The following is an 83172-nucleotide window of genomic DNA, read 5'->3' as shown; positions in this document are numbered from 1 at the left end:
CTGTCAAGGAAATCTCCATAGGCGGGAAGGGGTGCTTCCTCGTTAACTTCCCTTCCGCTCACTTTTTTAAGAGCAACACCCCGGAATATTTCCAAATCATCTCTCTCAGGCTCAGAAAAAGCTGCTTCATCCATATAGGTTTGTAAAATGGCGAACAGATCACTTTTCAGCCGCCCCTCCAAGGCTTGCAGCTGGGTCAACGTTTCAAGCGGAAGTACCTCAAGCCTCGTAAACAAAAATGTCAGCAATTTAGCCGTAACCGCAGCATCTGACAATGCCCTGTGCGGATCATCATGTCGCAAGGATAAATACTCAGAAAGCTGTCCTAACTTAAATCCCGGGGCTTGGGGCAGTAATATCCTGGCAAGTTCGACAGTGTCCAGAACAGGCTGCTGTAAAGCGGTATGACCAGCCGTTTGTATTTCATAATTAAGAAAACCTAGATCGAAAGGGACATTATGGGCCACAACATAAGCCCCTTCAAAACAGCTAATCACTTCATCGACAATTTCAGAAAACGGAGGTGCGTCTTGAACATCTTCGTCCTTAATGCCAGTCAAATTGGTGATGAATGATGGAATTGGTACGCCAGGGTTCACCAGGCTGGAAAATTCCTTCACAACCGATCCGTTTTGAAGTACCACAATACCAATTTCAATTATTTTATCGCCTTTTGAAGGCGTATGTCCGGTTGTTTCCAAATCTACAACAGCAAAGGTTTGCATTGTTTCACCTCCATAACTTTCGGGTAGGTATGTGTCGGGATAAAGAAAACCCTTATCAAACACCACGTTGATAAGAGTTTAAAAACAAGGGATGACCCTTATGGTATTCATTTCATCGTTTTGTTTATAGTACTGTCAACGGCGGTTCTTCTTCTATAAGCTCAACTATTTGATTATTTTCATTCATTAGGGCGATTTTTGGTGAGTAATCCGCCAGTTCTGCTTCAGAAACAATCGCATATGCTACGATGATTACGACGTCATCTTTTTGCACTAGACGAGCTGCTGCACCATTGAGACATATTACTCCACTTCCAGGCTCTCCAGGGATAACGTATGTTTCCAGACGCTCACCATTATTGTTATTGACGATTTGCACTTTCTCATTCGGCAAAATGCCGACGCTTTGCATAACGTCTGAATCAATCGTTACACTGCCAACATAATTGAGGTTGGCTTCTGTCACCCGGGCACGATGAATTTTTGCTTTCATCATGGTATGGAACATATTTTTTCCTCCTATAAACGTTCAGAAATATGACCATTTTGGTCAAATATCACATTGTCGATCAACCTTGCTTTTTCAAACTGGACTGCTACTGCCAGAATTACCTGTCCAGTAACTAAATCAAAGGTGGTTAATTCCGGAAAAGTTAACATTTCCACGTAGTCTATTTTACCATGAGTATGTTTATTTATAAAATCTTCGACCTCTTTAACAACAGTATCAGGATTTTTCTCTCCGTCAATGACTAGCTGACGACCAAGTTGCAATGCTTGGTATATTTCCTTTGCTTCCAACCTTTCTTCCTTGGACAGGTAGACATTTCGGCTGCTTTTTGCCAGCCCGTCCTCTTCCCTGACAGTGGACACTGGTACAACTTCCAGGGGAAAATTCAAGTCTTTTACCAAGGCATCGACTACAGCAGCTTGTTGGGCATCCTTCAAACCAAAATAAACACGATGTGGCTGCACTAAATGAAACAACTTTGTCAGCACGGTAACGACGCCGTCAAAATGTCCATTCCGGGATCTTCCACACAAAACATCAACACGACAGGCGACCTTCATTTCGATTACCGGCTTATTCGGATACATTTCTTCCACATCAGGCAAAAATAAGATATCGACTTTGTGATCTTCGGCTAATTGTTTGTCCCGTTGCTCATCACGCGGATAGGTATCAAAGTCCTCCCCTTGTCCGAATTGCAAAGGATTTACGAAAATACTTACGACTAAGACGTCATTCGCTTTTCTGGCGTTCTCCATCAATGCCTGATGACCTTCATGCAGGTAACCCATCGTTGGGACAAAACCAATTTGTCTGCCGGATTGCCTTATTTGCTCCGTTCTTTCCTTCAGCAGGTTTACTGATTTAATGACTTCCATACTGGTCTTCCTCTCGTCTTTTATCCGGTAAAAACTTTTTGTCCATCGAGAAAGAATTTTCTTGCGCGGGAAATGTGCTCGCTTTGACCTCGTCTATGTATTGTTTGATCGAGGCTGTTATATCCTCGTTGCTATTCATGTACGTCTTGACGAACTTGGGCAGACGATCCACTCCATATTTAAGTACATCATGATAAACAAGTACTTGACCATCACAGAATGGACCAGCCCCTATCCCGATGGTCGGAATTTCCAACGATGCAGTTATCACTTGCGAAAGTTCTTTCGGGACACATTCCAGTACAACGGCTACAGCTCCGCTTTTTTCTACCGCTTTAGCGTCTTCCCATATTTTTTGTGCTGTTTGCTGATCTTTACCCTGAACCTTGTATCCGCCTAAAACGTGAACCGATTGCGGAGTCAATCCCAAGTGGGCGATAACTGGAACACCGGCCGCGGTCAGTTTTTCTATTAGGTACAGCGTCTCTGGATCAGCACCTTCCATTTTTAAAGCGTGCGCATTCGTTTCCTGAAAGATATTTTTTGCGTTTTTAAGCGAATCCTCCAGAGAGACATGGTACGACATAAAAGGCATGTCGACTACCAGGAAGGTAGCTTCAGCCCCTCGTGAAACGGCTTTTCCATGGTGAATCATGTCTTCGATGGTGACTTGAACTGTCGAAGAATAACCAAGCATTACCATTCCCAACGAATCACCGACAAGGAGCATATCGATGCCCGCCTGTTCGGCAAGCTTGGCAGATGGATAATCATAAGCCGTAAGCATGGTTATTTTTTCGTTATTCTCCTTCATGGTTCGCAAACGAGAAACAGTCAACATTATTATTTCCCCCTATTACCAATGGATTTCTGCGGAATATAGATTCTCTTCCAAACCATCTGGTCTGCGAACTCTCAAAGCACCATCGTCCGCAAGCCCTAGTATTTCTGCTTCGTACTTTTGCTTATTGGCAGCTACTTTGACCTTCTCCCCTATTTTATAACCAAAACTTTCCCATTTCTGTTTGATTGCTTCAAATCCATTATTCAAGTAGTGCTCATAATACTTTTCGAAAGTGGCTAGTATCTCTTGTACAATTGGCGCAATAACCCACGACTTGTTTGTCTCCTGCCTTAAGGAGGTCGCTGTCTGCTGGATTTCTTCCGGAAGTTGTTCTAGATACTGATTAACATTTATCCCGATTCCGAGAACAATGTATTGAATTTCATCTTGTTCTGCCTGCATTTCCGTTAATATTCCAGCTGTCTTCCGATGATTTAAAAAGATATCATTGGGCCATTTGATAGCAGGGGATAAATTAGTATGTGACTTAATGGTTTCTGCGAGTGCGACTGCTGTAAGTAACGTAATTTGCGGTGCGTGCTGCGGGACTACAGGCGGGCGAAGGATCATGCTCATCCATATGCCGTCTGTTTTTGCTGAATGCCATTTCCGTCCCATCCTGCCTTTTCCCGCGGTTTGTTCGTCGGCAATAACAACGGTTCCTTGACTAGCTCCTTCTTGGGCAAGCTGATGGCCAATGATTTGAGTGGAGTGGACAACCGGATAATGATACAAGTTTTTACCGGCCCACTTTGTCCGTAATCCCCACCTTATTGCACTCTCACTCAGTTTTTCCGGCCTTCCGCTGATCCGATATCCTTTTCTTGGTACGGCCTCAAGTTGATACCCTTCTTTCTCCAGTTCCTTCATATGCTTCCAAACCGCTGTCCGGGAAATACCGAGTTGTTCCGAAAGCTTCTGCCCGGAAAAAAACTCCTGATTTTTTCCTTCCAACAGTTCAATCAGTTGATTGCGGGTGGTATTCATGTTTCACCCACTCCTTCAAAACGTTATTTTGATTGGCAAGTTTACCGGTCACCACACGTTTTTCTAACTCTGACAACATTTGATTGATCCAGGGACCTTTTTGTCTATCAGGGAACAATGCAATGATATCCTCTCCTGTTACATCCAATTCTTTCCTACTTCGGATGGGGAGAGACTCAACTACCGAATTAACGTCCTTCCTGCTAATCGGCTCGACGTAGGTAGAATATAACGGTATGAAATTATCCAGCAGATGTTCTGGGAGCCGGTAAACGAGCCAAACATCCAGCTGATTCTTTTTACTATAAGCAATCGCTTCGTATAGATGTTCTGCATCTTTTTTAGTCCGATTGGACAGTTTCCAAGCCTTTGCCCAATCGGACAGCGTTACGCCCTCCCCCCAACAAACTAGCATACATAGCAGCTCAGACAACTGACCGAATGGCATGGTTATATTTCTTAAGGACTGCTGCAGCTGCTTGTTATCCTTGAACACAGGTAGATAATCAACCAGGTTTGTTTTCAGTAACAGTTCAATCCCCTTCGTTACGTAAGGTCCGGCAAATAATTTTTCCAGCTCAACGGTAATCCGCTCGGTTGAAATCTGCTTCATCATTTCCCCGCCTTTAGCCAAAGCAGTGTATGTATCATAATCAAGATCAAAATCCAGCTGACTGGCAAAGCGAAGCGCGCGCAGCATGCGAAGAGGGTCTTCATTAAACCGCTCCGATGGTAATCCGACAGTATGAATCATTTTTTGGTTGATGGCCTTTTTTCCTTGGTAAGGATCAATGATCTTCCCCTGTTTATCCATGGCAATCGCATTCATCGTAAAATCGCGTCGTGCAAGATCAGCTTCTAAATCGTCAACAAATTCCACTTGGTCTGGATGACGAAAATCAGAATATCCTTCTTCCACACGGAAGGTGGTAACTTCAAAAGATTCTCCCTCCCTGCGGACAATCACTGTGCCATGTTCGATTCCTACCGGGATTACCTTCTGAAAAATTTGTTGAACTTGGTCGGGCTTTGCTGATGTAGTGATATCGATGTCTCCAATTTTTCGTCCGATTAAAAAGTCACGCACGGCGCCGCCGACAAAATAAGCCTGGAACCCGCGGCGCTCTAATTCTTCCAATATTTTCATCCCGTTGAAAAATGGTTGAAACTGCATTATTGATCACCTGTCAGGACAGCTTCGTAAACTTGATCATAAGCTGTCAATATTTTTTCGGCACGGAACCGCTTGTGAACGGACTCCACAGCACTGCGTGAAAAAACTTCCCATCGTGCATTGTCTGTCAATAGCCGGACAGCACTTTCCACTACTTCCTCTATATCTCCCAACCTTGTAATATAACCGGTTTTCCCATGTTCGATCACTTCGGGAATGCCTCCGATATTTGTTCCGATACATGGCACGCCACAGGCCATCGCCTCCAAGAGCACCAGACCGAAACTTTCTTTTTCTGATAACAGCAACTTTAAATCGGCAATCGAAAATAAATCACTGACGTTGATCTGACGCCCCAGAAAAAGCACGCGCTTTTCAATCCCTAGCTTTTTTACCAATTGGCACATCGCGGAATATTCAGGTCCGTCGCCTACGAGCAAAAGTTTGGCAGGTACTTTTTTCTGGATAGAATGAAAGGCTGCTATCACATCCTCCACTCGTTTTACTTTCCGGAAATTAGAAACGTGAATGATGACTTTCTCTTCATCCTTAATTCCATACTCGCGTTTAAGATGTCGGTTGTCCCGGACATGATATTCCTGTTCATTAATGAAATTGTAGATGACTTCTATTTCTTTATCCACACCCAGCATTTCTTTTGTCTGGTCGACAAGACTATTGGATACAGCCGTTACCGCATCTGATTGATCAATACCGTGTTTGATCATCTTCGTCAAGCTGTTGTCGATCCCCAATACGGTAATGTCCGTCCCATGGAGGGTGGTGACGATTTTCACATCATGCTCTGCTATGTCTCTTGCCAATATGGCACAGATTGCATGTGGCATAGCATAGTGAACATGAAGAATATCAAGCTTTTCCTGATCAATTACTTCTGCCATCTTGTTTGCCAGTGCCAAATCGTATGGCGGGTATTGAAAAACAGGATAATGATTCAGTTCCACTTCGTGAAAATAAATGTTGGAATTGACCCCTTGCAAACGGAACGGCAAACTGGAAGTAATAAAGTGGATTTCATTTCCCTGCTTTGCAAGAAGTTTTCCCAATTCTGTCGCAATGACGCCTGACCCACCAACAGATGGGTAACAGGTAATACCGATTTTTTTCATGATTGACTTCCTTACTTTTTATTTTCCTTTTACGATTTCTCTCCACTGAAAGTCCCCGTGCTCCAAAGCCCGTACGACAATTTCAGCAGCACCCAGGTTGGTAGCCAAAGGAATTTGGTAAACATCACATAGCCTCATCAGGGCGCTGACATCTGGTTCATGCGGCTGGGCAGTAAGTGGATCACGGAAAAAGATGACAACATCCATATCATTTTGGGCAATCATTGCCCCGATTTGCTGGTCTCCGCCAAGCGGACCAGATTGAAAGCGATGAATATTCATATTGGTCGCTTCAGAAATTTTTGAACCGGTTGTACCTGTCGCATAAAGCTGATGTTTTTCCAAAATATGCGAGTAAGCGATCGTAAATTCAATCATATCTGATTTCTTTTTATCATGTGCTATAAGAGCTATGTTCACCTAAATCCCCTCATTCCAATAAATTTTCCAAACCGTAAACCAACACATCCAGCTTCCTGACATGATCAATTGCCAGCTTCACCCCTGACATGAACGATTCGCGATGGAACGAGTCATGTTTGATTGTCAGGTTTTGTCCTGATCCTCCGAAAACAACTTCCTGATGGGCAACAAGTCCCGGCAGCCTGACACTATGAATCTTCATTCCATCGATATCTGCGCCTCTAGCTCCTTGAATGGTTTCTTTTTCATCTTGATGGCCCTGATTTTTGCTTTCCCTAACTTCCTGGATCAATTGGGCTGTTTTAACCGCTGTTCCCGAAGGTGCATCCAACTTATTATCATGGTGCCGTTCGATGATTTCCACGTCAGGAAAGTACTTCGCTGCCCATTTGGAAAACTGCATCATCAATACAGCGCCGAGAGCGAAGTTAGGTGCGATAACAGCCCCTAATTGTTTTTCTTCTGCTAAGTTCGACAACTCTTCCAGCTGTAAATCCGAGAAGCCGGTAGTCCCGACTACAGGGCGAATTCCATACTCCAATGCCGTTTTTGTATGCTTATATCCGAACTCAGGTGTGGTCAAGTCCACCAGCACATCTGCTTCAACATTCTGAAAGCATTCTTCCATATCCTCGTAAATACGAGCATCAAATGCAGGCAGGCCGTCGATGTCTTTTACAAGCAAGCCGTCATTTTTTCGATCGAGACAAGCGGCAAGCTCCAAATCTTCTTGCTTGGCGATCATTCGCAGTGCCTCACTCCCCATTTTCCCGCGCGGTCCTGCCACNGATAATGATTCAGTTCCACTTCGTGAAAATAAATGTTGGAATTGACCCCTTGCAAACGGAACGGCAAACTGGAAGTAATAAAGTGGATTTCATTTCCCTGCTTTGCAAGAAGTTTTCCCAATTCTGTCGCAATGACGCCTGACCCACCAACAGATGGGTAACAGGTAATACCGATTTTTTTCATGATTGACTTCCTTACTTTTTATTTTCCTTTTACGATTTCTCTCCACTGAAAGTCCCCGTGCTCCAAAGCCCGTACGACAATTTCAGCAGCACCCAGGTTGGTAGCCAAAGGAATTTGGTAAACATCACATAGCCTCATCAGGGCGCTGACATCTGGTTCATGCGGCTGGGCAGTAAGTGGATCACGGAAAAAGATGACAACATCCATATCATTTTGGGCAATCATTGCCCCGATTTGCTGGTCTCCGCCAAGCGGACCAGATTGAAAGCGATGAATATTCATATTGGTCGCTTCAGAAATTTTTGAACCGGTTGTACCTGTCGCATAAAGCTGATGTTTTTCCAAAATATGCGAGTAAGCGATCGTAAATTCAATCATATCTGATTTCTTTTTATCATGTGCTATAAGAGCTATGTTCACCTAAATCCCCTCATTCCAATAAATTTTCCAAACCGTAAACCAACACATCCAGCTTCCTGACATGATCAATTGCCAGCTTCACCCCTGACATGAACGATTCGCGATGGAACGAGTCATGTTTGATTGTCAGGTTTTGTCCTGATCCTCCGAAAACAACTTCCTGATGGGCAACAAGTCCCGGCAGCCTGACACTATGAATCTTCATTCCATCGATATCTGCGCCTCTAGCTCCTTGAATGGTTTCTTTTTCATCTTGATGGCCCTGATTTTTGCTTTCCCTAACTTCCTGGATCAATTGGGCTGTTTTAACCGCTGTTCCCGAAGGTGCATCCAACTTATTATCATGGTGCCGTTCGATGATTTCCACGTCAGGAAAGTACTTCGCTGCCCATTTGGAAAACTGCATCATCAATACAGCGCCGAGAGCGAAGTTAGGTGCGATAACAGCCCCTAATTGTTTTTCTTCTGCTAAGTTCGACAACTCTTCCAGCTGTAAATCCGAGAAGCCGGTAGTCCCGACTACAGGGCGAATTCCATACTCCAATGCCGTTTTTGTATGCTTATATCCGAACTCAGGTGTGGTCAAGTCCACCAGCACATCTGCTTCAACATTCTGAAAGCATTCTTCCATATCCTCGTAAATACGAGCATCAAATGCAGGCAGGCCGTCGATGTCTTTTACAAGCAAGCCGTCATTTTTTCGATCGAGACAAGCGGCAAGCTCCAAATCTTCTTGCTTGGCGATCATTCGCAGTGCCTCACTCCCCATTTTCCCGCGCGGTCCTGCCACAATTACTCTCGTTTTAGTCATGATTGTTCCCCTCTCTGTCTTTTCTTGTCCAACGATTTTTATCTCTTGTCTCTATTTTGCTCATCGATCGTTCAAATGCTTCGGAAAGATCAATATCTAATGAATTGGCAAAACAAATAGCTACAAATAACAAGTCACCTAATTCATCTTCTACCGTTTTTTCCTGTTCGGAAGCTTTTTTCGGCTTCTCTCCATAATAATGATTTACTTCCCGGGCCAATTCGCCAGCTTCTTCCGTCAATCGAGCCATAAGGCTAAGCGGTGAAAAGTAACCTTCTTTGAATTGTTCTATGTATGCATCCACTCTTTTTTGCATCTCAGCGGTCGTATATCCTTTTTCGCTATCCATCTCATATACTCCTTTTTCCTGCAAGCTTATGCGGAGGAAAGCTTGGCTATTGTAAATTCAATCAATTATCATGTTAGCTAAAAGAAGGGCTTTTGACAAATTTTAAAATTGGAACGATATCAATTGTTAGGCAAACGGGGATTGTCTATAATGGTTAAGGTAACTCTAATAAAAGAGGTGATGGAATGAGTTTCTTTGGAATCAAATTAAAAAATACCTTATTTATCTTGTTCGGGTCTGCTGTGTTTGCATTCGGCATCGTCCATTTCAATATGCAAAATGAGCTTGGGGAAGGTGGCTTTACCGGGATAACCCTGCTTTTTTATTTCTTGTGGGGATGGGACCCAGCCATTATGAACATCGTCTTGAATATACCGGCATTCATTGTTGGGTGGCGCTTTTTAAGTCGCAATACTTTTATTTATACGATTATCGGAACATTATCTGTATCTTTATTTCTAAGTATTTTTCAAGCCCACCAGTTTTATCTTCATTTAGAATCAGACATGACCCTTGTTGCCCTTTTTGCAGGCGTCTCTATCGGAATCGGTCTTGGCATCATTTTTCGATATGGCGGGACGACAGGCGGTGTCGATATCATCGCAAGAATTGTGTACAAATATGCCGGCTGGAGCATGGGGAAGACGATGTTTTTATTTGACGCCATCGTCATCTCCACTTCCATCATCACCTATTTGGAGCTGGTCGAAGGAATGTACACGCTCGTAGCCGTTTATGTGGCCGCAAGGGTAATAGACTTTATTCAGGAAGGCGCCTATGCCGCTAGAGGAGCAACTATTATCTCCAACCGCAGTCACGAAGTGTCCGAAGAGATCATGAAAAAGATGGACAGAGGTGTGACAGTTCTGCAAGGGAAAGGGAGATATACAGGGGAAAATCGTGAAGTGCTGTATTGCGTGGTCGGCAGAAACGAGATTGTCCGTCTGCAAAATATCATTAACAGTGTAGACCCCCATGCTTTTGTGGCCGTTACTTCTGTACACGATGTGCTTGGAGAAGGATTTACCCTGGACGAAAATAAACAACCCTTGCAGGATTAAGCCAGCAGTCCAGTAAAAAAGCAGGCGCATTGCGCGCCTGCTTTTCGTTTTTGCCATCAGGCAAAATTTTTATTTAATCGTCATTGGAAACGACAAACATCATAATAAACCGAATTAATTCAGCTACAGCTACCATAGCTGCGGCTACATAAGTCAATGCAGCAGCATTCAATACTTTTTTCGTTTGACGTTCTTCATTATTACGGATGATTCCACTAGAAACCAGTTGTCCCATCGCACGATTAGAAGCATTGTATTCAACAGGAAGAGTTACCACTTGAAACAAGACAGCAAATGACATAAACACAATCCCGATTAAAACAAGGTTCATCATTGACATTAAAGCACCGGCAATAATCAGGATGAAAGACAAATTGGAACCTAGGTTTGCTAACGGAAACAATGCATGGCGAAAACGCAGAAAAGCATAGGATTCTGCATCCTGGATAGCGTGACCGACTTCATGTGCGGCTATCGCAGAAGCAGCCATTGAGTGGCCATGGTAATTGTCTGAAGATAGTCGGACAACCTTTTTTCTAGGATCATAGTGATCAGAAAGAGTTCCACGAGTTTCTTCAATTTGGACATCGAAAAGACCGTTATCATCTAAAATTTTCCTGGCAACCTGTGCCCCGGTCATATAAGACGAAGTTGCAACTTGAGAATATTTTTTATAGGTGTTTTTTACTTTTGATTGTGCCCATAGCGGGATAATCATCAATAACGCAATATAAATTAAGTAGCCGCCTAGCGAAGCGAACATGCTCATTCCTCCATTGTTGAAAAATCAGTAGTTTCTTTAAGGTCAATTTTAGTCAAAAATGAGCGGATAGTCAACTATTTTCACTTTTGTTCTCCCGACTTTCTCTTTCTCCTTTATACTTTTTCCATGCGACATACGAAAGCGTGATGATGATAAATCCACCAACAGCGGCCACCATAAAAATCAGCGTTAAATTCTTTTTCAGGGTTTCCTCTTCCCCTATTTCTATTTGCTGTAATTTCCCCGAAGCCGTGATAAGCTGCTCTTTCCAGCTTGGACTGTCTGCTGAAGCAAGCAAATAATGGATGGCGGCGCTCGTTTCAAAATAAGCCTCTTCTTCACCAACCAGCTTGAGTGCTGGTTCCACTATATTCCAACGGATAGCAAGTCGATTTATATCTTCTTTGGCAGGTGGATTCTCGCGGTTTGCCAGGATATCAAGTTCTTTTTGTATTTCCTTCTTCCAAGTAAGCCATAAGGGTTCGTCGCCCTTCCGTAAAGCATCATAGACAAGCAGCAATGACATGGCATGGCTGTATTTTTGAGACTTTTCTTCACTCGGGGTCGCGACAGTTTGCAGATTCCGTTCCAATACATCTTCTACCATGTCCATGTTTTCAGTCCGACCTGCAGCATATTCTACAAATTCCCTGGAGTGTTGGTTCAAAAGGTTTTCAGCCTCTGTATATCTTTCCTCTTGTATGTAACGGACATACTGGTAGATGGAGGAATGTACATCCTGGTGGTGGGCATAGACCGAAAAGAATGGAAAAAAAGCCCCCAAAGCTAGCAAAAAAACGAGAAATAATAGCAAATACCTTGTCCTATTCATCGAGATCCCCTCTCTAACCTTTTCCTTTTTCAATGTATGAGAAGGAGGACAAGTTTAGACCAGCTGGATTGATTTTTAACTTTATTTACATATAAATAAGATCAATACTACTGCAGGCATTACTAGTAATTTCCACGTATCCCCAGTAAAGGCTGGTTGGACCGGGTGGTTCTCCTATAACATTTCCATGAGCGATGTATCCTTATTTGACAAACTTAAGTACATTTGCTGCCTTAAAGGCGATAAAGCACAGGAAAAGGAACGATTTACTAACTCAAATTAAGCCTCCTTCTTTGTTTATAAACGGTAAGATAGTAAGCAATGGCAATGGAAACGATGCTCAACCAGAAAGTAAAGTACCCGATTTCATTCATGTAATCCGTTAACGACGAATAGACTGGCATCATCTCAAATACGTAATCAATAATATCGTTATGTAAAGTCCATACAGCTGCCACTATGATATGGCGAAGTCTGATTTTATAGAAAGGTGCATATAATAATCCTTGAATAGCCATCGCACCATGGGAAGCCATAAGCATATACCCCTGCCAGGCAAGTTCCCCCGTCATATATAAGGTTAGCAAGTTCATCACTACTGCCCACACCCCGTACTTAAATAAGGTTATGATGGCCAATGCTTCTATATACGGCACTTGCTTTCCCACCAGGAAGAAAATTAAAAATAAACAAAAGAACAAACTTGCTGTGGGGCTATCCGGTACAAATGGCAGAAAAATCGATGGTGTTACAGCCAATTGACCGCGATACCAATAATAACCATAAATTGTTCCTAAAACGTTAACAACCAGCAATACCCAGAGAAATTGTTTATTGGTTAACCAATATTTATACATTTCTTCGTTCCCTTCTGTTTATTAAACAAGTTAAAGTAGTTCTGATAGAAAAAACCCCCGCCTGAAAATGTGCGAGGGTTTTGTTCATGCAATTATTCTCCACTTTCATTGACTTCGACAATAAATTCAGCCAACTGTTGTAATTCTTCATCTGTACCTTCGAATTGTCCAGGAGGCATATCTCCGATACCGTTTTGTGCAATATCTTTGATCTCGTCTACTGAATGGTCAATACCAGTCAGTGGAGGAGCTGCTGCTCCGCCTTCCAAGCTTTCGCCATGGCATTGTATACAGCTATTGTTTTGGTATACCTCGTAGCCTGGATGGTCTTCATCGATTTCGACTTCAACTGGCAGTTCAGGCGTGTTTTCCTCAGCTCTTTGTTCCCAATCCACATGTTCCGCGGCTTCATATGTAAGCCAGAAGACACTTGCCATGCCAAGCAACATTAGCGATACAGAAATTGGGCGCTGAGACACTTTTCTGCCGGGCTTTTTGTCCAAAAACGGGGCAAGCAAAAGTCCGCCAAAGGCCAGACCAGGTGCTACAATCGCTCCTATGACAAAATACGGGCCACTGGCAAATTCATACTTTAAGAATTGGTATAAAAATAAGAAATACCAGTCTGGCAATGGTATATATCCTGCAGTAGTCGGATCGGCAATTCCCTCAAGAGGTGCCGGGTGGGCGGCAGTCAAACATAAAAATCCAACTAGAAACACCGCACCAACCAACCATTCTTTTAATAGGAAGTTCGGCCAAAATGCTTCTGTTCTCCCTGGATACTCTGAATAGTCTTTTGGTATGTTAGGTTTGCGTTCGGCAGTGATTCGAGAATCACCAACAAACTTCATCCCTTTTCCTTTATGCACAGCTTTCCCTCCTTTTTACGATGTCATCGTTCTTATAGTGGTCCGGAAATACCTTGCTTTCTAATCAAGATAAAATGGACAGCCATTAGGGCAAATAATGCAGCAGGCAGGAAAAATACATGAATGGCAAAGAAACGGGTCAATGTTTGTGCTCCGACAATATTTGGGTCTCCTGCCAGTAATGTCTTGGTAGCTTCACCGATAAATGGCACTTTTTCGGCAATTTCCAACGTTACCTGTGTTGCGAAATAAGCCTTGTTATCCCATGGGAGCAGATAGCCTGTTAAACCAAGTCCGAGCATGATAAAGAACAACAGTACTCCGACCATCCAGTTTAATTCACGCGGCTTCTTGTATGCTCCCTGGAAAAATACGCGTAATGTATGTAGGAACAACATAACGATAACTACACTGGCACCCCAGTGATGCATTCCTCTGACGATTTGTCCATGGGCGACTTCTGTCTGAAGATAATAAACAGATCTCCACGCGTTTTCAATATCTGGTACATAATACATCGTTAAAAACATACCTGATAAAATTTGGATAACCGTCACAAAAAATGTCAATCCGCCAAAACAATATACAAACGCCGAAAAGTGATGTGCTGGATTGACGTGTTCCGGCACCTCATGGTCGGCAATATCCCGCCATAAAGGCGTAATATCAACGCGCTCGTCTACCCAGTCATAAAGTTTTTGCAGCATAGATTACGCCTCCCCTCTCGGTTTTGTAGGTCCAAGCAATAAGGTCCCATCTTCAATTTTATATTCGTAGTAATCCAAGCCTTCCGAAGGCGGTGTATTTGGAACATTCTCACCGCTCTTGTAATACCGGCCATCGTGGCACGGGCAATAGAACTGATCTGGATAATCATCATTTCCAGCCCATGTAACCATACAGCCAAGGTGCTTACAAATCGGAGACAGTGCCACAATATCACCGTTTTCATCCTTGTAGACCCAAGCAGTTTTTGTCACCGTTGACTCGTACCAAGCATCGACCTGATCAATCTCCCAATCAATCCGGGTAGGTTCTTCGGTAATGTTTTCTACATCTTCAACAGCTTTAAAATCGCCAGTTGTAGTTGCTTTCAATGCAGGATCGATAGCAAAACGAACCATCGGCGCAAGCATTCCGGCAGCCATAAACCCGCCTACACCTGTAAGTGTATAATTCAAAAACTGGCGACGGGACACTTGTTGTCTCTTTTCACTCATGGTTTACCCCCCTCTATGCTAAAATCCAACACATGATAATCATTAGTTTACTAGGACATATCCATGATAGCGCAATCTGTTTGTCCGGTCAATAAATTATAGGCAGGCTGCCCAAGATTATCCACCAAGCGCTGAATGGCTTGATGAGAATCTCTCTACCTTCTCACCAGAACTGAGCCCGAATACTAACTCCCAGTGACTTTTCAACTTCCCTTCCCTCCGTACGATAAGTCAACATCGTTTGCTTTCGCTCACGTGTTTCCTTTATCTCCTACGGGGCGGTCCAGTTGATTCGTCACTTTTCGGTCGTTTCCGCTTTTGATTCGGCCAGCTTCAACTCCCAGTGACTTTTCAACTTCCCTTCCCTCCGTACGATAAGTCAACATCGTTTGCTTTCGCTCACGTGTTTCCTTTATCTCCTGCGGGGCGTCCAGTTGATTCGTCACTTTTCGGTCGTTTCCGCTTTTGACACTACCAATAGGTTTTGATTAGGTCGGTTAGTTGATTGATTTGATTTTTGAGAATTGTTTGTGTTTCTTTGGATTGGATGTCCTCTGACTGGATGGCCGGAAGCCATAACAAATTACCATTTAAGTTTCGCTCTTGTTTCTTCCAATGTGGATCAAAGCTAAAATAGAATATGTGCCTAAACGGGCGTTCACTGGCCTTTTCCGTCCAGTCATTAAGTCTGGATACTTCCTCACTTAAATCTTGCGAAGCCATGTAGTGATAGGATGGCATTAAAAAAATCCTGCCTTTAAATTCCTTTTCCATTTCTTTAACAAAAATAGTAGCTGTTTCTAACTGGGCAGCACTCTTTTTCATTTCCTGCTGATTTGTAAACGTTACAGGCATCAAAGGAACGAGTAACGTATCAATGTACTCTTCTGCTGTAAAATACTGTCCCACATCTTGTTTGTTCCATTGCATCGGCTGTCACCTTTCCTATTCTTTGTCACTTTAATAAAATTATCATAAAAAAGAACGAATTTCATCTTAAAAAAGTGAAATTCGCTCTTTATATCCAATTCTTACTCTAATCGAGAGAATCTTTGTTCCAGTTCCTTCAGTTCCTTAATCAACCTGCTAAACGTCCTTTGATCTCGATTGTCCAATGCTAAGTCTATTTGGGATTGTAATCTCTGTTTCTGATTATCATAAATGGACTTATCCAGCAAATTCCTCGCCGCGAGCCGGTCTTTTTTCGTAATAAAATAGTCATCTGGGAGATAGGGATTGTCTTCCAAAACCGCAACATAGGATGCAGATTGGTTCGCATTTTTAAAATTGAGTTGGATGTAGACAGGGTCTTTTCGGTTCAGCCTGATATCATGAAAAGATTTTTCTGCATCTGTCGTGACAATATGATTTTTATAAAAACGAAAGGGAGCTTCCTCAGAGCAGAAGGTAGAGATGACAATCCCCCGTGGACAATACCTTGCCTCCCTGATAAAATGGACTCTCTCTAATAGGTTTTCATGATTGATTAAATAATTTAATATCCATACGCTTTCTCGTCTTTTCAACTGATAGTTACGTAAAAACCAGCGGATAAACTCTTTTTTATCCTTTATAGAAATAGGCGTGTTCAACGCAAGTGCTCCCTCCTTCTTAAAGAGAGTTAAAATTCCTCCGTATCGTTCAAACGGCTGAGATATTCCTCGATTTCTGTATCACTTGGCTCCAATTGAAGATACTTGGCAAACACTTCTTTGGCTTCCTGCGTCCTCCCTTCTTCCACAAGAAAATATCCGTATTCTTTGAGGAAATCTGAGTCTTCTGTAAAGCTATTATATGCGGTTTGATATTGAATTAATGCATCTTGATAGGATTCTGTCTCCTGATAAGCCCTTGCAAGTTCCCAGTTGTAATTGGCATCCTCTTCCCCATTATCGATCAGCCCAGTCAACAGCTCAACGATCGCTTCGTAATCTCCGCCTTCTTTATATGTTTCGATTAAAAACAAAACTGCTTCTTTGAACCCTGGATCCATAGCTACTGCTTCTTCGACAAGTTTATATCCTTCTACCTGATGTCCCAACTTATGTGCAAGCACTCCTGCCAGATGGTAAAGCTCTTTATTGAATTCATCTGCTTGCAACCCTTTCTTGGCAGTTTCATAAGCCTCTTCAAGCATTCCCTCGTCCTCATAAGTTTGAGCTAAATACAAATAGACAGACTGGTAATAAGGGTCGCTTTTTATCAATTGCTCCCAAACCTTTATCGCAATATCAGGCCGTTCAGCCCTATATGCAGTGAATCCATATTTAAATAAATTGTCGGGATTTTCGCTTTCCATTCCTTGATAATAATCGATTGCTTTTTCAAATTCTCCGGTTGCTGCATAAGCCTCTGCAAGTCTGGCAGCAATTTCGATATCACCAAGGATCGGCTGCACCTCCGCCACTTTCTCATAATAGGGAATCGATTTTTGATATTCTCCGGTAGAAAAAGCCAACTCCCCCAGCGCAAAATCGATTACCGGCTCAGAAGGGTCAAAGTTTTTGGCTTCCAGCAATTTTTGTTCAGACACCTCATACAGACCTTGCGCTTGGTATAAGTCCGCCAGTTGCACAAGTGATTCCATGTATTCCTCGTCCTCCGGAGAAAATCTGTTCAACACGTCTATTGCTTCCTCATCTTCGTCCAGATCGGTGTGGATTTCAGCCAGCAGGATTTTCAGTTCGGCTTCATTGGGATACTGATCGGATAGTGCCTGAAAAATATATTTTGCTTCCTCCAGCATCCCCCATTGCATATAAAGTTCACCAATTGTATATTTTTCCTCTTCATTTGCAAGGGGAAGGTATGTTTCCAGTCTTTCGATCGCTTCTTCTGTTTTATTTTGTTCCATCAGTTTTATTGCTTCATGAATTTCTTGCAACCTAGGACATCCTTTCTCAATACTGCCCACCCATTTATACAAAATGCCCCGGAATGGAAACATGGTTATATACGCCATTCCCTTCCAGACATTTAACTACGTGGTTTACTTTGATTACTTTTCCTTTGGCCACTGTAACCTCAGGAATAGCTTTATGATATCTGAAATTGGACGGTTCATCAATGGATTGGATTTCTTTCAGAAGGAATAGATTATAATCTGCGCTGGCATGGGGTAATATTTCGCCTTTATATGGGGAAATTCCTGTCTTTCTTAACAGTTTTTTAGGTAAAGGAAGCGCTAGATCTTTCTGCTCCACAACCGTAATATCGAGTTTTGGATCTATACCATTCCAATGAACGGAAAGCTGCCGGCTATTACGGTTGGTGGTAGAAAGAAGAAAGAGCGGTATTTTGGTAAGGCTTTGGGCTTGCTGGATCCATTCCCATTTCACTGCATCCCATTCCAAGCCGACATGCGGAACGGCTAATATAAAAGGCACTTTCTGCCTTCCAAAAAAACGCACCATATCTGGGCGTAACTGGGACAAAGGTACCCTTGGGACAATCATGTAATCAATCGGAAAATCAGCCAACTGATCCTGGAATGAAAAAAACCTTCTTTTATAATCACTATGACTGTAAATTTGCAATTGACAAAGCAGCAGTGTACATCCTCGATAAATAAACTTTTTTATTGTCATTTCCGGTGATGCTTGTTGATAAACAGGTTCTTCTATATCCAAGTAGACTTTTCCAGGACCAACCCAAAATTGCTTCGTTTCCATTTCTTTGGCTGCACCCTTGTCGATAAGCCGGCGGGTGAATTTTCCGTTTTCCACTATCAAACTCTTCGACTTCCATCCATCTTCGTCAAAAACACGTTCGTTAAAAAAATAATAAACCCCCATGCATGTATGCCTCCTTGCAGGATTTATACAAACTATGAGGGATGATGGACAACTATGAATGAACGGCAGTGACTTTTTCCAGATGATTAAAAAATGCAGGGTAAGAAATATTGATACAGTCGGGATTCGTCAACGTTACCTCCCCTTCCGTTATCAAAGAGGCAATAGCAGCCATCATGCCGATCCTGTGATCCCCAAATGAATCTGTGTTACCCCCTCGCAAAGGGGTTTTCCCTTGAATGATCATGCCATCCTCTGTAGGTTTCACCGTTGCGCCCAACGCTTTAAGCGTATTGGTGACCGCAGCAATTCTGTCTGTTTCTTTGTACCTTAATTCCTCCGCATCACGAATTCGTGTTTCACCTTCTGCCTGGGTAGCTAGTAAGGCAACGATGGGCAATTCATCTATCAGACGCGGAACTAAATCTCCCGCGATAATCGTGCCTTTAAGCGGGGCATAATCGATTTGGATATCACCTAAGGCCTCTCCACCCTTCACTTCCTCATTAAGGATGGTTAAATTAACCCCCATGTTTTTAAGAACTTCAAGGATCCCCGTTCTAGTCGGATTTAAACCTACCCGCTTCAAAAGAAGCGAGCTACCTGGCACTAACGCAGCCGCAGCTGCAAAGAAAGCGGCAGAAGAGATATCGCCTGGCACTTCCACATTGGTACCTTTTAGTGCTTGTTTCCCGTTTATCGATATCACGTCACCCTGGATGTCGAGCTTTGCACCGAACCCTTCCAGCATGGTTTCCGTATGATTTCGAGTCGGAGTTTTCTCGGTTATGACCGTCTGGCCATCTGCAAGGAGGCCTGCCAAAAGAACACAGGATTTAACCTGCGCACTTTTAACAGGCGGCTCAAAGGAGATCGGCTGCAGCTGCCCTCCTCTGATTGCCAGGGGCAGCAACTTTCCATCGGATCTTCCGTCAATTTCAGCTCCCATCTGTCGCAATGGCACCGTTACTCGATCCATCGGGCGCCTGGATAAGGATTCATCCCCATATAAAACAAAATGATGCGGCAAACCAGCCAGGACTCCCAACAATAACCGGGCTGTCGTTCCGGAATTACCTAAGTTAATGGGCCGGGAAGGTTCTTCGAGCGCACTTGCTCCTTTTCCATGTACAATGATTTTTTCCTCGTTCACTTCTATTTGCACACCCATCGCACGAAAAGCATCAATGGTCCGTAAACAGTCTTCTCCATGTAAAAAGTGTGTGATCTCTGTAGTCCCTTCGGCCAGAGACCCGAAAATCACAGCACGATGGGAAATAGATTTATCGCCTGGAACCGTTAATTCTCCAGTGAGAGGAGAGTTAACCGGATGGAATGTTCGCTTCGCCATTTTCTTTTCTCCTTTTATTCTTGAATGGTTGTTTCATATCCTTTGCCGGATAAAATCTGTTCGCTGTCCTGCTGGGACTTTTTGTCTGGAAAACTTAATCGAAGAACACCGGTAATTCCTTCGCGGATCTCCAAAATTTCAATATTATTAATACTGATTTGGTTGGCAGCCAACAATTCTACCACCTTCAGCAATGCTCCAGGCTGGTCGTGTATGTCGACGTACAGATCGTAAAAGGCGGGAATTGCCCCCTTTTTCTTTGGAGCCAGTCCATCCCTGTATATCTTGGCCTGCTCTAAATAATGATACATCGTCTCCCGATCCCCATTTACCAACAGGTCCTTTAAGGAACTCATTTCCGATATCCAGTCCTCCAATAATCCAGCCATCCCTTTTCTATTATGAAAAAATATGTCCTGCCACATGTCAGGATTGCTGGATGCTATGCGGGTTATATCGCGGAAACCACCAGCGGCAAGTTTCGGTATATACGGGTGGGTTTCCTGCCAATTTTTCGCCTGATGTACCAGCGAAGAAGCGATCAAATGGGGGAAGTGCGATATCACACTCGTCATTTCATCATGCTCCACCGGATCTAAGGTAATGAAATTACTTTTTGTTCCCTGCAACAAACCCTTTAATTCTTCAATTGATTCATCGGTACAATTATACATTGGAGACAGGACATAAATAGCATTTTCAAACAAATGTACTTTTGCTGCCTCTATCCCTTTCTTATGAGACCCAGCCATCGGATGACCACCAATAAACTGGATATTCGGGGATTCAAGAGATTGGGCCGCCTTCATAATCGGTTGTTTTACAGAAGAAACATCCGAAACAATCAATGTTTTATCTAAATCAATCGTATCGAGCTGCTGAATGAGATCAACCGTTTTCGATACCGGAGCTGCCAATATCGCAAAATCCGCCTTGACCACCGCCTTGCGGAAATCACTCATTCCTTCGTCGATGATTTCATTCATTAAACAATATTCCAACACTGCAGGATTGATATCATAGCCTATCATATGGTGTTTTCCAGTTTGTTTGATGGTTAATGCGATAGAACCGCCGATCAATCCAAGACCGGCGATCAAGACCGTTTTTTTCACTGTAACTTCCCTTCTTTTAAGGAAGCAAGATACTCACTTATATATAATTCGAGTTCTTTCATATCTTCAAGCTTTCCAATGGTGACCCGAATTCCATTTGGATGCCCCAAGGCATCGCCGGACCGGACAATGAACCCTTTACTAAGCAAATATTCAAACATTTCATCACCACTGACAGGCAATTGGACGAAAAGGAAATTGGTCTCTGAATCATAATAACTCAATCCCTCTTTGTCGCAGAATTTCATAAACTGATGTTTATTTTCGATATTGGTAGTTACGGAATCTTGTAAAAATGCTTCATCCTCCAATGCAAGCAGCGCTGCTTTTTGTGCGGCGGATGTTGTATTAAAAGGTCCGCGGGTAATATTGAGAAGTGTTGCAATCTCTTTGCTGGCAATACCATATCCGATTCGTAAACCCGCAAGACCATAAGCCTTGGAAAAGGTCCTGAGGACGATCAGGTTGGGGTATTCTTCCAATGCTTTTACTGTGTCAGGTGCATCCTCCGTCTCGATATATTCATAGTAAGCTTCATCTACTACGACCAAAACGTGTTTCGAGCAATTTTCCATCACATATCTGAAATCGTTTTGTCCGATCAGAGCACCGGTCGGATTATTCGGAGAACATAACCATAAAATGTTTGTCTGATCATCAACCTGATTCAACATTCCCTCTAAGTCATGATAACCATCGATTAAGGGAACCTCCCTGATTTCAGCTCCTTCAATCAATGCATTGTGTTTATATTGAGGGAAAGTAGGATGAGCCATTACCGTGTTTGTGCCTTCATCCAAATAGGTTCGGCTAATGATTTCCACGACCTCGTCAGAACCACAACCAAAAATCAATTGTTCCCCATCAACGCCAAGTTTTTGCGCCAGTTTAGTACGCAAAACCGTAGAGTAACCATCTGGATAGACTTCCAAGTTTTTGATCAATTCAGGTAAAGCCTGCTCAACCTTTGGGGAGAAGCCAAACGGGTTTTCATTGGAAGCTAGCTTGGTTATTTTCTCAAGTCCATATTCCGCCTTAACATCTTCAATTTGTTTACCGGGTTTATAAGGTGCCATCCCTTTGAATACTTCTTTTGCTAACATTATTCCGTCTCCTCTCTAACGCAACAAGTCTGGTCTTAGCTGCACCGCCTGGTTATGATAGATATGCCGGACATCCTCCTGCCGTGCATTACTGTTAACTGTCATCATAACACGGATGCATTTCGGCAGACTATTCGGAACTTCTATTTCTTTCATACACATGACAGGTACGTACTTCCAGCCGTCGATTTCCCGAAGGCTTTTGGCTGGAAATCCGGCATTGATGTCGTCTGTGGCAGAGATCAACACAGTCGCAATGTCCTCCGGCGAAATTTCATTGGCTTTCGCCATTTCGATCACGAGCTCCTTCGTATTTGAAATTATTTCTTCGGCGTCATTTTTCGAAACAGTCGTGGCTCCTCTTATTCCTCTAATCAATTTCCCACCAACTCCCCTAAAAAATCATCGGCAATGTCAAGCAGCAATTTATCATCTACTTCTCGTACTTCAAGCTGTCCTACCTTTTTCATCAAAACCATCTGAATGCGTTGGTTTTTAGATTTTTTATCCATTTTCATTCGTTTGATCAGCTTTGTTGTATCTAAATCGGTTAAGTCCATTGGATATCCGTTTTTCTTCATCCAACTATGCAGTTTATTAATAGGAAGGTTATTACCATAGATAACCTCGCTTACTCTCATCGCAAACAGCATTCCTATCGCTACAGCCTCTCCATGTGTAATGGCTCCATACCCGAGCTCAGCTTCGAGAGCATGACCAAAGGTATGGCCAAAATTCAAAAACTGCCTTATTCCACTTTCTTTCTCATCTTGTTCGACAATTTTGGCCTTAACCCTTATGCCTCTGAGCAAGTGATCCATCAAAACCGAACTGGAAAGCTTGTGGATTCCCCCATAGGTAATAACATGGTCGAAGTAATCTATATCACTTATCAACCCGTGTTTAACCACTTCTGCATAACCTGAACGGATTTCCTGTTCGGAAAGCGTGTACAGAGTTTCGACATCATAAATAACTGCCTGAGGAGGATAAAAACTTCCTATCAAGTTTTTTCCTTCCGGATGATTGATAGCAACCTTTCCACCTACACTACTGTCATGGGCCAATATCGTGGTCGGTACTTGAATATAATCAATGCCCCGCATATAAGTCGCTGCAACAAATCCTGCCAAATCGCCAACTACTCCCCCGCCAAGCGCTATCATCAGTGATTGGCGATCAAGCTGACGGTCAATGCAATCCGTCACTAAGTCAAAATAAACATCTTTGCTCTTGGATCCTTCTCCAGAAGGAACAATCGAGGAGAAAACGCGTTGATCCAGTCCAAAAGCAGCTTTTACATCCTCTAAATAAAGATCAGCAACTGTGCTGTCCGTTACAATCATGATGGTTCGGTAATCTTTCGGAAGAAATGATGCTAGTTTATGCCTGATTTTTTCCCCAATATGTACTTGATAGTGATTGGTAGCTGTCTTAATGGTAAGAGAATTCATTTAAAATCCCCTGATTTCTTCCCGGTATGCTTCGATTGCTTCTTTCAGCTTTGGGAATTGGTCATGCGGAAACTGTTCCAATAAGCCTTTTGCGAGCTCGAACGCTACTACATGTTCCATTACCACAGAAGCTGCCGGCACTGCACATGCATCGGAACGCTCAATACTGGCTGAGAAAGGCTCTTTGGTATCGATATCTACACTTTGAAGTGGTTTATAGAGTGTCGGAATAGGCTTCATTACACCTTTTACTACTATAGGCATGCCAGTCGTCATTCCGCCTTCAAATCCTCCTAACCGATTTGTTTTACGGTAATAGCCTCTCTCCTGATCCCAGGCAATTTCATCGTGCACTTCACTTCCATTCCTTCTTGCAGCTTCAAATCCGATACCGAACTCAACTCCTTTGAAGGCGTTGATACTGGCAACGCTCCCAGCGATTCGTCCGTCTAGTTTCCGGTCATAATGGACATAGGAACCAACACCTGCAGGCATTCCTTCCACATAGACTTCACACACGCCGCCAATCGAATCTCCTTCTTTTTTAGCCTCGTCGATGGCATCCATCATTTTTCGTCCTGCTTCATCATCCAGACAATGGACAGGAGATTGCTCGGAAATTCTTTTTCGCTCTTCCATTGTTATGCCTGGTCTATCATTGGCTTCTATTCCAGCTATTTCTTTTACATAGCCGACTACATGGATATCCAACTGGGCAAGCAGGGTTTTTGCTACTGCACCAGCGGCTACTCTTGCTGCTGTTTCCCTGGCTGAAGAACGCTCCAACACATTCCTTATGTCTCTATGGCCATACTTCATTGCACCATTTAAATCAGCATGTCCTGGTCTTGGCCTTGTTACGGTCCTGCGGATTTTTTGTCCTTCTGGAAACGGATCTTCTCCCATGATATCTTCCCAATGTTTGAAATCGTCATTATGTATTACCATCGCAATTGGTGAACCAAGGGTATACCCGTGGCGCACGCCGCCTGCTATTTCAACCAGGTCTTTTTCTATTTGCATCCGCTTACCTCTGCCATGCCCTTTTTGTCTACGCAATAAAGATTCATTGATATTTTTCCGTGTTAAAGGAAGCTGGGCAGGTAATCCTTCGATAATAGTGGTTAATTGTTTGCCATGTGATTCTCCGGCGGTTAAATAGCGCATGAATATACCTCCATATACATTTAATTTTGTACTACTATATCATACCTTGTAATCCTTGTGGGCAGAAAAATTTTCAGAAAACGTTTACAATTCTGTATTTATTCTCCCTTTTCCCTTTAAGAAAGGCGCCCCCTTAAAGAGAGCGCCTTCTGTAATGCATTAAGATTGTTTCTGATAAAAGAAATTGTCGATGACGCTAAGATCATATTGCTGAGGTTGGAAGATTTGCTCCGTACTCCCCACAAAAAACACACCATCTTTGGTCAAGGATTTGCTGAAATTTAGATAAACTTTTTGTTTCGCTTCCTCCGTGAAATAGATAAGTACATTTCTACAAACAATCATATCTACATTTTGTTCAAATCGATCAGAAAGCAGATTGTGTTTTTTAAACTGAACCAACCTTTTGATTGAATCATCCACCCGAAATAAAGCTCCTTCCTGATGGAAGTATTGTTGTTTGACTGCTTGTGGTACTTCCTTTAAAGAACGTTCCGGGTAAAGACCTTTTTTTGCTCTTTCCAATACCGTCTCATCTATATCTGTCGCAAGTATCGTAATATCCGCCGGGTCCATATATTGGCGTAATATCATAGCAATCGTATAAGGTTCCTCTCCAGTTGAACAGGCCGCACTCCAAACCTTCAGTTTTCTTTTCTTCTTTAATAGGGAAGGTAGTATATTTTTCTCTAAAGCTTCCCATCTTGGATAATTCCTATAGAATTCCGAAACATTTATCGTCACTCTATCCAAAAATTCTTTTAACATTGTATCGTCTTCTGACATTGCCTTGTAATAGGAAAGGAAATCCTTATAACCCCGCTTTTCTCTAAGTGTGTTCAAGCGCCTTTTCATCTGCACTTCTTTATAAAGGTGCAAGTTAAGCCCCGTTTTCCTATGGATCAAAGCAGTGAATTCCTGATAGTCTTTCATTTTGACTTTCTCCTCTTCTCCCATCTATGATAATTATTATCCTAAAGAAATTTATAAAATAAGTAAATAAAAATTTACATCTATGAGAAATACAAAAAAACGACAAAGTGAGTCTCTCTTTCCTGAAATAAGTAGGCTCTCTGCCGAAAGTTGTTATTCTTAGACGAACGCCCGACCCTCCTCGGGTAAGCCCACTGTGGGTCTCGGTCGCCCGTTTCACCGCAGGAATCTCACTTATCCTCAGTTATGCTAATTTGCTCTATAAAGCCAACAGTGCAGCTTGTGGAATAGAGCGGCGTTTCAAACTAAAAAACCCCGCTAAGCAGGGGTTTTTTAATTAGTACAACCAGTTTTTATTGTTTGATTCGTATTGCAAAAGTTCTTTTTCATCGAAAAACAGATGAATCTCTCGCTCGGCGCTTTCAAGAGAGTCCGAACCGTGTATGACATTCTTGCCTACTGTAACGCCAAAATCTCCTCTTATCGTTCCAGGTGATGCTTCTTGAGGATTGGTCTTACCCATCATCTGACGAGCAGATGCGATGACGTTCTCCCCTTCCCAAACCATAGCAAAAACCGGAGAGGATGTGATAAAGGAAACCAGTTCACCATAAAACGGCTTTCCTTTGTGCTCTCCGTAATGCTCGCCAGCTAATTCCTCGCTAATTTGCATTAACTTTGCAGCTCTTAACTGATAACCCTTTTTTTCAAACCTTTCGACAATTGTGCCGATTAAATTTCGCTGTACCCCATCAGGCTTAACCATAATAAATGTTTTTTCCATGACTTACACCTCTTCGCGATAATTTGGTATGTATGAAAGCGCTAACCTAGTAAAGTCTATCAAATTATTGCGAGAATTACAATCCTATTATGATTTCCGTTTGCCGATATATTTGGCGATATCCTTTAGTGTCTGCTTGGCTTTAATATCGGGAAGCTGGTCAAGTGATTGATATGCTTTCGCTAAATATCTTTCACTCAGCTCAATGGATTTTTCGATTGCTCCTGAAGATTTAATCCTTTCGATAAATGGCCGGATGTCTTGTGTCGTCAACCGTGAAGGATCATCAAACAGCGTAGTTAACTCAGAACGGAAAACGGGGTCTTCCATGGCATAAAACACTGGCAACGTCAGGTTTCCTTGAAGTAAATCGCTTCCAGCAGGTTTTCCAAGCTCCTTCTCTGAAGCTGTGAAATCAAGAATGTCATCAATAATTTGATAGGACATTCCAATATGATATCCGTATCGCAGCAAGGCCTTTTCATACGTTTCCGGTACCTCTGCCGCTATTGCCCCAAGTCGGCAGCTGGAAGATATCAAAAGAGCAGTCTTCCGCTTGATTCGGCGTAAATAGTTTCGGACATTCTGGTTCACCACATACTTATCCCGTATTTGTTCTACTTCCCCTATACATAGTTCCACGATTGTTTCCGATAATAGCTTGTGGGCCCGAGGGTTTTCCAAAGACGTTAAATATTCAAGTGAACGGGCAAATATATAATCACCTGTGTACATAGCAACACGGTTATCCCACTTTGCTTTAACAGTCGGCTCGCCCCGGCGAAGTTCGGATTCATCAATCACATCATCGTGTACAAGTGAAGCCATATGTATTAATTCCATCGAAACCGCAATCGTCTTCATCCGCTCCATATCATAATCTCCGAATTTTGCAGACAGCAGTACAAATACCGGGCGCAGGCGTTTCCCTCCAGCCTGGAGCAATTGCTGGGAGGCATCCCTCAGAACCGGGTGCTTCGCATGTATCGTCTGATCGAGGGCTTTTTCGATTTGATCCAAGTCTTGCTTTAAATAAGAATAAGTCATTGCTAATTTCATGTTTGTCACCTTTGCATTAAGTTTGAGATGGCTTTTCACCCATATGCATGGCGGCAACTCCGCCAGTATAGCCTTTCATTTGCACATTGGTTAATCCGGCTTCCAAAAACATTGTCCACAACTCTTGTTTGCCCGGAAAATCTTTTGCAGACTCATGAAGCCAAGAGTATTCCTCATAGCTTTTTGCAAACATTCTTCCAAACAATGGCATAATAAAACGGAAGTAAAAGTAATATACTTGTCGGAAGCCGATCGCAGTCGGCTGGGATGTTTCCAAACATACCACTTTGCCGCCGGGTTTCACTACTCTGGTCATCTCTTTCAAAACCTGCATGTAATCTGGCACATTTCGCAACCCAAATCCGATGGTCACGAAATCAAAACTGTCATCGTCGAATGGAAGTTCCATGGCATTTCCATGAACGAACTCCAAGTGATCGATTCCCTGTTCTTGCTGTTTTGCTCTGCCGACCGAAAGCATATTTTTACTGAAATCAAGTCCTACTACTTTTCCGGCTGCTCCTACAGCATCAGCTAAAGACAAAGACCAGTCACCTGTTCCACAGCACACATCCAATGCAGAATCGCCCTGCCGGACATCCATGCGCTTCATGACATCTTTCCGCCATGCCTTGTGCCTCTGAAAAGAAATGATGGAATTCATGACATCATATCGATTATATATCTTTTCGAAAACGTGATGGACACGTTCTTCTTTTGTTTGCTGATTCATTGCGGTCAACCTTCCTCCACTATTTTGGAATTGTTCCCTATATACTCATAGATCACCTTATTCGTATAGGACCTCAGCGATTGAAAGTGGACTGGAAGCTGGGATACGGTCTCTTCCACTCTGGAAAAACTGCGCTGGATGAATTGCTCAACGGTATTGACGATTTGATTATAGTGAATATTATGAGCAGGTCCTTTTGTCAGTAAATCGAAGACAGGTGAATGCTCCTGCTGAAGATAATTGTGCTTTTCTTTAATCAATTTCCTCGTCAATAGCAAGTTGCTCGTAAATTCATTGACAGCTGATCGTTCAAAAAATTCTGCCACACGACGTATTAATAATGACTCAATCTGCATCAACGCATCCATGAACTCTTCGATGGAGTCGAACTCTTTATAATAAACTGTCATTTTCAATTCATTGATTTCCTTAATCGCAGAAGCAAGTGTATGGATCATCGCTATATCATTAAGCTGGGATAAAAAATAATAATACAGACCACTGAAATAATCACCGGCCAGCACCGTCAGTTGCCGTTGTTTTTTGGTACGGTCGGATTCATTTTTTTCCGCATGCTTTGAAACCAAATCATGGGTATCCAGGGCGATTTGTACCAGCATGACGGTTATAATGTAATTTTTCTTTTTTGTTTCCGAATATGTAGTATTTTTAACGATAGAGGATAGGATGTATAGTTTATCTTCATCAATGACGGGCTTTTGAATATACTTCTGCAAATAAGAATGTTGTATCTTCTCTTCAATCGCTTCTTTCATTTCTGCGAGCGGTAAGTTCGATGTTTTCAAAGTAATCACCCTAGCCCTTTCATGCAATATCCCGATATCTTGTCTATTCTATAGTATAACATAACTCTCACTTGTTATCGCATAAAGTATCTTATCATTTGAAAGAGTAAGTACCAAAGGAACAATCCTTTTTAAACAAAAATAAAAAGGGTGCATAAATTGCACCCTTTTGCCCTTATGTAAATTATTTTACATTGTCTTTCAGGGCTTTACCCGGTTTGAAAGCAGGAACCTTGCTTGCAGGGATTTCAATTTCATCACCTGTTTGAGGATTACGTCCCTTACGTGCAGCACGCTCGCGTACCTCGAAGTTTCCGAAACCAATCAATTGTACTTTCTCACCGTCTTTAAGTGAATCCATGATAGATTCAAAAACTGCGTCAACAGCTTTTGTAGCATCTTTTTTAGAAAGATCGCTTTTTTCTGCGACTGTGTTAATTAGTTCAGTTTTGTTCATGACATTCACCTCCTCCCAATCGTTGCTTGCATGTTTCGAACAATGAAGTCATACTTCCATTTGTTCACCAATATTAAGTATTTTATACCTGCGTCATCTATTAAAAAGATGACATGGCTTATAATAAACGAGTTTTTAAGGAAATTCAACAAAAATCAGCAACTTTATTCATTTTTTGTGCGTATTTCCTGTATTTATTAAGCCCGGGCATATTTGGATAGTATCACAGTTGAATACTGTCATCAAGCAGTTTTATGGTGAGTAAAGTAAAATTGCAACAGATTTATGAATTCTGTTGCAATTTGTAACAAATTTTGCCCAAGAGTTGCTTCCATCATTCTGCAGGCTCTAACGCTCTATGATATGTTCACAGCAAGGGAGGAATCCGTGCACATACAAAACAAAAAAGCGGCCTTGTGGAAGCCGCTAAAGAATAATTGCTATTAATCCGCCGGAGCCTTCATTTATAATGCGTTCCAGCGTTTCTTTCAGTTTATACCGGGCATTTTCCGGCATCAAAGATAACTTCGCTTGAATGCCTTCCCGTACAATGGAGCTCAAGGACCTTCCGAATATGTCCGATTCCCAAATGGATAACGGATCTTCTTCGAAGTCCTGCATTAAATATCGTACCAGTTCCTCGCTTTGTTTTTCCGTACCGATGATAGGAGCAAACTCTGATTCCACATCCACTTTGATCATGTGAATGGAAGGTGCCACGGCTTTCAATCGCACACCGAATCGTGATCCCTGGCGGATGATTTCCGGTTCATCAAGCACCATATCCTGCAACGTTGGTGCTGCCACACCATAACCGGTTTGTTTGACCATCTGCAATGCCTCAGCAACCTGGTCATATTCCCGTTTGGCATTGGCAAAATCCTGCATTAACTCAAGAAGATGATCTTTTCCTCTGATTTCCTCCCCGACTATTTCTTTCAGAACCTGGTCGTACAAATGATCGGGTGCTTGCAAATCGATTTCAGCTACTCCTTCACCCATTTCCATACCGGCCAGCTTCGCTCCATCGATGTAATCATAATCACTGAAATTGCCGACAACGCGATCGACATCCCTCAGCCTTTTGATATCCCTGACTGTTTCCTGAATAGCTGATTGATAGTTCTCGCGGAGCCAATGGTCTTCGTTCAAAACCATCACCCAGCTCGGAAGATTTACATTGACTTCAAGAACAGGAAATTCATACAAAGCTTCCCGGAGGACGTTGTACACATCGTGTTCCCCCATGCTTTCCACGCTCATTGCCAATACAGGAATATCATACTTTTCGGATAATTCCTGCCGCAGCAGTTCCGTATCTTGTTTGTACGGCTGCACCGAATTGATTACCATGATAAATGGCTTGCCAACTTCTTTCAGTTCTTCCACAACTCGAGCTTCTGACTCCAAATAATCCTCACGTGGTATTTCACCAATCGATCCATCCGTTGTTACGACCACTCCTATGGTCGAATGCTCTTGAATCACTTTTCTCGTACCGATTTCTGCTGCATCATGGAACGGGATTGGCTCCTCATACCAAGGAGTATTGATCATTCTCGGGCCATTTTCATCTTCAAAGCCTTTGGCACCCTTCACTGTATAACCGACACAATCTACTACCCGAACGTTTACATCGAGACCTTCATCGACTTGAATCGAAACAGCTTGATTCGGAACAAACTTAGGCTCAGTAGTCATAATAGTCTTGCCAGCTGCGCTCTGCGGCAATTCATCCTGTGCCCTTGCTCTTTCTCCTTCATCCTGGATGTTTGGCAATACGACGAGCTCCATAAACTTTTTAATGAAGGTTGATTTACCTGTACGTACAGCCCCTACTACTCCCAGGTAAATATCTCCATTGGTCCGTTTCGAGATATCTTTAAAAATATCTACTCTTTCCAAAAAATCCCCTCCCGGTCTACTTCGCCATAGAACGATTACGAATCTTTGACATTTAAATTCTATGACGTTGTCCTATCAAAATATGACTTGTTTAAATGAAAAAGTTGAATAAAAAAATAATGCAAGGATAAGGGATGCTTGTAGATATGCCTTCAGACTTTTTCAAATTAGATTGTTAGTCGATATAGAGATGGACAAATTAGACCAAGCTTCTCCAGAGCACTCTTTGCCAAGCACCCTGGAGGAAGCCCCATTCCCCTTACGAATAACATAACCGGGAATCGCAACAACCCTCTTTTGGAAGCCTTTATGTAACATACAAAATCCCTTGTCACATTATATGCGGCAAGGGATAAAGTATTCAGAAGTATTTTACTCCTCATTTCTTAATTCCTTTGCAAACACCGGCTCTTCCCCTTCAATCGTGTAAGGCAGCGAGTAAGCCGGTGCAAACGGAGTATTTTCTGACAGAATAAACCGGATATCATCCCCGGTTTTAAAGCTGTGATCATACGACTGAATCGCTTCGTACAAGTCCGGGCGGTAATCGACATAGGCTTGACCCTGGACATCCATTACCAGTGAAAGGTTTTTCTGAGAATAGGGGCTCTGAATTTGCGGCTTTTCATCGAATCCAATTTTATCATAATTAATCTTATATACTCCGTCAGCTATCTGTTCACCAAAGGGTGGATAAAGATGTTCATCACGGTATAAATCGATTGCACGCATCACCGTCCGTATTTCTTGGGCAATCCGCAAATCGATCAATTTGACCTGAGGATTTTCCTCTGGGTCAACCAAAACATATTGGTAAATGCCTCCGTTTTCAAAAGCGGTCCCCGGAATACTTGAAATGTAACCGCCTTGTTTCAGTGTTGTAAAATCAAGCAAATATTTTTGAAATACCGGGGTATCATTCGGTTTCGTCTTTATCGGGACGAGACCTTGGTTATCTTCTCTATATTGGGTGACTGCCTGCTGAATTGTTTGAAGTTGCACTTCATTCGGTACCTGATTTTTAGATAATTGATCATTCGGATACAAGCAGCCGCTTAACAAAACCGCCATCAACATAAATCCTACAGACGTGAGCCATTTCATTGATAAATCCTCCTAAAAAGCAAAACGCTAGCCTTCAGCATCCCTGCGTTCTCTTTGCGAAATATTCCCATTAGCCCGTCGGCCCGCTGAAGACGATATAAAAAATGATTAATCCGCCGACAACTAAAAATATGTAAGCGAAACATGCCACAATGCCAGCTAAAAAACCGCTTAATTTGTATCTGCTAAATAAAATTAATCCAATTGCCAAAAATAAAAAGATAATTCCACCGAAGGAAATATACATATTCAACATGGATTCTGACATTTTTTTCACTCCTTTGGGTTCAATCGGACAAGCTCTTAATTGCATTAGATATTATAACATAATCCATTTTCAACAGTTATGTAAAACAACAAATTTTCGTCAGGAACCATGCACGCTCGCCTGAATGAAAACAAAAAAACCCGAGGTAGAAGGGGCAAAATCTACCTCGGTACGACTAAATAATACCCATTGCGGCTCTAAAATGAATGCTTGTGCGATTTATATTATGCGAGCCTTATCCACTTTGTATCATCACTTTGCCCAAGTATCTGCTATTTTTTAAACAGCTTGCCCAGCGAGTTCATGTCTGCTGGCATCTTATTGCCTGTAATCGACTCAACGATTTTATCTTCTTTTTCTTTCGAAATCGGCTTATCTGCCATCTTGGCTAACTGTTTAACCAGCCTGCGCACCGTTTTCTCATCAGAGAAGTCAGCATTTTTAACGGATTCAGCTACTTTGAAAATTTGGTCAGGCTTAATATTCGAGTTTTTTTGAATCTGGTCAAACATATTTTTCTGAAAGTCGCTCACGTCCATTCCTCCTTGCCATGGTCTTCCCAACATTATATGCAAGGGGTGGAGCGGCGTGTTAACCAGTAAAACGATTATTCAGAATTACCGACAGATCATCCATCTCTTGACGCCTGTTCCGCTTCATTAATTGATCCACCACATCTTTTGGAAAAGCATCTTCAAATAGAATACGGAAAAGTCCATCCGTAATTGGCATATCGATTTGTTGAGTATGGGCAAGCTGATGCGCGGCCTGAGTTGTCCGTACTCCCTCGACTACCATTCCCATATGCTCCAGTACATCATCCAGCTTTTTTCCCTTTCCTAACAAGTTTCCTGCTTTCCAGTTTCTGCTGTGTACACTTGTACAAGTGACGATTAAATCTCCTACACCAGTCAAGCCGAGAAAAGTAAGGGGATTGGCTCCCATAGATGTACCGAGTCTTGCAATTTCGGCAAGCCCCCGTGTGATCAAAGCCGCTTTTGCATTGTCACCATAACCTAGGCCATCCGAAATGCCGGCACCGAGAGCGATAATGTTTTTCAAAGCTCCCCCCAGTTCCACACCGATCATATCAGGGCTCGTATAAACCCTCAAATTACCATTTATAAACAAATCTTGAATCTTTTTTGCTTCTTCAAGGTTTTCAGAAGATGCTGTCAATGTCGTCGGTTGTCTTTGACTTACTTCTTCTGCGTGGCTTGGTCCGGACAAAACGACGACTTTATCGTATAACTGAGGAGACAATTCCTCATCGATCATCTCTGAAACCCGTTTAAAACTGCCCGGTTCAATCCCTTTCGTTCCATGCACCAGGGTAACCTGTTGTTCCAGTACGTTATTCAGTTCTCTGCAAACTTCTCTTATAGCTTTGGTGGGGACTACCAATAAAACAGTCGAGACACCACTTACTGCCTCAGCTAAGTCATGGAATGCAGTAATGCCATTCGGCAAATGGACCCCCGGCAAATAACGTTCATTTTGACGAGTTTCATTGATAGCAGCTGCATGGCTTTTTTTATGAGACCACAAGCGTACATCATGATCATTATCGGCCAGCACCATCGCTAGAGCTGTCCCCCAGCTACCCGCACCTAATACTGCAATTTTTTCCACGGAATCTCCTCCTTTATTTTCTGCGTCTTGCAAAAATCTTGATTGGGGTGCCTTCAAAACCAAAGGCCTCCCTTATTCTATTTTCCAAAAAACGCTCATAAGAGAAATGCATTAATTCCGGATCGTTTACAAACACTACGAAACTCGGCGGTTTCACAGAGACTTGGGTCGCATACAATATTTTCAACCGTTGTCCTTTAACAGTCGGTGTTGGATTCATTGCCAGCGCATCCATGATGACATCATTCAATACGTTTGTTTCCACGCGCTTGGCATGGTTTTCGCTAGCTTCCAATACTTGTGGCAGCAAAGTATGAATCCGTTTTTTCGTTTTTGCCGATAAGAACACGATCGGTGCATAGTCAAGAAATTGGAAGTGGGCCCTGATTTGATCTTCAAATTCCTTCATTGCCTTCTCGCTCTTCTCAACTGTATCCCACTTATTGACGACAATGACGACAGCTTTCCCGGCTTCATGGGCATAACCGGCAATTTTTTTATCCTGTTCAATGATACCCGTTTCCGCATCGATCAAGGTCAATACTACATCGGAACGTTCTATTGCTTTCAATGCACGTAGAATGCTGTACTTTTCAGTCGTTTCATAAATTTTACCGCGTTTTCGCATACCAGCAGTATCGATGATCACATAATCTCTTCCATCCTTTGTAAATGGTGTATCGACGGCATCCCGGGTAGTTCCGGCAATGTCACTTACAATAACCCGTTCTTGGTTTAGCAAGGCATTCACCAAGGAGGACTTGCCCACATTCGGACGTCCGATCAGACTGAAATGAATGGTTAGATCGTCATCCTCCGTCTGTTCAAGTTCAGGGAAGTGTTTCACCACTTCATCCAACATATCACCCAGACCTAGTCCGTGCGTTCCGGAAATCGGAAACGGTTCCCCGAACCCAAGCGAGTAAAATTCATAAATTTGATCGCGCATTTCCGGATTATCTACCTTATTAACTGCCAGGACGACAGGTTTATTTGACTTGAACAACAGCTTGGCCACTTCCTCGTCAGCTGCTGTAATCCCTTCCCGGCCGTTCACCATAAAAATGATGACGTCCGCTTCATTGATGGCCACTTCGGCCTGCTCGCGCATTTGAACGAGGAGTGGCTCATCACCGACCTCGATTCCTCCGGTATCGATCACATTAAATGTCGTCGTCAGCCATTCCGCCTGTGAATAGATGCGGTCTCTGGTTACACCGGGAATATCTTCGACTATGGATATTCTTTCTCCGACCAACCTGTTGAAAATGGTTGATTTTCCGACATTCGGACGGCCGACTATTGCTACAATTGATTTCCTCATGAAAGGTTCATCCTTTCTTTCTACTTTAACTTCTATCATTTGTTTAAAACCGAAGGCTCTAACTTTTCTATTTTAGCAAAAGAGGAATTTTTAAACAACGCTTTTTAGAACACTATAAGCCTTCACGCGTTCCCGTCATGCAAAAAAGTTGCATATCAATGTTTGACAATGATATACAACTGATCACTGAGCGCATGGCTTATTCCATCGAGTATAGCTTCTAGATTGGCTGCTACTTTTTCCATTTCTTCCTGTGTATCGCATAGAAAGATAGGAGCACCACCGTCGATTTTTTGTTTGTTCATCGTGATAACGGCTAAAATTGCTTTTTCCATTTTCATCCGTTGTCTCCCCCTTTTTTATTCGCTTTTGATTCAGAGGGCATTCGAATGGCGTTTTCCAGAACCGGAACAGCACCAATTATCCTTTTGGCCTTGTCAACATCCTTATCCTGCGGCAATAGAAAAACGCCTATACGGCCATCATCCAAATCCCGCTTAATCAATGGTACAAGCGCTGGTGTACCGGAATCCCGAAACACGCCTAAAGAAACCGAGACATCGTGAAGGATGGCCTGACGTTGTCCCAAATTTGCTATAGTCGAGCGGACATTAAAATTCTTTGGAGTCAGAATGAACCCCATTCCATATTTTAATATTTCTTCCTGCCGCTTTGGAAGGCCAATGTTCATAATATAAATGTTATCGACATACAGCCCGGCACCTTCGAAATGGATTTCATGATGGTCTATGTTAACCAATTCCTTCAGCGTAGCCCCGCTCATGAACTTTCTTATCATTAAATAACAAATTAGCGAAATGACAATGGCAATCCAGACATTCCATACTAAATAAGAAAGTGTAGCGATAAATGCCGTGAAAATCACTAAATAATTTCTTCCTTCAAACGCAACTGCTATTCCTTCTATATATGTATTTCCCCGGGGGACCAGTTCGTAAGCGTCCAATTCTGTCAATGTATTTCGTTCCATGTTCCGCACTTCACGGAATTGGGAAGCAGCAATCGTGAGGAAAGTGACTGCAGTGAATTCCTTCTCCATAATGGCAGGAACGGCCACAGTACCAAGTGAAGCAGCGATAAATCCTAAGGAAATGTGGATGACCTTGCCGTGCAAATAAGTCGGGTATTGTCTGTAATCTGTACGGAGCATAACTAGTCTGGCAATGGTCCCGACCACTACGCCAAATAAAATTGGGTAAGTGTACTCATTCATGGTTCCACCTCATCTTTAGCTTTCTTTCAATGGTTTGGGCTAGAGTATCCAATTTATATTTTGTCACTAGAACTAGTTTGAGTAGAATTTGCAAAGCTATACCTCCGAACAACAAATCAAAAAATGCAAGCTCCCCAATCGAAGTATGGAACCCATAGCTGTTCATGATAAATCCATGAAGGATTTCGCCGCTTGTGATACCAAGGCTCCAAACCAAACACTTATCGATCAAGTTGTCAGCGAGAAACAAAAGCAGGATAACCGCTATAAGGGGAATCATTAACAGACGGGGAACAAAGAGCCAAATCGGGCTGATCAACTCCCAAAGCAGAATTCCGACGTAACAAAAGGTCATACACAAGCTGCCAAACAATAACAGAATCCATTCTTTTTTCTTTGCCAAATAAATAATTCCGGACAAAAAGGAAACAATGACTGCCAGATTCACCTGAAGATTGCAAACCAATACCTCAGTATTCGAACAACTTAATAGCAAAAGAATGACAAAAGAAAGATAAAATCTAGTTTTATTCTTTTTAAATAAGAAAGTAGCTGCTGTCCATAACAACCAGCAAATCCAATAAAACAACAAACCATCCACGGGCTTCACCTTCCATTAGCATTATAGCTTTCCAATAGCGGTTCTAAACCCGATAAATTACTCCGAACCATAAAAAACCGGAATTCTTTATGAATTCCGGTTTTGATCCACTCTTTGTTCAAACCAATCTTTTAAATGTCCAGAGACCACATACGGTTTACCCGCCAATTGTGCAGGTTGTCTACATTCAAGCAAGAGCATGACGATCTTTAATTCATGATGGATGGAAGCAATTCGTCCCACCAGGGAATCCACCCCATCTTCAAGAAGTATCTTAAGCAAACTTCCAGCCATTCCAAATGCTTCAGCACCCAAGATCAAAGATTTAGCACCATCCATCCCATTTCTAATACCACCGGAAGCAAGTACATGAGCTTCCGGCAAAGCTGCCTTTATTTCTTTAACGGATGCAGGCGTCGGAATTCCCCAATTATCAAAAACGGATAAGGGGTCCTTCCTTCTGCGGTTTTCAACCTTGGAGAAATTGGTCCCCCCCATTCCCGCTGCATCTAAGTATGTAACCCCTAGCTCATGTAACCGGATTGCTGTCTCTTTCGATAAACCGTGTCCTACTTCCTTAACAACTACTGGAACCGGAATGTTTTGTACGATTGCTTCGACACGTTTTTCCATTTGTCGGAAATCTCTGTCGCCTTCGGGCATGATTAGCTCCTGCAATACATTTAAATGGATTTGCAGTGCATCTGCTTCCAGCATATCCACCGCACGTTGAGCTTGCTTTAATGTCGCCTCGCTTCCTATATTAGCGAAAACAATACCATTAGGATTTTCTTTTCGGACAATTCGATAGGAAGGTTCTTCTTCCGCATCTTTCAAGGCCGACATTTGGGAACCGACTGACATGCCAATACCCGATTCAGCTGCAGCTGCAGCTAACTGGGCGTTGATTTTTTCCGTTTTGCTGCCACCTCCACCAGTCATGGCATTAACAAAAAGGGGCGAACTTAAAGCAAGTCCGCCCACATTAGTATGAAGATCGATATCTTCCCAATGGAGAGAAGTGACACTTTGATGGACTATTTCCATATCATCAAAAGGACTCCAGCCCTCGCGATTGGATTCAATGGCATATTTGATATGCTCTAATTTTCTTTGTTTTCTGTTCATCCGTTTTCACCATCACTTATACTTATCGAGCTTATCCCCGATCATATCACCTAACTGAAAACCGGAATGATCTTCTTCTTTTTCATACTGTTTGAGTTCAGCCTGATCTTGATCGCGCTCCAGTTCTTTAATACTTAAGGACATGCGCTGATCTTGTTCATTCACATCCAACACTTTCACTTGTACTTCTTGCCCAACATCCAACACTTCCTGTGGAGTACCGATATGCTGGTTGGAAATTTGGGAAATATGAACAAGTCCTTCAACTCCTGGGAAAACTTCGACAAACGCACCGAAGTTCACCAGACGTTTAACCGTACCTTCCACAACAGAACCAGGCTGTACTTTCTCTTCAACACCATCCCAAGGCCCTGGCAATGTTTCTTTTAAGGATAAAGAAATGCGTTCATTGTCTCTATCCACCGAAAGTACTTTAACGTTGATTTTTTGTCCTTCTTCTACTACGTCAGATGCTTTCTCTACATGCTGGTAGGATAATTGGGAGATGTGTACCAAACCGTCTATGCCGCCAATATCTACAAAAACCCCGAAATCGGTAAGCCTTTGAACAGTACCTTCCAACACCTGTCCTTCTTCAAGTGATTGGAGTACTTCCTGCTTACGGCTGGCCTGTTCCGCTTCAGAGACAGCACGATGAGAAAGAATGACCCTGTTTTGTTCACGGTCCAGCTCTACCACTTTTAAGCTTAATGTTTTATTTTTGTAATCTGCAAAATCTTCAACATAATAGGTTTCTACAAGAGAAGCCGGGATAAAGCCACGCAGTCCGACATCGACCACTAAGCCACCCTTTACGACATCTTTTACTTCTGCCTCGAAGATTTCACCACTATTAAATTTTTCTTCTAAATCTTCCCAAGCTTTATCTGCATCGACAGCACGTTTGGAAAGAACGACTTCATCGTCTTCCACTTTTTTCACTTGAAGTGTCAGTTCTTCGCCTTCCTTTACTACATCGGAAGCTTTTTCTACGTGCAGGCTGGAAAGCTCACTGATAGGTACAATCCCTTCCACTTTATAACCGATGTCAACGAGCACTTGTTTTTCTTCTACTTTAACTACCTTTCCTGTCACCTGATCACCGGTAGATAGCTGTTGTAAATCTGAAAATTCATTGTTCATTTCATCCATAAAGAGACCTCCTTCAATTTCCGACACAACCAATCTTATGAAATGCCTTTTTTCTAACTTCTAATATTTACCCATTTTTGTCAAGCGATAGGCAGTGAGCACTTACCGATTTTCATCAATCAGTTTTTGGATCTCCTGCATGATCACTTGGGTAACATCCTTTGCTGATATCTTGTTTTCCCGATATTGTTCCATTTCAATCGGCTTTCCGTAAACAACTTTTAATTGTTTAAACGGCTTATAAGGTCCGATAATCGCACACGGGACGATATATGCCTGGGAACGGAGGGCAAAAAAACCCGCTCCGGCCAATCCCTCTCCGACTTCACCGGTCTTATTTCTAGTCCCTTCCGGAAAAAGACCAAGGGTATTGCCTTCCTCCAGTATTTTCAAAGCCTGGCGCAACGCGTTCCGGTCCTTCATTCCGCGTTTGATCGGAAAAGCATGAAGCCTCGTCAACAACCCGTTTAAAAACGTATTATTAAATAATTCCTCTTTCGCNATGTTTCTTTTAAGGATAAAGAAATGCGTTCATTGTCTCTATCCACCGAAAGTACTTTAACGTTGATTTTTTGTCCTTCTTCTACTACGTCAGATGCTTTCTCTACATGCTGGTAGGATAATTGGGAGATGTGTACCAAACCGTCTATGCCGCCAATATCTACAAAAACCCCGAAATCGGTAAGCCTTTGAACAGTACCTTCCAACACCTGTCCTTCTTCAAGTGATTGGAGTACTTCCTGCTTACGGCTGGCCTGTTCCGCTTCAGAGACAGCACGATGAGAAAGAATGACCCTGTTTTGTTCACGGTCCAGCTCTACCACTTTTAAGCTTAATGTTTTATTTTTGTAATCTGCAAAATCTTCAACATAATAGGTTTCTACAAGAGAAGCCGGGATAAAGCCACGCAGTCCGACATCGACCACTAAGCCACCCTTTACGACATCTTTTACTTCTGCCTCGAAGATTTCACCACTATTAAATTTTTCTTCTAAATCTTCCCAAGCTTTATCTGCATCGACAGCACGTTTGGAAAGAACGACTTCATCGTCTTCCACTTTTTTCACTTGAAGTGTCAGTTCTTCGCCTTCCTTTACTACATCGGAAGCTTTTTCTACGTGCAGGCTGGAAAGCTCACTGATAGGTACAATCCCTTCCACTTTATAACCGATGTCAACGAGCACTTGTTTTTCTTCTACTTTAACTACCTTTCCTGTCACCTGATCACCGGTAGATAGCTGTTGTAAATCTGAAAATTCATTGTTCATTTCATCCATAAAGAGACCTCCTTCAATTTCCGACACAACCAATCTTATGAAATGCCTTTTTTCTAACTTCTAATATTTACCCATTTTTGTCAAGCGATAGGCAGTGAGCACTTACCGATTTTCATCAATCAGTTTTTGGATCTCCTGCATGATCACTTGGGTAACATCCTTTGCTGATATCTTGTTTTCCCGATATTGTTCCATTTCAATCGGCTTTCCGTAAACAACTTTTAATTGTTTAAACGGCTTATAAGGTCCGATAATCGCACACGGGACGATATATGCCTGGGAACGGAGGGCAAAAAAACCCGCTCCGGCCAATCCCTCTCCGACTTCACCGGTCTTATTTCTAGTCCCTTCCGGAAAAAGACCAAGGGTATTGCCTTCCTCCAGTATTTTCAAAGCCTGGCGCAACGCGTTCCGGTCCTTCATTCCGCGTTTGATCGGAAAAGCATGAAGCCTCGTCAACAACCCGTTTAAAAACGTATTATTAAATAATTCCTCTTTCGCCATAAAATAAATATTACGCGGAGAAGTAATACCGACCACCGGCGGGTCAAAATTAGAAATATGATTGGAACAGATGATGACCGGTCCTTTTTCCGGGACATTCTCAGCACCGACTACTTTAATCCTGAATACAGGGTAAAGTAAAGCGGCAACGACGTTCTTAGCAAATGTATATAAGCTCATATTCCCAAATCCCCTCTAGCTTTTTCTCACTTTTTCCACAACATCCAAAATGCGATTCGCAACACCCTCGATGGAAAGGGAAGTAGTATCGATTTCCACTGCATCCACTGCTTTAATCAATGGCGATGCTTCACGTTCAGAATCGAGCTGATCTCGTTTTTCAATCTCTTTCTTTAATTCGTCTAAATTGGAAGGGAATCCTTTTTCCTGGTTTTCTTTGTGTCTACGTTCGGCTCTCTCTTCTACAGATGCCACCAAAAATATTTTCACTTCTGCATCCGGAAGTACATGGGTGCCTATGTCTCTGCCATCCATAACGACACCGCGCTTTTCCGCAAGTGCTTGCTGTCTCGAAACCATTTCCTTGCGCACTTCCGGATGCTTGGCTACAATCGAAACCTTACTGGTGACTTGTTGCCCCCTTATCTCATGGGAAACATCTGTATCGTCTAAAAGCACGCTTTGACCGTTGTTCGTTTGTTTTAAATCGATTGTTGTTTGCTTGAGCAGTTCCAACAGGGCTTGTTCATCTTCCAAATCAATCTCTTTCTGAATTGCCTTATAAGTAATGGCGCGGTACATCGCACCTGTATCAATATAAATATAAGATAATTCTTCAGCGATCAATTTAGCGACTGTACTCTTCCCGGCTGCTGCGGGGCCGTCAATTGCTATTGCTAGTTGTTTTTGTTCCATTTGGTTCTACATTCCTCTCTTGCTAAAAATATAAACTATTCATCGGTATGTACTGCATTTAGCGCTTTCCCCATTCATAAAGCCAACCATCTAATTTCGCATTCCTTTTCTGGTTTCGATCCCACGTCTTCTCGCCTCGAGTTGCTTTTCAAAGCAAAACCGAATGATTGACTGACGACTTTGTTCATCGATTTCATCAAATTTGACCGATAAAAGCGGTCGCTGCCCTTCCGGCCGATCATGCGTACGGATTACTTGCGCTACGGTTTTTACGTAAGTGGTCCCGGCAGCTTCCAAAGGTAAAACCATTATCAATTCCAATTGTTTACCGGGAAGTATCTCCCGTCCTGGAGGCAGTACAAGCGACAATCCTCCGCCACTTATATTCTGTGTGATGGTGGTAAAGGGAAGCAATTCCTTTTCGGCGTCGTGTACTGATATATCAACCGCGGTCTCTATGCGTACATATTCCCTTCGCTGAACTTTGGCCAGCTGACCTTCTCCTGGATAGTTTAACACAAGCGTAGGAATTTTTAACGTTTTCTTGTCCTTTAACTCTGTTTCAAAGCTGTACACTGCATCATCTTCTCCGACAAAACTGGTAGTGAAAATAGTTCCTCTTTCGAACAGGCTCGTTCTTCCCGTTATCTGATGAACCGGATAATCCACGAATAAAAAACTCCCTTGTTGCTCTACTACTTTACAACGATAGCGCTCTATTCCCTCATTGTTTTCTATTTCCAAGGTGAGCGGTGTGCCGATTTTTATCAAAGGTTCCGCCTCTCTCTATCTTTTTTTAGCATTTTTATTATCTCAAAAAACAAGGAAAAGGGAAAGGCGTAAAATCCCTTCCCTAAACCGCATCTTCAAATTTTTCTTCTGCACCTTTTAATTTTTCCACTTTTTCTTCTGCTCCATTTTCGGCGTTAATGAAAATCCGGTACGTATCATTTCCTAAAACGCCTAAAAACTCATGGGTGAGCACTTCTTCGCCAGAATCATTTTCGATAACCGCAAGTCTATGTTCTTGAATATCGACATTTTGGTTTACTTTTTCTTTCGCTTCTTCTTCTGAAAGTTCAGGCTTCGGTAAATCCCGCTCCTGGTGATTCATGAAATAATCGCGGGAGGTGAATCCAAGTAAATCTCCGTTATCGAGCGCCACCTTCACTTGAACAGAATCAGGATACATTCGAATATCATCTTGAGAATACAAGAAATTGTACACTCCAACACTGTCATATTGGCTGCTTTGGAAAAGCTCCATATTGTCCAATCCCATATTTTTTAGATATTTTTCAGCTTTGTTCATTCCTTCATTGAGACTGATTCCAGGCTCTTTAACTTCTCGGTTGATAATCAAGGACAACGGATGACCACCTTTTATGGACATATCCATATACCCATCTCTTCCGTCTTTATGAAAAGAAGCACTGTAAGTAGCTATTTCCGCTCCGTCTCCTGATTTCGTTATTCTGATATCCCCTGGATCTTCGACTTCGAACATTCGCTGCGCTCTTTCCGTAGCCTGTTGTTCATTAATATTTTGGCCATTCAGGGACTGATATTCATGTTTCTTTTTTGAAGTTCCGGTCATGCTGACACCCATGTTCCCTTCCGAATAGCCTTCTACTGTCTTTTCCACTGTTTCAAATCCGTCTATTATCGTATTGTCCGCCTGTTGATCATTTGTAGCCAATGCTAGCTGTACATCCATCCAACGCAGATTGTTTTCCAACACCAGGTGCTGAACATTACGCAGTTCATCACGTATTTCTCCGGATGTTTCATAAAGTGATTCAAGGTTTTTTGTTTCTTCATCAGACAGCGGATCCTTTTCCAAGTCCCTGATTGCTGTATTATAACTAAAATCGCCGATATCGGACAAAAACTCTTCCGTTTTATTGAATGGGAGCAAAGCCAACGGAAGCTGACCAACGTCATTATGCGCCTCCGATGTAAGCCTCCATATGTCTGCCAACTGCGGTGATAAACGTTCCCTCGTATTCATTGCCAGGGTAGTACCAATTTGGTCATGCAGCAAGTCCATGTGGTAGGACAAATCATGGAATGACCGTTGGTAAGTGTTTTCAGCCTGAACGAGAATAGCATTTTTCTCCTGGTGTTCCTGATACCCCCAAATCCCTGTAGCTCCTACAGCCAAAGCCAAAACTGCAACTAAAATCCATCTAATCATTTTGTGCGCCACCTTTCTTACAAACAAAATATATGCTTGCCGATTTGTTTGATTTGCGGTCTTGACCAAATCCAGCCGGATGTAGCTGTATTCGGATTAAAGTAATAAGTTGCCTCGCCAGTAGGATCCCAGCCGTTGATAGCATCAAGCACAGCTTTTTCAGCAGATTCATTCGGCGTCAGCCAAATTTGTCCATCTGCCACAGCTGTAAAGGCACGCGGCTCGAAAATCACCCCGGACACCGTATTGGGGAAGGTCGGGCTCTCGACTCGATTGAGAATAACTGCCGCTACTGCAACCTTTCCTTCATATGGTTCCCCGCGTGCTTCCCCATGAACAGCATTCGCCATCAAACGGATGTCGTTTTGGGAAAATCCTCCGGGTACATTGACGGCTGTCGGCTCAGCGGTTGTACCCTGTTGGTTGTTACCGCCTTGGTTTCCTTTATTCCGTGCCTGTTGGTTGCCATCTTGTTTGACTTGTTGCTCTTTCGGAGTTCCCCCATAGTGGGTGAATTTTTTTCCTTTTCTGATTTGTTCTTGAACATATCCTTTATCATATTCACTTGCTTTCTCAAGCTTTTGCTTTGTCTTCGAACCGGCCAAACCGTCAATTTCCAGACCAAATTCATACTGGAAGTTTCGGAGCGCCCAATAAGTGCCCCATCCGAATACACCATCTATTTTTCCGTTATAAAAACCTAGATATTGCAGTCTCGCCTGTAATTCAATTACATCTTCTCCGGATGCTCCATGTTGGATCACTTGAGGGCTGAACGCCTGGACAGAACGTATTCCGTCAGCTGCCGGTATTCCAGCCATCAAAGCAAACACAAAAAACAAGAGAATAACTGTTCTTTTGAACCGCATACCATTTCCTCCTAAGCGTATCAAAGTCTTCGTTGTTGCCTTATTTTTTGAAAGCATGCTATTTTTATACATAGCAAGCTACAGAAATAGACAGCTTACTATTCCAACAAAAAAGCTACCCATGTATTGGACAAGGATAGCTTAAATTCATAGCTTATTGTATTTGTGACTTTTTCTCTGGGAGGACTATCACGTTTTTTAATGCATGTTGGTTGGCCAGCTTCACTTTCCGTAAAGCAAACGCCCATAGAAGAATCATAAAAGGAGTCAAGACATAGATCCAGGAAGGTACCGTTTCTAAAATGAAATCATACAAGCCATGCAGAGATACAGGAATCAACAAAGCAGACAAATGAGCGCTTTTAATCTTTTTCGTCAAACATTTGGCTCTCCCGAGATAATAGCCCATTATAACGCCGAACAAAGCGTGGGAAGACACAGGAAATAACGCTCTGCCGAAAGCATATTCAACGCCATGGGCAAGCAAGTAAAGTAAGTTTTCGACTGTGGCAAAGCCCAGGCTGATGGCAACACCATAAATAATTCCATCATAAAGAGAGTCAAAATCTGTATATTTATAAACTGTATAAAGGAAAATGAACCATTTAAAAAATTCTTCCATTAAACCGGTCAATAAAAAAGATCGAATCAGCGGCGCCTGCCCGATCCCCTCCTCCGCAAAAGCATACTGGATAAACATTAACGGAAACACTAAAAGAGCCCCGTACATAAACGTCCGGAACACGGTAGTCAAGGGTTCAGAATAAAATCTGTCTTTTAAATAAAAAAAGGACATTAGCGCCAGTGTCGGTGCAATCCCTGCAGATAGGACAGCAAACATATCGACACCCTCTTTCAATCTAATATGATTCATCGTATCATGAAGTTGGCGCAAATTAAATAGTCATAAAAAAAGTAGGTGGAAAAACTTGAAAAAAATTCTTATCATCCATACGGGCGGTACCATCTCCATGAAAGAGGATAAAAATAGCGGCACTGTTACTACTTCCAACGAACACCCACTATCAAACACCGTGTCTTTGTTTGATCATGATGCCCATATCGAAGAAGATTTTTTATTTAACTTGCCTTCTCCTCATATTACACCTGCCCATATGCTTGAATTGGGAAGACGCATTCATGACAAGCTCGCTGCAGGTAAATTTGACGGGATTGTCGTGACTCATGGAACCGACACTTTGGAAGAAACAGCTTACTTTCTCGATTTATTTTTGCAAACGAGAAAGCCAGTCGTTGTCACAGGAGCTATGCGTTCCAGCAACGAAATCGGCTCTGATGGTTTATACAATTTAATTAGTTCGATACGGGTCGCCAATACGGATGAAGCACAGGATAAAGGTGTACTCGTTGTAATGAATGATGAAATACACACAGCTAAAAATGTCACCAAAACATCGACCAGCAACATAGCAACCTTTCAAAGTCCTCAGTACGGACCGATTGGAATTATTACAAAACAGGAAATTCTGTTCCACCAAAAGCTGATATCTTATGAATCCTATCCTATTCAGCAGTTAACCAAAAATGTTGCGTTAGTTAAAGTATATGCAGGGATGGAAGGTAGTCTTATCAGAGCAATCCACAGCACAGGTATTTCCGGACTGGTTATTGAGGCACTGGGACAAGGAAATGTTCCGAACGGAATCATTCCAGCCCTTCAAGAAATTATGGATGACGACATTCCGATTATCCTTGTATCCCGATGCTACCAGGGAATTGTCCAGGCTACCTATGTGTATGAAGGAGGCGGAAGACAATTAAGAGATATGGGTATTATTTTCGCAAATGGTCTTACCGGGCCCAAAGCGCGAATCAAATTGATGGTAGCACTCGAATTGACGAATAATTTGACAGAGCTTGCTCCGATGTTTGAGTAACCATATATACTTCCAACTCGACACTTCAGGACTGGGGTCAGCGAAGAAGTTTTAGAATGTCCTCAATTCATAAAAGATTTCCTTTCCGCTCATGAAAAAAGCTGCAGGTAACACCGAGGCCACTGAAAAAGTCCTTTTAATCTAAAGTGGCTGTCAACGCTCGTTGTTGATTCCGCGAATCGCTTGTCGGTGGATGCTTGCCGCGAGCACGGCCTCAGCTAACTTGGTCAAGAAGATTCACTTGACCAAGTGGATCTTCGGCTCGCGCTGTTCCCGCAGGCGTTACCACCGCTCGCTCATCGCGGAATTACCAAGGGCCAATCTAAAAAGAGTTGGTTTTCTTTGATTTAAAAAAGAAAACCAACTCTTTTTTCTTGTACTGTTATAAACCTGGTGCCAAAACCAAGAGTTATTCGTTCCGAAGAACATATCGATCAACTCACCTTTCAAAACAGTGATACCTTAAAGAAAGAGAGAAGGAACGATATAAGATTGAAGCTAAAAATAGCGAATTGAAGCATAGACACAGATATGAAGTCGCCTCACCTTAGGGTCTCGAAGGCATGAGCATTCAAAGTTCGATGACGATTTTCACGGCAAACGTAAAACGAATCGTTAAACTAATGAAGGAATAGAGGGCACAAACCTCTAAAAATTAGACGAAAAGCGGTCCGTGTGGAAATTAATTTCCGCACGGACCGCTTTTTTTAAATTCTACCTATCATAAAACTTCAGTTTTTCAGTGGCCACTGTAACACCTGCAGCTTTTCTTTTGGTTATTTATGTTTCGCCATAATAGATGCGGCGATCAGTCCGCCATGGAATCTTCCATTTTCTATAAAGACTTTGTTATTGTTATACCCTGCGGCAATGACGCCGGCTATATAGATATTTGGAACGTTCGTTTCCATCGTTTCTGAATCATGAACAGGTTCACCTGTTTCCGGATTGATGTCGATTCCCATTCCCCGAAGAAATTCATTGTCTGGCTGATAGCCTGTCATGGCAAAAACATAATCGTTTTTAATGATTTTTTTCTTGCCCTCTACATGATAATGAACCTCATCCTCGGTGATACGGTCTACCTCCGCATTAAATTCCATTTTGACGATTTCTTTCCGAACCAGTGAGGCAAACTCAGGCAAAATCCATGGTTTAATACTCGGAGAATACTCCATGCCTCGATAAATGACGGTAATATTGGCTCCAGCTTTATGTAGTTCCAAGGCAGCATCCACAGCTGAATTCTTCCCACCGATGATGACAACATCCTGCCCAAAGTAAGGATGGGCTTCCTTGAAATAATGCATCACCTTCGGAAGTTCTTCACCCGGAACCCCCATATAGCGCGGCTGGTCATAATAACCGGTTGCTACTATAACGTGTTCCGCCTCATAAGCCTGTTCTTTTCCCTTATCGGTTTTCGTTCGGATTTGGAAAAAATCCTTCTTTTTTATAACTTTTACTACCCTTTCAAAACGATTTATCCGGAGGTTTCTTCTTTCAGCGACTGTCCGGTAGTAAGCAAGCGCTTGATTACGCACTGGTTTTTTCTTTTCTGTTATGAAGGGAATGTCTCCAATTTCCAACCGGTCGCTGGAACTGAAAAACGTTTGATGGGTGGGATAACGATAAATGGAATTTACGACGTTTCCTTTTTCTATCAACAACGGATCTATCCCCCGTTTTTTCAATTCCAATGCGGCAGACATTCCACAAGGTCCTGCTCCGATTATAATCGTATTTTCTTTTTGCATCTCTTACACTCCTTTTGCCATACAAAAAAACCGTCTTCCCCCTCAAACAGCGTTAGCGTTATAGAAAGGAAAACAGAAACGGCACTTATCACAAGTGTGCTGATAAGTACCGCCCTTCAATCAAATCCAGCCTCTAAACCTTGCTGCCTCTGCCATTTTTCGGACGCCGACCATATAGGCGGCCAGGCGCATGTCTATTTTCCTGGTCTCTGCCGTATTATAGACATTGTTAAAGCCTTTAACCATGACCTTATATAACTTTTCTTCTATCTCTTCTTCCGTCCAATAGTAGCCCTGATTGTTCTGTACCCATTCAAAGTAAGAAACCGTGACTCCTCCTGCAGAAGCTAAAACATCCGGAACTAGTAAGATCCCACGCTCTGACAAAATCCGGGTAGCTTCAAGTGTTGTCGGCCCGTTAGCTGCTTCTACGATAATGGAAGCATTGATTTTATCGGCATTTTCTTCCGTTATTTGGTTTTCTACAGCGGCGGGAACTAAAATATCGCAATCCAATTCCAATAATTCTTCATTTGAAATCGTGTCTTCAAACAGCTTGGTCACCGTACCAAAACTGTCTCTTCTATCCAACAAATAATCGATATCCAGACCATCCGGATCATGGAGACCACCATATGCATCAGATATTCCAACAATTTTTGCTCCTTGATCGTTTAAGAATTTCGCTAAGAAACTCCCTGCATTGCCAAATCCCTGAATTACCACTCTTGAACCCTTTACCGAAATGCCTTTTTTCTTCACTGCTTCATCAATACAAATGGTAACACCTTTTGCGGTCGCGGACTCACGCCCGTGCGAACCGCCGAGTACAATCGGTTTCCCCGTAATAAATCCTGGATTATTGAATTCGTCGATTCGGCTGTATTCATCCATCATCCAAGCCATGATTTGTGGATTAGTGAATACATCTGGCGCCGGTATGTCCTTCGTCGGCCCGACGATTTGACTGATCGCCCGTACATATCCCCGGCTCAAACCTTCCAACTCTCTGAAGGACATTTCACGCGGATCACAGACAATACCGCCTTTCCCTCCACCATAAGGCAAATCGACAATACCAGCTTTCAAACTCATCCATATCGACAATGCTTTTACTTCTTTTTCTGTTACATCGGGGTGAAACCTTACCCCGCCTTTCGTTGGTCCTACTGCATCATTGTGCTGAGCTCGGTATCCTGTAAATATCTTAATGGAATCATCGTCCATGCGTACAGGTATCCGGACAGTCATCATCCTCACCGGTTCTTTTAGTAAATCAAAGACTTCTTCTGGATAGCCCAGTTTATCGAGTGCTGTTTGTACCACGGTTTGGGTTGATTTTAATACGTCCAGTTTGTCTTCATTTTGTTCGTTTGGAGAATCTGATGCTTTATCGGCTACCATGAACTTACCTCCCAATCATATTCAGTTCATCATTTTAGAGTTTTCGCAATTTCTTTCAGACAATAGTATACACGCTAGGTGTCAATATGCAATACGTAATCATCATTTGATAAATAAATAATTTCTATTGCTTGTTTTTCAGTGAAAGCGTTACAAAACGTTCAACCATTTGCTCATAGGACAATCCTATTACGCGTGCCGCATCCGGAAACAGGCTGGTCGGTGTCATCCCGGGTAATGTATTCACTTCTAACACAACCGGCCTGTTTGCTTCGGTAACAATAAAGTCAACCCTTGAATACACATCACAGCCCAACAATTGATGGGCACGAACAGCGATTGATTGCATTTCTTCTGTTAATGAATCACTAATATGTGCGGGTACGATATGTTCACTGCCGCCAGGTTTATATTTGGAATCGAAATCATAATAGTCATTTTTTGGGATGATTTCGATAACTGGCAGTGCCTCTTCCTCACCTTGCGCTCCGATAACAGCTACAGTGAATTCACGTCCGGAAACAAACTCTTCCACAAGCAGCGTATCATCACTCTGGACAGCATTTTTTACTGCTTCAGGTAATTGTTCTTCATTCTTGACAATCGTCAACCCGAGTGTAGAACCTTCCTGGTTCGGTTTTACCACGTATGGCGGTGTGAATTGCTCCTGAATCAAATTCATGATTTCCTGGTGAGTATGTCTCTTTGTTGGAATGGCTATACCTTTAGCGACCGGCAATTGGTTTTTTTCAAAAATCTGCTTTGCCTTTGCCTTATCCATTGCTAACGCAGAAGCAAGTACTCCTGATCCTACGTAAGGGATATTCCGTATATCCAGTAACCCTTGAATTCTTCCATCCTCGCCATATTTCCCATGAAGCCCTATAAACACAAGGTCTGCTTCTAGCTTCATCAGCTCGTCAAGCCGTTCCGGATGGAAATCGATTCCTGTAACTTCATGGCCGTTTTTTTTCAGCGCTTGTATAATTCCCTTTCCTGTTGAAAGGGAAACTTCTCTCTCTCCTGATGTTCCTCCATAAAGGACTGCTATTTTCAATCCATTCACTCCCTAAACCGATGCTCCGTGTTGTTTTTTTCTTATAACGCTATTTTTATAACTACGTACCTTATAGTAACATGTTCCCATTCCTTCATCTACAAAAACAAATAAGGATTAGACCATAAGGAAAACTCGCCGTTGGGCGAGCCTTTAAAGACAGAGTTGCGGCTGTAGTTTATTTTATTCATCCATCCATTTCATCATTGAAGAAAAGGAGCTGGTATCTGATTGCCCAACTCCTTTTCCACTGATTTATCATTTTGAAAAAAACTTATTTACTTGTTCAGCAGCGTTCCCGGAGAAAATCTGCTTGCCATACTCTTTCAACTTATGAGATGTAACGATACTTGGAGAAGAAAATTCTGACATGATGGCAATCACATGCTCGCGGTTTTGTCCATCAATCTCTTCATCCGCAACTTGCATATAATAAAAACCATCCATATGGTATACCGTTCCTCCATTTATACCCAAGTCCGCAAGATGAGAGCATACTTGAATAACATGTTCAAAATCAGTAAATGCAAAAATCAGTTCCCTGCTTTCATCTAAGGTTACTTTCATTTCTACATATTCATCATCGTCTTCCTCATCATCCATCCAATGGTTATTCTGAGTCACTATGACCAGCATCCCTTGAGCTTGCATAAGATGAACCTGGACAAGCAGCATTCCTTCCAACTCAATCCCCAGCTCATCACTGGCTTCATACATCATGTCATGAAACAGTTGATGTACTCTCGGCAGATCATGCCATAAATCTTCCTTTGTCAGACCCCTCTCAATCAGGTCATCGAAGGTTAAAAAAATCTTAAATTGGTTGGTCGATAATCGTTCTAAACGCATTCACTTATCCCCCCTTGAATGCCCCATCTAATTATATATTATATGAGGAAATCGGATTGATGGTACCTAGACAGTAACACAGATAATGCCTGCAGAAAACTGTTTAACTTCCTATGAAAGTAACCACATGACATTCAGACGTCGTCCCCAGCCTGAATGGCAAACTAGTGTACCCATAACCCTCGCTGACCAGGACAGGTGTGTCATGGATTGTTTTCATTCCGCCGCGAGTATAGGGACCTAGCCCAAAAATACGAATTTGACCGCCATGTGTATGTCCGCTTAAAACAAAGTCAACTTCATGGGCAAGGTTCTCGCCCATATCTTCGAATACACTTGGCCGATGGCTCAGGACTATTACCGGCATTTCTTCTTCAGGCTTTTCCAACAATTCAATGACAGGGGAACTGTTGTCCGGGTCATCGAAACCAATAAGGCAGAGCCGCTGTTGATCGGCAAACGTCACCATTTTCGACTCGTTTTTCAAACCGATTACCCCTTCTGTTTCCAGCAGTGCTTCCAATTCGCGGCGATCTAATTCATAGTCATTGTTTCCCCATACGAAATAAATGGGTGCATGCAGTTTGCGGAGCCGCAAAAGGTTTTGTTTGATTTTGTTCAGAGAAACCTTGCGTTCTGCCAAGTCTCCACCAATAAGCACCAGATCTACCTTTTCATCGACTGCCGACAGAGTTGCTTCCTGGATTGTTCTCCGATGTATATCGGATATAAAAAATAACCGAACCTCTTCCTTCACCATCTTGGAAGAGGATACTGGAATTTTATGATGGCGAAGGTGATCATGATGTGCCAGATAGACCATCCTGCCTAATAAAATCAACCCGCTTATAAAAATTATTGCAAAGATTATAAAAATCAATCTGTTTCTCCTTTATCCTTCCTTCTCGTACTCTTTCTTTTGGCTCTATACTTCCTTAATATCCAATACGCGGAATCCTGATTTTTCAAGTTTGCTGGATAATTTGTCGATATTGTCTGTTTTTTCCACTTTCAGGACAATTCTTCTGGCTAACTTGTCAGTTTCATCAAAGGTCGTTACTGATATTACATTCGTATGGTTTTGTTTGATAATATCAGCCAGTCGTGATAAGCGGCCTGTCGATTCCTCGGAAGTAAATGCAATCCTAATCCCGTGCTTCTTCAACCCAAAGGCACTTTCGAATTGTTCGATCATATCGAAGCGGGTTACAATGCCGAGAAATTTTTTATCCGGTCCGACTACAGCCAATATGGGATAACCTTTGAAAGTTGTCAACGTTCTTTCAAAAACCGCTTCTTCATCAATGTATAAATCTCCGTGTGACGCTACATCCCCTACAAGTGTTCCACTTAGAAATTCATCCCGTGATTGCCCGCTTTCGAAAAAAGCCTGATAAATATCCTGCTTCGAAATCATCCCTTTGAAGATGGAATCATCCACCACCGGCATTGCTTCAATATCTTTTGTTTCCAACTGATTTATAGTAGCTTTTAGTGTATCCTTTTCTGACGCGATGATACACTGATAGCTTGGTTTTAATATGCTTTTCACAAACAATTCGATCACCCTCCTACTAAAGATATTATATATTTATTTCTACATCCGCTATTCCATTCCCTGCTTGCGTATTAATTAACATGTTCACAGCGGAATAAGACAAATCGTCCGGTTCATACAATGATACATATCTTTGCGCCTATGCGAGAAAGGAGTTAGCCATGTTCAGCCAGCGGAAATTTTACAAAGCCTATGTAAGTCCCTCTGACCCTTGTTGCCCAATCGAAGTCAAGAGTTATGAGACGCCGCCTCAATTATATATCGGTTTCCAGCCGCCCGGACTTCCGCAGTACCCAACAGTAAAAGAAGCTCTGTACCGAGGAACTTTGTGGCCAGCATTATTCAGTCCTTATGAATCTCCTTATAAAAGGGGGGAGACAGATGAATGAACCGCTGACAAGCGCCTATTATGAACTATTAGAAGAAATCCAGGCAGTCGATTTCGTATTATGTGAATTGACGTTATATTTAGATACTCATCCATGGGATGAAGAAGCGGTCAGGCAGTTCAACCATCACTCCAAGCAAAGCCGCCAGTTAAAAAAACAATATGAAAAGCAATATGGTCCATTGTTTCAATACGGCATGAGTTATTCAGATTACCCTTGGAATTGGAAGGATGCACCCTGGCCATGGCAAGTATGATGAAAGGGGCAGTGTGTATGCAGACTGCCCCTTCCTTATACCGTTCAGCAGCTTGTTTATATGGCACAACAGTCAGGAAAGGAAGATGATGCATGTGGTACTATGAGAAAAAACTTCAATATCCGGTGCGTGTCAGAGAGTGCAATCCGCGTTTGGCAAAATTTTTGATAGAACAATACGGAGGTGCTGATGGGGAACTGGCAGCTGCCCTGCGGTATTTGAATCAGCGCTATTCGATTCCCGACAAAGTGATCGGGTTGTTGACCGACATCGGAACAGAAGAATTCGCCCATTTGGAAATGATCGCAACGATGGTTTACAAATTGACTAAAGATGCGACCCCGGAACAAATGAAACAGGCTGGTTTAGGTGACCATTACGCCAACCATGACAATGCTTTGTTTTATGAGAACGCGTCGGGCACTCCTTGGACTGCAACGTACATACAGGCCAAAGGAGATCCGATTGCTGATATATATGAAGATATAGCCGCGGAAGAAAAAGCAAGGGCAACCTATCAATGGATCATCAACATGTCAGATGATCCGGAATTGAATGACGGACTGAAATATTTAAGAGAGAGGGAGGTTGTCCATTCCCAGCGATTCCGTGAGGCAGTGGAAATACTGAAGGAAGAAAGGGACAAGAAGGTATTCTTCTGACCTATGCGGTAACTGTTCGAAAGCTGATTCCCGCAAGAGGAGTACCCACCTTAAATAATATATTCCGGAAAGCCTTCTTAAGGTACAGCGCAACTCTTCTCCGGCAAGCATATATTGGGGAGCTTTATTAAAACCTGGTATAGCTTAACAATATGACAATACCGTAGAAAGCAACCTCCTACATTCCCCCTTCTCCTGTAACCCGCAACACTTATTACTGCTCCCTGGCTGTCCTACGGTTATGAATGGTAAATACTATTATAAAGAGCCTGGTGAAAGCCGGCTCTCTATTTACTTTTCATGCCTTTTGATATTGATTTGTTCCCATCCGGGAAGAATGTTGTCAAACCCTTGTCCATCATCAAGATTGAACAGCTGGTCGCCCCATAATTGAAAGGACGCGATAACAGCGACAATCAAGAGAAAAAGAATTACGAGTAACCGTATAAGCGGCAAGCTGAGCTTCCACTTTATTCTTGTTTTTTTGCTTTGATGTACTTCTTTGCGAGGGGGAAGATTCAATACATTGACTTCTTCCTGTTCAAAATGATCCTTCATTTCCTCTCCGCTATCCGTATTTTCATCCATCTCCTCTACCAAATCACGTAGCTGGCTTGCTTGATCCTTGCTGCTTTCCTCTTCCATCCTTCAACCCCCTCTCTTGGTGCCGTTTCTCATGATTAAAACACCTAGGATAAAATCCACAACAAAATGAGCTGTCATTGTAACCAATAAATTATTCGTCAGTTCGTACATCCAACCTAAATAAAAACTGATCATTACAACGCCCAGCAATAAAACCGGTTTCGTTAAATACCTTACATGTACGAGTGCAAAAATCGCGCTGGCGGTTAGATAGCCTAGTTCCGTCTGCAATACACCTCGGAACAAAGCTTCCTCCGAAAAGGCTACAAGGAGCGATATCCCCATTACTTCCTTGAAGCTGCAGTTGGTAAACAGCTTCTCATTCAGCCCGCCGTCATCAAAAGCTTTCTTCGGAAACCATTTCATTAACAGTAAATCGATCAGGACAATAAGCAATCCAGGGATTAATCCGTATAAAAGGATGTCTCTTGGATTCCAGGTAATCATTTCCGTCCACTGGCGCATGGAAGAAAAGAGCCAAAAACTGATACCGAAAGCAATAAGTAAAATAAATAGTTGTGATAGATATAGTTGCTTCTTCAATTGACTACCGGTAAGCTGGCGTACAGCTTCAGCCTGACTTAATCTTTTCATCGCCTTCTCCTTGCAGCATCAAACTGCTAAACGCCTGTCTCCAATCAAAGGATTCGTGTTGATCAACATTTTTTGTGACAGGCGTCCATTCAGAAATTTTAAAATCGCATCTATCACAGCAATGATATGTCGGCTGCTTAATGCTATCCTGGAATGGAGCAAACAACGTTCTCCTCCTGCAATCCCCTTGTTCAGCCCACCATAGCAATTCATTGACTTTGGAAACCTTATATTTGATTCTTTCAACTGCCACCCGGTTAATCTTTTCCGGGATTTTCCTCCAATTCGAGGTGGGTAGCATGCGATTATTTTCCATCATACCATGCTTCTCCAAATGATATTGGATGAATCGCCATTGTGTTTCCGTTATCTGTACGTTTTCCATCAAAATCTCTTGATCAGGCACTTCAAAATTACCCTGGTTCATCCTTGCTTTTAAAAAATAGATCAACCTGTCGATATCTTCACTGCCAGGCAGTTCAGATTGGATAAGCTTCCTAGGCAGGATATCATCATTTGGTGCCAGCAAAACGAGACTCACACTGGACAAACCATCCCTTCCCGCTCTCCCAACTTCTTGAATGAATGACTCGACTTGCGTTGGTAAATGAAAGTGTATAACGAGCCGGATATTTTGTTTGTTGATTCCCATCCCAAAAGCACTTGTACAGCAAATCACATCCAATTGATCATGCATGAATTGCTGCTGGATCAAAATACGGTCAGATTGTTCCATTCCGCCATGGTAAAAGGCAATGTTTAAATCCGGAAGTGCCGTAGACAGATCGGCTGCAGCCTTTTCTGTCCAATTTCGGCTAGAGAAGTAAACCATGGTCGGAACTGGCTTTGCCTTTAACAAGTCGGAAATCCGCTTGATTTTTTCTTCAGGATTATCCAGCTTCTCTACTTGGAAAGCGATGTTTTCTCGATCCATTTGATGAACATGTCGAACTATGTTTGGCAGGTTCAACTGAAAGGCTATGTCCTTTTGCACTTCAGGTGTTGCTGTGGCGCTCAATGCAAGGACTGGTGGACGATTTAACGACTCTATTGTTTGTCCCAATTTCAAATAATCCGGTCTAAACTCATGGCCCCACTGGGAGATGCAATGTGCTTCATCCACTACAAACAAGGATATCTGCAGTTTGGAAAGTTTTTTGATAAATCCTTTATTTTGCAGCATTTCCGGCGAAGCATATATCAATTTATAATCAGTCAAATTTCGGTAAGCAGTTTGCTTCTTTTGTAAACTTAAAAAACTATTGAATGCAATGACATCCTTATATCCAGCTGCTGCCAATTGCTTTTCCTGGTCCATCATCAAAGAAATCAATGGTGAAATGACCAGCACTGATCCTGGCAGCAATCGGGCGGGCAGCTGATAACAAACCGATTTTCCTGAACCAGTCGGCAGGATACCGAGCACATCCTTTCCAAACAGGACATCTTCGATAATCTCTCGCTGCCCCTCCCGGAAAGAACGATGGCCAAAATATTTTTTCAACGCACTAGTAAGCTTATCCGTCATGTTTCCACTCCTTTTGCCAACCTTCCCGATATATAGCCAAAACCAGCCGTATTTGCAAATACGTGTATCGATCATTCAATGCTTGTTTGATATGTTTTAATTTCCTTGAGGATAATCGTTCCATTTGTCCGGTAATTTCCCTTACCGCTTCCGGAGATACATAGTTGTCTAAAGGAAATTGCGGATTCGCATAGGCTATTTCAATTAAGTGGTCATGTACTGTACTCTCTTTTAACCTTCTTATTCGGCAAATCTCCTTGACATCCATACCCTGTTTAAGCAGTTCGTTCGTTTTACGCGCTGAATCCGTCAAGAAGACCTCTCGAACCAGTCCTCTGGCAAAAGTAGCCAAAACAGGTGTCGGAATATTTTCATCCGTTACATAGTTTAGCAGCCGATGTAATATCCATTGGTACACTACTAAAAACTCATACTTATCCATTTCATAAGAAGCCGCAAGCTGGACCTTGCTCAGACCAATATGAGAGAAACCGCTCAATCTCTTCACAAATATTTCGGCATATTGCTCCGGCAACCGGTTCAGGTAAACGAGGAGTTCGCCATATAACTGATTCAATATTTCCTCAAGCCGATGTCTGTTTGCAGCATAATATTTTTTCAACCAGTGCAAAACTTCCTGATTATCAGTAACAGGGATGAATCGATGATTGCCGCTTACGATATTCGTGGCTGTTTGAATGAACAAGGAAAGTCTTTCATAAAAGATATCGGAAACACGGTCATAAACAAGGCCATGAAAATGGTCTAAATTCCCCGACTTTACTCTACTTTTCAAAAAGGACCTTCCGGCTTCCGTAACAGTTACAAAATCTCCTGTCTGATGAACATATTGTTTGCTGACCAACTTTGCAATTTTCTCGTCAAACGCCTGTTTTTCCATTCCTTTTGCCAAGCCAAAGTAGCCGGTTAAATGATAGATATGGGCATCCTGCAATGTTTGAGAGGATCGTTTTCCGACCAACAGATGATATACCGCTGCACTGCTCCGCTCTTGATTCAATTTTGAAAGGCTGTCTAAAATTATTTCCGTCAACATGGCCGTATACCCTTTCTATTTAGCTGGCTTTACGATTGCAGTAAAGTAGAAACCGCAATACAATAGTGAATAGTGATTGCATGATTCACTCGAAGCGCAATAATTTTTAGGAGGAACTCTTCATGGCGAAGTTTACTATTGTCGATCCGGAAACGTGCATCGCTTGCGGAGCTTGTGGAGCGGCTGCCCCAAATATTTTTGATTATGATGATGAAGGCATTGCTTTTTCCTTACTCGATCATAACAAGGGAAACAAACCAGTACCCGCCCAGCTCGAAGAAGATCTGGAAGATGCCCATGAGGGCTGTCCTACGGAGTCTATCAAGGTAGCAGAACAACCATTCCATGGAGACCCAGATCACTTTATATAAATTTTTCAAAAGAGATGCAATTGCATCTCTTTTTTGGGTTTCGAAAATATGGTTTATTCGTTTATATTTTACCGGAAACCAATGGATTCACTTGACCCAGCTTGGCAATGGCAGCCTCTTTATCTGTCGAACTATACCATCGCTGCTTGTCCTGGTCGATAATACGGTAATGCTGACTTATGACATTTTGCTGAAGAATATAACCGTTGTTCTCCGAAAGATCACTCCACCACACCGTTTCCTCTGTGTGCTTTTCCATAGGCCCTTCTACCGAAGTGTGGGCGATGGTTTCAATAACTTCCAGCACATCTCCGCCCAACAAGTTCCGGATGACTTCACTGTTACGGAATAAAGCACAAATAGCTACTGTGGTAGTCCAATTGGCGATGGTTCTCCCCTTTTCGATTTGAACCAATGTTTTTTTGGAGATTCCGAGAATGGAAGCCATCCGATCCTGCGTATAATTTTGTTCCACTCTGACTAACTTGATTTTACTTGAAATTTGGTTGCTCAGTATCTTTTTGTCCATTTACTTTACCGTCCTGTTGCTCAATTTTCTTATGTAAGGATGAATCTCTTTTACATTCTAACATGTTATCTGCTTTCTTTCCTTAATAAAAATTGATATAATATGTTACCGAAGCTGATTACATAGTTGTTTATCATTAACTTTTGGCAGGTGAAGGTTTTCAGCTGTTCCTGTCAAGCAAACAAGGAGGCAAAAATAATGGCAGATAATAAAGTGATTGATGTATTTGTCGAAATCCCTACAGGAAATCAGAACAAATACGAATACGATAAGGAAAAAGGTGTATTCAAACTGGATAGAGTGCTTTTTTCTCCGCAATTTTATCCGGCAGAATACGGTTATATTGATGAAACTTTAGCTTTGGATGGGGATCCATTGGATGCTTTGGTGTTAGTAACGAACCCGACTTTCCCTGGCTGTGTCATCGAGTCTCGGGTTATTGGCTTTTTGAATATGATCGATAGCGGCGAAGAAGACCAGAAGCTGCTTGCAGTGCCAGTGGAAGATCCTCGTTTTAAAGATGTTTACAGCTTGGAAGATGTTCCTTCCCATAAGCTGGATGAGATTTCTCATTTCTTTAAGACTTACAAAGACTTGCAAAACAAAAAGACAGAAATCGGTGAATGGGAAGGCGTAGAAGCCGCCAATAAACTGATCGAAGATTGTGTGGCAAGATACAAGGAACAAAGCAAATAATATTAAATTAAAGGCTGCCTTTAGTCATTCCATTACACAAAGGCAGCCTTTTTCATTTAAGCCGTACTCTCTAGACCTTTCTGTTGTGATGCTAAATAACTCCTTTCTTAACTAAAGAAGCCGTTAAAAGTTTTAGTTGGTTCACAAGAATCGCTTGTCGGTGGATGCTTGCCGCGGGCACGGCCTCAGTTAACTTTGTCAAGAATAGCACTTGACCAAGTGGATCTTCGGCTCGCGCTGTTCCCGCAGGCGTCATCACCGAACGCTAATGTGGAATTAGCAGCTGCCAAATATACAAAAAAGTCACTCTCTTTTCTGTAGTATGGAAGCTTTATGATAGTATGCGGTTAAAAGGCTCTATATTTTTATAAAAGGTAGCAGAGGAAATAGGCGAGACTCCTGCGGAAAAACGGGCGACCGAGACCCCGCAGTGGGTTACGCGAGGAGGCTCGGACGTTCGTCCACGGAAAGCGAGTTTATTTCCCTCTGCGGCCAGTGTAAAATCGTTCTATTTTTTATATTTTTGTTAGGAGAGCAGGCTGATACTGTAACGGCTGTTATTGCAAATGGATTCCATCTGGAACTTTCAGTGGCTTATCCAATTGATCATATGGTCCTACGCGGTTCATTCCAGTGTTAAATTCAATTCTTTTGTAGCCGAAGCTTTTAGCAGTCATCATCATCGCTTCCATCATATCTAACGTTTTCTGATTGTTTCCAATCGCGCCATTAAGGTCGACTAACACATTTTCGTCCATAGTCTGAACCTGAAATTTAACATCTTCAGGTATTGCTGCCTTCAAATTATAGTCAGGCTCTTCTTTTCGCATTTCCAAAAAAGCAGCTTCCATATCCTCCTTAATGGTCACTGGTACAGCCGCTAAAAATTCCGGTGCATCATCCTGCGGTTGATAAAGCTTATAAACATAGTTCCCTGGTTCTTTTAACGGAATCTTATCTACGACTTCCCCTTTTGTTTCTACAGGAATCCCTGTTTTTCCATTTCTCTTCAGCTTAACTTGATTGATTTTATGCGGCAAAAACAATCTGGATAAGACTACACCCAAATTTCCGGTAAATCTTTCATCCTCAAAAGAATAGTCTTCTGGAAAATTCACAATTGCGGCTCCATCACTCTTGTCTACTTGAAATGTTGCTCCTTCCAAAAGGTTAGCAGGTAATCCGATTTCCGAGGTATCAACAAAATGATTCAACTGATCTTCCATACTTTGATTCGTATTTTTGGTTACATAACTTGTGGGGATAAGATAACCGCTCCCATCAATAGGTATGGACACGTCGAAAACAGTTGTCTCCTTGTTTTCTATATAAACCGCTTTACTGATTGGTTCTTCTGCCATGGTTACATTTACTTCACCATCAGCGGCTCCGTTTTGTTCATCTGCAGAATGTCGTTCCGGTTGGAGACGCTCTTCCACGGAGTTAGCAGATTTACTTTCATCAGCCATTTCATTGGTATATGAATCAACAGCGTCCTCTGGATCAGAATAACGATCCATTCGGATAGCACTCTGGCTAATGACAGCGATCAATACAAGGACAGCCAAGGTAGCAAATGAAGGAATCATCCATGATTTCCAGGATCGTTTTTGTTTCCTGTCTGAATCCTGTAATCCTGCAACCACCTTTTGATACAATTCTTCTTCAGATCGACTATCTTGTATGGTAGGCATTTTTCTTAAGTTTTTCTCTACACGTTGGTCATCCCATTTTTTGTTCACTCGATGTTTCCCTCCTCTCCGTACTCCTGCTGAAGAAGCTGTCTCAATGCCTTGATCGCTCGATGCTGAGTGGTTTTTACTTTGCTGATACTCCAACCAAGAGTTTCCGCTGTTTCCTTTAAAGAAAAGGATTGTATATACCTTAAGATAATAACGCTTTTTTGATCCATGCTGCACTTATCCAAGCAGCGGTAAATTTGTCTCACTTCTTCGTTTTGCTCAGCTATCTCTTCCGGCAGGATCGATAGATCTTCCAGTTGCTCTCCGCGTTCACCCCAATCAAAGAAATCGAGGATCCGCTTTCGTTTAGTAGCCTGCTTTCGGAAGTAATCGATAGCTACATGCCTGGCAATGGAAAAAAGCCATGTTTTTTCACTACTCTCGCCCTTAAACGTATGGTATGATTTTATCACTTTTATATAAACTTCCTGGACGAGGTCTTCTGCCTGCTCTTTGTCCTTCGTCATATACATTAAAAACTGGAATAAGTCCTGGTGGTATTTCTGATACAATTCCTGAAAAACAGCTTTCATGGGAGATCCCCCGTTCACTATATTGTCGGAGTGCAAAGCGAAAAGGTTACATTCATGTAACTTTTTGATCAATTGCCTCTATTATACCTTTCTTGTTTCCTTTCTTTTAGAGGTAAAACAAAAAATACCAGCTATTTACTAGCTGGTATTTTTCCGTATTCAGAGTCACGCAGGTATCTGGCAAAAATTCTGGAAAACACGGGGAATAAAATCGCGATAAAAATCCCGTTTCCAATTGCATGATAAGTATCAAACGGAAGCCCTAGCAAGTAATAGGACATAAATTTCCCCGCGACGGAAAAGGTTGCCAATGAAATGATAAGTCCGTAGAGATAGCCGCACATAACCGCGTAAACAACCATGAGGGGAAGCGGGATGGTTTTCCAGTACTTCCCGATTAGTCCGCTCATCCATCCGATTAGCGCCCATCCGATTATTTGCCATATTGTCCAAAGTCCCATACCAAGGAACAGGTTGGACAGATAGGTGGTTAGTCCTGCAAGCAATACTCCGGATACCGGTCCTAAAAAGTATCCGCAAATAATGATAAAGGCAGTAACCGGCTGAACATTGGGAAGGAACTGAAAGACATACCTTCCCACTACAGCCAAAGCAGAGAGCACAGCAATCAGTGTTAGCTTATACGTATTCACTTAACTCATTCCATAGCCTGCAAATCAAACGTGACTTCATCCTCTGGATGAAGTTCATACTCATTTGCTCCGACTTCAGCCATTTCTCCATTAACGGTGTACATCCAGTACTTACCTTTCTCTTCATTCTGGCTGACACCTTCTATGGAAGTAATGAAACCATCCGTTTCTTCTACTTCGAAGTTTTCCTTCATTACATCAAGTAGAATAGCCTCCTCTTCGATTTCAACATCTTTTTCTGTGATGATGTTTTCTCCTTCATTCTCCGAAACGGTGATCATTACAGTTTCCTGGCTTTCGGTTTCACCAGATTGTTCTGTCTGTGTCTCCCCATTTTCAGATGTTTCCTGTTGCTGACTGCACCCAGTTACGAAAGCTGCAGCAAACAGCATACTTAATAGTAAAAATAAAAGCTTCTTCACGACAGTCTACCTCCCGAATATAATTTTCAGGGAAAGATTTAGTGTTTGTGTATGTAAAAAAGTAAAAAACATATCTTCTGAGNTATGATTTTATCACTTTTATATAAACTTCCTGGACGAGGTCTTCTGCCTGCTCTTTGTCCTTCGTCATATACATTAAAAACTGGAATAAGTCCTGGTGGTATTTCTGATACAATTCCTGAAAAACAGCTTTCATGGGAGATCCCCCGTTCACTATATTGTCGGAGTGCAAAGCGAAAAGGTTACATTCATGTAACTTTTTGATCAATTGCCTCTATTATACCTTTCTTGTTTCCTTTCTTTTAGAGGTAAAACAAAAAATACCAGCTATTTACTAGCTGGTATTTTTCCGTATTCAGAGTCACGCAGGTATCTGGCAAAAATTCTGGAAAACACGGGGAATAAAATCGCGATAAAAATCCCGTTTCCAATTGCATGATAAGTATCAAACGGAAGCCCTAGCAAGTAATAGGACATAAATTTCCCCGCGACGGAAAAGGTTGCCAATGAAATGATAAGTCCGTAGAGATAGCCGCACATAACCGCGTAAACAACCATGAGGGGAAGCGGGATGGTTTTCCAGTACTTCCCGATTAGTCCGCTCATCCATCCGATTAGCGCCCATCCGATTATTTGCCATATTGTCCAAAGTCCCATACCAAGGAACAGGTTGGACAGATAGGTGGTTAGTCCTGCAAGCAATACTCCGGATACCGGTCCTAAAAAGTATCCGCAAATAATGATAAAGGCAGTAACCGGCTGAACATTGGGAAGGAACTGAAAGACATACCTTCCCACTACAGCCAAAGCAGAGAGCACAGCAATCAGTGTTAGCTTATACGTATTCACTTAACTCATTCCATAGCCTGCAAATCAAACGTGACTTCATCCTCTGGATGAAGTTCATACTCATTTGCTCCGACTTCAGCCATTTCTCCATTAACGGTGTACATCCAGTACTTACCTTTCTCTTCATTCTGGCTGACACCTTCTATGGAAGTAATGAAACCATCCGTTTCTTCTACTTCGAAGTTTTCCTTCATTACATCAAGTAGAATAGCCTCCTCTTCGATTTCAACATCTTTTTCTGTGATGATGTTTTCTCCTTCATTCTCCGAAACGGTGATCATTACAGTTTCCTGGCTTTCGGTTTCACCAGATTGTTCTGTCTGTGTCTCCCCATTTTCAGATGTTTCCTGTTGCTGACTGCACCCAGTTACGAAAGCTGCAGCAAACAGCATACTTAATAGTAAAAATAAAAGCTTCTTCACGACAGTCTACCTCCCGAATATAATTTTCAGGGAAAGATTTAGTGTTTGTGTATGTAAAAAAGTAAAAAACATATCTTCTGAGAAGATATGTTTTTGAGACAAACCAAGAATACGAAAGCTAAAGTCATATACTGGCAGTCTCAAACACTCAATCCCCGAAGGTTTGAAACAAGACAACAGCGGCAGGTCTACTGGCTCGTGCATCCGCCTACTCTGGATCCTTCCCATGTATGGCACACAGTGGATTTTCCATTTCGTCCGCACTTACAGTTGCGAGGACAGCTCTGGCTTTTCACCAGATTCCCTTTTAAGCTTTACAGTCGGGATTAACCGACTTGAAAGCACCGCAGTCTTCCTATTCAATTTCCAGCCATAATTCTATCACAATTCCTTCCAATTAGGAAGCTGGAATGTTACATAAGGAACAAGATTATTCTCCATGTTTTATGGTAATTCGATATTTTTCGGAATTCGGAACGTAAAGGTTGTCCCTTCTCCCACTTTACTTTTGACGGTCATCGAACCTTGATGTGCATCCATAATATTTTTGGCAATCGCAAGTCCCAACCCTGTTCCCGTTTTGCCATTTTCTCTTTTTCTCGATTTATCCGCTTTGTAAAAACGTTCAAAAACAAAAGGTAAATCAGCAGATGGAATTCCTGCTCCAGTATCCTTCACTGAGCAGACAATCTCTTTTACTTCCTCGTTTAGAGTAATCGTCACTACTCCACCTGAAAAAGAATGCTTGATGGCGTTGTCAATCAAATTCGTAAAAACTTGCTCAATCCGATCAGGATCAAATTCGACCTGATCAGAGCGAAGGCTATTCTCTAATGATAGCGTGACATCCTTATCCCGAGCCAATCCACTGAATTTTTTTACAATCCGATCTAAAAACGACCGCATTTGCACAGGTTCAAGATCCAATTGAATATTCCCGGATTCCATTCTGGCTAAATCAAGCAGTTCATTAACCAATCTGCCAATTCGCAGCGATTCCTCATGAATGATTCCAGCCAGCTCGTTTTTATCTTCCTTACTCTCAGCTATATCATCGACGATTGCCTCACTGTATCCCTGTAATAGTGAAATAGGAGTTCGAAGCTCATGGGAAACATTGGCTATGAAATCTTTGCGCAGTTTGTCAAGCCGTCTTTCATCGGTAACATCACGAAATACTGCGACTGCCCCGCGAATATACGACTGGTCATACAGAGGTGTCATAATCATCGCCCAATTTCTTCCTTGTATCGAGAGTTCCCGCATTACTTCTTTTTCTGTTTCTACTACTTTTTGCAACGTGTCCATCAGTTCTGTAGGTAACTGGATATCATCTTCCTGGGAATCATTTTCATAATGCCAATCTTCGAGAAACTTTTCAGCAGGCGGATTGGAAACCATGATGTTTCCTTTTCTGTTTAATGTCAAAACACCATCCGCCATGGAGCTTAAAATACCGGAAACCTGCTCTTTTTCCTGCCTTAGAGCGTTTATATGGAATTTCAACTGTCTTCCCATTCGATTGAACGCCATAGCCAGCTCACCGATTTCATCGTGAGTCAGGATAGGCACCTTCGTATTGAATTCACCCTTCGCCAATTCAAAAGCCCCTTCCCGCATTTTAATTAACGGGGAAGTAATCCGTGAAGACAGAAAGAAAGCAAAGATGGTCGTGAGAATCAACGCGACACCTGCGGCAAGCCAAATAATCTTTGTTGTCTGCCTGGTGGTTTCTTTTAGTACATTGAGTGATTGGTAGACATAAACAGCGCCCTCTTGGTTTGACAGCTTTGTTCCAACAATCATCACCTTATTTTCGCTTCCTGGCAAGACCACTTGTTTTTTTACTTCAGCATCACGAGTTATTACCGAGGATAAATCTTCCTCCGACATAAGCCAGTCATACGAAATACTGGGCGGGCTATTGTCCCTATTTTCGGAAATCCAAAAGTCATCCACTCCAAAAACGAGTGCAATCTTGCTGGAAGGGTCTTTGATACGTTCCGTTGTCTCATAAATCAAGTCTCTGTCATCGTATTGTTCTACCATGACAGAGACTTTCGTTGCTGTCTGCATCAAATTTCGTTCCGCTTCCTCCGCATGGTAATTCTGAAAAAATTCGAGCAAAAGAATGGTCAGAATCAACAAAACAAAGGATACGAGCAGCAAAATAGTAAACCATAACTTGAAAACGACACTCCTCCAGAACATCAGTCGCCTTCAACCTCGAACTTATAACCGACACCCCATACGGTTACAATCATTTTTGCTGCATCAGCAGAAGTCTTGTTCAGCTTTTCTCTTAGTCGTTTCACATGGGTATCAACCGTACGTAAATCACCAAAGAATTCATACTTCCAAACTTCCTTCAAAAGCTGCTCACGATCAAAAACTTTATCAGGCGACTTTGCCAGAAAATAAAGCAACTCATATTCTTTAGGGGTGAGACTTACCTCTTTTCCATCTGCCTTTACCCTATGGGCATCATTATCGATAAATAAATGGGAAAATTCGATAACATCTCTGCTGACATGTTCTTCAGCTGAAAATGTTTTCGAGGCTGACCGCCTTAACAAGGCTTTCACTCGTAATACAACTTCACGGGGGCTGAACGGTTTAACAATGTAATCATCTGTCCCTACTTCAAACCCTTGTACACGGTTAGCTTCTTCTCCTTTTGCTGTCAGCATGATAATCGGAGTATCCTTCTGCTCTCGGATATCTTTACAAACTTCGATCCCATCTTTTCCCGGAAGCATGATATCCAACAAAATCAAATCGTAGTCATTATCCAGTGCTAACTGCAGTCCGTGTTCACCGTCTTCCGCCTCGTTCACCTCGTAGTCTTCCCTTTCCAAATACATTCTGATCAGGCGTCGAATTCTTTCTTCATCTTCCACTATCAATACTTTTTCTTTACTGGTCATACTATCCGCCTCTCCTATTTATTCTAACCAACATTATCGGTATTACGCATAAGAGTGGAGCCCAGCAATAATCAAGTTGACGGCGACCAGGTTAAACATGATAATTGCAAACCCTCCGACTGCCAGCCATGCAGATTTTTCCCCGTGCCAACCGCGGGATAACCGCAAATGTAGAAAAGCCGCATAGAAGAACCACGTGATAAGCGCCCACACTTCCTTAGGGTCCCAACCCCAAAAACGATCCCAAGCCTGTTGCGCCCATATCATAGCAAAAATTAAAGCACCAAGGGTGAACACCGGAAATCCGATTGCTACTGCCCGGTAGGAAATTTCATCCACTAAATCAGGATTCGCCCGTTTCAACAATGGCTGAATAGCGGCCGCAATCCGTCTCCTTAAAATCAATCTTGCTAACAAATACAGTATCGCACCAGTCAGTACAGACCAAATCAGTGTATTAAACTTCCTTGCAGCATTTTCACCATGCATCCAACCAGGCGCATCGAACCAAGGCTGCATAGAACCTTCCGTCAACAACTCTCCGTCATTCGGACCGACAATCGCAGGAAGCTGATACTCCACGGACATTTCTTCTCCCTCAACCGGGAATTGAAATTCTGCACTGTAATTTAAAGCGCTGAATAAGGAAGAAATGATAACAAAACCCAACGTGGAAAAGATGGCGTATAGGACTACTTCCAGCCAGGTTGTCCGTTTACTGCGCTTTGTTTGGTCGATTTGTCTTATCAAATAAATCAGTCCGGCTGCAAAGCTGACCGCCAATATCGCTTCACCGGCTGCCGCTGTCGTAACATGGATATACAACCAATGACTTTTCAGCGAAGGAATTAGCGGGGATATATCCCGCGGGAACATACTTGCATAGGCAATGATCAATAAAGCGACAGGTAATGTAAATAGGCCAAGCAAGTTCAACCGGTATATAAAATAAATGATGATAAAGGCTAAAACAAGCATCATGCCAAAAAAAGTGGTGAATTCAAATAAATTACTTACCGGTGCATGCTGGCTTGCAATCCACCTGGTAATAAAATAACCTACTTGTGTCAAAAAACCGATGATTGTAATCGTAATGGCCACTTTTCCTAACGTACCATTGCCTTTATCCGACCGTTTATCCCTTATCGTGCCGGCAAACACAAAAGTCGCCACTAAATATAAAATAAACGCAACATAAAGCAGTGTACTGCTTAACTGAATCAAATCTCCCATCGTTCTCCTCCTTCCGCCGTTTGTTTACAAACGACGCTATTGCTTAATTTCCTGTTGATCCTCTACCATGTTTAATTCGGTTCCCTCAATTGCTTTTTCGATTTCACGCTTTATTCCATACCAGTTTTTATTCGTATGGCCTGCAAGCATTACTCCGGACTCTGTTGGATGAATCCATACCCTGCGGTGCTGCCAATACATACCCTGGATGACACCAATCATGAAAATCAAACCACCAAGTGCGATAATCGGAAGAGTATAGTCGCGTTTAAGCGTCAGACCGGTAACATCTCGCACTTCAAAATTTTGTAACCCAACTTTATAATCGTTTTCTCCAGATGCATCGACATTTCTGCCGATTCCTGCAAAGCTGACTTCCGGCGTGTCTTCCCCTGGCGGATAAACAAAAAAGACAAATGCTGGATTTCGCGGATACTTGGATTGAGAAACCGGTGTGCCTTCGTCCATGGAGTATTCAGGGAAATATTGGTCAATAACCACGCGGAAGCCATTGTCCAGTTCATACTCGTACTCTGGGTCCATCAAATTGACAGTAAAACTGGCAAGGGCTTCTTCTGCTTCATCATCTGTTTCATGGATTTTAAACGTCATGGATTTAAACTCATCAAGCTGATAACTCGACTGGTAAAGTGCATATCCGTCAAACTTCAGAGGTTTGTTTACTTGGATACTGCCTTCCTTCACCTTCTCCAATTCCGGGTTTTCTCCTGCGACAGCTTCTCCTGAAGCCTTATAAATGACTGCATCTGTCTGGTAATTGCTCGGTACAGCACCACCTTGTTTTTGAATGGCTACCTGATACCTTTCATCATTTTCATCGTAAGTTTCAAGGGTGAATTCTTTATTTTCCACATAATACTGCTGGTCTGTGTCCGGGACGACAGCTGTTTCTCCTTCCCTTACCCAAACATAATCGTCTATGTACATGAAAGGAATAAAACGCATGAGTGCACCTAATAAAAATACAATCAATCCGATATGATTGACATACGGGCCCCATCTCGAAAAGCGACCCTTTTCAGCAAGTATATGTCCGTTTTCTTCCGTAAGCTTATACCGCTGTTTTTTTAACTGTTTTTTCACATGGTCAATATCCTGAGTGGTTATGTCCTCCGACTCACTAAACAATCGCTGCTTCTGCAAAAATGCTTTGTGCCGTTTTGGTTTCTGCATCTTCAAAGCTCTGCGAAGCGGAACATAGCGATCAATACTGGCAATGATGATGGACGTACCGATCAAAGCGATCAAAATCATGTACCACCAGGAACTGTATAAATTATGTAAACCCAGCTGATAATAGATTTTACCCAATATTCCGTATTGATCGGCATAATGCTGTGCCGGGTCAACATTCGGTGGAATATACATTTCCTGTGGAAAAATCGTTCCGATTGCAGAAGCGATTAATGTTATGACGATTAACGTCACTCCTACTTTCACCGACGAAAAGAAATTCCATATTTTATCTATTATCGACTTATTGTAGGTTTGTGACCTTCTTGCACTGCCTTCATAACGCATGTTTAGTAGTTTCCCGGGTTTATTGCCATCTATATGCTGATTTTTTTCAATCGGCTTTCCGCAAGCTTCACACAAGACGGTTCCTTCCGGATTGACATGTCCGCAAGATTCACAAGTTATTTGTTTCATTCCAATCCCTCACAATTTTCCGCTGTTGTTATTGAGGTTCGATTTTTTGCAAATACCCCTCCAACCGATCTAGTGTCAATGCACCCGATACCTTGTCCACAACTTCTCCATCTGCATTGATAAATAAAGTAGACGGGAGCTCACCGACATCATATAATTCCAATATTTGTCCCCCATTATCTCTGACAATCGGAAAACTAAGCTCATACTTATCGACGAATCGGTTTACGACTAAATCGTTTGAATCCATACTGACAGCTAAGATTTCTACACCTTTTTCTTTATATTCCGGATACAGGCTTTCCATATAAGGCATCTCGTCTTTACACGGTCCACAGTAAGTGGCCCAAAAATTAAGCATGACCCCTTTCCCTTTTAAATCATCAAGGGATACTTCTCCGCCTTCGCCGTTCAAGCGTTCCAATTTAAAATTGGGCGCCTCTGCCCCTACTCCTATTACCGTTTTATCCTTTGTGAAATTGGAAACCAACGCAAATACCACCGCTGCCAACAACACAAGGAGTATGCTGGAACGGAAAAGAAGACGCATGTTTTTCTTTCTTTGCTTCCGTTTTTTTGCTTCCTCTATTTTACTCAACGTACTCACTCCCTACGCCATTATATCATTAAAAGCAAGCCGGATTTTTGAACATTATTTAACATTTTCTTCCGCAAGTGTCCGAAGCTTCTTCACTTCATGCGGAGTCAGCTCCCGCCATTCGCCTGCATTTAACCCATGCAGGTTCAAAAATGCATATTCTTCCCGCTTCAATTTATCAACCGGATATTGCAAAGCTTCCATCATTCGTCTAATGTGGCGGTTTTTCCCCTCATGCAAAACGATCTTGACAATCGCCGTATTTTTCTTTGCATCCGTCGACAAAATTTTCGCATAAGACGCTCTTAACCGTTCTCCTTCTGAGACGACCCCTCTTTTCATCTGCCGTAATGCTTCTTTATCAGGTATCCCCTTTGTCTTAGCAACATAAACCTTGTCTATTTTATGTTTTGGATGCATGAGCAAATTGGCAAAATCTCCGTCATTCGTCAAAAGCAGCAAACCAGATGTATCATAATCCAGCCTGCCGATCGGGAACACACGCTGTTCGATTTCCGGCAAAAAATCGGTTACGACTTTTCGGTTTTTATCATCCTGAACACTTGAAATTACACCTCGTGGTTTGTAAAGGAGATAATAGACCGGTTCTTCCTTTTCTAGCGGCACCCCATTCACCTCTACCTTGTCATCGGAGGACACTTTCGTACCAAGCGTTGTAACAACTTGACCGTTTACCTTCACTTTTCCTTCTTCAATAAGTTTTTCTGCTTTCCTACGGGATGTAACCCCGCTTTGTGCGATTACTTTTTGCAGTCTTTCCTGTTCGTTAGCCATTTTTATCACCAAGTCTTCTTTTAATATTTGTATTTGTGGGTTTTATTGCCGATTACCAGACAATAAGAAGAGCGTTAACTTTAAAGTCAACGCTTAGTTTGAGAAAACAATCGTCACGATAACGATTGAAGCTATTATACCAATTAGGTCTGCCAACAGTCCAACTTTTAAAGCATCTCCCATCCGACGGATTCCAACCGACCCGAAATAAATCGTAATAATATAGAATGTGGTATCTGTACTCCCCTGCATAGTAGAAGCGAGCCTTCCAATAAACGAGTCGGGACCGTGTGTATGAATCAGCTCCGTCGTCATTCCAAGAGCTGCGGTGCCTGAAATCGGCCGAATGATCGATAGAGGAACGATATCGGGTGGTACACCAAAAACATGCAAAAGCGGTGCAAGGAACGAAATAAAAGCATCCAAAGCCCCTGAACCTCGCAGTATCGCAATCGATACCATCATCCCCAATAAAAAAGGAAGCAAAGAAAAGGCCATCTGAATCCCCTCTTTGCCACCTTCCACAAACAGTTCATAAGAAGGAAGCTTTTTCCAAGAAGCAGAAATCAGGACAACTAAAACAATGAGCGGAATCATCCAACTGCTGATTGTGGAAACGAAACTCATTTTTTCTGCTTTCTCACCCTTCTATAGTAAAATAATCTATCGATCATAATTGCCGCTGTTGATGATATCAAGGTGGCGATAATCGTCGTACCGACTATTTCGGTCGGTGCAGTTGAATCATACTTCATACGAATGGCAATGACTGTAGCTGGAATCAGGGTCAAGCTGGAGGTGTTGATCGCCAGAAAAGTGATCATAGAACGGCTGGCTTCATCCGTCTGGCTCAGTTGTTTCATCTGCTGCATCGCTTTGATACCCATGGGTGTAGCAGCATTGCCGAGACCGAATAAATTTGCCGTGAAATTGGATAAAATATATCCCATAGCCGGGTGATCTTTAGGAATTTCCGGGAACAATCGAGTCACCACCGGTTTGAACAGCTTGGCAAGCATGGCAAGAAGGCCAGCCTCCTCGGCTACTTTCATCAGCCCCAGCCAGAAGACAAGCACACTAATCAATCCGATTGACAACGTAATTGCATCATCGGCACTTTCGAATAAAGCCTTATTGACTTCCTCCATGGTTCCATTGAACATGGCATATATAATCCCGACAACGGCCATTCCTGCCCAAATATAATTAACCACTTAAAAGACCCCTGTCATCTTTTGAAATAGCTGCCAAAAACCGTATCGGCCTGTATCATGGCCGGAATCACTTTTCCTAATCGTCATTTCCGTTAAATAATTGCCATTTACATTGAAAACCTTCTTTCCGATTGTCTCTGGTTGGCTGTCAGCTTCCAAAGCTGAATGCAGAAAATAAGCTGAACTAGTCACTTGCTGTTGTTCTTTGTGCGTAAGTGGATACTGGAGGTTTTCAGGGAAGTAACCGCTCAGTTCTTTATTTGTACCTCGAATATTAAATTGCTCCACTCCCCGCTCTTGTAAATCCGTCATCTGATAATTTTCAAATCCCCAATCAAACAAACGCATATGGTCCCGCCAATCATCCGGATCGTTTATGGTTACCATAATAAGGGACATTCCGTCTCTTTCGGCTGTTGAAACAAGCGTTCTTCCAGCTTTTTTTGTGTAACCTGTTTTTCCACCGGTACAATACTCATAATACTGGGTCAGTAACTTATTTTTATTTCCCCAGGCATATGTCCTCGTTTCTGCCTTATAGGATTTAGCGCCGGTGATCTCTTTAAATATGTCATTGTCCATCGCGTACCGCATCAACAATGCCATATCATAAGCGCTGGAACGGTGATTTTCCGAATCAAGGCCATGAGGATTTTCAAAGGTTGTATCGGTCATACCGAGCCATGCAGCCTTTTCATTCATCATATGGACAAATCCTTCGACACTTCCTCCTACTTTCTCGGCAATCGCAACTGCCGAATCGTTACCAGACCGCAACATCAGGCCATATACCAGGTCTTTCAATTTCATTTTTTCCCCTTCTTCCAAATAAATGGAAGAGCCTTCGGTATAGACGGCACGTCTGCTGGCTGTCGCCATATCCTCCAATTCTCCCGATTCTATTGCAATTATCGCGGTCATTATTTTCGTAATACTTGCTATACGCTGTGGTTCATGAGCATCCTTTTCAAACAACACTCTTCCTGTAGACTGTTCCATCAGAACGGCGTGTGCAGCTGAAACCCCTGGTGCAGCCGCTGCCTGTCCAGGTAGGAAGATCACTATTACTAAACAAATACCGCTAACGAGATGTATTAATCGCTTCAACGTTATACCTCCCTGCCTACTCTCTTGTACCATCATATGCAGGAAGGACAGGCGTATGTATAAAAGCGCTAATTAGAAACATCCGAACCATTCAAAAACCGGAACAACCAGCGAAGTGCATTATCCATTTTCGCTGCCTGTTCCGGTCCCAAGTTTACACCAAGGGGAAATTCAATTGCCTGGCAGTTTCTAATCTCCGGGAAACAGACTGCCAGTTTACTATATTCCACCAATTGTTCACATAGTCTGCACGTTTGTTTTCATATTGCAGGTAATATGCATGCTCCCATACATCTAACACTAGCAATGGGATAACGTCCCATAAACTGAACATTTGATGTTTTTCGATCGTTTGGATGGCAAGTCGACCTGAGCGCGGCTCCCAAACGAGTGCAGCCCAACCGACTCCCTCGACCGATTCGGCCGCTTTGGAAAAAAGGGATTTGAACGCATCAAACGAACCGAAATCCTGTTCTATTTGTCTCAGCAATCTTCCAGAGGGTCTCCCGCCACCACGTGGGGACATGTTTTCCCAAAACAAAGAATGAAGAAAATGGCCAGAACCATTAAAAGCCTGTTGCCGCATCCAATGTTTTATTAAGTCACTATCCGGCTTTTTCGTGTACAGTTCTTGTTCCGCTTTGTTCAAACCGTCTACATAGGATCGGTGATGCCGATCATGGTGAAGACGCATGATGCGCTCGGATATATAGGGCTCCAACGCATTATAAGGATATGGTAAATCAGGTAATTTGTGCTGTCCTGGCTGTATTACATCCGGCCTTTGTCTCGGCTTTTCCATTAAATATTTTATTAGATGAAACAGTTTGACGCTTTTCTCCTCTACCAGCTCTATTTTTTCGTCTGTAGGTTCCTCCTTTTCTTCTAAAAGGGTATTCAATAAGGCTTTCCAGTCGATCAGTTGTTTTTTCCATTCTTCAGAATCCTTTTCATCTAATTTAACGCTTCCCATTTTTTCTTCAATTTCCTGACCCCAATTTTTCAAGGAGCTTAAGTACTGTTTCTTTTTTTCGTTCATCGAATCACCTCCCGATATTCTATGCCCGGGAACTCGCCTATGTGTGCCTAGGAAAGCCAATTCCATTTAATTGGAAAGGCATTTTTTTAGCAGCACTTCCAGCAGTCCCTCACTGGAAGTCTGATTGAAAAAGTTAGTTGTAGCTGAGATCATATTCTTCTATCTATTATTTATTTTGTGATGGTTTAAGTCCTACTAAAAAGACTTAGAAAACAGAAAAAGCATCAACATGAAAACATGCTGATGCTTCTGCCGTGCGATACGCTTATGGTGACAGCCCTAATCAAGACATTCTCTTCTGGTCTGCCGTTTCGTAATAGCTTAATTCCTCGCGCATATACTGAAATGCTTTTTCTAATTGTTCCATCAATCGTAAAAAAGAATAAGGGGGTTGATGATGGAATTTAATACTCGTTTTTCCCGAATAAGATGCCCGGCTATCCTCATACCACACATCATTTTTGGGTGAAAAGAAGCCCAAAATGAACTGATGATGAATTCCACACAAGGTCCGTTCAGCCGCAGTCTCCCGGATAGGTTCTTCACGAAGCAGACCATTAACCGTATCGTTGGCTTCGTCACAAAAAACCTCCAGTCTTCTAAGCGCCTTTAACAGTTCCTTATAATACTCGAACTCTCCGCTTCCTTCCTCATGCATTAAATCTTCCAATTTACAATTGTTTAAATAACCGCTGATTTCATGGAGAGATTGTTCCAGAAAAATGCTTACTTCTTTTACATGAGCATTTAACAAATCGTCGTCCATTATTAAGCCTCCCGTTACCTCTGTTGATAAAATGATTGAAAAATAGGCTACTGTCCATTTTCCTCTTCCAATTGATCCTGGAATTTCTTAAAAAACAAATCGGCTTCCCCTTCGACATCCGCTTGTTCGACATTTTCAGGAAGTGGCGGAAGTTCATCAAGGGAACGAAGGCCAAAATAGGTAAGAAACTCTGTTGAGGTCCCGTATAATATCGGCCTTCCCACCCCTTCTTTTCTTCCTTTCTCACTAATTAGCCCTCTGGACATCAGCGTTTGAACCGGACGGTCACTTTTGACGCCTCTGACTTCTTCTATTTCCGCCCTCGTGATGGGCTGTTGGTACGCAATAATGGCCAAAGTTTCCAGCGCAGCTTGAGAAAGCCTTGAAGCTTGCGGTGTGTCCATTAATTTTTGGTAATACGCTGTGTGTTCGGGCTTTGTGGTTAGATGCAGCACTTCATTTGACTCCATTATCGTTATACCTCGCTCAGCATGTTCATAATCGTATTTTAGTTCCTCAAGAACATGTTGAACAGCTTCTGCATCCAACTCTAAAATTTGCTCGAGTTGCTTTTGGCTGATTCCTTCATCTCCCGATGCAAACAAAAGTCCTTCCATCACTGCTTTATATTCTGATAACTCCACGTGGTTCACCTCATGTAATAAATCATTAGTTCGTCAAAATGCTTCTCTTGGGTGCAGTAAACCTGTTTCCCTTTCATCAATTCAAGTACAGCCATGAACGTAACAACAATGTGGGAACGAGAAGGAAAAGGGAATAATTCGTCAAAAGCAATTCCGTCCGGTCGTCCCTTTACTTGTGTCATGACTTCTTCCATTCTCTGTTTAATAGGGATTTCTGTCCGTTGAATTTTTGTCGAGACAGGCTTCTCCCATTTTTTTCGCTCCATAATTTTATTCATGGCAGCAATCATATCATAGATGGAAACATCTCCTTGTACCATTGGCTTGGACCCTGATGCTTTTTCAAACTCAACAGGCGGTCTCGTGTATATTTTATTGGCTTCCAGCTCTCTCTCCTTTAATTGATCTGCCGCTTCTTTATATTTCCGATATTCTATCAACCGGCGCATTAGATCTTCTCGGGGATCTTCTTCATATTCTTCATCTTCCGGTTCTACAGTTTGATTAGGAAGCAGAAGCTGACTTTTTATAGCAAGCAGCGTTGCCGCCATGACCAAATATTCACTGGCTATATTGAGTTCAAGCTGCTGCATCGTATGTATATATGTCATGTACTGCTCGGTGATTTCTGCCACAGGAATATCATAAATGTCAATTTCGTACTGATTGATCAAATGCAGCAAGAGATCTAACGGGCCCTGGAATGCATCCGTATGTACTTCATATTTCAAACTCATCATTTCTCCTCCCTTGCTGATCCATCATTCGACCCTGGTCTTTCCGGCTCTCCAGTATATAGTAAACTTGGTTCCAAGTTAAAAAATTTTCCCAGCCGGCATATATGCCCATACGCCATCGTGTAAAACGCATAGATTATTACTGTAAGTTAAACCATTACGTTTCAATCAAAGGAGGCATTAGATATGGGTGCATATTACGGTGGCGGATTCGCTTTGATCGTAGTACTATTCATTCTTCTAATTATTGTAGGTGCAGCCTGGCTATAAAAGCCAATTAGGACTCGATCAAGAAATTCTAAAACCCTGTAAAAACCGGCCTACATTTTCTGCAAGGCCGGTTACATAATTTGAAGCGTAACTCCGCATATCCTATTATACGATAACTCTTGAAACTCGAAAAGCCAGCTCTATAATAAAGCTGGCTTTTTTCAAGCGCTCCAGACAAATAAACATTATTGTCCCGCTTCACATCTTTCAAGAAAACGCTCTGTCATATCATCGGCACAAACAGCATACTGCTGCTCATACATATTCTTGACTGCTTGAACCATTTTTTGTCCGATGCCAATGTTTCGGTGTGAAGGATTAACCGTTAAATGCTGGATGACTACATTAATTTCATTTTCAAACCGGACACCGACAGCTCCGAGAATGTCTTCTTCTTTCCATAGGAACAACTGCCAGTCTGGATTTTCCTCATATTCCTTAATGGTGCTTTGCAGTTTCTTTACTTCTTTCTCTTCCGGCATAAATGACAAAAGCCCCATTGCAATTTTTTCAAAGCTTTTCTTATAGCGAATTAACATAATTACCCCTCAATTAGAAATTAGCTTACTTATGATCGATAGAAGAAAAATGAAGCCGACTATTGCCATCAGCCAAAAAAGCTTTTTCTCCTGTTTATCGCTATTCATTTTTATTATCACCCTTTATTTGGTGAACTATAATATATTTATGGACTATATTATCCATTTTGTCAAATAACTGCATACCTTACAGGATGATATAAAACCAATAAATGAGTCCCCATACTAAACCAATTCCCAGCAAAACGAAAAAAAGTATCCAATTTCTTTTTTTCTCGCTCATGAACTCCACTCTTTTCTATACCAAATTTATTTCTTTGAAATCGCCGTTTCCACACATTTTCGTTTTCCATCAATTTTCCGTACGCTTCCTCATATCTTTGACAGGCTCGTATTAATTACTGCAAACCTAAAACGCTATCTCTTCCATTTTAGTGGTCTAAAACAGAAAGTTCAAGATACAGGAAGACCAGCGCAGGAGTCTCGCTTATTTCCTCTGTTATGCTAATTTACATCACGTCAGGGATCACCTTCCCATTCCTATAGCGCCACTCAGTTGCCAAAAAAGGCAAAAAAAGCGAGCACTTTAGGAGGCTACTGAAAAAGTCCTTTTAATCTAAAGTGGCTGTCAAAGCTCGTTGTTGATTCCGCGAATCGCTTGTCGGTGGATTTCTGCCGCGGGCACGGCCTCAGCTAACTTGGTCAAGAAGATCACTTGACCAAATGGATCTTTGGCTCGCGCGTTCCCGCAGGTGTCACCACCGCTCGCTCATCGCGGAATTGCCAAAGGCCTCTCTCTCTTTGATTTAAAAAAGAAAATCACTCTTTTTACTTGTACATCCCAAGATCCTGATGCCCGTTTGGGGCATAAATGAGCTGACTCTGCTTTCTTTGGATATAAGACACACCTAGGCATGACGCAGGAACGTATTATTAGGGCGGCCACAGTGACTACCGGAGAGAAAACGGACGGAAGCAATTACCTGCGTTGGTAAAGAAAAGCCAAGAAGCCGGGATAGGAGTAAAGGAAGTCATTGGAGATACAGCTTATTCGGCAAAGGGAAATATTAACTATGCCAAAGAACACAAGATCGACTCATTTCCAAGTTTAACCCTTCGGTTTCTTTTGGATATCGTAAGAAAGAAGAAGAATTTGAACCTAATAAAGACACTGGCTTGTACGTTTGTCTGGCTGGTCATATGACTTTTAGAAAAGTGTAAACGGTGTCCCTTCAGAAAAGATGTTATAAACCTGGTGCCAAAACCAAAAGTTATTCGGTAAGCTTAAAATCCGACGAATATATCATATCGGTCAACACACCTTTCAAAACAGTGATACCGTTAAAGAAAGGGCGAAGGAACGATATAAGATTGGAGCTAAAAATAGTGAATGGAAGGATATGAGGCCGCCTCATCTTCGGGTCTCGAAGGCATGCGCGTTCAAGGTGCGATGCGATTTTCAACGGCAAACGTAAAACGAATCGTTAAACTAATGAAGGAATAGAGGCACAAACCTCTAAAATTAGACGAAAAGCGGTCAGTATGGAATAATTTCCGCACTGACCGCTTTTTTAAAATTCTACCTATCATAAAACTTCAGTTTTTCAGTGGCCTCGCCCTTTAGGCCCTCTTTTTAAACAGTTTCTACTTTGACCTCTTTCATGACGTCTCCCTGTTTAATACGCAATACTGTGTCCATTCCTTCAATTACTTGTCCAAAAACTGTATGAACACCATCTAAATGCGGCTGTGGTTCGTGTACAAGGAAAAATTGGCTTCCCCCAGTATCTTTTCCAGCATGAGCCATCGATAAGGAACCTGCAACATGTTTATGCGGATTTCCTTCGGTTTCGCACTTGATCGTGTAACCTGGTCCACCAGCACCTGTACCAGTAGGGTCTCCTCCTTGTGCGACAAAGCCCGGGATCACTCGGTGGAAAGTTACTCCGTTGTAAAAACCGCTGTTAGCAAGCTTTTCAAAGTTTGCCACTGTATTAGGAGCAGCGTCCTCATACATTTCTATTTTGATTACTTCCCCATTTTCAAATTCAATCGTTGCTTGTTTCATAATTAAACCCTCTCCTTTATGCCGTATGGCAAATCATTTCGTGTCAAATCTTCAAAAGATTCCCTCTGGATTACCAACTGAGCTTCACCTTGCTCGGCAAATACCACCGCTGCTTTTGGAAACCGATTATAGTGATTGGACATGGAATACCCATATGCTCCTGTGCTGAATACTGCCAGAATATCTCCAGGTTCTACATCTGGAACTTCCATATCCCAAATCAGCATATCACCCGATTCACAGCACTTTCCAGCTATGGATACCGTTTCAGTCAATGGCGCATCCGCCTTATTCGCAACGACAGCTTCATATTTAGCCTGATAGAGTGCTGGCCGTATATTATCTGTCATCCCACCATCAACAGACACATATTTTCTTATACCAGGTATGTCTTTGATGGAACCCGTTTTATATAGGGTAACAGCTGCATTTCCTACAATCGCTCTTCCAGGTTCAATCCAGATTTCCGGATAATCCAGTCCATAATATTCTACCTGTTTCTCTACTTCTTGTACAAGAGCATCCACATAACCATTCAAAGGAAGTGGTTCATCTTCCGTTGTGTAACGGATTCCGAATCCGCCTCCCAGATTAAGAACTTTCGGCCGGTATCCATAATGTTGATTCCACTCTCCAAGTGTTTCAAATAGCCGACGAACAGCCATCAAAAAACCGTCAGTTTCAAAAATTTGGGAACCAATATGGCAATGCAAACCGATTACATTGATGGAATCAATCTCACGAAGCAGACGATACGCCTGCTCTGCTTGCCCGTTCCCCAAATCAAAACCGAATTTAGAGTCTTCATTTCCAGTTAAAATATAATCATGGGTATGAGCTTCAATCCCCGGGGTTACGCGCAATAAGACATCCATTTTCTTGCCTTGCTTGTTCAGGACATCCTTCAATAATTCGATCTCATAAAAGTTATCGAGCACGATACAGCCGATATTGTGGCTTACTGCCATATCTAATTCCTGAAAACTCTTATTATTCCCGTGTAAATGAATCCTGTCAACGGGAAACTCAGCTTGCAGCGCTGTATGCAATTCCCCCTGTGAAACGACGTCAAGGCTCAAATTTTCCTGCTTTGCTACTTGCAGCATCGCTATCGAAGAAAAAGCCTTGCTGGCGTACGCCACTTGGGCACGGACACCAGCTTTTCGAAAAGTATCTACAAATGCCCTCGCATTTTTTCTAATCAACGAAACATCGTACACAAACAGAGGTGTTCCATACTTTTTTGCTAAATCAATAGTATCTACACCACCGACTACCAGATGACCGTTTTCATTTGTATGAAAAGGATGATTCATTCCCCGCACCTCCATTATAAATTGCTGCAGCCCAAAAGTATGTTTATGTGTTGCTGAGCAAGGGGATATCGTTTTTGATCAGTTGGAAACAACCTGCATATCGTTTGATTTTCTCCACTTTTCAAAAAATAGATAAAGCTAATTTACCATAACCTTGTCGAAGGTTCAACGTTTTGCTTTTGGCTGCTTGTAATTGTTACGGGGATGTACGATGCTTGGCCTGTCTTTGGTTAAAGGAACGGATACACGAAAGATAATCTGTTGCATGGCTTTGGCGTTGAACGGAATAAACGGCCATAAATAGGGTGTATTTAATGACTTGGTCAAGCTTAGTGCCAATATATAAACCGTAAACCCGATAACCATTCCCTTTAATCCAAAGATCGAGGTTACAATAATCAAAATCATTCGGGACAATTTATTGGCTATGCTCAATTCGTAACTCGGGGTAGCAAACGAGCCAATGGCACAAATCGATACATATAAAATGACTTCCGCACTGAATAGACCCACATCGATAGCAATTTGTCCAATTAATACGGCGGCGATCAACCCCATGGCAGTAGAAAGCGGGGTTGGCGTATGAATCGCTGCCATCCGTAAAAATTCGATCCCAATGTCGGCGACGATCAATTGCAAGACAATAGGTACGTTCCCTTCTTCATTCGGTCCGATGAACTGAAGAAATGATGGGAGATAT

General features: G+C 42.3%; 94 protein-coding genes, 6 pseudogenes and 1 riboswitch (1 of these 101 running past the window's edge). Of the genes and pseudogenes, 10 read left to right on the top strand and 90 right to left on the bottom strand.

Annotated features, from left to right (window positions below; translation table 11 throughout):
• The 13 genes and pseudogenes from BN1067_RS13810 to BN1067_RS13750 all read right to left on the bottom strand — a co-directional run.
• Positions 1–725 (bottom strand): exonuclease domain-containing protein (locus BN1067_RS13810; RefSeq protein WP_267893612.1); only part of this gene is annotated, 725 nt, incomplete at its 3' end.
• A gap of 124 nt (positions 726–849) precedes the next feature.
• Positions 850–1233, bottom strand: coding sequence for an aspartate 1-decarboxylase (gene panD, locus BN1067_RS13805; RefSeq protein WP_053219426.1), 384 nt, complete (start codon positions 1231–1233; stop codon positions 850–852).
• A gap of 11 nt (positions 1234–1244) precedes the next feature.
• Positions 1245–2114, bottom strand: a complete 870-nt coding sequence (panC, locus tag BN1067_RS13800) for a pantoate--beta-alanine ligase (protein ID WP_053219425.1) — start codon at positions 2112–2114, stop codon at positions 1245–1247.
• Positions 2101–2955 (bottom strand): 3-methyl-2-oxobutanoate hydroxymethyltransferase, encoded by an 855-nt coding sequence (gene panB, locus BN1067_RS13795; RefSeq protein ID WP_053219424.1) that lies wholly within the window; start codon positions 2953–2955, stop codon positions 2101–2103. The genes panC and panB overlap by 14 nt, the downstream gene beginning before the upstream one ends.
• A 15-nt stretch (positions 2956–2970) precedes the next feature.
• Entirely contained in the window at positions 2971–3945 is a 975-nt protein-coding gene (locus BN1067_RS13790; protein ID WP_053219423.1) for a biotin--[acetyl-CoA-carboxylase] ligase, read from the bottom strand.
• A complete protein-coding gene (locus BN1067_RS13785; protein ID WP_053219422.1) occupies positions 3917–5119 on the bottom strand; it encodes a CCA tRNA nucleotidyltransferase in 1203 nt (400 codons plus the stop codon). The genes BN1067_RS13790 and BN1067_RS13785 overlap by 29 nt, the downstream gene beginning before the upstream one ends.
• On the bottom strand, positions 5119–6249 hold the full coding sequence (bshA, locus tag BN1067_RS13780; RefSeq protein WP_053219421.1) for an N-acetyl-alpha-D-glucosaminyl L-malate synthase BshA: 1131 nt from the start codon (positions 6247–6249) through the stop codon (positions 5119–5121). Before bshA ends, BN1067_RS13785 begins: the two co-directional genes overlap by 1 nt.
• A gap of 18 nt (positions 6250–6267) precedes the next feature.
• A complete protein-coding gene (gene mgsA / locus BN1067_RS13775; protein ID WP_053219418.1) occupies positions 6268–6669 on the bottom strand; it encodes a methylglyoxal synthase in 402 nt (133 codons plus the stop codon).
• Between the two features lie 10 nt (positions 6670–6679).
• Positions 6680–7417 (bottom strand): 4-hydroxy-tetrahydrodipicolinate reductase, encoded by a 738-nt coding sequence (gene dapB, locus BN1067_RS13770; RefSeq protein WP_234400699.1) that lies wholly within the window; start codon positions 7415–7417, stop codon positions 6680–6682.
• A 44-nt stretch (positions 7418–7461) separates the two neighbouring features.
• Positions 7462–7644, bottom strand: a pseudogene (locus BN1067_RS13765) (N-acetyl-alpha-D-glucosaminyl L-malate synthase BshA); the annotation flags it as partial.
• A gap of 18 nt (positions 7645–7662) precedes the next feature.
• Positions 7663–8064, bottom strand: coding sequence for a methylglyoxal synthase (mgsA, locus tag BN1067_RS13760; RefSeq protein WP_053219418.1), 402 nt, complete (start codon positions 8062–8064; stop codon positions 7663–7665).
• A 10-nt stretch (positions 8065–8074) separates the two neighbouring features.
• Positions 8075–8875, bottom strand: coding sequence for a 4-hydroxy-tetrahydrodipicolinate reductase (gene dapB / locus BN1067_RS13755; RefSeq protein ID WP_053219417.1), 801 nt, complete (start codon positions 8873–8875; stop codon positions 8075–8077).
• The gene (locus BN1067_RS13750; RefSeq protein ID WP_053219416.1) at positions 8868–9224 is read right to left on the bottom strand and encodes a nucleotide pyrophosphohydrolase; all 357 of its coding nucleotides are present in this window, start codon (positions 9222–9224) and stop codon (positions 8868–8870) included. The genes dapB (BN1067_RS13755) and BN1067_RS13750 overlap by 8 nt, the downstream gene beginning before the upstream one ends.
• 185 nt (positions 9225–9409) lie before the next feature.
• Here BN1067_RS13750 and BN1067_RS13745 point away from each other — a divergent pair, with 185 nt between their 5' ends.
• The gene (locus BN1067_RS13745; RefSeq protein WP_053219415.1) at positions 9410–10285 is read left to right on the top strand and encodes a YitT family protein; all 876 of its coding nucleotides are present in this window, start codon (positions 9410–9412) and stop codon (positions 10283–10285) included.
• Positions 10286–10358: 73 nt separating this feature from the next.
• On the opposite strand, the gene BN1067_RS13740 is transcribed toward BN1067_RS13745, so the two are convergent.
• From BN1067_RS13740 to prsW, 42 genes and pseudogenes are all read right to left on the bottom strand, one after another.
• Positions 10359–11048, bottom strand: a complete 690-nt coding sequence (locus BN1067_RS13740; protein WP_053219414.1) for a zinc metallopeptidase — start codon at positions 11046–11048, stop codon at positions 10359–10361.
• A 70-nt stretch (positions 11049–11118) separates the two neighbouring features.
• On the bottom strand, positions 11119–11880 hold the full coding sequence (locus BN1067_RS13735) for a sporulation protein YpjB (RefSeq protein WP_053219413.1): 762 nt from the start codon (positions 11878–11880) through the stop codon (positions 11119–11121).
• Between the two features lie 269 nt (positions 11881–12149).
• Positions 12150–12737, bottom strand: a complete 588-nt coding sequence (gene lhaT / locus BN1067_RS13730) for a lipoprotein heptaprenylglyceryl N-acetyltransferase LhaT (RefSeq protein WP_053219412.1) — start codon at positions 12735–12737, stop codon at positions 12150–12152.
• Between the two features lie 92 nt (positions 12738–12829).
• Positions 12830–13609: a menaquinol-cytochrome c reductase cytochrome b/c subunit gene (locus BN1067_RS13725; protein ID WP_053219411.1), complete on the bottom strand. Its 780-nt coding sequence runs from the start codon at positions 13607–13609 to the stop codon at positions 12830–12832.
• Positions 13610–13641: 32 nt separating this feature from the next.
• Positions 13642–14316, bottom strand: a complete 675-nt coding sequence (qcrB, locus tag BN1067_RS13720; RefSeq protein ID WP_026570134.1) for a menaquinol-cytochrome c reductase cytochrome b subunit — start codon at positions 14314–14316, stop codon at positions 13642–13644.
• Positions 14317–14319: 3 nt separating this feature from the next.
• Positions 14320–14829 (bottom strand): QcrA and Rieske domain-containing protein, encoded by a 510-nt coding sequence (locus tag BN1067_RS13715; protein WP_053219410.1) that lies wholly within the window; start codon positions 14827–14829, stop codon positions 14320–14322.
• Between the two features lie 251 nt (positions 14830–15080).
• Entirely contained in the window at positions 15081–15275 is a 195-nt protein-coding gene (locus BN1067_RS13710; protein ID WP_053219409.1) for a hypothetical protein, read from the bottom strand.
• A gap of 25 nt (positions 15276–15300) precedes the next feature.
• Positions 15301–15759, bottom strand: coding sequence for a YpiF family protein (locus tag BN1067_RS13705; RefSeq protein WP_053219408.1), 459 nt, complete (start codon positions 15757–15759; stop codon positions 15301–15303).
• Positions 15760–15860: 101 nt separating this feature from the next.
• Positions 15861–16421, bottom strand: coding sequence for a ReoY family proteolytic degradation factor (locus BN1067_RS13700; protein WP_053219407.1), 561 nt, complete (start codon positions 16419–16421; stop codon positions 15861–15863).
• Between the two features lie 29 nt (positions 16422–16450).
• Positions 16451–17713 carry a tetratricopeptide repeat protein gene (locus tag BN1067_RS13695; RefSeq protein WP_053219406.1) on the bottom strand — a complete coding sequence of 421 codons (1263 nt, stop codon included), beginning with the start codon at positions 17711–17713 and terminating at the stop codon, positions 16451–16453.
• 34 nt (positions 17714–17747) lie between these two features.
• Positions 17748–18623, bottom strand: coding sequence for a hypothetical protein (locus tag BN1067_RS13690; RefSeq protein ID WP_053219405.1), 876 nt, complete (start codon positions 18621–18623; stop codon positions 17748–17750).
• Between the two features lie 52 nt (positions 18624–18675).
• Complete coding sequence (gene aroA / locus BN1067_RS13685) at positions 18676–19974, bottom strand: 3-phosphoshikimate 1-carboxyvinyltransferase (RefSeq protein ID WP_053219404.1); 1299 nt, start codon at positions 19972–19974, stop codon at positions 18676–18678.
• A 14-nt stretch (positions 19975–19988) separates the two neighbouring features.
• A complete protein-coding gene (locus BN1067_RS13680) occupies positions 19989–21089 on the bottom strand; it encodes a prephenate dehydrogenase (RefSeq protein ID WP_053219403.1) in 1101 nt (366 codons plus the stop codon).
• Positions 21086–22192, bottom strand: a complete 1107-nt coding sequence (gene hisC / locus BN1067_RS13675; protein ID WP_053219402.1) for a histidinol-phosphate transaminase — start codon at positions 22190–22192, stop codon at positions 21086–21088. Before hisC ends, BN1067_RS13680 begins: the two co-directional genes overlap by 4 nt.
• Positions 22193–22207: 15 nt before the next feature.
• Positions 22208–22570 carry a chorismate mutase gene (gene aroH / locus BN1067_RS13670; protein WP_053219401.1) on the bottom strand — a complete coding sequence of 121 codons (363 nt, stop codon included), beginning with the start codon at positions 22568–22570 and terminating at the stop codon, positions 22208–22210.
• A complete protein-coding gene (gene aroB / locus BN1067_RS13665) occupies positions 22567–23646 on the bottom strand; it encodes a 3-dehydroquinate synthase (RefSeq protein ID WP_053219400.1) in 1080 nt (359 codons plus the stop codon). The genes aroH and aroB overlap by 4 nt, the downstream gene beginning before the upstream one ends.
• Positions 23647–24813, bottom strand: coding sequence for a chorismate synthase (gene aroC / locus BN1067_RS13660; protein ID WP_053219399.1), 1167 nt, complete (start codon positions 24811–24813; stop codon positions 23647–23649).
• A gap of 159 nt (positions 24814–24972) precedes the next feature.
• Complete coding sequence (locus tag BN1067_RS13655; protein ID WP_053219398.1) at positions 24973–25746, bottom strand: CheR family methyltransferase; 774 nt, start codon at positions 25744–25746, stop codon at positions 24973–24975.
• Between the two features lie 337 nt (positions 25747–26083).
• Positions 26084–26530 carry a nucleoside-diphosphate kinase gene (gene ndk, locus BN1067_RS13650; RefSeq protein WP_053219397.1) on the bottom strand — a complete coding sequence of 149 codons (447 nt, stop codon included), beginning with the start codon at positions 26528–26530 and terminating at the stop codon, positions 26084–26086.
• Between the two features lie 87 nt (positions 26531–26617).
• On the bottom strand, positions 26618–27589 hold the full coding sequence (gene hepT, locus BN1067_RS13645) for a heptaprenyl diphosphate synthase component II (RefSeq protein WP_053219396.1): 972 nt from the start codon (positions 27587–27589) through the stop codon (positions 26618–26620).
• A gap of 16 nt (positions 27590–27605) precedes the next feature.
• Positions 27606–28322 (bottom strand): demethylmenaquinone methyltransferase, encoded by a 717-nt coding sequence (menG, locus tag BN1067_RS13640; RefSeq protein WP_053219395.1) that lies wholly within the window; start codon positions 28320–28322, stop codon positions 27606–27608.
• Positions 28323–28327: 5 nt separating this feature from the next.
• Positions 28328–29137: a heptaprenyl diphosphate synthase component 1 gene (locus tag BN1067_RS13635; protein ID WP_053219394.1), complete on the bottom strand. Its 810-nt coding sequence runs from the start codon at positions 29135–29137 to the stop codon at positions 28328–28330.
• 175 nt (positions 29138–29312) lie between these two features.
• Complete coding sequence (locus tag BN1067_RS13630) at positions 29313–29585, bottom strand: HU family DNA-binding protein (RefSeq protein WP_035426707.1); 273 nt, start codon at positions 29583–29585, stop codon at positions 29313–29315.
• A 426-nt stretch (positions 29586–30011) separates the two neighbouring features.
• Positions 30012–31490, bottom strand: a complete 1479-nt coding sequence (gene spoIVA / locus BN1067_RS13625; protein ID WP_053219393.1) for a stage IV sporulation protein A — start codon at positions 31488–31490, stop codon at positions 30012–30014.
• 372 nt (positions 31491–31862) lie between these two features.
• Positions 31863–32594: a hypothetical protein gene (locus BN1067_RS13620; protein WP_053219392.1), complete on the bottom strand. Its 732-nt coding sequence runs from the start codon at positions 32592–32594 to the stop codon at positions 31863–31865.
• 70 nt (positions 32595–32664) lie between these two features.
• Positions 32665–32862, bottom strand: coding sequence for a DUF2768 domain-containing protein (locus BN1067_RS13615; RefSeq protein ID WP_053219391.1), 198 nt, complete (start codon positions 32860–32862; stop codon positions 32665–32667).
• A 272-nt stretch (positions 32863–33134) separates the two neighbouring features.
• Entirely contained in the window at positions 33135–33395 is a 261-nt protein-coding gene (locus BN1067_RS13610; protein WP_053219390.1) for a stage VI sporulation protein F, read from the bottom strand.
• A 58-nt stretch (positions 33396–33453) separates the two neighbouring features.
• Positions 33454–34494, bottom strand: a complete 1041-nt coding sequence (locus tag BN1067_RS13605; RefSeq protein ID WP_053219389.1) for an NAD(P)H-dependent glycerol-3-phosphate dehydrogenase — start codon at positions 34492–34494, stop codon at positions 33454–33456.
• A gap of 13 nt (positions 34495–34507) precedes the next feature.
• The gene (gene der, locus BN1067_RS13600; protein ID WP_053219388.1) at positions 34508–35818 is read right to left on the bottom strand and encodes a ribosome biogenesis GTPase Der; all 1311 of its coding nucleotides are present in this window, start codon (positions 35816–35818) and stop codon (positions 34508–34510) included.
• A gap of 155 nt (positions 35819–35973) precedes the next feature.
• Positions 35974–36159, bottom strand: a complete 186-nt coding sequence (locus tag BN1067_RS13595; protein ID WP_053219387.1) for a capping complex subunit for YIEGIA — start codon at positions 36157–36159, stop codon at positions 35974–35976.
• Positions 36156–37052 carry a YIEGIA family protein gene (locus tag BN1067_RS13590; RefSeq protein ID WP_053219386.1) on the bottom strand — a complete coding sequence of 299 codons (897 nt, stop codon included), beginning with the start codon at positions 37050–37052 and terminating at the stop codon, positions 36156–36158. The genes BN1067_RS13595 and BN1067_RS13590 overlap by 4 nt, the downstream gene beginning before the upstream one ends.
• On the bottom strand, positions 37045–37653 hold the full coding sequence (locus tag BN1067_RS13585; protein ID WP_053219385.1) for a YphA family membrane protein: 609 nt from the start codon (positions 37651–37653) through the stop codon (positions 37045–37047). Before BN1067_RS13585 ends, BN1067_RS13590 begins: the two co-directional genes overlap by 8 nt.
• Before the next feature lie 87 nt (positions 37654–37740).
• A complete protein-coding gene (gene fni / locus BN1067_RS13580; RefSeq protein ID WP_053219384.1) occupies positions 37741–38781 on the bottom strand; it encodes a type 2 isopentenyl-diphosphate Delta-isomerase in 1041 nt (346 codons plus the stop codon).
• Positions 38782–38793: 12 nt separating this feature from the next.
• A complete protein-coding gene (gene rpsA, locus BN1067_RS13575) occupies positions 38794–39933 on the bottom strand; it encodes a 30S ribosomal protein S1 (protein ID WP_053219383.1) in 1140 nt (379 codons plus the stop codon).
• A gap of 102 nt (positions 39934–40035) precedes the next feature.
• A pseudogene (locus BN1067_RS13570) lies at positions 40036–40434 on the bottom strand (lysophospholipid acyltransferase family protein); the annotation flags it as partial.
• Between the two features lie 2 nt (positions 40435–40436).
• Positions 40437–41210: pseudogene (locus tag BN1067_RS13565) on the bottom strand (S1 RNA-binding domain-containing protein); the annotation flags it as partial.
• A gap of 102 nt (positions 41211–41312) precedes the next feature.
• Entirely contained in the window at positions 41313–41894 is a 582-nt protein-coding gene (locus BN1067_RS13560; RefSeq protein WP_053219381.1) for a lysophospholipid acyltransferase family protein, read from the bottom strand.
• A gap of 15 nt (positions 41895–41909) precedes the next feature.
• Positions 41910–42590 (bottom strand): (d)CMP kinase, encoded by a 681-nt coding sequence (gene cmk, locus BN1067_RS13555; RefSeq protein WP_053219380.1) that lies wholly within the window; start codon positions 42588–42590, stop codon positions 41910–41912.
• A 90-nt stretch (positions 42591–42680) separates the two neighbouring features.
• Positions 42681–43361, bottom strand: a complete 681-nt coding sequence (locus BN1067_RS13550; protein WP_053219379.1) for a flagellar brake protein — start codon at positions 43359–43361, stop codon at positions 42681–42683.
• An 82-nt stretch (positions 43362–43443) separates the two neighbouring features.
• Positions 43444–44787, bottom strand: coding sequence for a germination protein YpeB (gene ypeB, locus BN1067_RS13545; RefSeq protein WP_053219378.1), 1344 nt, complete (start codon positions 44785–44787; stop codon positions 43444–43446).
• A 17-nt stretch (positions 44788–44804) separates the two neighbouring features.
• Positions 44805–45608, bottom strand: a complete 804-nt coding sequence (gene sleB, locus BN1067_RS13540; RefSeq protein WP_234400742.1) for a spore cortex-lytic enzyme — start codon at positions 45606–45608, stop codon at positions 44805–44807.
• A 202-nt stretch (positions 45609–45810) separates the two neighbouring features.
• Positions 45811–46497, bottom strand: coding sequence for a glutamic-type intramembrane protease PrsW (gene prsW / locus BN1067_RS13535; protein ID WP_053219376.1), 687 nt, complete (start codon positions 46495–46497; stop codon positions 45811–45813).
• Positions 46498–46585: 88 nt separating this feature from the next.
• On the opposite strand from prsW, the gene BN1067_RS13530 reads away from it, so the two are divergent.
• The gene (locus BN1067_RS13530; protein ID WP_053219375.1) at positions 46586–47554 is read left to right on the top strand and encodes an asparaginase; all 969 of its coding nucleotides are present in this window, start codon (positions 46586–46588) and stop codon (positions 47552–47554) included.
• Positions 47555–47892: 338 nt separating this feature from the next.
• A pseudogene (locus BN1067_RS20245) lies at positions 47893–48189 on the top strand (IS5/IS1182 family transposase); the annotation flags it as partial.
• A 141-nt stretch (positions 48190–48330) separates the two neighbouring features.
• Here the strand turns inward: BN1067_RS20245 and BN1067_RS13520 are convergent.
• From BN1067_RS13520 to BN1067_RS13495, 6 genes are all read right to left on the bottom strand, one after another.
• Positions 48331–49311, bottom strand: a complete 981-nt coding sequence (locus BN1067_RS13520; protein ID WP_053219374.1) for a YpdA family putative bacillithiol disulfide reductase — start codon at positions 49309–49311, stop codon at positions 48331–48333.
• 120 nt (positions 49312–49431) lie between these two features.
• Positions 49432–50715: a Glu/Leu/Phe/Val family dehydrogenase gene (locus tag BN1067_RS13515; protein ID WP_053219373.1), complete on the bottom strand. Its 1284-nt coding sequence runs from the start codon at positions 50713–50715 to the stop codon at positions 49432–49434.
• A 124-nt stretch (positions 50716–50839) separates the two neighbouring features.
• Positions 50840–51772 (bottom strand): D-alanine--D-alanine ligase, encoded by a 933-nt coding sequence (locus tag BN1067_RS13510; RefSeq protein ID WP_053219372.1) that lies wholly within the window; start codon positions 51770–51772, stop codon positions 50840–50842.
• Between the two features lie 258 nt (positions 51773–52030).
• Positions 52031–52621: a genetic competence negative regulator gene (locus BN1067_RS13505; protein WP_053219371.1), complete on the bottom strand. Its 591-nt coding sequence runs from the start codon at positions 52619–52621 to the stop codon at positions 52031–52033.
• Positions 52622–52724: 103 nt separating this feature from the next.
• The gene (locus BN1067_RS13500; protein WP_053219370.1) at positions 52725–53501 is read right to left on the bottom strand and encodes a metallophosphoesterase; all 777 of its coding nucleotides are present in this window, start codon (positions 53499–53501) and stop codon (positions 52725–52727) included.
• A gap of 45 nt (positions 53502–53546) precedes the next feature.
• A complete protein-coding gene (locus tag BN1067_RS13495; RefSeq protein WP_234400741.1) occupies positions 53547–54173 on the bottom strand; it encodes a CBS domain-containing protein in 627 nt (208 codons plus the stop codon).
• Between the two features lie 167 nt (positions 54174–54340).
• Here BN1067_RS13495 and BN1067_RS13490 point away from each other — a divergent pair, with 167 nt between their 5' ends.
• From BN1067_RS13490 to BN1067_RS13480, 3 genes are all read left to right on the top strand, one after another.
• Complete coding sequence (locus BN1067_RS13490) at positions 54341–54568, top strand: spore coat associated protein CotJA (RefSeq protein ID WP_053219368.1); 228 nt, start codon at positions 54341–54343, stop codon at positions 54566–54568.
• A complete protein-coding gene (locus BN1067_RS13485) occupies positions 54561–54824 on the top strand; it encodes a spore coat protein CotJB (RefSeq protein ID WP_053219367.1) in 264 nt (87 codons plus the stop codon). The genes BN1067_RS13490 and BN1067_RS13485 overlap by 8 nt, the downstream gene beginning before the upstream one ends.
• A 92-nt stretch (positions 54825–54916) precedes the next feature.
• Positions 54917–55486 (top strand): manganese catalase family protein, encoded by a 570-nt coding sequence (locus tag BN1067_RS13480; RefSeq protein WP_053219366.1) that lies wholly within the window; start codon positions 54917–54919, stop codon positions 55484–55486.
• 291 nt (positions 55487–55777) lie between these two features.
• Here the strand turns inward: BN1067_RS13480 and BN1067_RS13475 are convergent, their stop codons facing one another.
• Genes BN1067_RS13475 through BN1067_RS13460 form a run of 4 tightly spaced genes read right to left on the bottom strand, consistent with a single transcriptional unit; the run spans position 55778 to position 59310 of the window.
• On the bottom strand, positions 55778–56131 hold the full coding sequence (locus BN1067_RS13475; protein ID WP_053219365.1) for a hypothetical protein: 354 nt from the start codon (positions 56129–56131) through the stop codon (positions 55778–55780).
• Between the two features lie 3 nt (positions 56132–56134).
• Positions 56135–56725 (bottom strand): CPBP family intramembrane glutamic endopeptidase, encoded by a 591-nt coding sequence (locus tag BN1067_RS13470; RefSeq protein WP_053219364.1) that lies wholly within the window; start codon positions 56723–56725, stop codon positions 56135–56137.
• Entirely contained in the window at positions 56703–58253 is a 1551-nt protein-coding gene (locus tag BN1067_RS13465; RefSeq protein WP_053219363.1) for a RecQ family ATP-dependent DNA helicase, read from the bottom strand. The genes BN1067_RS13470 and BN1067_RS13465 overlap by 23 nt, the downstream gene beginning before the upstream one ends.
• Positions 58243–59310 carry a helix-turn-helix domain-containing protein gene (locus BN1067_RS13460; protein ID WP_053219362.1) on the bottom strand — a complete coding sequence of 356 codons (1068 nt, stop codon included), beginning with the start codon at positions 59308–59310 and terminating at the stop codon, positions 58243–58245. The genes BN1067_RS13465 and BN1067_RS13460 overlap by 11 nt, the downstream gene beginning before the upstream one ends.
• A gap of 122 nt (positions 59311–59432) precedes the next feature.
• Here BN1067_RS13460 and BN1067_RS13455 point away from each other — a divergent pair, with 122 nt between their 5' ends.
• Complete coding sequence (locus BN1067_RS13455) at positions 59433–59681, top strand: ferredoxin (RefSeq protein WP_053219361.1); 249 nt, start codon at positions 59433–59435, stop codon at positions 59679–59681.
• A gap of 61 nt (positions 59682–59742) precedes the next feature.
• On the opposite strand, the gene BN1067_RS13450 is transcribed toward BN1067_RS13455, so the two are convergent.
• Positions 59743–60210, bottom strand: coding sequence for a helix-turn-helix transcriptional regulator (locus BN1067_RS13450; RefSeq protein WP_053219360.1), 468 nt, complete (start codon positions 60208–60210; stop codon positions 59743–59745).
• Between the two features lie 198 nt (positions 60211–60408).
• On the opposite strand from BN1067_RS13450, the gene BN1067_RS13445 reads away from it, so the two are divergent.
• The gene (locus BN1067_RS13445) at positions 60409–60906 is read left to right on the top strand and encodes an inorganic diphosphatase (protein WP_053219359.1); all 498 of its coding nucleotides are present in this window, start codon (positions 60409–60411) and stop codon (positions 60904–60906) included.
• A 557-nt stretch (positions 60907–61463) separates the two neighbouring features.
• Here BN1067_RS13445 and BN1067_RS13435 read toward each other — a convergent pair.
• The 20 genes and pseudogenes from BN1067_RS13435 to BN1067_RS13340 form a co-directional block, all read right to left on the bottom strand.
• The gene (locus BN1067_RS13435) at positions 61464–62648 is read right to left on the bottom strand and encodes a hypothetical protein (protein WP_053219358.1); all 1185 of its coding nucleotides are present in this window, start codon (positions 62646–62648) and stop codon (positions 61464–61466) included.
• Positions 62645–63181 carry an RNA polymerase sigma factor SigX gene (gene sigX, locus BN1067_RS13430; RefSeq protein ID WP_053219357.1) on the bottom strand — a complete coding sequence of 179 codons (537 nt, stop codon included), beginning with the start codon at positions 63179–63181 and terminating at the stop codon, positions 62645–62647. The genes BN1067_RS13435 and sigX overlap by 4 nt, the downstream gene beginning before the upstream one ends.
• Positions 63182–63312: 131 nt before the next feature.
• The gene (locus tag BN1067_RS13425; protein ID WP_053219356.1) at positions 63313–63834 is read right to left on the bottom strand and encodes an ECF transporter S component; all 522 of its coding nucleotides are present in this window, start codon (positions 63832–63834) and stop codon (positions 63313–63315) included.
• A 5-nt stretch (positions 63835–63839) separates the two neighbouring features.
• On the bottom strand, positions 63840–64256 hold the full coding sequence (locus BN1067_RS13420) for a DUF4430 domain-containing protein (RefSeq protein WP_053219355.1): 417 nt from the start codon (positions 64254–64256) through the stop codon (positions 63840–63842).
• A gap of 76 nt (positions 64257–64332) precedes the next feature.
• A pseudogene (locus BN1067_RS20240) lies at positions 64333–64473 on the bottom strand (sigma factor); the annotation flags it as partial.
• A gap of 131 nt (positions 64474–64604) precedes the next feature.
• Positions 64605–65126, bottom strand: coding sequence for an ECF transporter S component (locus tag BN1067_RS13410; RefSeq protein WP_053219356.1), 522 nt, complete (start codon positions 65124–65126; stop codon positions 64605–64607).
• A gap of 5 nt (positions 65127–65131) precedes the next feature.
• The gene (locus BN1067_RS13405; RefSeq protein ID WP_053219355.1) at positions 65132–65548 is read right to left on the bottom strand and encodes a DUF4430 domain-containing protein; all 417 of its coding nucleotides are present in this window, start codon (positions 65546–65548) and stop codon (positions 65132–65134) included.
• 164 nt (positions 65549–65712) lie between these two features.
• Positions 65713–65912, bottom strand: a riboswitch (cobalamin riboswitch).
• Between the two features lie 80 nt (positions 65913–65992).
• Positions 65993–67759: an ATP-binding protein gene (locus BN1067_RS13400; RefSeq protein ID WP_053219354.1), complete on the bottom strand. Its 1767-nt coding sequence runs from the start codon at positions 67757–67759 to the stop codon at positions 65993–65995.
• Entirely contained in the window at positions 67759–68475 is a 717-nt protein-coding gene (locus tag BN1067_RS13395) for a response regulator transcription factor (protein ID WP_053219353.1), read from the bottom strand. Before BN1067_RS13395 ends, BN1067_RS13400 begins: the two co-directional genes overlap by 1 nt.
• A 42-nt stretch (positions 68476–68517) precedes the next feature.
• Positions 68518–69708, bottom strand: coding sequence for a c-type cytochrome biogenesis protein CcsB (gene ccsB / locus BN1067_RS13390; RefSeq protein WP_053219352.1), 1191 nt, complete (start codon positions 69706–69708; stop codon positions 68518–68520).
• Between the two features lie 36 nt (positions 69709–69744).
• Positions 69745–71379: a cytochrome c biogenesis protein ResB gene (gene resB, locus BN1067_RS13385; protein WP_053219351.1), complete on the bottom strand. Its 1635-nt coding sequence runs from the start codon at positions 71377–71379 to the stop codon at positions 69745–69747.
• A 28-nt stretch (positions 71380–71407) separates the two neighbouring features.
• Complete coding sequence (gene resA, locus BN1067_RS13380; RefSeq protein WP_324777897.1) at positions 71408–71986, bottom strand: thiol-disulfide oxidoreductase ResA; 579 nt, start codon at positions 71984–71986, stop codon at positions 71408–71410.
• Positions 71987–72031: 45 nt separating this feature from the next.
• Positions 72032–72772, bottom strand: a complete 741-nt coding sequence (locus BN1067_RS13375; RefSeq protein ID WP_053219350.1) for a pseudouridine synthase — start codon at positions 72770–72772, stop codon at positions 72032–72034.
• Positions 72773–72865: 93 nt separating this feature from the next.
• A complete protein-coding gene (locus BN1067_RS13370) occupies positions 72866–73399 on the bottom strand; it encodes a spore maturation protein (protein ID WP_053219349.1) in 534 nt (177 codons plus the stop codon).
• Complete coding sequence (locus BN1067_RS13365) at positions 73396–73986, bottom strand: nucleoside recognition domain-containing protein (RefSeq protein WP_053219348.1); 591 nt, start codon at positions 73984–73986, stop codon at positions 73396–73398. The genes BN1067_RS13370 and BN1067_RS13365 overlap by 4 nt, the downstream gene beginning before the upstream one ends.
• Positions 73987–75126 carry a D-alanyl-D-alanine carboxypeptidase family protein gene (locus tag BN1067_RS13360; protein WP_110943490.1) on the bottom strand — a complete coding sequence of 380 codons (1140 nt, stop codon included), beginning with the start codon at positions 75124–75126 and terminating at the stop codon, positions 73987–73989.
• A gap of 121 nt (positions 75127–75247) precedes the next feature.
• The gene (locus BN1067_RS13355; protein WP_053219346.1) at positions 75248–76132 is read right to left on the bottom strand and encodes a superoxide dismutase; all 885 of its coding nucleotides are present in this window, start codon (positions 76130–76132) and stop codon (positions 75248–75250) included.
• A gap of 283 nt (positions 76133–76415) precedes the next feature.
• On the bottom strand, positions 76416–76898 hold the full coding sequence (locus tag BN1067_RS13350; protein WP_053219345.1) for a DUF3907 family protein: 483 nt from the start codon (positions 76896–76898) through the stop codon (positions 76416–76418).
• A gap of 47 nt (positions 76899–76945) precedes the next feature.
• Positions 76946–77542: an SMC-Scp complex subunit ScpB gene (gene scpB, locus BN1067_RS13345; RefSeq protein WP_053219344.1), complete on the bottom strand. Its 597-nt coding sequence runs from the start codon at positions 77540–77542 to the stop codon at positions 76946–76948.
• 5 nt (positions 77543–77547) lie between these two features.
• Positions 77548–78279, bottom strand: coding sequence for a segregation/condensation protein A (locus BN1067_RS13340; RefSeq protein ID WP_053219343.1), 732 nt, complete (start codon positions 78277–78279; stop codon positions 77548–77550).
• A 186-nt stretch (positions 78280–78465) separates the two neighbouring features.
• Here BN1067_RS13340 and BN1067_RS13335 point away from each other — a divergent pair, with 186 nt between their 5' ends.
• Complete coding sequence (locus BN1067_RS13335) at positions 78466–78549, top strand: YjcZ family sporulation protein (protein ID WP_035426703.1); 84 nt, start codon at positions 78466–78468, stop codon at positions 78547–78549.
• Between the two features lie 185 nt (positions 78550–78734).
• Here BN1067_RS13335 and BN1067_RS13330 read toward each other — a convergent pair whose 3' ends face one another.
• Positions 78735–79088 (bottom strand): GNAT family N-acetyltransferase, encoded by a 354-nt coding sequence (locus BN1067_RS13330; RefSeq protein WP_053219342.1) that lies wholly within the window; start codon positions 79086–79088, stop codon positions 78735–78737.
• Positions 79089–79927: 839 nt separating this feature from the next.
• Here BN1067_RS13330 and BN1067_RS20235 point away from each other — a divergent pair.
• A pseudogene (locus BN1067_RS20235) lies at positions 79928–80592 on the top strand (transposase); the annotation flags it as partial.
• A 129-nt stretch (positions 80593–80721) separates the two neighbouring features.
• On the opposite strand, the gene BN1067_RS13320 reads toward BN1067_RS20235, so the two are convergent.
• From BN1067_RS13320 to BN1067_RS13310, 3 genes are all read right to left on the bottom strand, one after another.
• Positions 80722–81156, bottom strand: a complete 435-nt coding sequence (locus BN1067_RS13320) for a peptidylprolyl isomerase (RefSeq protein WP_053219340.1) — start codon at positions 81154–81156, stop codon at positions 80722–80724.
• Positions 81157–81158: 2 nt separating this feature from the next.
• Positions 81159–82472, bottom strand: coding sequence for a diaminopimelate decarboxylase (gene lysA, locus BN1067_RS13315; RefSeq protein ID WP_053219339.1), 1314 nt, complete (start codon positions 82470–82472; stop codon positions 81159–81161).
• 165 nt (positions 82473–82637) lie between these two features.
• Positions 82638–83172 carry the 3' end of a spore germination protein gene (locus BN1067_RS13310; protein WP_053219338.1) on the bottom strand. Its footprint extends 971 nt past the window's final position, so only the last 535 of its 1506 coding nucleotides appear in the window; its start codon lies off the right edge, out of view — the gene reads right to left on this strand; its stop codon occupies positions 82638–82640.

The sequence above is a fragment of the Virgibacillus senegalensis genome (assembly GCF_000821245.2).
Lineage (GTDB): Bacteria > Bacillota > Bacilli > Bacillales > Amphibacillaceae > Sediminibacillus > Sediminibacillus senegalensis.
This window is presented reverse-complemented; position numbering and strand designations above follow the sequence as displayed.

Coding starts and splice junctions, on each gene's coding strand:
- panD (WP_053219426.1), bottom strand. CDS start 1,233: ATGTTCCATACCATGATGAAAGCAAAAATTCATCGTGCCCGGGTGACA.
- panC (WP_053219425.1), bottom strand. CDS start 2,114: ATGGAAGTCATTAAATCAGTAAACCTGCTGAAGGAAAGAACGGAGCAA.
- panB (WP_053219424.1), bottom strand. CDS start 2,955: ATGTTGACTGTTTCTCGTTTGCGAACCATGAAGGAGAATAACGAAAAA.
- BN1067_RS13790 (WP_053219423.1), bottom strand. CDS start 3,945: ATGAATACCACCCGCAATCAACTGATTGAACTGTTGGAAGGAAAAAAT.
- BN1067_RS13785 (WP_053219422.1), bottom strand. CDS start 5,119: ATGCAGTTTCAACCATTTTTCAACGGGATGAAAATATTGGAAGAATTA.
- bshA (WP_053219421.1), bottom strand. CDS start 6,249: ATGAAAAAAATCGGTATTACCTGTTACCCATCTGTTGGTGGGTCAGGC.
- dapB (WP_234400699.1), bottom strand. CDS start 7,417: ATGATCGCCAAGCAAGAAGATTTGGAGCTTGCCGCTTGTCTCGATCGA.
- dapB (WP_053219417.1), bottom strand. CDS start 8,875: ATGACTAAAACGAGAGTAATTGTGGCAGGACCGCGCGGGAAAATGGGG.
- BN1067_RS13750 (WP_053219416.1), bottom strand. CDS start 9,224: ATGGATAGCGAAAAAGGATATACGACCGCTGAGATGCAAAAAAGAGTG.
- BN1067_RS13745 (WP_053219415.1), top strand. CDS start 9,410: ATGAGTTTCTTTGGAATCAAATTAAAAAATACCTTATTTATCTTGTTC.
- BN1067_RS13740 (WP_053219414.1), bottom strand. CDS start 11,048: ATGTTCGCTTCGCTAGGCGGCTACTTAATTTATATTGCGTTATTGATG.
- BN1067_RS13735 (WP_053219413.1), bottom strand. CDS start 11,880: ATGAATAGGACAAGGTATTTGCTATTATTTCTCGTTTTTTTGCTAGCT.
- lhaT (WP_053219412.1), bottom strand. CDS start 12,737: ATGTATAAATATTGGTTAACCAATAAACAATTTCTCTGGGTATTGCTG.
- qcrB (WP_026570134.1), bottom strand. CDS start 14,316: ATGCTGCAAAAACTTTATGACTGGGTAGACGAGCGCGTTGATATTACG.
- BN1067_RS13715 (WP_053219410.1), bottom strand. CDS start 14,829: ATGAGTGAAAAGAGACAACAAGTGTCCCGTCGCCAGTTTTTGAATTAT.
- BN1067_RS13705 (WP_053219408.1), bottom strand. CDS start 15,759: ATGCAATGGAACAAACAAGATGTGGGACAGTATTTTACAGCAGAAGAG.
- BN1067_RS13690 (WP_053219405.1), bottom strand. CDS start 18,623: ATGGGGGTTTATTATTTTTTTAACGAACGTGTTTTTGACGAAGATGGA.
- aroA (WP_053219404.1), bottom strand. CDS start 19,974: ATGGCGAAGCGAACATTCCATCCGGTTAACTCTCCTCTCACTGGAGAA.
- hisC (WP_053219402.1), bottom strand. CDS start 22,192: ATGTTAGCAAAAGAAGTATTCAAAGGGATGGCACCTTATAAACCCGGT.
- aroB (WP_053219400.1), bottom strand. CDS start 23,646: ATGAATTCTCTTACCATTAAGACAGCTACCAATCACTATCAAGTACAT.
- aroC (WP_053219399.1), bottom strand. CDS start 24,813: ATGCGCTATTTAACCGCCGGAGAATCACATGGCAAACAATTAACCACT.
- BN1067_RS13655 (WP_053219398.1), bottom strand. CDS start 25,746: ATGAAAGACTATCAGGAATTCACTGCTTTGATCCATAGGAAAACGGGG.
- ndk (WP_053219397.1), bottom strand. CDS start 26,530: ATGGAAAAAACATTTATTATGGTTAAGCCTGATGGGGTACAGCGAAAT.
- hepT (WP_053219396.1), bottom strand. CDS start 27,589: ATGAAATTAGCAATGACTTATTCTTATTTAAAGCAAGACTTGGATCAA.
- menG (WP_053219395.1), bottom strand. CDS start 28,322: ATGAATCAGCAAACAAAAGAAGAACGTGTCCATCACGTTTTCGAAAAG.
- BN1067_RS13630 (WP_035426707.1), bottom strand. CDS start 29,585: ATGAACAAAACTGAACTAATTAACACAGTCGCAGAAAAAAGCGATCTT.
- BN1067_RS13620 (WP_053219392.1), bottom strand. CDS start 32,594: ATGAAATGGCTCACGTCTGTAGGATTTATGTTGATGGCGGTTTTGTTA.
- BN1067_RS13615 (WP_053219391.1), bottom strand. CDS start 32,862: ATGTCAGAATCCATGTTGAATATGTATATTTCCTTCGGTGGAATTATC.
- der (WP_053219388.1), bottom strand. CDS start 35,818: ATGAGGAAATCAATTGTAGCAATAGTCGGCCGTCCGAATGTCGGAAAA.
- BN1067_RS13595 (WP_053219387.1), bottom strand. CDS start 36,159: ATGAAAATGGAAAAAGCAATTTTAGCCGTTATCACGATGAACAAACAA.
- BN1067_RS13590 (WP_053219386.1), bottom strand. CDS start 37,052: ATGAATGAGTACACTTACCCAATTTTATTTGGCGTAGTGGTCGGGACC.
- fni (WP_053219384.1), bottom strand. CDS start 38,781: ATGAACAGAAAACAAAGAAAATTAGAGCATATCAAATATGCCATTGAA.
- rpsA (WP_053219383.1), bottom strand. CDS start 39,933: ATGGATGAAATGAACAATGAATTTTCAGATTTACAACAGCTATCTACC.
- BN1067_RS13560 (WP_053219381.1), bottom strand. CDS start 41,894: ATGAGCTTATATACATTTGCTAAGAACGTCGTTGCCGCTTTACTTTAC.
- cmk (WP_053219380.1), bottom strand. CDS start 42,590: ATGGAACAAAAACAACTAGCAATAGCAATTGACGGCCCCGCAGCAGCC.
- ypeB (WP_053219378.1), bottom strand. CDS start 44,787: ATGATTAGATGGATTTTAGTTGCAGTTTTGGCTTTGGCTGTAGGAGCT.
- sleB (WP_234400742.1), bottom strand. CDS start 45,608: ATGGCTGGAATACCGGCAGCTGACGGAATACGTTCTGTCCAGGCGTTC.
- prsW (WP_053219376.1), bottom strand. CDS start 46,497: ATGTTTGCTGTCCTATCTGCAGGGATTGCACCGACACTGGCGCTAATG.
- BN1067_RS13520 (WP_053219374.1), bottom strand. CDS start 49,311: ATGCAAAAAGAAAATACGATTATAATCGGAGCAGGACCTTGTGGAATG.
- BN1067_RS13515 (WP_053219373.1), bottom strand. CDS start 50,715: ATGGTAGCCGATAAAGCATCAGATTCTCCAAACGAACAAAATGAAGAC.
- BN1067_RS13505 (WP_053219371.1), bottom strand. CDS start 52,621: ATGCGTTTAGAACGATTATCGACCAACCAATTTAAGATTTTTTTAACC.
- BN1067_RS13490 (WP_053219368.1), top strand. CDS start 54,341: ATGTTCAGCCAGCGGAAATTTTACAAAGCCTATGTAAGTCCCTCTGAC.
- BN1067_RS13485 (WP_053219367.1), top strand. CDS start 54,561: ATGAATGAACCGCTGACAAGCGCCTATTATGAACTATTAGAAGAAATC.
- BN1067_RS13480 (WP_053219366.1), top strand. CDS start 54,917: ATGTGGTACTATGAGAAAAAACTTCAATATCCGGTGCGTGTCAGAGAG.
- BN1067_RS13475 (WP_053219365.1), bottom strand. CDS start 56,131: ATGGAAGAGGAAAGCAGCAAGGATCAAGCAAGCCAGCTACGTGATTTG.
- BN1067_RS13470 (WP_053219364.1), bottom strand. CDS start 56,725: ATGAAAAGATTAAGTCAGGCTGAAGCTGTACGCCAGCTTACCGGTAGT.
- BN1067_RS13465 (WP_053219363.1), bottom strand. CDS start 58,253: ATGACGGATAAGCTTACTAGTGCGTTGAAAAAATATTTTGGCCATCGT.
- BN1067_RS13460 (WP_053219362.1), bottom strand. CDS start 59,310: ATGTTGACGGAAATAATTTTAGACAGCCTTTCAAAATTGAATCAAGAG.
- BN1067_RS13455 (WP_053219361.1), top strand. CDS start 59,433: ATGGCGAAGTTTACTATTGTCGATCCGGAAACGTGCATCGCTTGCGGA.
- BN1067_RS13450 (WP_053219360.1), bottom strand. CDS start 60,210: ATGGACAAAAAGATACTGAGCAACCAAATTTCAAGTAAAATCAAGTTA.
- BN1067_RS13445 (WP_053219359.1), top strand. CDS start 60,409: ATGGCAGATAATAAAGTGATTGATGTATTTGTCGAAATCCCTACAGGA.
- sigX (WP_053219357.1), bottom strand. CDS start 63,181: ATGAAAGCTGTTTTTCAGGAATTGTATCAGAAATACCACCAGGACTTA.
- BN1067_RS13400 (WP_053219354.1), bottom strand. CDS start 67,759: ATGTTCTGGAGGAGTGTCGTTTTCAAGTTATGGTTTACTATTTTGCTG.
- BN1067_RS13395 (WP_053219353.1), bottom strand. CDS start 68,475: ATGACCAGTAAAGAAAAAGTATTGATAGTGGAAGATGAAGAAAGAATT.
- ccsB (WP_053219352.1), bottom strand. CDS start 69,708: ATGGGAGATTTGATTCAGTTAAGCAGTACACTGCTTTATGTTGCGTTT.
- resB (WP_053219351.1), bottom strand. CDS start 71,379: ATGAAACAAATAACTTGTGAATCTTGCGGACATGTCAATCCGGAAGGA.
- BN1067_RS13375 (WP_053219350.1), bottom strand. CDS start 72,772: ATGGCTAACGAACAGGAAAGACTGCAAAAAGTAATCGCACAAAGCGGG.
- BN1067_RS13370 (WP_053219349.1), bottom strand. CDS start 73,399: ATGAGTTTCGTTTCCACAATCAGCAGTTGGATGATTCCGCTCATTGTT.
- BN1067_RS13360 (WP_110943490.1), bottom strand. CDS start 75,126: ATGGTACAAGAGAGTAGGCAGGGAGGTATAACGTTGAAGCGATTAATA.
- BN1067_RS13355 (WP_053219346.1), bottom strand. CDS start 76,132: ATGAACGAAAAAAAGAAACAGTACTTAAGCTCCTTGAAAAATTGGGGT.
- BN1067_RS13350 (WP_053219345.1), bottom strand. CDS start 76,898: ATGGACGACGATTTGTTAAATGCTCATGTAAAAGAAGTAAGCATTTTT.
- BN1067_RS13340 (WP_053219343.1), bottom strand. CDS start 78,279: ATGAGTTTGAAATATGAAGTACATACGGATGCATTCCAGGGCCCGTTA.
- BN1067_RS13335 (WP_035426703.1), top strand. CDS start 78,466: ATGGGTGCATATTACGGTGGCGGATTCGCTTTGATCGTAGTACTATTC.
- BN1067_RS13330 (WP_053219342.1), bottom strand. CDS start 79,088: ATGTTAATTCGCTATAAGAAAAGCTTTGAAAAAATTGCAATGGGGCTT.
- BN1067_RS13320 (WP_053219340.1), bottom strand. CDS start 81,156: ATGAAACAAGCAACGATTGAATTTGAAAATGGGGAAGTAATCAAAATA.
- lysA (WP_053219339.1), bottom strand. CDS start 82,472: ATGAATCATCCTTTTCATACAAATGAAAACGGTCATCTGGTAGTCGGT.